Here is a 90,414-nt window from a genome sequence, read left to right on the forward strand (position 1 = left end):
ATTATATGATTAATCCATTAATTTTGTCAACTATATTTTCATTTATTTCAGGCAACGACACCAAAGCCAAGAATAGTAAATCTCTTATTTTCCATGCCTTCAGCCATCTTTATTTCTATTGAATGTGACTCTGTCTTTTCATTATTAAATATAATTACTGCATTGCAATGAGTCCAGCCTACTTTTAGTGGATCTGCTTCCATGACAAGCTTTCCATCCACAAAGACCTGAGCAGTGCCAAATGCCGGATTTCCTGAATCTTTGAAAAGAAGAAGCAACTTACTGCATGTTATATTCATCTTAAAGCTTCCAACACCGGTTGACTTCTCGCTGTGATACCAGTTATACGGAAATTCAGGAACAGGAACAATCTCTTTATCCATCTCTACCATCTGAAGTTCCTTATCTATTCCGTCAAAAGAACCTGTCTCAACTCCGGATATACGATATTTGCTTTTCATTTTTATCATATCACGGGCATCTATCAGTTCAACATTTTCAAAGTCTTTTCCAATAACAGGCAAAATGCTCTCAATTGGCTTTTCTTCAGATGAAATGTCACTTATATGTCCATTCACTGAATCCATTAAATTTATAAGGCAGTCAGCCATGATCTGATGTCCCAGATTGCTTGGATGATAAACATCGTAAAAGAACTGGTTCTTAGAGATTACTCTTCCATCATCCGGAAGCAGATTAAACTGAGGAGAAACTGCATCCAAGACGCTGACCATAGGAATATCATATCTAATTCCAACAGGTCCTAACCTGTCCTGAAGATTCCAGTCAAAAGAGAAAACTGCAAATAAGAGCACTACAGCTGGCTTCCATGGTAAATCAAGAGCCTTACGGACAAGTGATTCAAAGCATACGCCCTTTGTCTCATCGCCTTCATCATTTACAGCAAATTCTATTACTATTAGATCAGGTTCTTTATTACCTTCTCTAAGAATATCTCTTTCAAATCTTACCATTCCAAGTTCAGAAGGTGTTCCGCCAACGCCAGCCTTGAGAAGTGTTACCTTTCCACCATTTGCATACTTTTCTTCAAAGGTATCTGCAAAAACTCTCGCATAGCTCTTTTCATGGATAGGAATTGCACCCGCTCCCTGTGTTATTGAGCCTCCAATAAACGCAAGAGTAACATCTTCGCCCTTTCCAGCCTTTTCAAGAACTTTTTCAAGTCTTCCTGCATTTCCCATATGCATAAGACTTCTTCCTATCATTTGCTTATAACCTTCAGATTTAAAATCAACCATTGATTCTAAAGGCTGAATTGGAGCAACAAATCCACTATTTAAATAGAATCTGACATCAACAGACGCCTGTGTTCCCGGTGTATCAAATTCAAAACGTATCTGTCCGGGCTCACGGTCTGACTCTTTCCAGTCAACATCAGACATCTTTATTATCTTCTCCATTCCATCCATTTCAAGATCCATAACTATCTGTGTAGATGTCTGATCAGTCTGTGTTGCACCATACATCTGAAAAACAAATTTTACTTTTTCTTCCTTAATCCTACCTGATACACTAACACCAATTGAGTGTACCATTTTTCTGAACCCTTCAGTTGTCTTCAAGAGTTCAAGCATATAATCATCGGTAATATTACCTGCAATCCTTGCTGCATTGATAAGTCTACCGTCACTTTCATAAATAAACTGTATTCCTCTGCCATCCGGCTGAGGAGCTCCAAATATTTCTTTTCCCTGCATTATAAAAAAGAAAGGTCTTTTCTTAATCGGATCTTTGGGAGCCTTTGGCCCTCTAATTTCTTCGCTCTGCATAGCTTACCATCCCCACTTTTTCCAGTTCACAAATTTTAAGAAATTGTATGCAAGCATCCATTCGCTTGCCGGTCTTTTGCCACAAAAAAAGAGACGGCGCCACTTGAACGCCGCCCCTATATTATTTTTTATTCTAACAAATTATTTGTTAGCTTCGTCTACATAAGACTTCCATGTATCACGGATTGCTTCAACCTGCTCTGAAACAACAGCGCCAGGTCCAATGTTCCAAACGAAGTCAGAACCAAGGTTAAGGTTAGGTACCATTCCGTGGTAAGCAACTGTTCCCTTTTCTGTCATCATTGTGATTGTCTCATCAACTGCTCTCTCATCGAAGATACCATTTCTTGCTGTTGAAAGATATCCGTTGTAATCAAGGTACTCAGCTGAAGGAGCATTTGTGTAAAGGTTCCAAGCAAATGCGATCTTCCAAGCCTTGTCAGCATCGTAGCAAGCTGGGATAGCTGCTGGGTTGTTTGACCAAACGTTGATGTAGTCGTTCATCTTAGGTCCCTTAGGGAACATAACGAATCCAACTTCATCCTGCATATCTTCAAGGAAGTTACCAGGGCATCCTGCATACTCATCTTCTACAAGGAATGCTGCCTGACCGTTAAGGAACTGCTCTTTGTAGTAATCCCACTCAGCACCTTCTGGGTTAGCTACTTCTGCATCATACTTTGTGAATACATCTACTGTCCACTCAAGAGCTTCAAGAGTTTCAGGAGATTCAAGGTTGTATACGAAGTTTCCGTTTGCATCCTTATCGATGTAAGAACCACCGTTTGAGAATACAGCTTCTGTTGTCATAACACCTTCGTTAAGTGTAAGACCATAAACATCGATTGTACCATCGTTGTCCTTATCCTGCTGAACCTTGTCAAGGAGTTCTGTGAACTTATCCCATGTCCAAGTTCCATCAGCCTGCATATCATAGATTGATTCAGGATCGATACCAGCTTCTGTAAGAATTCTCTTGTTGAAGTATACACCAGTTCTTGCTTCTGAATATCCAGCGAACATAGCGTAGATGTGATCACCCTTTGAATACTGCTTGTGAAGTAAGTTTCTCTGGAACTTAACATCGTTGAAATCAAGGCAATCAAGTGTTGAAAGATCATACATAAGGCCGTTAGCCATAGCAGATGTGATAGCTGGATCATCACGAAGAATGAATACATAGTTCTCATCGCCACCTGTTGTAGCATAGTCTACGAAATCTGTAGGTGTTGAACCCCAGTCTGACATAGCCTGTGACTTGATTGTGAAGTTGTATGTCTCCTGGATCCAATCTCTGTACTCTTTAAGAGTCTCTTCATACTCGTTCTGAGGTTCAGCCTCATCTCCTGACCACCAGTCACGGATAATGATTTCCATACCACCAAGGTCTACAGGGTTGCCATCTGCATCTGTAATTACCTTGTAAGGATCATACTCGTCAGATGCTGTTTCTTCTGCAGCTGCTTCAGTAGAAGTTTCTGCTGTTGCGTCACCAGCTGGTGCTGCTTCTGTTGTTGTTTCAGCAGGCTGCTGTGTGTCTGTTGATGCAGGAGCTGCTTCCTGGCTTCCGCATCCTGCCATGCTTGTAAGCATAGCTGCTGTTGCGATAACAGCGGTTGCTTTTGTTGTTAGAGACTTTCTCATACTCTAATCCTCCTTTTTAATGTATCCCCCAATTAGGAAATTTAAAACATATAAACTATTATATGCTTTTTTACTATTTAACGACAATCATTTTTTGCGTTTTTTGCTCAAATATTGCTATTTTATTCAGTTTTTTCATAATACTTTATGTGAGTTTCTACTTCGTTCGCGATATACGGCTTGCTCCACTTGCGTTCCCGCAAGCCTACGTCCATTCGGAATCCGGCCTAATCGGCCTTCTTCCTCATGTCCGTTCAGTCCTCAAGGTCAAGCACTGCTTTGTGCAAGCACAGCAGCACTTGACTTTTCGTCCTTATATCGCTCACATCTTAATACCAGTTGCAGAAATACTTTCAACGAATGAACGCTGAGCAAAGAGGTAAAGAACAATAAGAGGAACGATGATCATAAGTGTTCCTGTTGCAAGAATACAGTTTGAATAAGCAACTGAAATTGTTGTCTTAACACCGTTAATTCTCTGAATGTAAGCACCAAGGCTATCAACAATTCTTGAAAGAGCTGTACTTACAAGCTTTGTGTTACCAAGGAACATTCTTGAATAGAATCCGTCTGTCCACTGCCAAACAAATGCAAACAAAAAGCAAGATGTGAGAATTGGCTTAGCCTGTGGAAGCATGATTCTGATGAATGTCTTAAGTGTGCCGCATCCATCAACGTAAGCAGCTTCTTCAAGGTCACCAGGGATATTTCTGAAATACTGACGGATCATGTAAATGTACAATCCGTTCTTAAGTCCCATACACCCTGCACTCATCAGATAGTAAGGAAGCTTTGAACCACGAAGGTTTACGTAATCTCCGGTTATCAGCTTAAAGATTCCTAAGATATCGAAATATCTGAAGTGCAAATGAAGTGAGCTGGCAATTGTCTGTGGTGGAATGAGGATTACAAGGATTACCATTGCAAACCAGAACTTTTTAAGTGGAAATTCAAATCTTGCAAATCCATATCCAACCAGTGTACATACTGCAATCTGAAGTGCTGCGATTGTAAGAGAGATAAGAAGTGAATTGAGTACTGCTGTCTTATAACTCATAAGTTCTGCAGCAAGTCTGTAGTTACCTGTTGTAAAGTTTTCAGGAATCGAAATAACGATTGGGTTATACAAATCCTTTTCTGTCATGAAGCTTACTGAAATCTTGTTAAAAATAGGCTTAAGGATCAGGAAGCACATTCCGAACAAAAGAATGAATCTTATAATACTAACTGCCTTTTCTGTTACTACTTTCTGCAGGAGGTAACCGCCGGAGAGCTTGTTTCTTTCCCAAAATCCCATCTTAGCGTATCCTGCACGATTCTCCGTATTAGTCATAGTAATAAACCCTCTTTGAAATGAATAATGATGTAACTCCTACAAATGCAAGTACCAGGAAGAAGTAAATCCAGGACATTGCAGATGCATTACCATATTGCTGCTGGTCAATCATAACCTTCTGAATCTTCTTGATTACTTCGTTATCTGTTCTCATACAGAAATCAACTACTGTGTAAACCCAGTTTACAAGAAAAAGAGAACTGATCATTGGGAATGTAATCTTCCAAAGGCTTTCCCACTTTGTACATCCTTCGATATCAGCAGCCTCATACATACTTGATGAGATTGTCTGAAGTCCGGACAGGAAAATAATGATCTGAATACCTGAAGCAAGCGCTACATCATAAATGTTATCGATTACTTCAAAGACTTTTTCATAAGCTCTTACACCAACACCGGCTGTTCTAAGTATTGATTCCAGAGCTCCGGTAATGCTCACGCCACCTGTTGAATCCTCAATTGTCTGAGCAAGCTGTGCCATAAGCTGGTTGTTTGACTCAAGTCCTACAATAACACCGGATGAAAGAATAACCGGGAGGAAGAAAATCGCTCTTACAAGTGCTCTTCCCTTAAACTTCTGATTAAGTATCAGCGCTACAAAGAAACTGAATACTATGATTGCCAGGGAGTAGACAATCATTCTTGAAAGCTCCTCCCATAACAATCTGTTAAACTCCGGATCAACTCTGAATGCGAAAATGTAATTGGTTATACCATTTATTGTCTTTGTTACCTTACCGGCTGCAAGATCAACCTGGCAGAAACTCATGTAACAAGATTCAAATAGTGGCTTGACCATAAAGACCAAAAAACCAATTATGAACGGTGATATGAAAAGATATCCCGATATTGCCTTTCGTTTCTGAAGGCCTGCTAATTTATTTTTTTGCTTACTCATGATTATTGCCTTTCTTATCTTGTTACAACATAGTCTCTTGAAGGAACAACTACGCCATCATCTGTTGTGAATTCACTGTAACCATAATTGACATATACTTTTGTTCCATCAGCATACTCTGTTAAAGATACGTCTGAACTTAAATTGTCATGTCCAACCATTTCCTGGTTGAAAGTATGTCCAAGTTCTGTGTTGTATTTGTTATAAATCTCAAGCATGTGGTTCTTCCAAGCATCGTAGTTAGAACCATAATAATCTGTATAAAGAGTTTTCTGTGTTGCAAATGAAGTCTCATGCATGAATGTGAAGTACAATCCTGCGCCATACTCAGCAGCATAAAGAACTTCATTTTCAGGATTACCATTGATGTTGATAGGATCACCTGTATAATCAACTCTTCCGTGAACAGCTAACTGGAAGAATGGGATGCACTCATCAAGGATTGTGTATTCACTTCCTCTTAAGTCCATACCGGTAACCATCTTTGCAAAAGGAATTGCATAATCATTACCCATATTGATCATAAGTGGAGTTCCATTGTCGTTGTAGCCTTTGAGCTGTTCAACCTGTAAATTAAGAACTGCTTCTCTGCTGTAAGTTTTCTTTCTATAGAAATCTGATGAAAGATCTTCACCAAGATCCTGGAAAGAAGCTCCGGCATTATATTTGTTTGCAGCATTTACAAGGTTATCTGAGTATTTCTTAGTAAGATCTGTGTGAAGCAGATAATACTTGTTATCAGAGTTCTCTCTCTGCGCATATGTTACATGGCTGTATTCGAAGAGTTCTGCTCTCTCTTTACTGATAAGCTTTGCAGCATCTCTATAGGAGAAGAATCCATCCAAAAGATCACTGTCATATGCATACTGTGTAATACCATTGAGATAAACTGTATTGCCGTTTGCATTTGCGCTGCTTACCATATTCGCAAGATCTTTTTTGCTACCAAGTGCGCCGATTGTCTTAGTCTTAGCTAAAACTTTCTGCTCAACGCCTCCGTTACACCAACCTGTCATCTTAACATGTATATTGGAAAGTCCTGCGTTTGTAAGATCTGTAAGCATTTCAGATGCTTCATTGTAACTTGTAAGCTTAAGCGGTCTCTTTACAGGAACACCAAGAATCTGCTTAACCTTGTCAATAGCTCCTATAACTTCAATTGCAACAGGTGTGCTTGCATCATCTACAAGATCAAGATATCCGGCATATTCTTTCTGAAGATATTGGCCGTATTCTTTAGCCATATCCACATAACTTCCTGAATTAACGAATTTATATCTCTGTGAGATTGTCTCGTCCGGAAGGTTTCTTGCATACTCGTAAATTTCACTGTTTGCAATATCACCAACATCGTATTGCTCTCTCTGGCAGATACTGTACTTAGCATTTACAAAGTTGTAACTGTGGTTCTTTCCTGCAATATCGGCCTGGATTGAAGCATAACTTCTTCCGTTTTCAAGGATACAAACAAAGGAATCATCTCCTTCAGAAACACCATATACTCCGTAGTAAGCTCTTGTGTTATGAACTACTGCTTTTCTTCCAAGGCACATATCCCAACCGTATACGTTTGTATAGTAACTACTCTGAGATGTCTTGCCATTGTTGAAGTTTATAAGTGCTCCGCCGCCCTCAGGAACAACCATAAATCCTGTATCATCAGGTCCGCCTGCTCCAAAATATGGAAGAGGTGTGATTGTATAGATAGGGGTTTCCTTATCATACTGAAGGTCTTTAAATGGTACTTCTACTACAAGATCTTTTCCATCGAGCTTATATACAACACTTACATTGAAGATTGGGTTATCAGATGATGATGTTGAAAGATCAAGTTCTTTATCCTTGAGATAATCATCATATGTATATCCTACTGCTTCGAATTCGTCCTGAATTGTCTTTCTTACGTTTTCCTTTGTTCCACTTCTAAGAACATAGATAACGTTTGTCTCAATGATAGGATAATTTGCTAAAAGCTCATCCTTATTATCTTTTGCTGTAAGTTTGTTGATGTCATACTTTTTGTAGTACTGCTTGATAAGATCTGCTTTCTTCTTGTCCATCTTACCAAGGTAACCTTCAAATTCTTCCTTTGTTATTACAGGAGGAATTGTGTATTCCTTTTCAACACTACCTAAAGAATAATTAACTCGGATTTCGTTATCACCAGGTACTATCTCATAAATACCGTTTGTTGCACTAAATGCATATGAGTTGTAGGTTGTCTCAAGACCCTGTGTGATTGAGTAGGACATAACAAGTGGTGACTGAAGGAAATTCTTCTGATCATCAAGTGCTGCTGTATCTTCAGCTGCGTTCTGCGGATTTGAATACCAAACCTTTCCGCTGTCCTTAACTTCAAGTGAAAACTCTGTTGTCTTGGGATCCATTGTCAGTTTCAACTGGCCGTTATCAACAACTATCGGATCTTCACCGCCTTCATAAGCATATGGGGCAATTGCTTCTTTTTCCTCTGTCGGAGCTTTTGTATTTATTACGTAAATTGCTGCTCCCGCAATGATAAGGAAAATAATGATTGAGGGAAGAAGTTTTAAAAATCCCTCTAATATTTTTTGTTGTAATTCATTTAATTTCTTCTTTTCTGTCTTCAACTCCGTCACCCCTTATCCTACATTCGGAACATCAATTCTTTTCCTAAAGAAATGAAATAAGCTATTCCCTGTGAAATCATACTAAAGAAAATCATAAGAATAAAGATCATGACCAGCATTGCAAACAGTGTTGCGATTGTAAATAAAAGGTTCTTACCTGCTGAGTATTCATGAATCTGTCCCATAGCAGCTATTACAAGAAGTCCACACCAGACAAGTGATAATGCACTTACAACTGTATAGAACTGAGCTTCGTTTACGGTAACAAAATTACTGAAAATCATAAGTGGGAACTGAACAAGTGGATAAGGTGTAAGTGCGTAACATGTTGCCATATACACCTGACCAAGTCGGCCTTTTCCATCAAACAATGTTGTAAGTCCCCAGTTTCCTAATACCCACAATGAAAGTGGGAAAAGAATACTTGCCAGGTACAGGAAGATATTCAAATCTTCCCAGTAAACCTGAAGCATGATAAAGCTTGTATAACGCAGCTTCATGATACGTACCAGAAGCGTAAGAGCCAGTATCGTGTTGGCCGCAGCCATGGTACCACGTTTTTCATGTGTTAGATCCCAAAAACCATCAAGAGGATGGGTAATGCAGTAAAGCGCAAATTTCAAGGAATCTATATATTTTTCTTTTGGATTATCTATTGATTTTGTATTTGCTATCATTTCCATCACCCGTTCCTGCCTGCAATAAAGATATCTGCTGTATCAATCTCATAACGGATACTCTTAACTTTTCCAATACCAAGTGGAATCAAGAACAATGCAAGTATCACTATTACAATCCATACTATATTTTCTTCAACCCACTGTTTTCTGTACTGTTTGTATGCTTTAGAGTAGTTCTCTGCGTCATACTCAAGTTCAAAGTAATCCATTGCTTCTTTGTATTTTTCCTGACGAAGAAGTGATCTTCCGATTCCGATGTAAGCAAGATCATAGTTACCATTCTGGTTCATGACTTCCTGCCATGCTGCACCGGATTCTTCATATTTACCCTGATCAAAGTCTTCAACAGCCTTATATACAAGATTACCGAAATCTGTTGGTACGAATGCTGTCAATGAATTGTCCAAACTATCAAGGACATAAAGTTCATGGCCAATGTGGTCTATAGCAGATGGTCTTCTGAAGTATCCATCCATATTACCGTTACCACCAAAGGCAAATACTAATCTTCCCTGGTCATCGTAACCAAACATTCTTCCTCTGTTTCTGTCGAGACATACATAAATGTCATTGTCCATAACAGTTACATCCGTGAAGATTGAAGGTCCTTCATAACCACCGCCTGATCCCCAGTATAGATCACCCTGTACAGGCCATTCACCGTTCTTAACCAAAATATCATTACCCATCAGGTTAAGTTTTCTGACTGCATTTTCTGTCTTTTCAGAATCATCATTCAGCGCAATTGTTGAATAGATGAATCCTTCGTAATCCATGTAGATGTTCTCGTACTCAGTTGGTACAAATGATTCCATCTTTGCTCTCTGTTCCTGAGAAGCAATCTTTTTCCAGATATAATCGGTCCAGTTAAATTTAACAGGTGTAGCTCCTACGAATCCTGAGAAGGTTCCATCGTTTTCATATTTAATAAGACCTTTGTTGATACCTGTTGCTATACAGTAAACACGTTCTGCTGTATCAACCGCAAGTTTTGTTGGCTGAAATACAAGCTTGGGATCAAGAGTATTATCATCAGGTTTTACAAATTCCATGATGTAGTTAAGATCTTTGTCAACCTTTACGACTCTTGCGTTACCCTGATCTGCTATGAACATGTTGCCATCTTCAGAAATCGCAAAGTCTGTCGGGTTATTAAATGTGTTTGAACCCTGCGCACCATTTATGGTGTCTATAATTCTTACTACTTCCAGCTTTTCAGGTGAAACCCTGTTTAGCTCAATAATTCTGTTATTTCCGCTATCGCAAAGATAAATCGAATTACCATCTACGAACAGTCCCTGTGGATTTTTAAGTTTTACATCAAGTCCAAGTTCTGATGAGGTGAATACTTTACAAACAGTATAAAAATCAGCACTGTCTTTATAATCGCCCCAGTAATCGTAGTTATAAGTATATCCGCCTTCATTGCTGCTTGCAGATACCTGAAGTGGCTGAAGAAATGCAGTTGCTATCGCAAGTATTGCCATTCCAGTTTTTAAAAAGAAATTCTTCTTACGCATATCACTTCAACCTTTCAAATTAATCTTTCAAACCTGAGCTAGCCATTGTTTCAAGAATCTGGCTCTCTGAGAATACGAAGATGATAATAGGAACTATCATTACTACTACAAGAACCGCAGCTCCCTGACCCGTTCTTGCAATACCACCACTCTGAATCTGCTGAAGAGCAAATACAAGAGTTTTTCTTTCCTCTGAGTAGATATATGTTGATGCTCTGTTGTTCCACAATCCCTGTACAGAGAAAATAATAAGTGTCATCCACGCAGGTTTAACGTTTGGCATTACAATTCCTGAGAAAACTTTCCACTCATTAGCGCCGTCAATCTTGGCAGCTTCAATAAGTGATGTAGGAAGTCCTTCCATGAACTGCTTCATAAGGAAAAGTCCCATTGGAGAAGCGAATGCAGGAATGATAATTGACCAGTAAGTATCGATCCAACCAAGTTTATTCAGAATCAGGTAGTTAGGAATTGCTGTAACCCAACCTGTGAACATCATGGCAACCGTTACAATCTTGAAGAAAAGCTGGTTTCCGGGGAATTCATACTTAGCAAGTACGAAAGCGCCCATAGAAGCTATGATAAGGTGTCCTGCTGTTCCCATGAAAGTAATAAATACTGTGTTGAACAGATATCTTGTAAATGTTACCCATGATTTGCCCATTGTTACGAACAGATCAGAGAAATTATCCATTGTTGGATGCTGTGGAAAAATCTTTGGTGGGAATTTAAACAACTCATCCAATGGCTTAAGTGCACTACTTACCGCATAAATAATCGGGAAAGCCATAATGAATGCCACCAGTAAAAGGAATACATAAAGTGCTATATCACCGGCTATAGACCTGTTTGGTTTTCTTTTCTTAATCAGCTTGCTCATATCAAGTACCAACTCTCCTTAACAGACTTTGAATTGCCTTGTTGCAAAGTATCATCATCAGGAACAAGATTGTTGCTATTGCACAGGCATAACCCATTTCAAATCTTGAATAACCATAGTCAAACAGGTGTGTTACGATGGTACGTGCTGCGTAATCTGTTGAAGGATATCCGCAAAGAGCCATTGTTACATCTGCTACACCAAAAGATGATGTAATGGTCATAACCGCACCGAACATAAGCATTGGCTTCATGTTTGGAAGAGTTATGTACCAAAGTTCCTGCCATCTGTTCTTGATTCCGTCCATGTAACCTGCTTCGAACTGAGATCTGTCAACGCCCTGAAGTCCGGCTACGAATGAAAGGAATCCACTTCCCATACTCATCCAGAGAATAACTAACATACATATTGGAAGCATGTATTTAGGATCAATAAACCAAAGCTTTGGTGCATCGATAATTCCTACATTCATAAGGAAAGCATTTACATATCCGTAAGCATCTCCTCTGAAGAATACTGAGAAGATTACGTAACAGTTACCGGCAATTGATGGAGCGTAGAAGACGATAACCGCGATACTTCTTATCCATCTTGGGAGCTCATTGATGAGCCATGCGAACAGGAAGGAAAGGATATAACCCAAAGGTCCCGTTATAATTGCTATCATCAAGGTGTTTTTTACACCGATCAGGAAGATGTCATCCTGCAAAACAAGTGAAATATAATTTTGAAGTCCTATGAACCTCGGTGGTTCAAGAATGTTGTAATATGTGAAGCTATAATATATAGAAGAAAGAACCGGCAACACATAGAACATAGTAAAAAGAATTGCGTAAGGAGCCAGGAAAAGATAACACATTTTTCTATTCTTTGCTTTCTTCCAGGCAACATTCATGTTGTGCTTACGCAGTGTGAAGTATTTGTTCAGATATTCCTTCATTTCTGGTCTCCTGAAAATCAAACTTATTTTTAGTCTTTATTTATTCAGCAGCCGGCAGTTAAGCACCGGCTGCATGATAACAATGTTTACATGGAACTTTTAGTCAACAGGCATACCAAACTCGATACGCTTCTTTCTGATCTCTTCATCAATAAGAATTGAGTAATCGATGATAGTCTCTCGTGAGTCAACCTTTTCATTTATTACTTTTCTGATTGCGTTAGAGATGTGACGTCCTGTGAAATATCCACCCGGAACTTCTCTGATTCCTACTGTGCTATCCCACTGCTTATTCAAAACTTCAATGTCCTCTGTACTCCATGACAGATTTGAAAATGCATCTCTGTTTGCTGTTGCATATCTTGCTGAAGAACCAAGGAGCGCTTCGATTTCACGTCCGAAACGAACCTGTGTATCTGCATTTGACCACCACTTCATGAATTCCCAAGCGTTCTTACGAAGCTCTTCATCCTCAGTCTTGATCATCATTGTTGCGCTTCCTGTGATAAAGTCTGATCTGTTGAGTGTTCTCTTTCCTGTAGCATCCTCAACATAAGTTCCAGGGATCAAAGTGAAATCCCAAAGTCCTCTAATTTCAGGAGCAGATACCATAAGTGTGTTGTATGTTGAGTATGGTGCAATTCCTATCGGCATTTCTCCTGAACGGAATCTGCTGACAAAGTCATAAACAGTAGGAATACCATAATCGTTAAAGTATCTTACATAATCATCAAAGGCCTTAACACCAGCCTCTGTATTAACTGTTGTCTTTGTGCCTTCCTCGTTGTACATATCTCCGCCGTACTGATAAAGGAGTGAGAAGTACATTGAAAGGTCCGGAGCATTCGACATTACTGATGTGGAAGATGCTGCTGCGCCGCTACTTCCTGCTGCTGTAGGAATACCGATTGAAAGGTTGTTACCCTGAATTGTAGGAAGCATTTCAATCAGTTCTTTCCATGTATTAGGAACTTCAAGTTCCATTTCCTGTAAAACGTCTTTTCTGTAGAACATTACGTTGAAAGTCTGTGTTTCAGGTACGCCGTAGATCTTACCGTCAAGCTTAAACTGTTCATAAGAACTTTCTGAGTAATGGCTAAGAACTTCCTGCCATCCATCAAACTGAGTAATATCTTCAGCTGCTCCTCTGAGCGCATAGTTTACAGGCTGGTCAGCACCTACTGAAAGAACTACGTTTGGTCCTCTTCCTGCAAGTACCGCATTAAGAAGTGCACCCGGATCAACGATTTCTACGTTAACCTTAACTCCTGTTGAAGTTGTGAAATCATCATCAACCATTGTCTTAAGGATTGTTCCCTGATCACGACCTGTAAGAACCCAAACCTTAACTACCTTGTCGCTTGCCTTTTCATCATATACATCTCCGACTGAGTTGTAATCTACGAAGAATGATGCTACGAAGGATTTGATCTCATGAGCTGCCTTTGTAAAGAAGTTTGCTTTTTCTTTCTTAGGTTGTACACCTGTACCTGAAACTACGATATAATCGATATCCAGTTTTGTCTCACTCATGTTAAGTGAAGCAGTTCCAAGTGATGTGATGTTATCCTTAAAGGTTGTAAACTCTGTTGTGATCTTCTGTGGCTTCTCACAGAATCTTTCAAGCTGCTGAGCAATTGTCTGCGCTGTTGCAATGTTATCAGCCATCTGTCCGGAATAAGCAACCATGTCATCAACTATCTTGTAAAGTCTCTTTGCTTCGAGCTCCATGGCATCCATGATTTCCGGATAAGTTGTTTCAATATGATAATCTCTGTAAACATCTGGGCTTGCGCCTGTGTAAACAAGAATTCTTCTATAAATCTGGTTTAATCTGTAGGTTGAATCCTCCATTTCCTGAAGAATCTCACCCATTCCACCAAGAACAGCTTCAAGTCTGATTGTGTGCTGTCCCTTCTTTAAATAGAAGTTAAATGGTGTTCCATTCTCATCAGCAAGATCTTTGCAATCCCAATCATTCATATATTCAAAGGATATCTCATTAAGATCTGCAAAAGGAACTTCTCCATCGATAAGGACTTTTCTGTTTGATACTGAACCTCTTGAGTAGTTCTGACGTCCCTTTACCATGATGTTGTAATAACCATCTTCAGGGACTTCAAAGTTCCACTCAATCCACTGACCTGAACTTCTCCAGCTCTCACCACCTACATAGTTAAGAACTGTTGTTGTAACACTGTTAGGAGAAGTTGTTGGTGAAGAACGATCATATTTAGCATAAAGAGATGATTCAGATCTGAGTGTTGAATCTTCACCCTGTACTAACTGAAGGTAGTTCTTAGCAGTATCTGAACCTTCACCTGCCTGATTAGCTGCAAGGTATTCTTCATAGCTAGGCTTTTCTTTGATTGCCTTGAGCTCTAAATCAGAAATGAGCATTGGCTCGTTATCAGCTTCAAGAGTAAGTTCGTTTTCTCCCTTATTAAAATAGAAGACATACGGCTCAGGAACAAATCCCATATCATCTCTGAAGTATGCGTTCTGCCAACCAAAGTATTCAACCTGTCTTGGGCGGATCTCATTGCCCTGGTTATCAACCTTAACATCGCCGCCATCCATCCACATTCTTGTGAAAGAAACGTTTCTGGCATCTTCAAAAGGAATCTCTCCGTTGATGTAAACAGTTCTTTCAGCCGGAACTCCTCTTGACTCAGGAAGATAATACTCAACATAGAGCTGATAAAAACCTTCCTTAGGAACATCAACTTTCCAGGTTACTTTTGAACCTGTATCTGTGAAAAGAGCATCCTGCTTATCATCAGTTGCGCCCTGTTCAACATGGACATCTCCTGTCCCGTCGTAGCTCATGATGTCAACCTTCACATCCGTGTCAGGCTTTGCTTCATCTTTATGAGCATTGACATAACCGGTGTAACCTCCGGTTCTTTCCATTCCTTCAATTTCTACTGTTAAATCGGTGTCTGCGTACTTATCATGGAAGTCTTTCTTTTCCGTTCTGGATAAGATCACACAAACTACAACGATTGCTGCAAAAATCCCAAGTACAATTAGTAGTTTTTTTAAAGTCTCATTCATATCCTTAAGTCCTTTTTTTAAGTTTCTGCAAAAACCCAAAATGCTGGCTTTGGTTTATAAAGATCATCAAACAGTAATGGACATTGCGCCTTTTCCTTGTTACTGCCTCCGCCTACTGTTGAACGGTGCTGTAACCATGAGTATTTATCAACTGTCCCCCAGAATGTAATTCCTGAAACATCTACACCTGAATTCTTGACAGACTGCAATGCGTAGTACATAAGGTTGTATGTCTTTCGCATCTTCTCATACTCTTTTTCCTTGGACTCTTCGCTTCCATCGTAATCATCACTGGAACTAAGATCCCATTCTGTTATCTGAATGCTTCCAACTATCTTCCCATACGCTTTGGCCGAAGTTTCAACATCATTGGCTGAAGGAGAATCTACATTATAATGTCCCTGCATACCCATTGCTGAAATTCTGGTTCCCACTCCAGGTTCGCCTTCCTGATCCTTTACCGCCTGCAAAAGAGCTATTATTCCGTTTCTCTTCTGTGCACTGCATTCATTGTAGTCGTTGTAGTAAAGTTCAAGTTCCTGTGGAGCATATTTGTTTGCGTATTTAAAAGCATTTATAATGAAGTCTTCGCTCTGATATACATGCCACCAACTTGAATTGTTACCATGTCTGTCTTCCGAAAGATCTTCATTAGGGTTTTCAGCATCTGATCTGTAAGTTCCTGTAGCATCTGAAACTGCTTCGTTTACTACATCCCATCCATAAAACAGATCTTTGTAAGGAGAATCTTCTCCGGTAAAGTGAGTGAGCACTTCTCTTATGTACCACTCAAGCCTCTTGTCCATTTCTTCCTTACTTACATAAGGCTTTGTCTTGTCATAATCTTCATGGAAGAACCATTCAGGCGTCTGTGAATGCCAAACTAAAACGTGGCCTCTGACTTTTATCTCCCTGTCTGGATTAACTTCATTCCATTTAAGGAACTTATTTAATATTTTTTCTGGATTTGAATAATCGATTTTCGGAACTGTGATCGTCTCACCGTTAAGTTCCGCTTCTTCTGTTCCGGGACAAGTACTAACGCTGTATCCAAAAAGTGAATCCGGTTTTAATTCATTTCCAAGCGTCACAGCATTAAAATGTGTTGTAACCAAATTCCACAGCGGTATATCCCACGGTTCTTTTCCGGTGATTGCGCATCCGATCCGGCATCCCAGTTTTTTCTCTACGCTATCTCTCAGCGCTGGAATTTCCTCTTCTGCAGCCTCACTGCTATCCTCCCCGACAGCCTCTGCAGTTTCCGAATCAGATTGACCAGTATCTGATATGTTTTCTTCGGATTTCTCTTCAGATGAATTATCCGACGTTGCTTCCTGACTGGCGCTATCCGTCACGTTTTTGCTGACATTATTACCGGTGCTCCCACACGCGGTAAAGGTCAGCATCGTCGTCGCCGCCAACAAAGCAACTAAAGACTTTCCCCTTTTGTACACTTTCGTACCCTCCCATTTGGTACTCAAAATTTGCTGATATCTCAAATAACTGACAATGAATAGCATATCGGCTTTTGGCAAGGCTCGCCTATCATTTTTTGCCTATAGTTCTTCAAATATTGCTTTTCATGTTCAAAAAATGCGGTCAGCTTTTTGTGCACATTTCACAATATGACAAAAAAATTTTTGTTCCCCTTTATTTAATATTAGCACAATTTATAAGAAGATAGCAATAATTGAGAAGAACATATTATCAGATAATGTTATTATGTTAACGCATTTGTAACATTAATATGGAATTCGGCAGAAATGAGCCAATTTTTGTTACAACAATACTTTGTAAGGAGCGCAATATTGCTGTGAACAAATCAGATTCTATCAAATTAGACTATTACAAACAGAACACTGACTATAGTGACAGAATTTTGGAAGGGAATAACGAAAAGTCTATTTTCCCTAAGGATAGTTCAATACGTATATGGTACAACGAGCTTCCCAATGATTATCCTTCGCATTGGCATAATGCATTAGAAATCTGCGTTCCAATCGAAAATTATTATGATGTTGATGTGGATAATGAATCTCATCATGTAATGCCGGGAGATATTCTTTTTATACCTCCGCGCAAGTCCCACTATCTTCATGCACCTCAGAGCGGAAGCAGGTATATCTGTCTTTTTGATATTGACTTCTTCTCTTCAATGCGCGGTTACTCAGGCCTTATGAATATGTTAAAAGACTGTATTCATATCACTCCTGAAGGTTTTGCTCCTATATATAATGAAATATTTGATCTCTTTTCACAGATCTGGAATGAGTATTTCCAAAAAACAGAGTTCTACGAGTTTTCAATTTACTCACATCTGTTCCAGATCATGACGATTTTATCAAGATATCAGCTTAACAAGATACATCTTTTTACTGAGAGCACTCCGGTAAAGAGGCGCGAGTATTTCGAAAAACTTAACACAGTCATTGATTATATCGATGAAAACTATGCCTACGATATAACACTCGAAGATGCAGCATCCTACAGTGGTTTTTCCAAGTTCCATTTTTCCAGACTTTTCAAGGAATATATGGGCTGCACATTTTATGACTATTTGATCAACCAGCGTATCAAAGCTACCGAAGTTCTTTTAACAAGAGATGACCTTTCAATCACAGACATTGCTCTGCAATCAGGCTTTTCAAGCATCTCTACATTTAACAGAACCTTTAAGTTAAAGAAAGGATGCACTCCCGGTGAGTACAGGTCTCTTTTCTCAGGTGGTCTTGTAAAAGAAAAAGGCAGTTCAGCAAAAGCTACAAAGTAAATTCGGATTCATCAAAAAGCTTCAAACCTTGTAAGTTTTAGCTTAGTATTTCAACATAGTTAATCATATGTAGCACTCATAATTATGGAATCTTCAGTCATACGTTCTATTAAGCGTAAGACTAAAGATTCCATTTTTTTCTTTTACTCTGCAATCCAGGAGTATACTTCAAAATTCTCACCAGAATATACAAAATAAACATTATGCTCGCCTGTTACTGCTTCGCTAAGTTCAGCAGTTACTTCCGTAAGGTCGCTACCCGGTGCATTAACCTCTGCTACTGCTACAGGCTCTGATGAAGGAAGGTCAAGACAAACTCTGATTGTTCCTTCGCCTTTTCCGCGAACCTTGAAAGTAAAGCTATTTGCGCCTTCTCCAAAGTCAACGCCTGAAACGCTTGTCCATGAACCGTCATGAATTCCTGCAAGGATCATATCTCCGGAGCCGCTCTTTTCAGCACTCTCACCATACTGCTTAGTTGTGATCTCAGCTGCATTTGACATAGTAACTGCCTTGATCTCTGTATATGGATCAACACTCTTAAGCTGCTCAACACCGGCTCTTGTTCCCTTACTTGCTGTTGGTGCATTGTTTTCATCAAGAAGGAGCTTATCAACATTGGTGCTGCGGTATCCACCGTCGATACCCATTTTTTCCTCAAGTATTCTTGAATGATATGTGATATACCACTCTCCATTAAATTCGAACATGCAGTGATGGTTATTTCCGCCTCTTCCAAAGAACGCTTCAGGATTCTTTAAAACAGCATTGCATCTCTCAAAAGGTCCCATAGGATTATCAGACTTCATTGTTACAATTTCACCTGACTCAAATCCAAGTTCTTTTGCTGCTTCAGGAGTTACATTGAAATTAGAACAATATGAATAATAGTATGTTCCGTCAATCTTGTTAATTCCTGAATCCTCAAATAAATAGTCAACGTTTTCAATTGCTATAGGATCGCCATCAAGGCTTATCATGTCATCACCAAGCTTAGCCACACGCGCTGTTCCGGGATTTGAAGCCTTATCAGGAGAAGGAACTCCACCGCCAACATAGATGTATGCTGAGCCATCATCGTCCATAAGCACAGCCGGATCAAAAAGCCATGTAACTTCTGCGCAATTTGGTGTCTCACGTGAGATAAGTGGTTTTCCTAAAGGATCTGTGTATGGTCCATAAGGTGTATCTGATGTAAGAACACCAATTCCATTTCCATTATTTGCAAAGTATAAAAAGAACTTGTCTTTTCCATCTATATTCTTATAAGCTGCTGCAGGTGCCCAGGAATTAGGTCCCCAGCTTGCAGCACCTTTTTTTCCTGCTGCATAAACTGTTCCATGGTCAGTCCAGTTAACAAGATCATCTGATGAGATGACATTGATTGTATCAATATTTCCGTATGTATTCTCTTTAACTGTCTTGTCCGGATTATATGACACTTTATCTCCTGTCATATAAAGATACACTCTGCCATCATATACCAGAGCATATGGATCCGCGCCAAATCTCTGAACCATGACCGGATTATGGTCCATTATGCCTTTTGCGCTGGATTTTACTTCTACTTTTTCTAACATCTTTTCCTCGCTCATTTCTTTCTGGTCCCCCTCACTTTCTGTAATAATACTTTCATTTTTCTCAGTTTCTGTGCTCTCCCTTTGAAAGCCGCAGGCACTAAAAATCAAAGCCATCCCTGTAATCATGCCTAATATTTCAATTCTCTTTTTCAAACCATAGGCACCTTTTGAATATCTCATTTCTAATTCCCCTAAATCACCTTCCGCCACACCGGAAGATTTCTCATAAAAAATATAGTGACAAACCTGTGCATTTTTACACAAGTTACCAAAAGAATATATTTCATAGTCAATACTATGTGCCACTAAAAAGTTGCTGATTTCATTTCAATAATTGCGATAGCAGCCTCCAGAAGCCGCATTTAGCAAGGATTTGAGAGTATGTAGCAATAATTGAGTGGAACATTTTGACCCCCAAAAGCTATATATTAATGTGAAGAAAAAAGAACTTTTTTACTATATAAATCATGTATTGGGAGAGAGAAAAATGCTTAGAGAAACGACAGTAGAAAATGGCAAAGTCAGAGGACTTGCCGCAACAGACCCACGAGTTACAGTATATCGCAGCATACCATTTGCAGCACCGCCGGTTGGCAAAAACAGATGGCGCGCTCCTCAGCCTTGTGAAAACTGGGATGGCGTACTTGATGCCAAGGATTTCGCTCCTATCTCCGTTCAGGACAGACCGGGAATGGGAACAGATATTTACTGCAGAGAGTGGCACGTAGATAACAAAATTGAAATGAATGAAGATTGCCTGTATCTTAACATCTGGACTCCGGCAAAAGAACCAGATGAGAACCTTCCTGTTCTTGTATGGTTCTTTGGAGGCGGCTTCCAGTGGGGTTATACCGCAGAAATGGAATTCAACGGAGAACAGCTTGCAAAGCGCGGAATTGTCGTAGTTTCAGTAAACTACAGACTTAACTGCTTTGGTTACCTGGCTCACCCTGAAATAACAAAAGAAGCTTCTGATGCTCCTTCCAACTTTGGTCTTCTGGATCAGCAGGCAGGACTTAACTGGGTTTACAGAAACATCAAAGCTTTCGGTGGAAATCCTGATCAGATCACTATTGCAGGTCAGTCAGCAGGCGGCGCAAGTGTAATGCAGCAGCTTGCAAATAAAAAGAACAGAAACCTTATAAAAGGCGCAGCCGTATTTAGCGGAATCATCCGTCTCGAGAACGCAGATGCTGATATCTTCAGACCACTAAACCTTTCTCAGGCAGAAGAACTTGGTAAAGAGTTCTTTGAAAGCCTTGGCGTTTCTTCTCTCGAAGAAGCAAGAGCCCTCAGCCAGGAAGAAGTATTTAGCGGCTACAACAAGTTCATCCAGAATCACCCAAGAATGTATCCGATCCAGGATGGACAATTCTGCACAGGTGACCCTGTTGAGCAGTTTGTAAAAAGAGAATGCGCCGACGTTCCTGTTATTGCAGGAAATACTACTGATGAATTTTCAGCAGCCGGCGTAAACATGGTAGAAAAGTCAGTTAAATATGCATTTACAGAGGCTCACAAAAACGAACCTTCACAGAATTTCTACTACTACAGATTTGATCCGGATATCCCTGGAGACGGACACCCAGGCGACAGCTATCCAGGAACCTTCCACTCCTGCGACCTATGGTTTTTCTTTAACTCCATAGATAAATGCGCAAGACCTTACACAGGCCGTCACTTCGACCTTGCAAGACAGATGTGCAACTATTTTGCGAATTTTATCAAAACAGGCAATCCTAATAACTGCGGCGATTTATCCAAGTCTGTTGTAAAGAGCTGTGCTCCTGTTGCTAACGTAAAATCTGCAGAAGGAGAAACACTTATCAATTCAGACTACAAGTGCCGTGATAAAGAGATGCTACCAACATGGCAGCCTTATACTACAGACAGCCGTTACGAAATGGAATTTCTTGGAAAAGGTGCTACTCCCAAGTTTGAAGGTGGCATAAGACAGGGCAGCAAAAAGCAGGCTGTTAACCCTTATCTTCCATCATGGGAATATATACCTGATGGTGAACCTTATGTATTCAACAACCGTGTTTATGTTTATGGTTCACACGACATTTATCAGGGCGAGACTTTCTGCCTTGGCGATTATGTGACATGGTCCGCTCCGATTGATGATCTCGGCAACTGGCACTATGAAGGTGTTATCTATCCAAAGGACGCTGATCCGCTTAACCCAAGAGGAAATATGTGTCTCTATGCTCCTGATGTAACTGTAGGCCCTGATGGCAGATATTACCTTTACTATGTTCTTGATAAGGTATGTGTTGTTTCCGTAGCAGTAAGCGATACTCCTAACGGACCATTTAGTTTCTACGGATATGTGCACTATGAAGATGGAACAAAACTTGGTGAAAGACAGGGTGATGAGCCTCAGTTTGATCCAGGCGTTCTTACAGAAGGTGATACAACATATCTTTTCACAGGCTTCTGCGGACAAGGCGACAAGTCAAGACATGGCGCTATGCTGACTGTTCTTGATAAGGATATGCTCACAGTAAAAAGAGATCCTGAGTTCATCGCTCCCGGCAACGTATACAGCCAGGGAACTTCCTATGAAGGACACGCATTCTTTGAGGCTCCTTCCATCAGAAAGCACGATGATACTTACTACTTTATTTACTCTTCAGAAGTCATGCACGAACTCTGCTATGCTACTTCAAAGAATCCACTAGGTCCTTACGAGTATGGCGGCGTTATCGTAAGTAACTGCGACCTTCATATAGACAGCTACAAGAAGGCTGATGAAGCAACTGCTTATGGCGCTAACAACCATGGTAGTATCGTTGAGATTGGAAATGACTGGTACATCTTTTACCACAGACATACAAACGGAACCTGGTTCAGCAGACAGGGCTGCGCTGAAAAGATTCATTTTGAAAAAGACGGAAGTATCAGGCAGGTTGAGATTACTTCATGCGGCTTGAATAACGACCCTCTTTCCGATGTTGGAGAATATCCGGCATATATCGCCTGCAACATTTTCACTCCCGAACATAAGATTTATGTTGAGAGCGACTGCCCAAGAGTAGTTCAGGAAGGCGGCGATGGTGACCAGAATAATGGCTATATCAAGGCTATTGTAAATGGCACAACTATCGGCTTTAAGTATTTTGACATGAAAGATGTTACCGGCGTTCGCATTAAGACAAGAGCTTACTATAATGGAAGCTTTGAAGTAAAGACAAGTCTTGATGGCGAAGTTCTTGGAACTATCAAGGGCATCGGTTCAAACATCTGGGAAGCTGATGAATGTAATTTTGATAAAAAAGTAAGCGGAGTTAATGCACTCTATCTTTGCTACAAGGGCACAGGCAGCTGCTCACTTGCTTCGGTTGAGTTGTTGCACTAATGATGCTACGGATATAATGATATGAAGTTCTAATTTGATGTCAGAGTCATAAGGGCATTCGCCAACTCTTAATTAAACTTGATGTTGGTTCAGACTTTTGGCTCTGACATCGTTACTGTTCACTCGCATATAGCTCGTTCCAATAACTCATTAGCGCATTCATTCCAATTCTTCTTCGCCGAAGAAATGCGCTCACTTCTAAATCATCCTACAGAAATGCGCAGCACAGTGCGCATTTCTGTAGGATGAGTAATTTAACATTATATTATTTTTCATGTGTTCAAATTTGGGATTAGCCGTTATAATAGGAAGAAAAAAAAACGGGGAGTGTATTATGATAAGAAAAAAAATAATGGTAATCCCCCTTGTAGCCGCTCTTGCACTTGGCGGGCTTCAGGGATGCGGGAATAGTTCCAACAGTTCTTCTGCAGATGCGAATACTGATAGTAATACCTCAGCACAAAATGATGCTCCGCAAGAAGATAATGCCGCTGATAATTCAGCAGATGCAGCATCAGATTCTTCCAGCACTTCGGAAAATGAAAGTAATGAAAGTTCTAATGATGATGCTGCAAACAGTACATCAGAAGCGGATTCTTCCGATTCATCAGGTACTGTATCAACTATTAGCATCAAAGGCATCACAGAAAGAAGTGATGAAATGAGAGATATTTCAGCCGCTGACCTTGTTGCTGAAATGACTGCAGGCTGGAATCTTGGTAATACTCTTGATGCCACAGGCAGTAATGACCTTTCTTCAGAAACAAGCTGGGGAAATCCCAAAATAACGAAAGAGCTGATTGATACTGTATGTGAAAAGGGTTTTGATTCTATCAGACTCCCCATTACCTGGGGCAATCATGTTGGCTCAGCTCCTGATTACACTATTGATCCCGAATGGATGGACAGAGTTGAAGAAGTTGTAAATTACGCCCTCGATGACGGAATGTATGTCCTTATTGATACCCATCACGAAGAAATGTGGCGAGTTCCGGACAAGGCCAAGATTGATGAAGTCGATGCAGAAAATATAGCTATCTGGAATCAGATTGCAACACGCTTCAAGGATTACGGAGATCACCTGATATTTGAGGGGCTTAACGAACCAAGAACTAAAGGCAGCGCTGCTGAATGGTCCGGCGGCACCTCAGATGAAAGAGATTGCGTCAATCAGCTTAACAAGAGCTTTGTTGACACAGTTCGTGCAACCGGTGGTAATAATGAAAAACGTCTTTTGGTTGTAACAACTTATGGCGATACTATTATTCAGGCTGCTGCAAGTCAGCTTGAGATTCCTGAGGATGAGCACATCGCTGTTGCTATCCATGCTTATGAACCTTATGATTTCACTTTTGCTTCAGGTACTTCTTCAGAAATAGACAAATGGACAGGAAGCCGTGATGGTGATATCAACACGTTGATCCTTAACCTGCGCAAAAACTTCCTTAATAAAGGAATTCCGGTTCTTTTAACCGAATATGGCGCAGTAAACAAATCAGAAAATACAGACGAAGTTAGAAAATGGGTTACTTCTTACGTTCAGAAAGCTACTCTCGCCGGTGTTCCATGCTTCTGGTGGGATAACGGAATATATGACCAGGACGGTGAGAAATTCGCCATCCTCAACAGAAAAGATTTAACCTGGTACAGAGAGCCTGTAGTTGATGCTATTATCCGCTCAAGCTATGCTAATAAGCAGCACTAATTGGTTATATATTGTAAGGGTCAAAAACATATTTTGCCCAATGCAAATGTCCCGACTTGCACTTAACTTGTATTTGGGGCAAATCCAAAGCATTACGTATCCGCCATATACAGACTTAGTCAGATAATAAATTGTAATTATCATAGGAGGAAAAAATGAGCACAAGAATTGGAATTTTAGGTTATGGTAACTTGGGAAGAGGCGTTGAGCTTGCTGTAAAAGAAGCTCCTGACATGGAACTTGTAGCAGTTTTTACAAGAAGAGATCCCTCTTCTCTCACTATACAGACTGCAAACGTACCTGTTGTTTCTGTTAACGACGTTGCCGACTGGACAGATAAGATTGACGTAATGATTCTCTGCGGTGGAAGCGCTACTGACCTTCCTACCCAGACACCTGAATATGCGAAGCTTTTCAATGTTGTAGACAGTTTTGATACTCATGCAAGAATTCCTGAGCATTTTGCAAACGTTGATGCAGCAGCTGCTTCAGCAAACAAAGTCGCTGTCATATCCTGCGGCTGGGATCCCGGAATGTTCTCCCTTGCAAGAGTTTATTCAAACGCAATCCTTCCTGACGGAAATGATTATACTTTCTGGGGAAAAGGTGTTTCTCAGGGACATTCAGATGCAATCCGCCGCATAAAAGGCGTTAAGAATGCCAAGCAGTACACTATTCCTGTTGAATCTGCACTTGAGGCAGTTAGAAGTGGTCAGAATCCTGAACTCACAACACGTCAGAAACACACAAGAGAGTGCTTTGTAGTTCTCGAAGAAGGTGCAGATGCTGCAGCCGTAGAAAAAGAGATCAAAGAAATGCCTAACTATTTCGCTGACTACGACACAACAGTTCACTTCATCTCAGAAGAAGAACTTCTCACAAATCACAGCGGAATGGCTCACGGCGGTTTCGTTTTCAGAAGCGGCAAAACAGGTGTAAACAAAGAACACAACCACATCATTGAATACAGCCTTAAGCTCGATTCAAACCCTGAATTTACAACAAGCGTTCTTGTAGCTGTTGCTCGTGCTGCTTTCAGAATGCAGAAAGAGGGAATGAAGGGTTGCAAGACAATTCTTGATATCCCACCTGCATATTTATCTGAAAAAACAGGTGAAGAACTCAGAGCACACCTGCTGTAATAAATCTGATATATAAGAGTTACAGATTCAAATAATAATATGATGTAAATGTCAAAAATGATGTCAAGGATCATAAAGTCTTTCAACCACTCTCAATCAATCTTATCGTGGATTCAGACTTTTCTCCCTGACATCATCACATTTTTACATAGCAAAAATCAGCCAGCCCAATGTAAAACCGTAGATCTGCGAATCATTCGCACGAGAAGATGATTTACGGGATAAGATAGCAGGAAAATGTCGATTGCTTTGAATAGCATGAAATGAGACATTTTTCTGCTATCGAATCCCAGTAAATCACGACGAGGAGAAGTGAGCAGAGATATGGTTTTATTTTGGGCTTGCGTATAATTGGAGGAAAAAGTTACACATGGAAAAAGTTAAGTTTCACTTACCGGGGTTACGTTATAATTACCCCCTCAACATGTTCTGGATAAGCATGTTAAAACAATACCCACACTACTTCAGAGAAGATGTTGAGATTGCATCCTGCTTCGGCACATTCCCATTTTCAATATGGAATGGCGGAAGACTGTTCAAGGAAGATCAGTGCGATGCTGCATTTGTCCAGAATGTTATTAGAAGCATCAACAACCAGGGGATTCCTGTTCGTTTCACCTTCACTAATCCACTTGTCAAAGAAAAAGATTTAAATGACGAATTTTGTAATTTCTGCTTAAAATCCGGCGATAATGGCAAGAACGAAGTTTTAGTCTTTTCTCCTATTCTTGAAGAATACATTAGAAAGAACTATCCTTCCTACGCAATAGATTCAACAACCTGTAAGGAAATCAAGAGCGTTGAAGCTCTTAATGAAGAACTTGATAAAGATTACAAGTATGTAGTTCTAGACTACAACATGAACAATAAATGGGATGAAATTGAACAGCTTCATCACAAAGAAAAACTCGAAGTATTGATAAACTGCCTCTGCACACCAAATTGTAAGAGACGTGGCGACCACTACAAAAACGTTGGTATAAATCAGGAAATAATGAAGAACAACCGCAAGCTCCCTCCGGATCAGAGAAGACCTATCGTTCCATGGTACTGCGAATACGGCGATAAGAACTGCCTTTACACAATTCAGGATTATCCAACCTTCGTTCCTCCGGAACTCATTTGGGAAAAATATGTTCCAATGGGAATCAACAACTTTAAGATTGAAGGAAGAAGTGCTAATCTCTTCTCTCTTATCGAGACCTACAGTTACTTCATGTTAAAACCTGAGTACGTTGGCGAAGCAAGACTCCTGCTTCTCAGAAACCTTGAAGAAGCAAGGATTATTCAGGTAAATAAGCCAAAGCCTTCAGTATTTAAAAATCCATATTAAGATGCAAAAACGACATTTGGAAACGTCAAATGTCGTTTTTCTTTATTTAAGATATTTCGTCTGTTACTTATAACAGGCTGTTCTTAGCAAGATTCACCATTACACTCCATGACTCATACTTAGTCTGTCTCTATATAAACTCATACCTTAGCAAAGATAAGTTGTTCCTTCTGCTTCCTTGTAAGCTGCTTTATATGCCACTCACGACTTTGCGCTTCCTCTTTTGTTTCAAACTCTTCATAGTAAACCAGCTCAACCGGAAGTCTTGCCCTGGTATATTTTCCACCTTTCCCTTCATTGTGAGTCTTAAGTCTTTTTTCAAGATTGTTTGTCCAACCACAATAATAGGTACCATCTGCACATTTTAAGATATATGTATAATTCATAGCTATTTTTATGGCCTTTTCTAAAACATCATTTAATCATTCAGTAGAAAATCCCTAAACTCTCCCACGCTCTTAAACACAAAGTCCGCATTTTCTCTCATATGCTTCTCGTTTTCAGGAATGTCGAAGCACCAGCAGGCAGCTGCAAAATCTATGCCCGCTGCCTTTGCCATATCAAGGCCTGGCTTTAGATCATCAATCATAAGAATATCTTTTTTCTCAAGACCATATTTTTCCATAAGCTTATAAACAGGCACAGGTGATGGCTTACGCTCATCAAGTGGCTGTTCCCATCCGAATATCATATCCGGTTCAGGAAGATTATTATGTCTGTAATCCTTAAGGATATTATCGGCGTAAGAATGGGAAACAACCGCTATTATTCCACCCTCTGCCTTCTGACGCTCCATGATTTCTTTTATCCCCGGAAAAGCATCTGCGCAATGATTCCTTGCATACTCATACCAGTAAAGCTCTTCTGTCTTGAGCTCCTCATCGTTTAGTCCGCAAATTTCACTAAAAAACGCCATAACTCCGGGATGAAAATTATATCTCACATAATCCTCAAGTGAATACTGAATCTCCGGATGAAACTTTTTCATATATTCAGCAAAGCTTGGATAATGTATCGTAGCTGTGCTATTTACAGTTGTATCATCATGATCAAAAATTAGACATTTATATTTCAATTATTTATACGCTCCTAACAGTTTTACCAACATTATATCATCAAAGCGCATTTATATCTGTGACATTATCCGTTAATTAAATAATATTCAAATACACATAATAAAGAGCCACTAGAAATCACAAGCAGCTCTCTATCAGCATATCATTCACTATTTTCTGATTATCAAACCTCTCCTTCACAGCAAAGTAGCCATTTAGCGCAATTTTCCTGCGCTCATCATCATGTGAAAGGTAATACTGAACCTTATCCTCTAATTCATCAAGAGTTCTGTAGACAACTATTTCTTTTCCTATATCAAATAACTCTTCAATCTCAGGCTGGTAATTTGAAAGAACAAATCCTCCAACTCCCATGATATCGAATACTCTAAGTGGAATCCCGGATGTGATGCTGTGAAGTGTTATGTTGATATTTATTTTACTAAGGGCATATGCCTTGGGGAGTTCATCCATATAATTAAGCGGCGGCTGAGGAACAATCCCTGAAATATTGACATTTTTTTCATAAGTGTAAAAACGCATTCCATACTTTGCCAGCCGTCCAAGCATATCAGTTCGTTCCAAATCAGCAAGTTTATATGAAATCAAAGTTGAACAGAAAAAATCATCCAGAGGCATTTTGAATTTATCATTAAACTTACCCCTATCAAGATCTGTTAACTTGTCCAAAGCCTGCTCACTAAGTCTTCCGTGAATTCTGTCTATGCCATCCCATTTTCCATAGGCATCATCAATAATATTCTGATATTCCTGTTTTGTAGCTTCATCAACAACTTGCCCCGCCAGGTCATATATACCATCTGAAAAAAGATTACCAATAAACGAAACATTGCAGGAATACTTTTTCTCATCTTCATCAGTTATAACAATCGCGGAATTACGAAATACATTAGTTCCCAAATGCTGATAATATGCATGTTTTCCACCACATTGTCTTATAGTCTCAACTTGTTTTTTATCAAAAGAAAAAATATAGTTGCAATCATTACTTACTGAGTTCTCATAGAGTGTCTGAAGGGGGCAATCATAAACCCACGAAACATAAGGAATGCTGCATATAGAACACCCATCTGACAAGGCCGGGCAAAAGTCATAGGTAAATACTGCATCAATCTGATTTTCCTTGATATATTGTTCAAACTTTAATGCATCATCTTTTTCTGTACTATAAATAGATATTTCTGAATCCATTATCTGTACATCAAATCCCGCCTGAAGAAGCGCCCATACTAAATCTTCTTTTCTTAGTTCTTTAAAATATACTACTGCAACTGTCATCTCTCCTAAACCATCTTTATATCAAAGCCACTCTAAAAACCATTTTGTGTGGCATCAGTTGTTTCCATTTCATTTATTCCTTTTAAACACGGGATTAACTTTTCCACCACGCAATATTCCATCAACACTATCCTGATCAATAGCTTTTCTAATGAGATCAAAGGCTTTTTCAGAAGCAGCGAGATACCGCTGCGCCTCTTCCTTTGAATGTGCTGCATTTAGGTTATAAACAGCAAATACCAATATGCCATTATCAATCATTGTCTGTGAATAAATTGAATGCACATCAAGATAGGAAAGGCTTCCATGTCCCTCAAAAGACAGACCGCAATGTGCAGGAAGCCCACAAACCGAAAGAATATCATTTAGTCCATACTTATCAATAAGGTCAATCATGCCATTTCTCATGATCTTACCAACATTTTCTATATGCTCATAAAACCCAGGTCTCTCAAGGACTCTGATAGTAGCAAGCGAAGCCGCTAATCCTATACTATCTCCTCCAAATGTAGTAGATATAAAAACTCCCTGCTCTATCTGATCAAGCAATTCTCTTTTTCCGGCAACAGCTGAAATAGCATAGCCGTTAGCCATGCCTTTACCAATTGCCACAAGATCAGGTTTCACTCCATAAAGCTCCGATGCGCCTCCCAAAGCATATCTAAATCCTGAAACCACCTCATCAAAGATCAAAACTGCGCCATACCTATGCGTTATCTCTTTAACACATTCAAGGTAATCACTCTGTGGTCCATCAGCCTGTATAGGTTCAAGAATAACCGCTGCAACATCATTGCCTTTTAATTTACTCTCTAAATCTCCTAAGTCATTATATTTAAAATTCTTTGTAAGTTCGCATACAGCTTTCGGTACACCTTTATTATTCTCCGATGCCCCTATCGACCAGTCATGCATCCCATGATATCCCGACATCAGTACCTTTTCCCGTCCTGTATAAGCCCGCGCAAGTCTGATTGCAGCTGTTGTAGCGTCGCTACCATTTTTTACAAATCTGACCATTTCAGCGCATGGAATTATTTCACATAGTTTCTCAGCCAATTCAACTTCTAACTCAGACTGTAATGATCCACTTGCAAATTTATTCACCTGTGCTATAACAGCATCATTTACCTCTTTGTTATTATATCCAAGTATTACCGGTCCTAGTGCGCACATGAAATCAAGGAATTTATTTCCATCTACATCATAAACATAGCATTCCTCGCCCCGCTCCATGTAAGATGGTGCTAACCCTTCACAAAAATACCTATATGATTTACTGTATGTTTGAGCTGCTAGCGGAGATACCTTTAGCTCCCTTTTCAATAGTTCCTGAGATTTATCAAATCTGCACATTCATATATCTCCTGATTTCTCTAATAGAAATAATGCTCAACTATTATCTGTAGACACAAATTTATCTTCTCTGATTGACTTTTCCAAGCCTTCGTTACGCTTATATTTCTCATTTATCGTTAATAACTCAGGGCATTCTTTAAAATACTCCAAAATATCTTTATACCCAAATTCATCTGTTCCTTTATCTATCAAAAAATGCTTATATATTTTCTCAACCAGTTCAAAATCCTCCGGTTCATCAACCGTCCACCTATATTTACCAAAGTCACCTATAGGTGAAACAAAATCCTGAATAGAAAACAGTTCAGGATTTCTGACGATATATTGTGTAACATGTTCTCTTTCAAAAGAATGCCTTGCCTCTCTCCAAGACTGTTCAAGCGCACTATATCTGATAATCTCTAAATCCAGCCCATCAGCAAAAGTTTCGCTTATCATTCCAAGGTAATCCGTTTCAGGTCTAAGCTGTGATATTGCCAGGTCAAGCAAACCAGCATCAAAACATGGACAATCTGCCGTAAGTCTAATAACATATTCCGGCTTGAGCAATTTTGCAGTCTGATAAAATCTGTCAAGAACATCATCTTCCGAGCCTATGCCAATCCTTATTCCTATCGAGCTGCATAGATTTACAAGTGGCAGATTATTCTTTTCTATAGACGTAATAACCATTACCTCATCTATAAATTGACTCTTCATTACTCTTGTTATCATTCTCTTAAGAACCGGTGCTCCACACAGTTCCATAAGAACTTTGTTAGGAAGCCTGCTGGAACCGCACCTTGCCTGAATCATAGCCAAATATTTCATATAGTGTCCCTTTATACTGCATGTATTCTTAATTGTATTTCCCCCACTCCGAAGGATTGATCATATCATCTGGTACTCCATCCATAACTTTTTCTATATCATGCATTAAACCATTATCAAAACTCGTAAATCCACTTTTAAGACCAATATTATCAGAAAGTTGTTCAATCGTTTCGCATCCCATTAATATGTCATCAATATAACCATTGCTTTTAACTACATCAAAACACAACTGTGAAATACTGACATTTAACTTCTCTGCTAATTTGTGTATAAATTCAAGATAAGTAACAGCACCTATCTTTTTCACAAATTCATCATCAGTTCTTTTAAAAACCAGCCCCTGTAAAAAGATACTCCTCGCAAATATTCTAATTCCTTTATCGTGCGCCTCTTTAATAACATCATTCCACAAATCCAATGAGAAAATATTGTATGGAATCTGAACGATATCAACTTTTTGAGCCAAGAAAGAACATATATATTCAAGTTCTTTGGGGAAATATATCGATATACCCACATTATCAATCAAGCCTTCATGTTTTATTTGCTCAAGCGTAGCTATCAACTCAGCATTCTTGCATTGTTCAAAACGATGAAGATAATAGCAATACAACCTTGGAACTTTAAGTTTTTCGCAGGAACGAGCAATTACCTTTTTTATACTATAAATATCACTTTTATTTTTTTCTAAAAAATCGATTGAAAGCTTAGTACAGATATCAAAACTATTGCCTGAACGTTGGTGGTAATACCCAATTAATTCCTCTGACTCTTCATATGCCGGAGCTGTATCCAGCCTACGTATTCCATTCTTGTATGCAATGTCCAATATCTCAATAGCCTGCCTGAAAGGAGGTTTACCTATTGCATTATTTATGCCGTAATTCATCCCAAGTTGAACTGTACCCAAAATCATCAGTCGTCTACTCCTGATATAAGTCATTTGAAATCAATGAATATCAAGGTCAGTTTTAAGCTTTTCTCTAAGTTCTTCTACTGTCAAAAAAACTTTATTTGTTCCCGAGTTGTATTCAAATCCAGGTTCTACCAATTTACCGCCAGGTATTATAAAAGTCTTGCTCCACCAATCATAATGAGGATAAATTATATAATTTTTCTCATATTCATAGGTTCTGACAGAATCCTCTCTGGTGATCATAACCTCATGAAGCTTCTCTCCTTCCCTTATCCCGACTTCTTTTAGTTCGCAGTCTTCCTTCATTGCCTTTGCCAGATCAGTAATTCTAAAAGAAGGAATCTTGGAAATATATGTTTCTCCACCACGAGAATTTTCAAGAGCCTGAACAACTAATTCAACTCCCTGTTCAAGGCTTATCCAAAATCTAGTCATGTTGAAATCTGTTATAGGAAGAACACTTTCACCTCTATCTATTATGCTCTGAAAGAAAGGTATGACTGAGCCTCTTGATCCTGCAACATTCCCGTATCTTACCACAGAAAATGTTGTGCCATTTGCTCCACCGTACGCATTGGCTGCGCAGAATAATTTATCGGACACAAACTTGGTTCCGCCATATAAATTAATTGGACTGACTGCTTTATCAGTTGAAAGAGCTACAACTTTGTCCACTTCTTCATCAAGCGCAGCTTCAATCACGTTAACAGCCCCCATTATATTAGTTTTAATCGCTTCATTAGGATTATATTCGCATGCCGGCACCTGCTTTAATGCAGCAGCATGAATAACATAATCCACGCCTTTCATAGCGCGTCGTAAGCGAGCTGCATCTCTTACATCGCCGATAAAAAATCGCAAAGCATCCTCATATTCTTTATAGCGATTCGCCATATGATATTGTTTAAACTCATCACGGCTATAAATAATCAGTTTCTTGGGGTTATAATGAGCAAATACATACTCAACAAAATGATGACCAAAAGAACCAGTTCCGCCCGTCACTAAAATAGTCTTATTATTCAGCATAATACTTATCCCTCTATATAAAACAGATTCATTTGCTTTTATACTAAATACTTATCATTATTCGCTCCTGGTATTTTAACTACAACATTTGTAGCATCGGTTATCGCTGTAAAATCTGTTGCATCTCCCGGTTCCATGACAATGATGTCATCCTTATAATACCGAACACCATTCATTTCAACTTCGCCATCTACTATAACCGTATATTCAGTGGCTATTTTATGATAATGTTTATCTTCATGATCCCCGGCTTTATATCTTTTCACGGCCACTTCAACATCATTAGTTTGAAATAGAGACGGTGTAAAATTCCCAATAAACCACCCCTTGGTCATATTATTTAACTTACCAATCTTCATTTTGAATTCTCCCAAATACTAACCCAAAACAATATGCTTTAACCTTTTTTTCTTTACTTATTCTTCTTTCTTTTTTGCGCATACAAGATATTGCAGCATATCAAAAGCGCTTCTGTCGACTACTCCTTCAATTCTCGTAAGCTTATCAAAGAAGTCGCCATACTTTCTTGAATTCCTGAGATGATCAGGCAAGCCATATAGATCTACTATCTCATAACCTCTTTCCGTAAATAATTTCACCACTTCATTTTGTGTGAAAAATCTCAAATGAGTTCTGTCCAAAACGCCTGCATCCATATAAGTAAAATTACCATGAAGAAGTTCATATATAACTTCAGCATCCAAAATATTCGGTATACTTGCGATTATGCATCCACCAGGTTTTAAATGCTTTTTAAGATTATCAACAAGTGTATACGGATCAACCAGATGCTCCAGCACATCTCCAAAAAGAATATAATCATACTCCTCATCATCCGCAAAATTATATGTTTCAATATTTCCGTACTCAATGTTCACATAATTCTTGGCTATTTCTGTAAGTTTTTGAACTATTTCAACTCCTTTTACTCTTACATTAGGATATCTATATTGTATATTTAAAAGTGTAGTTCCAAGGCCTGCGCCAACCTCAAGGACATCAAATTCTTCATCAATATCTTTCTTGAACAGGTCTATCATTTCATTTCTGACATTCATATAATATTCAGCCAGGAATCCCCATTTTTCAGTAAATTTATCCCTGTCAGAATCCAAGTACTTTTTATTCTTAGCATTAAGCTCTTCCCTAATTTTGCGATAGACATAACTATTCCAGCAAGCCACGTTATGATAGCCGCTTTTAATAATATTTAAGGAAAGCTCAGTAAAATTAGAACCATCACTGAGCATGTATTCATCTATAGGGAATACTTTATATATAACATCCCGCTTAATCAGAACAAAGTTACCATCAACAGAGCATTTTGTCTCATATGGACGTGCCATAGGAATATTATTTAGAAGTGCAAAGTCATAACTCTCACTCTCGCTATGAACATTTTTCTGTGGGCGTATTTGCATATAGAATGCGAAATTAGCTACTGCACTGCATGCTCCAATATCATCACTCTCATATAGTCCAAGTCTCAAATTGTATAATGCATTAGGCATCATTACAACATCACTTCTTAAGAGGAATACATCATTGTCCTTATTAGATTTCAGAACAGCTTCATTTATTAAACCAATCCTTTTTTCAAAATCTAAAGCTTCGATTTTCTCAATCTCATAACAATCCCTAAAACAATTGTCCTTTATTCCGTCCAGGCATTTTTTCAAATATTCTTTTTCCTCATCATAAATGACTAAAATAGTAACCTTTCTTACATTAGGCTTAGCCATTTCTCTATAATCATTTAATATAGTCTCTACCGTTTCAATATCTTCTTCAGTGCCGTACTTTCTTGCAAAATAAAGAGCATTTTCATATGTCAGATAAGCCTTTTCCGGATTTGTCCTGCTATAATAATTTCCCAACAAAATGTATAATTCATAATTAAAGATATTGAGCTTAAGCCCAGATTGAATTATCTCAAACAAACTTTCAGAATCATCAAAATGTTCAAGGATCGTTGCCCCGATTATGCACATATCTTCATCAAGTTTTTTCCCCTCAGTATAATTCAAAAATAATTCTAAAGCTTCTTCCCATGATTCATTCTGAATTGCTGATAAAATATTTTCCATATGCTTATGCCCTTTCTTCCAAATGCTTGTTATATGCCTCTACTCCTGCAGGATTTGCAAGAGAATAGTAGTTATTCCTATCTATCTGATGAATTCCCAATTTCTTCTGTGAAAGTATCATCTCATTAAACACCGGGCAAATATAGAAAATACCATTTACCGAAGCATCTTTTCTTATCATATTCTTGGCAGCTTCAACATATTCTTTTCCATGCTTGTAATAATAGATTCCAACTGTCGCATTCTTGCTGATAGGACGCTTTTCTGCAGCTTCTATCATATGACCGTTTTCATCACACTTCACAAACGACCACCTGGGATGAACGCTCTCTATAGTTATCGCCCCGCCGTCAAGATTTCTTTTCCTAAAGTCCTCAATTGCCGGCATTAATGGCTGCTCGATAATGATATCGCCGTTCATAACAACAAGCTCTTCATCATTATCAATGTCCTGAACCGCAAGAAGTACCGCGCAGGCAGCCCCTTTTGTTATATTTGGTATGCTGACTATCTTACACTCCGGATATAAGAGTCTTGCAACCGACGCCGTGTAATACTTGTCAATCTCAGTTTTTCTCATGGTTAAAAGAAGCTTATCAGAAGCTGAGATTATATCCTTAAAACCATTAAGGACATTCTCGATCATAGGGGTTCCATCTATTTCAGTAAGGTTCTTTGGATACAGATAACCTCCCTCTTTAAAAGCCTTATCATCTCCGGAAAAAAGTATCAATGCATTCATCCTTTTCCCCCTTCATAATCTCTGATTGCCCTTATGATATTGTCATAAGTAACATCATTAACCGTCTCCACCTGCATTACAAAGGCACCTGCTGCCTGTCCCGCCTTGATTCCGTTTATGTTATCTTCAACGACAAGACACTCTGAGGGCTCTAGTCCTACCCCTTCAATCGCCTTAAAATATATTTCAGGATTAGGCTTTCCCTCTTTTACATCCTGATTGGACACTATCACATCAATATATTTGCTAAGATCGCTCATATCCATCATTGTGACAATAGAGTTTCGCACTGAATTAGATGCAACGCCTATCTTGTATCCATCCGCCTTAAGCCTTGACATAGCATATTCTTTGTTAAATACAGGTTTGCACTTCGAATGGACGATTTCCATGGTATATCTTTGTTTCATTTCGTTGATAAAAGAATGAAGTTCTACCGGAAGATTCTGCTCTTTTGACAGCATTTCAAGTTTTTTTCTTGTAGGTAGTCCGTCATAAGTAACAAGATGATCGTATCTGGTAATCGTATAACCAAACAAGCCAAGCGCCCTGTTCAGCGCTTCATAATGCCACTCCTTGGCATCTATCAGAACTCCGTCCATGTCGAAAATAACCGCTTTTATTTTAGCCATAGAAAAACTCCTTTGCCTTATCAGGGTAATCGGTGCAAAGAATTATCTGCTCATCATTTAAAATATCTTTATCCTTAAGCCGTTCCCATAACAAAGAGTAATCTCTGCCATGAAGGTCTGATGACACTATGCACACCTTCTTACCTTTTTGCCTGTGCTCCAGAATAAGTTCCTTTGTTATCCAGTCATCACTCTCAAAACCATCTACCCATACACCATCTGCCTTTTCATATAGGCTGTTTATGGTTTCATACTCACTTTGCCTTACAAAAAAGCGTAGTCCCGCCTCGATATATCCAAGAGTATCCGGAACCGACATATCAAAGCAAAAATACTTTGTTATCTCATATTCATTAAGCAGTTCCTTGAGCATCTGCTGAATTCCATCAGCTTTCACATTTAATGCCAGTGTCACATCAGTTTTTTTATAAAGACTAAAAAATGCTCTTGCCGATGGGCAACTGGAATCTGCCACGTTATGAGAAACAGCAAGCTCGCCGCAATAATCCCTAAAATCTGTTTCTGTACCAAATTGATTTTGGTATGACCTCTTAAAAGCGGTCATTGTATTCTTTTCCTGGGATTCTTTCCAAAAGCCCCTATGCGCAATTATTTCCATTTTGTCTCCCGGATAAATACTTATAATGTTACTGATGACATAATTCGCTCCATTACCAAAAACGCTCTCATCTCTATAGCATTATGCCCCGCTGAACTTTCATCATAATAACTTCTTTTCCAGAAATGCATTTAAATCCTCCGGTGTTCCAAGGCCGTGCATCTTCTCCCCCACATTGTGGTACACAATTCTTTTCCCTGCTGCTATCATTTCGTTATATACAGGTGCAACATAAAACTCATTGTTGACACGGATATTCTTTTCAATCATCTGATTTGCAAACTTAACAAAATCACTTCCATGCTTGTAGTTATAAATTCCTACCGTTGCCTCGTTTGATATGACTTCTTTTTCCCTGACCTCAGTGACAAATCCATTTTCATCAAACTTTATATAGCTCCACTTGGGATGATCAGCAGGCATGGTCATGATAAGGCCGTCTTCTTTCAAATATGATAAATACTCATTGATATCCGTATCCACATATTGGTCACTGTTAGCAATCATCATCTCGTCATCATTATCAATGAGGTCTGACGCCAGCAAAACAGTGCAGGCAGCGCCTTCAGTAATGTGATCAATAGTGATTATTTTGCAGCCCGGTGACATGCGGCTTAGTTCCTTTTCAAGATCATATTTTTTCAGATGTTCTTCCTGACAAATGTATATAAACCTATGCTCGCACTTAGGTCTGATATTTTCTGTAACGACCTCTATCATCGGCTTCCCGCATACATCTATAAGTGGTTTTGGTAGTTCGTACCCTGCATCTGCAAATCTGCTTCCTCGTCCTGCCATTGGAATTACGATATTTAACATATTTTTTCCTCCGAGAGAATTACTAATGTAAAGATCAAAAATGATGTCACGACAGATTATAAGCATGAGATTATTTCATGCATCCTAATCCAGCATCTTTACATGAACTTGACCATTTCTATCAACTTGAATATATGCTCTGTTGTCGTCAATCGCCGTATCTAACTGAACGCGCGCTTTATCATCTCCGCAGCCCTAAGTAGCACAGTATGTCCTCGCTGGACCTCATCAAAGCCAGCCTGTGCAATCCTCAGGCGCTCATCCTCATGTTCCAGATAATACCTGACTTTTTCCTTAAGCTCATCTCGACTTGAATATGTCTCAAGATGTACCCCGGGAGTAAAATAATCTTTAATCTCTTCCTGATCATTCGTGATAAGAAATCCCCTGCAGGCAAGCACATCCCATACTCTCTGCGGTATCCCGGTCTGAATTGAGCGAAGCGAAATGTTAAGATTGATCTTACTGTTTCTAAAAACAAATGGCATTTCTTCCAAAGACTTTACTCCACCGTGAAGCTTTACTTTCCTTGAAATATCTGATGTATCACTTCTTGTAAAAAGATGTACCTTTGCATTCTCCACTGAATCTGCAATGTCATTTAGTATATCTACCCTTTCAAGAAAGGCGATATGTGGAGCTATATAATCGTTAAGTGCTACAAATCTGTCCATATTTTTCACACTGCTGTCCGATGGATAGAACTCTTTGGCCGCGTTTTTTATCAGCGAAACTGCTTTTTCATCGATTCTTTCCTCTGAATATTTCATTCCACTGCCAGATTCAGCTATCTGTTCTTTCATAATCCGGACAAATCTTTCTTTTTCAGCCTTTGGCAATTTCAGATCAAAAAACAGATCTTTTTCCTTGTATAATGAGCCGATAAAAGAGATATCATATTCCGGTTTATAATCATCTCCTAAGAGAGCCTGTGTTCTCTCACACGGAGCGCCCAAGGGCAAATGAAAAATATATCCTGGATTCTCAGATTGCACTGATAAATACTGCTGCCTGTCAAAAAGAAATACTCTGTTAACCTTATTTCTAATAGAAGTATGGAAAATCTCAAACACCGGACAATCCACTGATTCTGCTACATAAATTATTCCCAGCTTCTCGCACAAAATAGACAAAAACGGGAAGAAATTTATCGAAAAGATAAAAAGTGGACGATAATCCGATATCATATTCCCAAGCTTTGTCAGCTTTTCACTGATATCTATGTCTTTTCTCATGCCATCTTTGTCTTCAATTACGTTTATGCCCAATTTTCTAAAAGCGTCTAAATAATCAGGCTCACATATGCTGTTATAGCGGTAAAATATTATATTCATATACAAATATTTTATGATAGATAGGGCTTTTTTACAAATTTTAACGATAATTATTCTACGGTTATTCGATTATATTTGTTATAATAAATGTGTATGATTTTCAGTAAATATCTGTACCTCTACGATAATCCCAACAGCGGATATCTGAAAGGAAATAAAAGCTTTATGAAAATTTTATATTTGAACATAACAACATTTTTTGCAAATAAAGATATGCTCGCAGCCCTTGAATCTTATAAAGACTCAAATGGTAATTCGCTGGATATTATAAAATATGATTATGTATATGATGAAAGCAAAGTCAGAAATGACGATGTCTTTGAAAAAGCATTTCTAGCTGCCCTTAGAAAACATGTGCCTGACTTTGTTTTTTCCTTTAACTTTCTCCCTGTTGTCTCCAAAGTCTGCAACATTGAAAAGGTCACATACGTGTCATGGATATACGATAATCCTGAGATTTTTCTTTACTCATATCAGGTCATCAATCCATGTAACGTGGTGCTGATGTTTGACTCCAAGCAGTATGAAACCTTTGTAAGAGGCGGCATTAAAACCGTACATTATCTTCCGCTTGCCGCTTCTACTAAAAGACTAGACAACATACACTACTCATCTGAAGAAAAGAAAAAATTTAGCGCGGATATTTCTTTTGTCGGATCTCTTTATACCGAACGAAAACAGTATTATGACGAGATTCTTCCAAAGCTTGATGGCTACACCGTCGGCTATCTGCAGGGTATTATAAACAGTCAGCTTCAGGTAGATGGTATAAACTTTGTTGAAGAATGTCTTACTCCGCAGATTACTGATGCGATTCAAAAAGCAAGTAATCTTTACCCATATCCCGATAGTGCCGAAACTCTCGAATATCTTTTTGCCAATTTCATCATAAATCGTCAGATTACGATAATTGAGCGAAAAGAGATCTTGACTATGATTGGAAAAAAACATCCGCTAAAGCTCTACACCTATAATCAGAACAGCGCATTTTCTCCTGAAGGAGTCACCAATATGGGGCCGGCGGATTATTTTGCAGAAATGCCAATTGTATTTAAGGAAAGTAAGATAAACCTAAATATCACACTAAGGAGCATCCAACGCGGAATCCCTCTTAGGGTATTTGATATTCTTGGGGCCGGCGGATTTCTTTTATCAAATTATCAGGCAGACCTGGCTTATCATTTTGTTCCGGGCGAAGATTTTGTTTATTACGAAAGCAGAAAAGACCTGCTGGATAAAATAGATTACTATCTGAAAAATGACAATGAACGAAAAGAGATTGCAGAAAATGCTCATAGAAAGATTCAAAATGAGCATACCTTTGATGTACGCATTGGCGAAATCATCGATATCGTTACAGAAAATCAAGTAATGTAGCAAATACTATTCATTGTAGCTAATAAACAAAAAATAGGAACGCTAATTTAAACAGTCTGCAGATCATTGGAGATAACTCATTATGACAAATACGAGAAAAATCCTCATCGTTATCGTATCCTACAACGCCAAAAGATATATGCAGGAGTGCATTTACAGTATCAGGGAAACTCTCTCCTCCATCGACTATAAAATTGCTGTGGTTGATAATGCATCATCTGATGGCATAACTGAGTGGTTATCTGAGCAATCTGACATATTACTCACCGCAAACAAAGAAAATATCGGCTTTGGACCTGCCTGCAATCAGGCAGTAAAGTCAACTATCGGAACGGAATATGAGGATTACGATGTCTTTTTACTTAATAACGATACTCAGCTGACTAATGGATGTGTAGAAAAACTCATTAACGCTCTTTATTCTTCTGACGACATTGGTGCTGTTGGAGCCATGTCAAACTATGCAGGAAACAGACAGCAATACGATCTGGATTTTCCTTCCACTCAGGATTATGTAAACTGGGGCAATAATCTTTTAGTGCCTGAATCCGACCGATATATGGAGAAAGTGCGTCTAAACGGCTTTGCCATGCTTATACGGAGAAATGTCTGGGATGCAGTTTGCGGCTTTGATGAAGATTTTGCTCCCGGTTACTACGAAGACGATGCTATTTCAATAGAGATACAAAAGCTTGGCTACAGGCTTATCCTTGTTAGGGATAGCTTTATTTACCATGTTGGTAGTGCTAGTTTTGTCAAAACCGGAACCAACCGCCTATCTTTTGAACATCATGATCTTTTTATAAAGAAATATGGATTTGATATTTTAAATTACGTTTATCCTTCAGGAGCTGTCATCTCACAGATTCCTTTTTCCCGTGATGCCAATTTCAATGTTCTTCACCTGGGTTCAAAGCTTGGCGCTGAGCTAAAAGCCATAAGAAGTTTTTATCACGGAGGTAACGTGTATGGAATTGAAAATGACAAAACATTGTATGAAATCTCCAGGAAAACCGAGACTGTTTTCCAAACAATCGATGAAGCTTTTTCTTCGCTCCCAGAGCACTCTATCAATCTTTTGATCATTGACAGCAGCTATCTTGAACGCCTTTCAGATAATGACATACAAAGAATACAATCTCTCTGCGCTCCGGATGCTGTTCAGATCAATAACCTTCATCAATATGATGATTTCCCATTTGATGACATAAGGCTGATAGTGTGGGATGAAAAGTCTTACAGCAAGCCAATCGCTGATACCCTCAAGCCTCATGGCATTATGAGCCTTATAAACAAGGGACCTGAAATAAAAGATGTTGTCAAGGCTACAAATATCCCTTCACATTGTATTCTGGGTATCACTGACGAAAACTATACAATTGTACCTTACATAACTGCGCATTTTTCCAGGTTAAAAGAAAATGATCCCAGACATCGAAACACTGCTTTAATGAAGGCATTTTTGCAGAGATACTCCCTGATAAAGGACTCCGAAAATGCTTCAGACTTCCAAACCCGCCTAAATCTGCAGATTTCTGTACACAAAGACTGTCAGAATCATATAGATGAAATCTTGTCCTTATTAGATGAAGAAAAACACATGTATTCTCCTGATCTATCAATTGATAAAGCGCATCTTACTAAGATGCTTAAAAACGACTGGAACAATTACGGCTATATCACGGTCACAGACTGCTTTTCTGATTATGGGATTGTGGGATTCTACTGCGTAAACGCGCGTGAAAATAAGCTTCTTGCCAAGACGTTGTCATGGTCTGTAAAAGATTTAGGGATTGAGGAATACCTAAATCAAAATAATGAAACTAGTCACCAAATTGAAAATGGCATCAGAGTGCTTATAAAATCAGACCTTGAACTTCATCCCATTGAAGATTACCTGATCGGTGGAAACATAACCACAGAGTATTTTTCACATGCAAACAACATTGCTTCGGCAATTTATGACTCTCTCCCAACAAAACTATACTCAAGCAAATATCACATTATCATATACAGCCTTCTCCAATATGATTATTCAAAATGGGAATCTGAAGATGATACTCTGCTCTCCAAGCTACTAAAAACTCTTGAAAATCTTGCCACTGATACTATTGGAAAGCCCGGTATAATCCTGCTCCTTGGAAGTGAAACTACTTTTCCATCCTGTTCCGAAAAAGACAATGAGCTTGCAGATCTGTACAAAGAAATCAATCCTATAATCACTGACTTTGCATCTGAGCACGCAAAAATAAGAACCATCAACGTCACCGATCTTATACATAATCAGTCTGACTTTAATGGTTCTATAAATAACTTCTCAACAAGAGTTTATTCTGATATTACGGAACAGATATGCTTGCTTATAAACGAATTGGCCTGACTTTATGTCAGGCTCTATTGCTCTGAAAGCCATTCAAGGAAAGAAACCGGCTTTGGCATCATACTACTGTCACTGTTATAAAATCTGTCTTTGTACTCATAGTCATTGTATTTCATCCAGATAAAGTCTATATCTGAAGCATTGATTATGATGAACAGCTCATTTCTATAATAGTCGCTGTCAGATAATGTCCATTTAAGTTCAATCTCATTGTGATAGGATTAAGACATGAAAAACTCGCAACCAAAGATGATATCGCTTACGGCATCACTGATTGGCTGTTCACAGTTATTACTTCTCTTTTTTCAGTGGTGATCCTTAACAACTCATTTCATCAATGATTTTCAAAAGCTCTATAGCACGATTCCTCCACGAATGTCTCTCAGTAGCTTTCACCATGCCATTATGGGCTATTTTTTCATTATTAGAATGCTTAAGTATTATCTCTGGTAACCTTTCAATTTCTTTTAACGAATATAAAATCAAGTCCTCCCCATCTATAAAAGCTTCCCGCAGTGCAGGTGTCTGATCTGAGACTGCAATACACCCAGCCATCATAGTATCAAGCACCCTCTCTGTAATAGCATCCTTATGCCAGGTCATAACATTTAATGACATCTTTGAATTATCATATATCTCATCAACACCAGATGCCTCTAACGAAGGATGAATCCTCAAGTATGAGTTATCCACAAAAGGAGAGTTTCTCCAGCTATCTCCAAAAACATCTACTGTAATACCATTGTCTATAAGAGTTTTTATAATTTCTTCACGATATATTCTTGCTGCCCCGCGGTCTGCAAGTTTATGTACTTTGGCAAGTTCCTGAACAAACTGCTCATCGCTCACCTTGGCTCCAAGACTAGTCAGTGTCTTTTCAAATGCTACTTCTGTTGTTAAATCCGGCTCCGTTACCAGTAAATCCAAATATCTGTCAATTATCACTTTTGTAGTTTCATCCGCAGAATTAAAACTACTTATCGGCTCTCTCCAATCCAGGAAACTGCCGACAAAAGACAGCGCATACTTTCGTTTCTGAAATGGAATAATGGTCTCTGCCTTTCTACCGCCGGGAGGTAAAAAGAATGCCTTAACGCCTCTATAATAATGATCAATGAATTTCACATAGTTTCTATCTTGAGTAAGGATATAGTAATTCTGTGGAATTCTTTTAACATGTCGATGATAAAACGCCGGGTAATCAGTCCAATAATTAAACTTAGGTCCATAAAAACTGTCAAATATTAGCTCTTTACTATCAGGATATGCACTATAAAAAATATTCTCCATAAAGGCTATTATTGCCTTGTATGACCTTCCAGAATAATCTTCAATGGCTGCGTCTGCCGGATTAAGGTAAATAACCTCTTCCCCAAGTTCTAAAAACGCATCTCTAAGCTGCTCGCTAAAAGACTTTAGAATCCCGTAACATAATGAAACATCTCCTTCAAATAATAATATTGGCAACTTATCTCCCATCACGCCGGTACTCCTTGGATACAACTGTTCCTCTTCATTCTTAGTACTTATTTTTTATAACACTGCCTGATTCTAAATTATTCGTTACTGCGTATCCCACAGGCACAACAACATCATCTCCAATAATCGCCCGATTTACTACCGCTACACCAGCAGGAATAATACAACTATCACCTATCACATCTGCCCCTGATGTGAAAACCCCCGGTGCAATCAGATTATGACTGCCTATGATATTATGATGCCCAATATTTGTCCCATAACTGATAGAATTATTATCTCCAATTCGTGTCAGCGTTCCGATATAACAGCCACTTCCTATAATATTTCCAACACCAATCTGAACACCTCTGCGTATTTCCGCACTCTTGGAGATAGCATTTGTAAAACTCACTCCTCTTTTAGTGTAATCTTCAAATACTTGCCGCCTAAACTTCATCGAACTAAAGTTCGCACCTATAGAAATAATTACACTATCATAAAAATCCGAACCATATTTATCAGGGAAATCTTTTATACCACAATCCAAAACAGTATACTTATAATTTCTTAATTGTTTTACATTGTCATCAACAAGACCAACAATTTCAATGTCAGGATAATCAAGAAGAATATCAATTACAACTTCAGCCCCATATCCAGCGCCAATAATAACTACTCTCTCTCTTTTCAGCTCAAATACCGGCTTCTGCTTCTTCTCTGAAACCAGATTATGATTCGCAGCATAGGTCTCAACATCCTTTTCTTTTACAACCCCACCACCTTTTTCGTCTGCTATTTGAGCTATACTAATTCCAAGTTCGGTCGCAAGCGCAATCGCTTTCTTAGTTGCATTCACTTCCACGATGTTACCCGCCATGGACGCATTATTTCCTGATTTTTTATATGTAGCAAGTTCAGCTTCAGATTCAAATATAATTGCTATTGTATCTCCGCTCTTTCTCTCATCAAAAGGTTTGCATAAAGGCAAAAAATAACCATCTCTTGGGGATACAACATCACTTGTTGCTTTTGTATTTTCCGCTGACAGAACCACCTCACCTGTCCTTACAAATTCACCCTCTGCAAACAATATTTCAGTTACTTTTGCCTTATCATCATTAACATCAATAAGTGGCATCTTAATTTCAGTATAATTCATTTTTCTTTCCTCAGTCTAAAGTAATTTCTCGACAATTTGTTGCATTCAAAAAGGCGTCATCCACTTCTTTGGCAATTCTTTCATTTATCATTTCTACTTCATTGCTATCAATCTTTTTTGCAAGCCATAATATCGGATCGGACTTCATATTATTTTCTTTTTCTTCATCAGACATATATTCCATTGAATCCGATTTTGAGTGACCACACAACCTTGCTGTATGAACATCAATAAAACAGGGCTTTTCTTCATTTCTAACATATGAAAACCCCTTTATAATATCTTGTTCTAAAACATCCGGCAGAGTAGATGTAGTCTCAATATATCTTATATTCAAAGCTTCAACTCTAGCCTTAAAACTTCCAGCTGAATACTCTTGTGTAGGTGTTGACATCGCATATCCATTGTTCTCACAAATGATAAGCAACGGCAATTCATAATTTGATGCAAGATTTAAGGATTCTTGAACGTATCCTTCATTAAAACCGCCATCTCCAGCAAATGCTATCACAATTCCGCTATCACAATTCTTCTTTTTGCCCATTGCAATCCCGCTTGCAACCGTAATCATCCCACCTGTGATTCCATTTGTTATGTAATTACCTATTTTAATATGCTGGCTTCCACCTAATCCATTTACAAATCCATCTTGCTTTCCCATCATTTCACATGCAAGTGAATACATATCGTCAGTATATGCCAATACCTGCCCATGGCATCTATGCGTTCCTGTAATATAATCTGTATCACGATTGATCTGTTCCATTACAAACACAGGAATGATTTCTTGTCCTATACATCCATGCGTTGTCCCTCGCATTTTTCCTAAAGAAAATTCATCTTCGATTCTCTTTTCAAAAAGGCGAATTTTCATACACTTTTCATATAGTCTTGAATAATTCATAAACCAATTCCAACCTTAATTGTGTTTACTAATTCTTCTAAGCCTGGAAGAATTTCTAATTCCGCACTTTGAGCTGCCGGTATAAAACTATCCCTTGCTCCTAATCTGAAAACTTTATTACCATATCTTTCTTGTATAGCAAAGCCAATCTCAGATCCCCATCCGAATGAAGAAACACCCTCTTCCAAAATACACACCGGACCAGAATCCACAGCGCTTACAATTGATTCCACATCAGAAATCAATGTTGGGATTATGATTTCGATATTAATTTCATCTTCATACAGCAGTTTTTCCATTGCCTTTAGCGCCATTTCAGATAATCCCCCATATGTTATCAGGGCTAGTTCAGGTGCATCGTCAACAGGTTGTATCTTAATAATAGGAAATCCCTTTAAGGTGGTCATAACCTTCTTTATCCAAAAAGATCCCCTATCCATCAGCAATTCCCTTGGATAATCCAATTTATTTTCTACAAAAAGCGTAGGGACGCCGCTCTCTATTGAAGTCTGCAACACTTCTCCCGGAGAATACGCAATTGATGGCGCAACAACTTGAATTCCGGGAATACCCATAAACATTTTCTCAAGTGATTGAGAATGCGTAGCACCATAGCCCCTATATGCCCCCGAAGGGCACCTTAGTACAAAATGGATATCCTGTTTATATAGTTCACTAAATTTAGCAGCATGGTTAACCATCTGATCTGCCGCTAAAGTGATAAAATCGCCAAACATAATCTCTACTGAAACGTAACAACCATAAAGAGCCATTCCCACGCCCAAACCAGTAAATCCCTGCTCGCACATGGGGGTACCTATAATATTTGCTGGATATTTGTCTGAAAGTCCCTTAGTAACTTTAAACGCACCTCCATAAGGCTCTTGAATATCTTCGCCAATAAAATATGCATTATGCTCTTTGATAATTCTTTCGATATTTGCCCGTAAATCAGCTAGGTATTTCACCTGTTCCCACCTCTTTCAGATATAGTATTGCAGCCTCCTTAAATGCTTCAGTAAGAGAAGGATGTGGAAAAATACTGTTTGAAATATCATTAGCTGTTTTTCTCATTTCAATCCATTCTTTGCACAGAGATATCATTTCAACAGCATGAGAACAGACTAATTCTGCCCCAACTAATTCACCAGAATGTTGATCAAATATCAGTTTTACATATCCATCATCCGAATTCTCTATAATTGCCATCCCATTGCCTTTTAGAGAATACTTTGCTGCGAAACACTTATCTGGATCAGTCTCTTTCACTCCAACTGAGGCAATTTCTGGATTCATATAAATGCAACTGGGAACCATACCAACCTTTCCATTATGTATTTTTCCTTCCCCCATAACAGAACTCATCACATTCAACGCTGCCATTTCGCCTTGATATTCTGCTGTATAAGCAAGTTGAATTCCGCCACAAACATCACCAGCGGCATATACTTTGGGATTCGAGGTTTTTAGATATTCATCTATTACTATCGCTCCATCCCTGACATTTACTGATAATCCCTGAATCAGCTGATTATCTAAATCAGGTTCCCTTCCTATTGACAGCAGAACTTTATCTGTAAGTATTTCCTCCGTATCTGACCTTATTGGGGAAGTTCGTTTTTGAATTCTGACAATAGTTTCATCATCCTCTTCCTCAATGCCAACTACTTCACAATCTGTGTATATCTTGACACCTTTTTTTCTCAATATTTTTGTAACTGTCTGAGATACTTCTACAGAAAAGCTTTTTTTCAGGATATGATCTTCCCTTTCAATAATGATCGTTGTAGCCCCAAAATCTGCAAGAAATGACGCAAATTCAACTCCTATTATTCCGCCTCCAACTATCACTATTGACTTAGGAATTAAATTACTCTTTACAAACGCTTTATCTGTTGTAAATACGTTGGAATACTCATTTGCAAACACGCTTGGAACTACTGGTTTAGCTCCTGTCGCTATAAGTAAAAATTGGTATTCTAGCCGTTTTTCCTCTCCACTATCATTCTTAACAACAACCATTTTATCGTCGGCCAATATTGCTTTTCCTTGATAGACATCAATGCTATTCTTTTTCAATGCTTGCATAAGTCCATCATGAAGCCCGCTTACACTGCAATTGATTTTTTCTTCAAATACATCCGCTAATTTTTCCCTCGTAAATAACCTTGTATCATTTTTGAAAAAACTATTTCCATTCTTGTATTCCATAATCAGTTGACGATAAGCTTTTGTTGGAATACATCCAACATTTAGGCAAGTCCCTCCTATTTTCTTTGCTTCAATGACTGCTACACTTAACGCCTGACTTGCTTTTAATGCCGCGCTATATCCGGCGATTCCGCCTCCGATTATTATCAAATCATACTTTTCAATTTCACTCATGAATAGGCATCTCCTCACTAATCATTTTGCTAATATCCTTCAAAATGACCACTTCTTCATCCTGAATGCCGTAATATTCTTTTATTTCTGTAAACACATTCCTAATTGACAACATGTTCAAAGGTCGATTCTTAAGTTGCATCTCTATCTTGTCAAAAACATCCGTGCACAATGAATCTGATAGTATCTTCGCAGATTTAATAGTTTGACAATCAGATTCAATATTGAGATTACAGCTTCCCCATTCAAATCTCCTCTTCATACAGAACTTTGTTTCTATTTTTTTCTCATAAATCCACTCTGATGACTTATATTTTTGTACAAATCCTTTCAGTTCAACATTGTCCAGGTATTCTGGTTCAATTATCAAAACATCGATTTTTTCATCTTCACTATGCGTTTTACTCAATAAATATGCCTTTTTGACAAGAGCCTTCTTAACCTCATCGACAGTTAAATTCCTGTTTATATCTGATAAATTGATTACTCTTGATTTTACAGAAGAAATTCCCTTAGACTTGATTTTTTCTACATCAGGATTTAACACTGTTTCCATGCAATCAATATCTGTGTTCACCAACAAACAACCATGTGTATATGAATACCCTTGTCCCATGTAATAGGCTAATCCAGAAACTTTTCTCCCTTTAATTTCTATATCATTTCTTCCATTAGCATAGGCATTAATACCCAAATAATTAAGCACATCAACTACATATTCAATAGTTATTTTCTTATAATCAATATTGTCTTTATAATAAACTGTATAATTAATATTACCTAAATCATGATATACAGCCCCACCACCAGACATTCTACGGACTATATCTATGTTGTTTATTGCTGCATATCTGACATCACATTCGTAATAAGCATTCTGATTTCTTCCTATTACTACTGTTTTTCTGTTTTGCCATATAAATAGAAAAGGATCACTCCCTTCTTTTCCCAGCAAATATTCTTCCAATGCCAAATTACAGGCTGCATCATGACATTCAGAAATGATTACTTCCATTGATTCCGCCTTTTCTTTTTCTTGTCTTTCTTTAATCTATCGCATCATCAATAATCAGTAGAGCTGTCCTTTTATAATATCTAAAACCTCTATACTCCTAACTGCACTCTTACCACATGTAATCGGCGATGTTTTATTTTCTATACAATAACCGAAATGCTTTAGTTCTGCTCTTAATGGTTCAATATTTGGAACAAATACTTTAGTCATCATATTTTCTTTCTTGAACGCAGAACCATTCCCCAATGACTTTAAAACTGTACTTTTCAGAATGCTTATCTTCTTATCAAGCAAATCAACCTTTATAAAAGAATTCTTACAATGAATATCAATCCTTCTAAGCTTATCCTCCGTCGCGCGGCTACTTACGATAGACGCCACTACACCGTTGTCAAATTTAAAAAGCGACTGAACATAATCCATATAATTGTGACTGTATACTCTTGTACCGGCCGATGACAGGCTCACTATTTCATTGTTTGGAAGAATAGCATTCAACAAGATATCAACATCATGTATCATCAGATCATAAACAACATCTGTGTCTTTTATTCTGTTATCCTTTGATGAGCAGCGCTCAATGTTGACTGCAATTATTTCTTCTTTTTGGAGCACTTTCTCCATTTCAATAACAGCACTGTTAAAGCGCTCAACATGTCCAACCATAAGGACTCTATCCAGGTTCTTATACGCCTCCACAATTTCATTGGCATCCTGAGTTGATAATGAAAGTGGTTTCTCAACTAAAAGATGTTTCCCAGCACTCGCAGCTTTAAGCGCTATCTGTTTGTGTAAAGAAGAAGGGGCAGCAATTATTACAGCGTCACACTTATCAATAAGTTCTTCTTCAGATGCTGTTGCAATATCTGAAACTTCTAACGACTTTACTCTACTTTCATCAGGATCGTATACAGCACATAATTCAAATCGGTCATGCATCTCCTTTGTTAAACGGATATGATTTTTGCCCATGTTACCAGTGCCAACTATTCCAACCTTAACCATGACAGTGATTCCTCTTGATTTCTTTTATCTACAAATACTCCACGCTATCCAAAATCAGGTTTAGTACTCTTAATGTGCTTTCATTCGAAAACGCTGTTTTGTTTATCATAGCCATATGCGAAACATTTATCCCATACCCTCTTATCATGTCTGTACATTCATATCCATCCCCAAGACAGCCAATGTAATACATGATATCCGGCTCAATTCCTAACTCATAGTCAAATAAAATTGAATTATTCGATTTATCATATAAGTTAACATATTCAACATCGCTTATATCATTTCCATCATCCTTACAGTCATTTGCGTGATAATCATCATGTTTTCTAACAAAACTTAGATATACTTTATTATCTTCTGAAAGTTCCCTGGCTAATTCCACTGCTTCGTTTTTTTGATCAACATCACATAAAATATGTATAGTATGCTTATTCTTACCATCCAGTATCTGCATTCTATAACTAAAGAAATATTTTTTTATTCTCTCAAATAATTCTTTACCTATATTGTCAATCACAACTATTTCAGCCAGCTTATATAGTGAATTCCAGCTAAAGGAACTCATATTTTTCTCAGTAATCTTATTCTCCCCATATAGAGATAAAAAGACTTCTATCAATCCTTTTCTTTTTGAATCCAATAAATCTGTTTTTCCAAATTTATGTAAAGCAAGTGAAGATAATCCCTTATTTTTCTTATATTCAGTAAAGAATACATTATCCAAGCTATATCTATCTTCAAGGTCCTCCATCATCTCTGTATTATCTGCATTATCAAGCCACATATTAATTGCAATCTGATCACATTCTCCCGCAATAGCAAATGCAGTAATCATAAAAAAAAGTTTATCTGCACAAAATGATGTTTCACTATCATCTTGAACATATATCAATTCTCTAAAAAAACTCCGATAAAAATCATGTTTACTTACATTCTTAAAAAATTGATATTTTACTACATAAAATTCAGAAAAATTCATTAATACACTTTGGAGAGTTGGCCTTGAGATATTAGTAGCGTGCCTTCTATAATAAACTAGTGGCTCCTGAACTACGTATATTGGATATTTCATTACAGTTCTCAACCATAATCTGAAATCACCGATACCGATAAAATATTGATTATAGCCTCCAAGTTCAAAAAATATATCTTTTTTCATAAGAACTGAGCAGGCATTCATACAATTATCAGCAAGTACATATCTATGTAACCAGTCGTATCGTGACCTGTTCGCCTGATGTGAATAATTTGACACAAACCTGTATGATTCGGCTTCATTTTCCCCTTCAAAAATAAGCTCATCCCAGGAAAAACACGCTGCATATTCTTGCTGTTCCTTCATGACATCAATCTCTTTCTGAAGCCTGTCAATTTTCCACTTATCATCAGAAGCTGTCCCCGAAACATATTCACAATCGCTTTGTTTAATTTTTTCCAAAAGAAACCTTTGAGCGCCTACCAGTTTAGTATTCTTCTCGAAATTATAAAAGTGAATTTTTTCGTTTTGGTAAGAGGCCATTATACGTGCAGAATCATCTTCTGAACCATCATTAGCCATCCATAACTCCCAATTGGTATATGTCTGATTTATTATCGATTCAATCGCTTCCGCTACATATTTCTCATGGTTGTAGCAACACATGTAAATTGCCACTTTGCCTTTTTGCATAGCTTTACCTCACACTTCAAAGAAAATCAACATTATCCATAATCCTACAGATTGCATTTAGCTGATTTTTGTCACTAAACCTGCTTTTTGAAATGAGCGCCATCTGAGTAACTCCAAGGCTATAGCCCCTAAGCATATCTGTGCATTCATACTCATCGCCAAGGCAATCCACATAATAAACAACATCCGCATTGATTCCCTGTTCATAACTAAAATACAATGCCTTATTTCTGCTGTCATATATATCAATATAGACAGCGCCACAGTCACAACTCTCTTCTGAAATAACATTAGTATCAAAGTATTCAGTTTTCTTACATACAAAACTGATGTAATACTTATTATCGTCAGCCATTCCTCCGATTATGTCACCTACATAACCTTTTAGCTCAGAATTACATAAAATATGTATTATTTTTTCTTTCTTGTTCTCACTTGCACGCTTTCTATACTCACATATACTTTGACGCATCTTTTTAAAAAGTTTTTCGCCATTCCCACTCGTCTCAACATAAAGGGCAAATCGATAGATTGGATTCCATAAGAAATTACTGATATTCTGCTCATTGATTACATTTTGTTCATACAGAAGCAAAAAATATTCCTCAAAGCCTTTCCATTCATATGAATACCGATCATTTATCCCCAACTGATTTAAAAGAAGCGCTCCTAAACCTGTTTGAGCCTTTAATTCAGTTAATAATGAATTATTAAAGCCATAGCGCTTTTCCAGCAGTCTCATGTATTCCTGATCATCACTTTTATCAAGCCACATCGAAACTGCTATCTGGTTATAAACATTCTCATAGGGCATCGCGGAAATAATAAAAAAAATCTTATCTGCCCAAAAATAATTCTCATTAGCACCTTCACAGTAGATTAGTTCTCTGTAATATGACCTATAAAAATCATGCTTTGAAATTGAATTCAAATTTTTATACTTAATGGAATAAAGCTCAGAATTCATTTGCTGAACTACACCATTTGACCTTTTAGAAAGGTTATCTTTATGCCTTCTGTAATATAGAAGTGGTTCCTGAATAACATATATGGGATACTTTAAAACAATATCAAACCACAGTTTAAAGTCACCGCATCCGATAAAGTATTGATTATAGCCCCCAAATTCAAAAAAAATATCCTTCTTTACCAGCGCTGAGCAGGCATTCATCCAATTATCATATAATGTATAGGTATAAATCCATTCATATCTTGATCTGTTTTGTTGATGAGAATATTCAGTATTCATCCTGAAAGGATCCTGTTCTGTTCCATCTTCAAACAGAATCTCATCCCAAGAAAAACAAGCTCCATATTCCTCATGTTCCGACATTAGCTTTATCTGTTTTTCAAGTTTTTCTGCCTTCCATTTATCATCAGCAGCAATACATGCTATGTACTCACAATCACTCTTTTTAATTTCATTCAAGAGAATCCCTTGTGCCCCCACAAGCTTAGTATTATTCTTCAGATTAAAAAAATGGATCTTCTCGCTCTCGTAGGAAGCCATAATCTGCGCAGAGTCATCTGTTGAACCGTCATTCGCCATCCATAGCTCCCAGTTTGTGTATGCCTGGGATACTATAGATTCTATCGCTTCTGCAACATATTTAGCATGGTTATAACAGCACATATAAATCGCCACTTTACCATTTCCAGTCATTGCTTATCCCTCTTAATACTGTAACCTGCTTTCTACGACAATTTCAGTTTGTTTATCATATTAATACTCATTACAAGCTTTTATTATCTGCCCAACTTCCTCATCAGTAAGCTCCGGGAATATTGGAAGACATACCGTCTGCCCACATATCTTCTCTGCAACTTTAAGACATGTATCACCTGCCCCCAGAGCCTCAAAAGCCCTTTGCTTATGAAGTGGCACAGGATAAAAATTGCCTGCACCAATTCCATTATCATTAAGATATTTGATGAAGCCTTCTTTATCCTCGACAAGCACTGCAAACTGATGAAAGCACGAAACTCTGTCTGCAAATTCAACCGGCGGTACTGTTATTTTTTTATTATCGATTCTTTCTTTATATTTCTTTGCTATAGCAGCTCTTTTATCATTAAATAACTCAAGCATTCCAAGCTTCACATTCAAAACAGCAGCCTGAATGCTATCAAGCCTCGAATTTCCTGCAATAAAATAGTTGTAATATTTACACGGATCATACAAAGGATCTGAAGACTGTTTTTCCATTTCAGCCAGTTCAGGAACTTCTTTCCCGTATAATTTTTCGTAAGCGATAGCAGCTTGCTTTCCTGCAGCATGGGCCTTCAGACACCTGCATATATTTGCCAGTTCATCGCTATTTGTGGTTATCATTCCACCGTCACCAAAGCCACCCAGATTCTTTGTAGGATAAAATGAAAAACACCCCAATGTGCCTAAATTTCCTGCTTTCTTCCCCTTATAGGAAGCCCCGATTGCCTGACATGCATCCTCAATCACAGGAATGCCATATTTTTCACCAATCTTATTTATTTCATCCATATCCGCCGGAGTTCCAAATATATGTACAGGAAGTATGGCTTTCGTTTTACTTGTGATTTTACTTCTAATTGAATCTACATCTACGTTATAGTTTTCATTATTGACATCAGCAAATACCGGCACTGCGCCTATTTGTGCAATTGCTTCCGGCGTTGCAAAAAAAGAAAATGCGCTTGTGATAACTTCATCTCCCGGCTTTATCCCTACTGCCAGCAGCGCTATCCTAAGGGCATCCGTTCCATTTCCACAAGTAATCGCATGTTTAACACCAATATACTCTGCAACAGCTTTTTCAAATTCCTTAACAGCTTTTCCCTCTACATACTGAGTCGACCTCATTACCTCAAGCACAGCTGCTTCTATTTCATTTTCAACAAGCTCATATTGTCTTGATAAATCAAAGAATGGTATTTTCATATTTGTCCCTTTTTAATTCAAATGACTCTTTTGCACAAGAAATAGTATTGGAATACTCTAAGTTCATCTTTATCTTTCACATCAAATTCTCTGGATATTTTTTCAACAAATTCTGCTGGTTCAGAAGCGTTATTATAATTGCGATCTATTTTTTCAACTTCCAGACCAGATCTTCTTAACATTTCAATAGCTGTGTCTTTTGTAAAGAAACGCAAATGTGTTCTGTCTAAAATTCCATCATCACCGTAATCAAACCTACCATCTATTAAAAGAAGTTCGATAACAGTACGATTTCTAATATTTGGCAAACTTACAATAAAATGGCCATTTTGCTTTAAATATGGCATAAATCTCTCAATAGTCTTTTGGGGATCACGCAAGTGTTCAAGAACATCAGCACATATTATGTAGTCAAACTGTCCTTCTTGATATGGAATATCCATTGTCTCAACATCTCCCTGGACTATATCCAGCATCGTTTTTCCAACCTCTGCCACTTCCCTGTCGTACTCAACTCCGCACACCCTTGCATTAGGCCATAAACGCCTTATTCTATTTAATGTATTTCCCATAGCGCAGCCAAGTTCCAATACCCTTATCGGAGTGTTATAATCCTCCTCAATAAATGAAAGCAGTTCATTTCTTGCACGCCCGGAGTATTCTCCGTTAAATCCCCATTCATCTTTAAAAATGAGCTTGTACTCCTCAATTATCTCATCTGAAATGCCATATATTTCCATTCTATCCATAGTCTTAAAAATATACACATTGAATGGGAGCATGACTTCATAACCGGCTTTATGCGCACGTATACAAAAATCTTTATCTTCCAAATAACCTCTTAGATATTTTTCATTCAAAACTCCAATATCATCTATTACTTCTCTTTTTATCAGCATTGCAAAATCAGAAACATAACTAATTTTTTCAAGTGAAGATCTCATCGGGGCATTAACTGTAAGCGCCGCTTTAATTGCCTCATCCAGATCATCACTTCCTGAAGGCATCTTCTGATCACTTATGAATTCATTAGTAATAGCGCCTACAATTCCAATTCTTTTATCTGAATACATTCCCAACATCTGATAGAAGAAAGAATTATCGATGAGAAACGAATCCGCATCCAGTAAAAGAACATCGTTTCCCTCATTACTCATCTTAATTCCCTTATTAGCAGCTTTGGTATAACCAATATTTTCTTCATTAAGCACACATGTGATTCCGCTACATTCTCCAATCCATTGCCTTGTTTCATCTGTAGAACCATTATCCACCACGATTATTTCGCTAACTTCTTTAGGAACAGTATCAAAAATGCTATTTAAACATCGCTTTAATTGTTCTGACTGATCACACGAAACAATAACAAATGAAACCGGCCTAATCTCTGCTCCAACTGAAACTTCATTCTCAATATACTCAATTATCAGATTTCTATCTTCGCTGTTCTCGCAATAATACAAGGCATGATAAAAGCATATAAGGGCCTGTTCTGGGTTAATTCTGGCATAGTATTCCCCTAACATAAGATATAACTCATAATTTTTATGATCACGCAAAAGCCCTATAGTTATCAAATCAAAGGCTTTGTCATACTCGCCATTCTCCATAAACACTGATGCCGCAATAATGCAATATTCAACGTCATCTTTTAGCTTTGCTATCTCATCATGAAGACATTGACTTAATTCTTCATATGCTTCCTTTACCATATTGTTCTGAAGATAATTCTTAACTTTCTCCTTGATACTATCCATATGACACCTTTCCTCTAAAAAACGATAACCCAATCTGACATACTATCAGCGTTTCGAAATTGACCCTGGTTCAGTAAATGAAATCCGAATAATTATCAACAAAAATCCTGCGATTCTCTTCATATCCGTCCCAGTTTATTCCTTTGAAATCATGCATACACCAGGCCATTTTCTGTCTCGGAATAATTATTTCATACCCCCGCTTTCTAAATTCCATAGACTGGGAAGCATCATAGAAATGCCATCCCTTAAAAATATCTTCTCGCCACAAAATATCATTTTGCGTAACAATCATAAATCCATCAGTTAATGCTGCAGAAAAATCGTTGCCATAATCAACACATTCGTTGAAAGTCTCTGCCACACCATCCTCACCCGTCTCAACATGAATCACCGCACCGTATCGTTCTGATTGCCACATAACTCCACTTTCAGGCACATTTACCGTTCCCATCATTCCTATCATTCCAGCTTTAGGATGCCGTTCAAACACATCAATTACATCAAAAATAAAAAATGGATTAAGTATTCTTACATCCTGATGCATATAAACTTTATATTTTGCTGAAGATGATCTCATCGCCTCGTTATAGCCGGTACACATAGACTGCGCCTCGGTAATTTTGATAAATTCAACTTCTATTCCTTCCGGAATCCACAGCCTGTCAATCCAGGCTTTCATTTCATCATATTCATAATCGTTGTTGCAGCATGTAATAAAGCAAAACCTTTCCGTGGAATTGTCTTTTTCACATAAGCTTTTTTCCAGATCAAGACACATCTCATCTATCACTTCCTGCGGACGAAAAAATCTATCCTGAGCCGGAATGTTATAGCAGATTCGTTTATAAACGTACAAAGGATCAAGCGAGTATTGTGCAACATACCTTTTAAGCTCGTCATTAGTAATGCCCATATGCAAAGTCCATTCCAAAACAGCATCCGGGCTTTCATCTGACCACCATTCCAGTCTTTGTATTTTCTTTTTCAAAATGTCTTGTTCTAACAAATCATTCACCTTAAATCACTTTTGCACAAACAACATACTGAAAAGTATCAAACTGCTCTTTGTCAGCCACTTCCTCAATTGCTAATAACTTGTCAAAAAAAGCATTGTAACTATCCGTATTATCTGTAAGGCTCTTTAATGAGGACATTTCTACTATTTCGTATCCTCTCTCTTCAAACAGTTTCTTTACTTCCTTCTTGGTAAAAAATCTCAAATGAGTTCTGTCAAGCACTCCTGAATCCTGATATTCAAAATTCCCACGTAGAAGATCATAAATAACTTTAGCATTCATAATATTGGGGATACTTGCAATTATGCAGCCATCACTTTTCAGATTCTTCTTTAATCTATCGACCAACGAATATGGATCAACTAAATGTTCTAAAACATCCGCAAATACGATATAGTCGTATTTCTCGTCTTCGCCAAAGGAATACGTCTCAATATTTCCACATTCCATATTCATATAATTTGATGCCATTTCGGCGACATTCTCCACAAGTTCAATCCCTTTTATATTTGCATGAGGGTAAAGATATTTGATTCTTGCAAGTGTTGAACCTAGTCCGGCTCCTACCTCAAGAATATCAAGCACTGCCTCATTGTCCTCCCGTATCATTTTAATGGGTTCTCTTCTCATGTTTAGATAATAATCAGCATAAAAGCCCCATTTATCCTGAATTTTCTCTTTGTCTCTATCCTGATAGGGAGTATTTTTCTTTAGCATACTTTCCCTGATAAATCTGTATACAAATGAATTCCAGCACACATAATTTTTATATCCATTGGAAATAACCTTAAGACCAATGTCTGTATATTGTCCCCTGTCAGATAGTAACGAATCATCCAACGGAAAAACCTTGTCTTTGACTTCATTCTTAATTAACAAACATGCGCCATCAATAACGCACTTGCTTTCATAAGGAAACTCAGATGGTATATTATTTACCGCAGAAAACTCAAATGCTTCCTTCGGATTTTGTATTGTTCTTTCCTCTGGCATCTGATAGAAAAAGGCACAATTAGAAACAGCACTGCAAGCACCAACATCATTTTTATCATATAAGGCCATACGAAGTGAAAATAAAGCATTTGGCATCATCATAACGTCACTGCTAAGCAACAAAATATCGTTTTGTTCATTCAGAGACTTAATACTCTCATTGATTATTTCAGCTCTTTTTTCAAAATCACTAACATCTATACATAGCAAATCATAACATTGCTCAAAACATGTAGTTCTTATGCTATCAATGCACCTTTCTAAAAAATCTTTCCCTTCATAATAAATGACAACAATAGATGTTTTATTAACAGAAGGCTTTTCTTTCTCATTAAAATCGTCAATTATAGCTTCTATCGCCTGTACATCCTCATCAGGTCCGTGTTTTTTAGCGTAATACAATGCATTTTCATAGGAAAGCAGTGCTTTATTACTGTTATCAGTTCTATAGAAATTACCAAGTAGCAGGTACAATTCATAGTTATGATAATTAAATCGCAGTCCTGTCTGAATCAGGTCAAAAAGACTATTTCTGTCATTAAAATACTCAAGTATCGTTGCTCCTATGATGCATAGATTCTCGTCAAGCTCATGAGTTTTGGTATATTCAATAAAAAGATCCAGGGCCTCATTCCACGATTCTCTTTGCACTGCTGATAAAATGTGCTCCATTTGCTTCTCTCCATGCGGCATTTAATCATACGTCATCAATGATTTCTAAGATTTGCCTGAATCTATTTTCCCAATCATCATATCTTTTTGCAGTATCGTAACCATTCTGAGCAACATTAGCTGCCATCTTAGGATTATCCAGCAAAAATTTCACATCTGCTGCCATCTGCTCGGGATTATTCAGGTCGAAGAACACAATATTATTTCCATCTAGATATCTCTGCTCAAGATATTCTGATCTATCGCTAACGCACAATGCTCCATTTAACATACTGTCAAAATTCTTTTCACTGCATCCTTTTTTGAACCAAGGTATAAAACACAGAGAAATCTTTGCATCTGATACCTTCTCCAATACTTCTCTTGAGGAAACTCTATTATGAATCTTGATATTTGATGAAAATATAACAACATCATCTCGCCATCCATCACCAAAAATATCAACAGACACTCCAAGCTTATCAAGTGCCGCCATTGCTCTTAACTTAAACTGCCTCCTGACATATCGCTCAATCGGAAGATACGCTTCCTGGATTATACTTAATCTGTGCTCTTTATTGATATTTTTATCGTCTCCAATATATTCCTTAATTGTTTCCTCTACAGTAAGTCTGTCGTTTTCGAGCAATCTTTTAATACAATAGCCAAATAAATCTTTACTCGCCTCTATGCTCAGATACGGTAACTGGTAAAAGCCATTTACTTCATGACAATTCCCCATATATATGACATCAATAGTCCTTTCATCATATGGAATTCGTCCTGCTAATTCTGTACCTCCATTTGGAACAAACCATATATTATGTATAAGCGGATAAAACTCCCGAACAAAATCAACATGATTTTTATCCAAACATATCACATCTGTAGTGCACGGTGGATTCAGTAAAATATCGCCAAAATAGCTTGGATGATCCACAATAAAATCAAAAAATGGAATTCCATATCTATTCCATATGTTTTGAGATAAAATCGTCACATCAATTCCAACATTATTAAATGAAAAAGCAACGCATTCACCACCCTCAATAAAATGTAACAGTTGTTCCTCATAGTCCAGGATATTCTTAGTATCAACTACTATGTATTCAGCGCAAATGCGTCTAAGATAGTCAGTCATTCTCTCAGTAAAAAAATCAAGTGTTTCCACTTCACCTTTCAAGATGATCAGACGTTTCATTTTCTATCTCCTAAATCATAGATGGTAGTGTCAAATCTGATTTCACCCAACAACTGTCCTTATCATTTCCATAACTCTAAGAGTAATAGTATGTTTGCTACAAACCTCCTCATAACCACTCTTAGCAATTTTTATACGTTCTTCATCATGCTCAAGATAATACGTAATTTTTTCTTTCATCTCGCACCGACTTGAATACGTTTCCAAATGAACACCGGGTATAAAATAATCCGTTATCTCACTCTGATCATTTGTCAAAAGAAATCCTCTACACGCAAGGACATCCCAAATCCGCTGTGGAAGTCCGGTCTGAATTCCTCTCATTGTCATATTCAGGTTAATTTTGCTATTTCTAAATATCACAGGCATTTCGGTATAAGACTTTGCCACTCCATGTACTCTGACATTTTTAGATAATTCTTTTGTAGTGCTCCCTGTAAAAAGATGAACAGAAAAACCTTTAATAGTATCTGCAAGGTCATTTAATATATCTATTCTTTCTAAAAACGCCATATGCGAAGCAATATAGTCATTTATTACCACATATGAGTCCATGTCTATTACTCCATCCTCATATTTGATAAAACTATCTGATGCATCTCTTATCACGTTAATATCTTCAGACTTAAGATCCGATGCTATTTTTTCTAACCCACTGGCTGTTTTATTAAACTGTTCTCTGATAATATCCTCATAATGTTTCCTTGATTTCTCATCAAGTTTCAAATCCAAAAATGGATCTTTTTCATTGTATAAAGAACCCACAAAAGAAATATCGTACTTATCTTCATAAGAATCGCCTAGAAGCACTGCCACTCTCTCACACGGTGCTCCAAGAGGCAGATAAAATACCCCTCCGGGATTCTCATTTTTTACTGACAGATACTGCTGTCTGTCGAACAAGAATACTCTGTTCATTTTATTTCTGATTGAGGGATGATATATCTGATAAACAGGGCAATCCACTGATTCTGCCAGATAAAACACCCCAAGTCTCTCGCACAAAATAGACAGAAAAGGGAAAAAATTAATTGAAAAAATAAACAATGGCCTGTTATCAGAGATCATATTTCCAAGTCTTGTCATCTTTTCACTGACGCTCATTTTCTGGTCAAAACCATCCATATCCTCTCTGACGTCTATCCCAAGCCTTGAAAAAGCATCAATATAATCCGGTTCACATATACTGTTATAACGATAAAAAATAATATTCATAAAATGCATTATCCATTTGAATACTCTGCCAAATACTTTTTTCTATAAATATCATAGCTATAAAGATTCATTATTCCGGCATCATGAGCTGTCCACGGCACTTCCTGCTCCGGCACCACAATTCGATATCCGTTTTTTATATACTCAGTGCTTTGCGAAATGTCATAAAAATCCCACCCATCAAATACATCTTCACGCCATCTCACTCTTTTGTTAGTAGCCATGAGTAGCCCATCAATTGCCACAACATCACGTACTTTGGGAGTCTTATTCATTCTATTTTCAGGAAAAGAAATCCCATCTTGATGCAATTCATACAATTTGCCATATCGAATCCCATGCCACATGACTGCATCAGGCGGAAGTTTTGGACTTCCTACAACTCCCATCATTCCAATCTCAGGATTTGACGCAAAAATATTGATAATATCAAATAAAAAATATGGATTGAGAATGCGTACATCCTGATGAATATATATCAAAATGTCCGCATCTGTTTCCGCCATAGCTTCGTTATAGCCGGAAGTCGCACTTTTTGCATCATACACAGCTAGTGTATCAATGCTGCATCCATCAGGAACAATCAATCGTTTAATGTAGTAAAGGCATTCGCTATAAATAAAATCATCATTCACACAGGACACAAAACAGATCTTTTTATTATAATCAGTCTCATATTCTGCTATATGTGTTTCTAATACCTCTTCTACTTTGCTTTCTACATTTTCTTTATATTCAAAGTTCTTAATAACATAGCTTCTGATAATTTCTGCTTCAGTGATACAACCTGAGACATTATATAAATCCGCAAGTTTTATTCCAACTTGATACTTGTCACCTATTTCAAGTTCCTTAAGCATTTGTACCACAAAAAAGAAAGACAATCCCGTTTCGATAAACTGCATAAATAAATCAACAATATCCTTATACGGGCACAGGAGCTGTATTCTCCTGAATAAATGCAACATCTTCGTGCAATATCTTACATAATCGTCAATATTTCCAATTTTGTCATAAACTGTTTCTGTAAATCCTGACTCTCTCTCTATCTTATAAATGATGCATGATGTCTTAAAAGTCTTAAAATCAGAAAAAAGATATGATAATTTATCAAAATTTGAATCTGTCACAATCTTGCATATTTCATCAAAAGCCTCTATATTTCCCATGGCCAATAGAGCATCAATTTGATTTCTGATCATCTTATGCTCATTTTCATCTTCATTTCTGTGACTATTAAATAATCCAAATTCCCTATCTGTATCTTCCTGGAGGTGAATGGCTCCATCTGCAGTATAATTCCCATACTCATCACAATATTTAGTTATGTCGATTGATGGTATAAAAATCATGATACAGCCTTTCTTTCCAATCTTAGCTAATACTCTATGAAAAGTATTTCACAAACGCTTTTACATCCTTTTCAAACTTTTCTTTTTCACCATGAATCATAATGCGATAGCTTTCAAATTCCTCTTGATGTTCCTTGAAATTATCACATATTTCATGCAGCAATTTACCAACATCATTCATCTCTTGTGAAGGACATTTAAACTTATATTTTCCCGGTATTGGCACATCCTCATCATTTGCTGCTGCGCCTTTTTTGTTTGTAATAACACAACATCCGTTTGCAGCCGCTTCTCTTGGAATTCTATCTTTTCCCGGATGTTCTCCAAAATCCACATACACCTTACTACTCTGCATTATCAGAACCATTCGGGGAACATCCAATCCCTTTAGTGGAATCCACTTAAGCCAGTTCTGGCTCTCTATAAAAGGTTTTATCTCCTCATATCCTTTTGCCGGATTGTAAAGGGCGATGTTCTGCCTTAACTCTGCAGGATATAAAAATTTGCCATGTGCTTCATTTATATAATCTGACAAATACATTCCTCTTGCCTGAGGTGCCTTACTTTCAACATAATTCTGCGCATAAACAGATTGAAAAAGATGTAAATCCACATTCTCTTTAATAAAACCAAAGTTATTTTCATGGGTAGAGTCGATATAATTGTCAACGCTCATCCACCATAACGCTTTGCGAGCTTTTTTCACATAAGGCATGCTAAGTGTCAAAGCTTCCGGAAACACCACTATGCTATCTTCCGTATCCAGTTCACTAAAATCCGTAGTATGACTTGTCTTATAGATTTCATATGCAACAGGGGCATCCGCATCAACACATAGTGCCTTATCAAATGGAGCCCCGCAATCTACATAACACATCTTCGCAGGAACGTTTGTTAATTCATTTATAGCATTGCACATCTGATGTGCCAGTTCAGCACCTCCGCTTTGTCTACACATGGGTGCAAGAATAAATACCTTCATAGCTCATCCTCTCTGCTTTTTCAGATGTTTTGATATAAGCTCTCTAAAGTTCTTATCAGCATTCTTCTTCCAGAAAAGTTCGCCTTTAGGTCTGTATGTCCTTCCTTTTCTGTAACATTTTATTTCTGATATGACATCACTTAGTGACCCGGCATAAACCATTTCTTCATTATCAATCATATATCCGAAATGGCCATATTTTCCGCCAATCCTGTAATCGTTTGAATTTCCTATTAAAATAACTTTGATTTTTTCATAAACAAGCGCTTCCAAAAGTGCTGTTGAACGGTGTCCTATAACAATCTGGCACCTTTCATACAGACTATTGATTTCAACTTCACCACCGATAACTGTAAGATTAGGATATTTTTCAAGCTCAGCTTCGTCAAATCTCTCAACAAGATGTTTCTTATACAAAACCACATATTTATCCTTAGTAAGATTCTCAGAAAGCCTTGCTGCTATTTCAAACACTCCTGTCTCTGCGCTTGATACCACACATATCAGTATCATATTTCCCGGAGTAGACTTGTAATTAGCTTTCTTTTCAATAATGCCCGGTTTTCCAATTGCGACTACATTGTCAGCCCCATGTGTTCTGGATTCCTTTTCAAGAACATCTGAGTAAACTACCAATTCATCGGCATGCCTGACACTTTGGGGATAACAGACCTGATATGTGATTACACCATGATCAATCTCTATGCATGGTATATTATTCTGCTGAGCCAGTTCATAAAGAAAACATATCTTGCTATTTCCTCCATGACTATAAAAAATGACCTTGGGTCTAACTCTTTCAATTATTTCATGGTAAAAAGCAATAAATGCTTTTCTTATGGATAAAGCATGATAAACAATGTTAACCAGGTTTGTCTTTTGTGCCGGAAATAGTCTCCTGTTTAGCCTCGCTTCAATAACATGGAAAATATTATCTTCCATAAATTTTTCAAGATTGTCATAATCAATAGAATCAATGCCGTAAGCACATAGAATCGTATTCGTAGGACAAAAATGAACATTATTCGTGTGGCAGGGATATTCACCTTCTTCAGTCTGCCCTGACATATCAATTACCAAAAAATCAAGTCCTTTTATAGCATCAATATATGGATCAAGAACAGAAAGATACTCCTCCCCATTCATGATTTTCCTGCCCGCCACATTGGCGATGAGTACATCACTTGAAGTTAATTCATTTAATAATATTTCTATATAGTGTTTCGCTTCATCCTGATCTCCGTCAACTTTTATTTCAATTCGTCTTGACGACTGCTCGCTATCACGCATTACTTCTTCTTCAGATTCAAATAAGATCAGAACATCTGAAATGTACATATATATATTTAATCCATTGTATGAAACATCGGATATTGCATTCACTGTATTTTGAGGCAGCATTATTGAATAGCTTGGCGATGCCGAAACATAGTATTTGTCAGCTTCAAATAATAAGTCTTCTGTCTCAGGATAAATAAGCCTTAATTTATCAATAATTTCTCTATCTCCAGACGAAATAGATGAGATAGAGAATCTAATATCACCTAAATAATAATCAGCGCTCTTAAATAAATCTTGGATTTTTTCCAATGTGAATCTGTTTTTTATCGCAGAGGAATCATCTTCCACTTCTTCATTACTACCTTCATGCCCAAACAGTTGATTTAAGTATGCAATATGCTGAGCATTGTCAAAGGAAGCAATAACCCTGCCGCCTTCAGCCAGATATGGTTGTATATACTCCAGGTATCCTTTACAGTCATCGATTGACTCAAGAATATCTCCAAGAATTATGTATTTAAAAAAAGCCCGTTCATAATTCAGATCAGCATATCCATTTTCTGCAATCTTAACTCCGGCAAACTGTGAAGCCACCTTTGCCTTTGCCGTATTTTTCTCCATTCCATAAATCTTGCAATTAGGATACCTATTGCTTATTTCTAAGAGATTTTTTCCACAACCACATCCAAGCTCAAGAATATTAAATGCCGCATCATGACTTTCATTTATAAAATCAATAATATTCTCATCCGGATCATAATCAGGAAAATCCAGATTATGCTTTTTGGAGAAAAGTTTTTTATCTGAATTTGAAGCTTTTTCACTTTTGTGAATCCCCCAAAAAAGTGCGTCATCAACAACGCCAATTCGCCAATCCTGCATTATGATCCGAATCATATAATCTCTGAAAGTCGCATCAAATGTATCATATTCCTCATCAAAATCGCCAATCTCTCCTATAACCTTATGGGATATAACCACTACATCTGAATCCACTCCTAGAACACGTTTGCTGACTGAGTCTCCTATGCCAAATGGAAATCCCCCATTATTTCTGTCCAAACAAAGCTTTTCATTATTATTCTCTGCACAAGAACGCATTTCCTCATAAGACTTCGCCTGTTCAAACAGCTGCATTCCTTTAAAAAGATTTGATTTTCCGCCTACAACTCCAATACCGTCATAGCTCAATGCACTTTCAAATTTATAAAGTGCATTAAGCGTATCAAAATATCCGCCAAAATATATACACAGATCTGTCTCAACATTAAAAAATGAAACTATTTCGTTAAGTGTCTTGCCAATGCTCTCATCTGCATTTTCCTGATATACATATCCAAAATTATGATCACTTGCAAATTTTGAAAGTTCGCTCCTATATGAAGAATCCAAGATTATTATTGATATTTCCACTTCTTTTTCATGCAAAATAATGCTCTCAGCCGAAAGCATAGACTCTTTTTCATATTCACTTGCTATCAAAATAACAGTTAGCTGCTGCATGTATTCTCTCACCAAAAATGTTTCTGACTCATACTATGTTTTCTTTATAGTATTGATATAATTCTTCTATTTTTTCACTCTGTAAAAGTCCTCGTACTCGATAAATATCTTCGTAATCCCAGTCCCACCATTTCATTTCCAATAAAAGTTTTATCTTGTCCTCTGAAAATCTCTTCTTTATTACGCGTCCCGGATTCCCTACAACAACACTATATGGTTCAACAGACTTAGTCACAACTGTTCTTGCCCCAATAGCACAGCCATCTCCAATCGTCACCCCCGATAGTACCGTAACCCCATGACCGGTCCAGACATCATTTCCTATTATGATATTTCCCTTAGAAAAAGCACTCTTTTCTGATACATCTCCTATCTTTCCAAGCTGCTCTATAAGAGGATAGGTAGTAATCCAATCCAAGTGATGTTCCTGGGACAGTAAAAAAACATTTTCAGGTCCTATCGAAGAAAACTTACCAATAATGCATTTTAGATTGTCTCTAACGTTTGCAAGTTCATTGTATATATCCAGACTGCTATAATACGAAAACTCGCCAATTATTAAGGATGGATTTTTATTGTTATTCTCAGCTGTAATTATTTTCTTAAGTAATTCCATTTTAGTTCTACCATCCAACAATTCCTTTGCAGCCGAATAATTGTCATAAATCATATTATCTTCAAATTGGGGATATAACTTTTTAATCAGTCTTGATATCTGTTCGCTTTGGTCACTCATTATTAAAACAGTATCAAAACAAACTCCATCCGCGATTGCTTCAAGAGGATATAGCTCATATCCTCCTAAAGAAGTTTTTCCAACCATGCCAATCCCGTAAACAGCTTTAATAACATATTCTTCTCTGATTCCTTCACTATATAAGCCGAATAATCCTTCACTATCTTGATCAACTATAATAATCAGCTCTTTTTTATTTGCCGTCATTACGCAACTACCTTCCGACACCCCAATAAATAATAATCTGTATATCAATTATATTTTATCATAAAATCAATATCTATTATGTTTTTTATTCACTATACCGTTTATTTTTACCTTAATATGATAAAATAATTACAGATATGATCAACGCTAAGATGATTTATTACAAGGGGATAAAATGGAAACTGAAGCATTATTTCCGTGCATTATGCCTGCAATTGCAGAAGATTATGAAAGAACCAAGATTCATTATAATAAGCTATTTAAATATCTTCCTATATGTGAACTTTTACTTATTGGGCCGGAAAGCTTAAAATCTCATATTGAAAATGATGTATCATCTCATGTGTTTGGCGATAATACAGTATGTTTTATAGATGAATCCAGCATTTTGCCAATCGCAGCCATTAAAGACATTTATGATAATATGAGAAGCAATGCTTCACAGACTAAAATATCCTCCGTCAATTGGTATTACCAGCAATTTTTAAAAATGGCTTTTTCTTTCTATTGTGAAGATGATTACTATATCTGCTGGGATTCAGATACAATTCCTCTAAAAATAATTGCTATGTTCAATTCTGATAATAAACCTTACCTTGACATAAAATCTGAACATAACACTTCATACTTTTTAACCATACAAAAGCTATTTGGTTTTAGGAAAATCATAGAAAAATCATTCATATCAGAGCATATGATATTTAACACAAAACTTATGCGAGAGATGATTGAAGAAATAGAAACACTCCCTATTAGCGGTCAAAAATACTACGAAAAAATACTATCCGCTGTAGGATGTGATAATCTTGCGCTTGGATTTTCAGAATTTGAAACATATGGCACCTGGATAGGAATGCGTAATCCATCTGCTTATGTTCTTCGAAACTGGAACTCTATACGCAACACCAACTTTTTTATTGACATTGCCGATATAACAGAAGACGACATAGACTGGCTGTCTAAAGACTATGATGCAGCAACTTTTGAAAAATATCATGAGACAGACAATTCACTTACTGAGCTTTTCAGAAATCCTTACTACAGAGAAAAGCTGTCCCCAAAACAATTCTACACCTCCGTCCTTGAAAGCGGAATAATGGGAGATTATACAAATGGAATGATCGAATTTAACGGATTCATGATGCCCACCTAGGCATCATGAATACTCTTTTACAAATAATTCTCTATAATAATCATATTTTTCCATATGTATCTCTCCGAAATCGTGCAGGCACCACGCCATCGTCTGTCTTGGCACAATAATATCGTAACCACGTTTAATAAACTCAACTGAGCAAGATGCATCATAAAAATCCCACCCGTCAAATACATCTTCTCTCCACCATAAATCTACACTGGTAGCCATAAGAAAACCGTCGATCATAACAACTTTAACATCATTATCATCATGATAATTATCCTGAAGAACCGTATATGCAACACTCTTATCATCACCTTTAGAGCATTCAACTACAGAGCCAAATCTCTCCGCATCCCACATTACACCTGTAGAAGGCACGCATTTAGTCCCAACCATCCCCACCATCCCGGCATTAGGACATTTATTAAATACAGCTAATAGATTATCAATAAAAAAAGTGTTTATAATTCTAATGTCCTGATGTAAATACACCTTGTACTTCGCATCTGAACTATACATCATTTCATTATAGCCCGCACACATTGACTTGGCTGAATAAAGCGCACGTTTCTCAACTTCAACACCATTAGGAATATGAAGTCTGTCTATCCAATAATTCATTTCACGAAGCTGGTCTTCATCGGTGTAACATGTTATAAAGCAAACTTTTAGCTTATAATCACTTACATTTTTATCAACGGAACCATCAATTTGTTCTACATTCAAGTATCTTTCCTGAAAACATGACTCAAAAGGCTGTTTTCCCAAAAATCTGTTAAGCGTATACTCTTTCCTTGATGAATATGCTTTTACAAACGCTAATAGTTCCTCTGATGATATTTTTTCTCTTACCATATATTCAAGTAAAACATGTGGATGAAACTCTTCACACCATTCTGTTCTCTGTATCATTCTTTTTAATGTAATACTATTATCAGTCATATAAGAATCCAATCATTCATATAAATATCAGGACTTTTTCTATCCTTAAACCAAATAAGAGGCGCAACAGTTAAAGAATCATCACTATTTCCCAACACTGCCCCCCACCAGCTAAATGTCGAATTTGCTATAATATGATGCTTAGTTTTGGACATAAGATACAGATCCTGATATGCAGGTCGTATTGGCATTATGGTATACGATTCACATTCAAGATTATTCATAAGTTTATCTGCATAGTCCAAATCATCAGAAAAAGCAAAGACACTTATTCTATTCTTACCAATTTTCTGCCGCAACACATCTATCGCCTTATAATAATACTCATCCTTTAGAGTAATGTTTTCTTTGATATAATCAGTCCTTCTGATATGTAAAGAAATGGAATTTGTGCTTTGCATCTCTTCAACAATGCTTCTCATAGAATTTGTTATATATTCATCCTTTAATTCAAAATCACTTCTGACAATATCCTTAACATATTCATAATACTTTTTTGCCTGCCAATATCCATTAAAATATAAACCATCAATAGCCTGCAGTTTCTCATGCCAGTCATCTTCTTCATTAATAATCTGTGAACAGGCAACCTCACCATAAACAGACTCAAAACCTGTTCTCATTCTATCCAGGCCAAATTCTCTAAAATCAGCTGTCGGCTCGCTTTTTATGTCTTCAAAATAATCCAAATGAAGACAAGCCCGTATTCCAAATACCTCTTCAATAAATTTTGAAAAGGTATATTGAAACATTTGATTTCCTAAACCTCCTACTACTCTGACATAATTCATATTATCTCAAAACCTGCTCAATCATTTTGTTTAATCTGTCTGTATATTTAAAATCTTTTTTTACTCTGTTAAGGCCTGCCTGAGCTATTTTTATACGCTCATCTTCATGAGATAAATAATACCCTGCAAGATCAATTGCCTCTTCAATGCTTCGAAAAAGAACCACTTCTTCTCTATCTTTAAAATACTCTTCTAATTCCGGTTGAACACTGGATAACAGAAAACCTCCGCATCCCAGAATATCCAAAGCGCGCAGAGGAATAGCACTTCTTGCAGCCCTCATGCTCCCACTTAATGAAATCTTTGCCGATTTAAACAGTATAGGCATTTCTGTATCATAATTCACAGGACCATGTATCTTTACATCTTTTAAAAACGCCTTATCATTATCGTCTATATCATATGTGTAAAGATGTGTCTGAAATCTTCGTCCCATCATTTCCAATAGTCCCATCCTGTCAAGATAAGTGACATATTCGGACATTGCATAGGCAAGCTGCTGTTTGCTTATTATCAGATCATAACCTATTGCTGCATGTTCCCGATTAATTTCATCAATTATTGGGTCAGTTATCATATCTTCAATGATATATTTTCCAAATATCTTATACTGTGTATCAGCAAGTTTATCCAGATATTGAAGCATTCCCTCAGACAATCCATGCCTTATCATAGGAAGTTTTGATTTATACATTTTGCCCATGAACGCTATATCATGACAGTACTTTTGCGAAGCCTTAAACCTTTCATATTTCTTAGTATTCACCCCAAGTGGCATATACCAGAATCTGTTATATCCCATCTGCCTATATTTTTCCATTTCCATTCTGTCAAACAAAAAAATATAGTTTGTTTCGTATCTCATCTGCTCACAGGGAACTACATTCATAGGTGTATCATAAGTCCAGGCAATATATGGAACAGCGCATTCATTACACGCTGTCGCAACTATAGGAAAAAAGTTCGTGGATATTACAACGTCGCAGCGCATATCCTCAATTTTCTTTTTTAAACTCTTCGCGAAATCTTCATCCTCATATATTCCTGCATCTTTAAAAACATGTTTAATCTCTTCAATATGGTCATCTCCATACATGCTTTTTAGCGCTACAACAATATCTTCGTTTATATAAGAATATGGATTTACCACAAGGATTCTGATATCTGTTTTTGTGATCATATTTTTCCCATCTACTTTTCAGAATAATAAATATCCATCCACGCACTTGTTGTCAGACTTCCCATTGACACTAAGCTACTCTCATAATAAAAGCGATTTTCGTATTTAAACCAATAGAACAATAATCGCTCAGAATCTACAATTACTGCGCATTCTTTCAAGAATGTGAGGTAATGTTCCAAAATGTCTTCTGCTTCATCAATTTTTCGTTTTAATATTACCCTTTCATAAAAAGACAATGCTATATACGTCTCCGGATCCAGATACTTCATCAGTTTGTTACATTGAAGTTTTCGTTCATCAGGAGACATTTCATATACAGCATATATATTATCGTAATGTGAACTATCTCTTAAAACCGCTGCGCGAGTATTACGATAGTCTGGATTGCTCATGCCATTATAAATAAGCTTTTCATCGATTCCTGAAGAAGAATATAGATTTCTGATATCGCCTACATTCCCAAATGCAAGGAAGTCAGACACTTCAAAAGGACATACTACAGAGGATTGAAATCCTCCAAGAAAAATGATTCTTTCAGCCATACCATCTGAAGAAACCTTAAATGTCTTCAGCATATTTTTCATATATGTCAAAAAATCAGGCAGAAAAATTCTCTGGTCTGTCCTTGTTTTTAACACATATTTAACATCACTGTTTTCCTGTGCCCACAATGTTCCTTCAAGCGAACTCTTAAGCTGCAGACAAATATTCGATGCACCATGTTCTTCAGGCATTTCATTTTCCAGAATCACAACTCCTATCGCTTCTGTCTGCCACCTAAAATCATCGCTAACCTCTCCTTCCCATGTTGAGAGGATTATGGTGATACGAGGATAAATTCTTCTATATCTGTATATTGTTTCAAGGGTGAAATCATTTTCATAAATCACTTGTCCCTGAATTACAATAGCTACATCATCAATCTCAATTTTGGGAAAAAACTTCCATACGGAATTCTGAAACAGATATTCCGCTATCATATAATCATTATGCCTATCCCAAAATTCCTTCATTTCATAAAAAATTTTCGCAACTTCTATGTTCTCCGATACAATAACAGGTAAACACGCTATTTCAAATCGGATTGAGAGTGCTATATCACCTTCCAATTTAGACAACTCATTTTTTGCAGTATCTAATCCTATCTCTTCATTAAGAAGCATATTGATAATAGTCATAGTTTTAAGGATCTGTTCCATTATGGTTCCGTTCGAAGATTCTGCTCTTGCTTGCAAAGCAGAATCTTCTTTATTGTTTTCTTTTATGACCTGTAATAATTCATTTACCTCTTTTGCCAACACATTGAGTTCACTAAGTAATATGACTGCCAGCTTTTTAAACGAATTAATTTCTTTTTCGCGTAACAGCTCTATAGTATGGTTTTCAATTTTATTAAAAAAAGATATCAAATCACGTTTATCAATCATTTATATCCAAGCTCCATAATTATCCAAACTGCTGCATAACTATTGCATATAGTACATATTAAGCCATACACTAAATGTCAGTGCATTATCAAGCATCACACTATTAAAACTCATATATTTATCAGCATATTTTTTCCAATAAAACAACAATTGATCTTTATCAACAATAACTGCGCACTTCCTCAAAAATTCCCAATAATGCTCTAGCAGATCATCTTCTCTTCCAAGCTTTTTCCCAAGTATACTATTTTCATAATACGTTTTGATAATATAAGATTCAGGGACAAGATGCGCATCCCTCGGTGTCTTATTATTTTCAAGCATCTCCTTTAAACTTTTATCCATAGAAACTTGAATATTCTCGTACAAAGAACGCTCAAGTTTTTTTTCATATAACTCCTTATTTTCTCCTGTATCCCATAAATCAGAATCACCTGATGAGCTGTACAATTTTTCTATATCATTCACAGCTCCAAACGCCATGAAATCTGAGATCACAAACGGATTAAGTATGCTTGTGTTTCTCCCCCCAAGAAAAACTATCCTTTCTTCCATAGGTGGACTCTTAGATTCAAAAGTCCTTAATAAATTTTTCAGGTGCAATATAAATTCCGGTAAAAAGAATCGTTGATCTGTACGTGTTTTTAGTAAGAACCTAACTTTCGGATACTTTTTACTCTCCTCAATGCCATTTCGTGTTCCCGAAAGCTGTAACTTGATGTTCATAAATCCTTTATCAGATGGCATTTCTCTTTCTACGATAGTTATTCCAATTGCTTCTGCCATCCATCTGAACGAATCACTTATTTCTCCTTTCCAGGTTGAAAGTATGATTGGTGTATGCGGATAGATATATCTGTAAAAAAATAGAGACTCTAATGTAAAATCGTTTTCATAGTCAACCGGTCCTTGCATTATTATTGCCACATCCGGACACTCAATTATCGGTAAATACTTTTTCATCGAATACTGATAAAAACTATTGAGAGTATAATAATCCCCTACTGCAGATGATATTCTATAGAGCCCCCGCATCACATAAGATAACGCCACTCCATCCTGCTCTTTTTCAAATGACTGTATAGAAAAAAGTCTAAATCTAAGTAAAAGCGCTGTTTTCCCCTGAATCAAACAGACCTTTTTTGCTTTATCATGATATCTATCATCATCTCTGTCATAAGAGCCTAATAAACTCAGCAATTCCATTGATTCCATCAATAGATGAATTATTTCCTGCTGAAAAGAACTGATTTCATCTTTGATCTTTGATGCTGTCATGACCACATCAATTGGCCTGCCATCATTTTCAAAAAAAGAATCTGTATATACCGGAATTGTATTAAGTAGCAGTTTCGCATAAGCATTTATATCCCCTATAAGCTTTGCATACTCAGCTTTTTCAAAGCTATGGATAACTCTTTCCGTATTCGCCTCTATCCTGTTAAATAATCTTATCAGCTCATTTTTAATAATCACTTCCCAATACCTTCTTCTACTCTAAGAGCTTATTACATACTGTAACCCCTATATGAGCGGGATTATAATAATCACGAACCATTGCAAATATAGCATTTATATCTGCTTCTCCGCCCTCATCAGCTTCAAAAATAGCTTTTATACCATTACATACTGTTGTCATTTTGCCGGCATCTTCATTTAAGAAGCTAATAAGACTATAGGAAACAGAGAGCACTTTATTCTCATAATCTTTAAACGCATTCTCTATCAGAAAGATTTCAAATAGATCCGCTGTGTAAGCAAATAATTCATATAGTCTCTGTTCTAAGGACAACTTGCAGCTATCGGAAGTATACGCTACTAATTCTCCCTCAAACTCAGCAATTCTTTTTCTTCTAAGGAGCCTTAAAACATCTTCATTGAGGCATCCATGGGTTGCAAATATTTCAATACTCTTATAATAAAAATCATTATGCATTATGTGCAGATATGGATAGTATTTACCTACTGATGCATTCATCCCAGGCACATCTTTATACGCATTGAATCTATAAAGGCATTCCGGATAGTATGCTATGGACTTCATTCTTGGAAGCATCTCAAGATTAAAATAATAGTCCGCCCCAAATATGTCATTTCTAAATCTCAAATCTTTGATCACACTTTTCTTATAGACATTTAGCTGATTGTTCAAAAGTCCAATCCTAAGTATAGTCGCCCAATTACTCCTGCACTCAAGATTTCCATTTAACACAAATTCATTTGGCATAAATGCTATTACATCTTCTGAATCATCACTTAGTACGCGTTGTTCAGCATCACAGGTAACTGTCTTTACCGCAAACAGAAATAAGTCAACACCGTATTCTTTTATGTATTCTGCTGCCTTTTTTAGCGCTCCTTGCATGAACAGATCATCAGAATTTAAAAATGTGACATACTCTCCACTGCATCTTGAAATGCCAATATTCAGACTCTCATATATCCATTCATCCTCATGGAAAACTCTTATTCTTTTATCTGTCTCTGCATACTCATCAGCAAGGTCACTCGTTCCATCATCTGAAAAGCCCTCAACGATCACAAGTTCCCAATCTTCAAAGTTCTGATTCAGAACACTTTCAACCGCCTTAGGAAAAAATCTTTTATTATTCTTAACCGGCATAATTACTGAAATCAGTGGCTTATCATTGCTCATTATAATACCTGTTCTTTCTCACACTTTGATCAGAAGCTCATATAATTTGTCTATTATCTTTACATAATCATGTCTCTCAACATAATTGATATATGACTGCCTGCACATATCTTCCAATAAATCTTTATCTGAAAAGAGCTTTAACATATTTCTTGCAAAAGCATTGGCATCATTTATCGGAGAACTTAGACCGCACTTTCCATAATTTGTTATCTCCTCATATAGATCAACTTTAGTCGAGATTATCGCACACCCCGTACACATTGCCTCTGTAACAGAATTGCTAAACTCTTCGCTCTCCGATGATAATGCATATACACTTGCTTGCAGATACTCCTCATGTAAAAGTCGTTTATCAACTATCGGACCTACAACTTTGACTGAATCTTCCAAATATGGATTTTCAGCAAAAAAACTATCTAAAAACTCAAAAAATGATTCTTCTATGGGACCAACTAATCTTAGTTCCCAACCACTATTTTCTTTATAGGCAATTGCAAAAGCCTTAAGCAAAATATCGTGACGTTTAGCCTGCGCCCCCACTCTGCCAACTGCCAAAACTATTTTTTTCTTTTTCGAGTAATCCGGTTCTTGAATTTTGCCAACTCCGAATGGATAATATCCCATTCTCACTACAGCCGTATCCATTCCCCACTTCTTTAAGATAAACTCCTGCATAGTGAGTGTAGTAGTTCCCTTAAGGTCACAATTCCTATAAAACTCACCAACAGCATCATCGTGTATCGGTATATTATTGATCCAAAAAGCTGTTGCATCCATTCCAAGATATATGACTCCATCAGGTCTGATACGCTTATATTCTTCCGCAAGCCTCATATTGCCATAGTATGTTCCAAACAGCATCAAACAATCAATTGTCTTCCCATTTTCATAAAGCCACTTAAGCTTCGAATCAATATCATAAGAATCTAGTTCTATATATGCCGGACCTTCAACATATTTCTTTAATGGATAATCTCCATTTTTTTCAAGGCCGACAGTATACAGCCTGCATCCTTTTAGTTTATGCAAAAGATATGGTACAACACAGATATCCTTTGTAAGTTCATAGTTAACAAATGCAAAATCATGAGGACAGATTGAAGCTATTGTCTTAATTTCTCTTTTTACTGTATTCTCAGTTATTCGCCTTTCATAATCTGATGTTAAAGGCTCTGTTGCATCACAGCCACATGTGTAAACAGATACCGAGCCAAAATCATACCTTTCCAGCTTTTCATCCCCAATATCCACCTTTGGTCCTACCAGTATTAATCTATAATTGTCTGATAGAGCATTTTTAATATTTTTCAGCTCATAAACTCTATCAGCCAAATTCTGCCATGAGCTTTCAAAATCAATTAAAATATCATATTTTTCATCTGGAAGGCATTCGATTGAATCAAATAGTTCCATTTGAGAATCAGGATGCATCCTTCGAATCGCTTCAGAATAATACGTGGTTATACATTCAGGTATATTTCCAAGACACGCCATCCTTACAGGTTCAGCACTATTCATATGGCGATTAATAAGTAAAATAAGGGAAAAAAAACATACATTTATCCAATCTTTCTCGCCTGCATAATATTCATTTAAAATATTGTGCATTTCCTTAAACAATGTATCTATAGAATTTGCTGCGCTATGCATAGGAATACGAGTAAAATCTTTGATATTATCCAAATAATCAAAAAGCTTTTTTTCTCTCAATTCATCTTCAAAATAATAGCTAAACCCCTTATAAATTATTCTTCCCATACACTAAGCCTTCATAACTTTACTTAAATATACAGTCATATGATCCCCATATTGATTTTCATTTGCCTTATGGCAATTCTCATAAATATGCAATAAATCATCTCTAGAAAAGTATTTCGAAACTAATTCTTTATCAATCTGTTTTCGTGATATTCCATGTTGATAAAAAAAGCTATTTATCAAATGACCATCTATACAATCAAAAGATACATTTCTTATTGTCATTCCTGCTTTTTTCGCCATATATTCCAAACATTTAACAGACGGAACAAAGATATGTCTTGGTGCATCAAGCGCATACCAATGTGCGCCAAACAAATCAAAAATAAAGTTAGGAAAAACCGGAATATTTATCCAAAGAATTCCTTCCGCCTTAAGAAGCCTATTAGCTTCCATCATTACTTTAATTGGATCAAGAACATGTTCAAGTGAATCTCCCATTCTGATGACATCAAAAGTGCCATCACCATCCATCTCAGAAATATCGCACTTTCTAATATGTACCCTGTCACCATAATCTAAATCTTTATCGATAAATGGATCGCAGCCATATAAATTCCCACAGCCCTGCTCTGCCATTTCATAAAGCCAATTACCATTCCCACAGCCCATATCTAATGTTTTTGCATTATTATCAACCTCCGATTCGAACTCACACTCTCTTTCAGGCTTAAACTCAAAGCTATAATATGAATTCTTATAGTAGTCACCTAAATTGTCTGGAACCACTGCAATTTGAATGCAATCACATTCAGGGCATACAAAATATTCAAATTCATCTCTAGTCCCATCGAGCATTTCTCTGACCAGGTAGGATTCGAACATTCCCTCTGCGCCACAGATTCTGCACCTGTGATGATGTAATCCCAGTTTTCTATCTGTATCGTCTCGAATTAATTCCATGATGATACTTTCTCCACATTAAAAAATTAAAATCTCAAGTCACATTCCTTCATTATCATGATGTCCAAATTGTTAATGCGTCTGACGACCTCAATATTGTCCTCATATTTGCCCATAGGAATATGCTTTTTTAACTGAGCCAACTTGCAAAGAAGCTGTTTTTCCTTATATCCAACATTATTAAAGTATTTCTTTATATTCTGTGGTGATGCTCCAAATCTTTCTATCTGATCATAAAGACATCTGTTTATTCCATACGAATAAATATTAATAATGGCGTATTCAATCGCCTCTTTGCACGCATAATAGTTTGGAAGTTCGTGACATACTCTGTAGATTGACTCAATTGCACCATAAATTGAGTCAAAATATGTCTGTAGATCCATGGTCTTAGTAGCAGATGACGCAATATCACTATAATTGTAAAGGACCTCTTTGACATTGCTGATCCTATCTGCCTTCAAAAACATATAAATAAGAATTTCCGTATCTTCTAGACACCTTATATGCTCACGCATCCTTATTTTGGGATCGTTCCACAGATTATTCTTAAAAATTTTCGTTACAAGATATCCACCGGTTGTGATCAGTCTGTTTCTTTTCTCTGCGTCAAGTTTTCCTGTAAGATCATCGCTTGTATAGACAATGGCTTTATCCATCGCTTCACTATAAAAGCCACAGTCCACGATATCTGCATCATCTTCCCTGGCTTTTTTATATAAAAGTTCATACATACTTGATGCCACATAGTCATCACTATCAACCAGCCCTATATACTCACCGGTAGCCATATCAAATCCCAGATTTCTTGCGCCTCCGCTTCCTCTATTTACTCCGCCATCGATTATGACCATTTTTTCCGGATATTTCTTTTCATATCCCTGAATTATGTCCCAAGTATCATCGGTTGAAGCATCATTCACCACAATAATCTCTATATCTTCCAATGTCTGATTTACAAGACTTGAAATGCATTTTTCTATCGTCTTTTGAGCATTATAAGCTGGAACTACCACACTTACTTTTTTCATATGCTTTTTTAACTCCGAATCCTATGCTACTATCCAATATCACACTTTGAGTAAAAGTTCATATAGCCTATCTATTATCTTTACGTAATCATGCCTTTCGACATAATTGATATAAGCCTGTCTGCACATATCGTTCAATAAATCTTTATCTGAAAAGAGTCTTAGCATATTCTGCGCAAAAGCGTTGGCATCATCTATTGGAGAACTGAGACCACACTTCCCATAATTTGTTATTTCCTCATACAGATCCACTTTTGTTGAAAGTATTGCACAGCCTGTACACATTGCTTCCGTAACGGCATTGGTAAATTCTTCTCCTTCTGAAGACAATGCATATATGCTAGCCTGCAGGTATTCTTCATGCAATTGCCTTTTATCATTTATTGGCCCGACAATCTTAACCGCATCTTCCATATATGGATTTTCTGCAAAAAATATATCCAAAAATTCAAAGAATGATTCTTCTATAGGACCGACTAATCTTAATTCCCAATCACTATTTTCTTTGTAAGCAATTGCAAAAGCCTGAAGCAAAATATCATAGCGTTTTTGATGCGCTCCTACCCTGCCAACTGCCAACACTATTTTTTTCTTTTTTGAATAATCAGGTTCTTCTGTGCTATCAACTCCAAATGGATAATAGCCCATTCGAACTACTGCTGTATCCATCCCCCACTTCTTTAAGATAAACTTCTGCATAATGCGTGTGGTAGTTGCCTTGATATCGCAGTTCTTATAAAACTCGCTCACTGCTTTATCATATATTGGAATATTGTTTATCCAATATGCGTTCGCATCCATTCCAAGATATATGACTCCATCAGGTCTGATACGTTTATATTCCTTCGCAAGTCGCATATTGCCCGAGTACGTTCCAAACAACATCAGACAATCGATTGCTTTCCCATTTTCACAAAGCCAATTAAGCTTTGAATCGATATCGTAAGAATCAAGTTCTATATACTTTGGGCCCTCAACATATTTTTTCAGCGAATACTCTCCACCCTTTTCAAGCCCTACCATATACAACCTGCATCCTTTTAGCTTATGGAAAAGATATGGCACAACACAGATATCCTTGGTCAGTTCATAATTAACATACGCAAAATCATGTGGACAGATTGAAGCTACTGTCTTGATTTCTCTTTTTACAACATTTTCTGTTATTCTTTTTTCATAATCTGAAGTAACTCCTTCCGATGCATCATTCTCACATGTATAAACAGATACCTCGCCAAAATCATACTTTTTTAGCTTCTCATTTTCTAAATTCACCTGCGGTCCTACAAGAATCAATCTATAATTATCTGATAATACTTGACTAATCTGTTCTATGTCATATATTCTTTCAGACAACTCCTGCCCTGATTTTTCAATATCGATTAGAATGTCGTATTTCGCATCTGACAGGTATTCCAATGAATCAAGCAGCTCCGTATGAGAATCAGGATGCATCCTTCGAATCGCTTCGGAATAATAATTAGTTACGTGCTTTGGAATATTCCCTAAACAAGCCAATCTGACAGGCTTAGGGCTATTCATGTGACGATTGACTAACAATATAAATGAAAAGAATAAAGCACTGATCAAGTCATTATCAAATGCATAACAATCTTCAAGAATTGTATACATTTCCTTGAAAAGAGTATCTACAGAATTATCAAAACTATGAAGTGGAATACGCGTATAATTACTTATATTATCCAGATAGTCAAAAATCTCTTCTTTTCTGGAACCATCTTCATAATAATAACTATATCCTTCGCAAATTACACTTCCCATAGCCATATCCTTAAACTCTGAAAAATCAAAATACTACCCTGCCATACACCTCATACCAGTTCATTAATATATCTGCATATCTCTCCCGCAATATTGTAATAAACATTCCTGCTAAAATGATTTATGCATCCATTAAAATCACTCTGTGACTTGATAAAATCAGAAATATTTATTACTCTCATCCTGTCATGATCTTCTGCAAATTCCCTTAGGATTGGATTGTAAAACCTATAGTTTTCAACAATTCCATCATACCAGGGATCATCACCTTCATAATCAATCTCGCTCCCAAGAAGCAGTATAAAAACAGGCTTTCCCTTAGCATTTTCATACATATAATCAAGATTTCGTAAAAGAAGATCAATTGGTGTTACACCGACAAATTCCCAACTTTCTGCAAAAGTCTCTATCGTTTTACGGTCAAATAAAAATGAATGATTTTGAAGTCTTCCGGCCATATAATCTTCTGCATTTGCAAGGTCAGTCAATGGTCTTGAGATGCCGGAAAAGCTTATATAGTTACCGGTCTTCTTATGCTTATAAAGCCCGGCACCAAGGTCCTGCATAGTGCTAAAGCAGATAACATGGTACTCTTCGGTAAATAGTTTGGTTTCGAAATCCCCCTTTTGAATAAATGGAACATCGTCAAGAATTGCATTTATCTCATTTTCAGAAAGATGAGCGCTTTCCCAAATATGCATGGAATGATTCTGACCGGCTACAACAATCCCCTTATCATTTACGTAATTAAACTCAGAAGTTATGCTGCCGCCTTTAATATACGGAGCCAATGAATCCAGATCGCAAGGCCCTTTCATAAGTATACGCACTCGTTTTGCTTTTTCAGAATCTGATGTAATCTCACTTGTCTCATCTTCTTTTATCCACAAAACAGCCTTATCTTTTTCCAGTTTAGAAGAAACCTGATCCTTCACTTCAAATTCAGGACATCCAAGTTTGTTATATATAAACTGTTCAATCCCCATTCCAAGCACTCTGCAGGAAAAAAGAAAATGCTCCATTTTCTTTCCTCTTGTGTCATAACAATAAAAACCTATTATTCCATAATCTCCAAATCTATCCCTCGCACTAATATAGGCACAATCATACCAGTCATTAGTTATAAACTTGGTTAGGATTTCTTTGTTATCGCGATTTTTCGTAAAATTCAGCTGATTGCTTCTCATTACCAGGTCACTTATCCTGCCTATTTCTTTAAGGCAATCACGATTTATGGTTATCTTTATATCGCTGTCATAAAGGAACTTCTCTGAATCAGCATATTTTACCTGGGCATCAGTTTTTTTCTCCAGAATCTTATACTGCTCAAGACGTTTATGCTCAGGATCTTTAGCTTTTGTCTTAGAACAGTAATTTACAAGGTACGGGATAATGTCCGGTGTTGCCGTCATAAGCTCCTTGGAATAAAATTTTGCCTCTTCAAGATTTCGGGGATTATCATCTATGAAAAGAACGTTCTCCGCCCGTAGGCCCATTGTCTTTAGTTTATTTTCAATCTGCTGTCCCTTTTCATCCCAATTTATATTATTGAACACAAAAAGATTGTCTATTCCAGCTGATTTCAGCTCAGCCATCACATCTTCTTCATTGTTTTTAGACGAAATGCTATTGATGATTCCATGATCAGTAAGATTTTTTATCAAATCCACATGTACTGAAGGAAGTGCCACTTCACCTTCACTTAAAATCCCCTGCCAGAAAGTATCATCCATATCCCAAATGATAAGTTTTATCTTTTCATACGGAAATTCTTCATATACTGAATTCTTGACAATCAGTACAGCATCTTCCAGTAGCAAACCTGAAAGAACTCCCTTTTCAGCATCAGACAATTCATCCAGCATCCGTTTTTCAATAATCAACACGTTAAAATAAGGCTTATCATAAAATGTTACTGCCTCGTCAATATTTTCAAAGACCGTCTCTGTCTTTTTTACTATTTCATATAATTCTCGCCCATTCTCAATACCTACAACTTCAATGTTAGGGAATAAGCTCCTGATAGCCTTAAGTTCAGCTCCAATACCGCACCCTAGCTGCAACAGACTAAATCTTGCATCATTACTGAATGGAATCTGCGAAATAACTGTTCCACTAGGATAACAAACATCAAAAATGTCAAAGCCATACTTTTTCTTAAAAAGTTCATGATGGTCATCTAGAAGCTTAGTATAGTCAGTCTTAATAAAGCTCTGACTTCCGGCATGATAAATAAAGCTATTCCTGACAAGCATCAGTCTATAGCCTCGTTTTAATATCTCTATTGAAAGCGCATCATCCTCAAAATATCCCGGTGCAAAATCCTCATCAAATCCCCCCACTTCATTCCACACTTTTCTCTTTATAAGCATGGCAAAGCCGGAAAGCCTTACTCTTTCAATGCATGGATTACTCATCGGAACATTATTTTTTTCTCCAAATTTTATATACTCGTCAACCGAATCAAACTCTATATCTAGCTGCTGCTTATTCCCCGCATAGTTGGATACACTTCCCACAGCTCCTATATCCTCAGCAGAATATAGCGCCTGCCTGAGAAAATACAGCGCATCAAATACAAGCCTTGTGTCATCATTTAGTATAAATACATCGAAGTTTTCAGACTCTGTACCAACACTTGCCATTACACCCTGATTGCATGCAGGGCCAAATCCTTTATTCTCATTATTTTTTATCAGCAAAATATCTTTCTGCTCTTCAAGCCATCTTACTGTTCCATCAGTTGATGCATTATCAACCACAACAATTTTGTAACTATCTGTATTCAAAACATCCCTGATGCTTTTAATATTCTCTTTTAACAAATGCTCATTGTTGTATGAAACTATTACAATAAGCACCCTATGTTCTCTGTCATCGCTAAGCCAGAAGCCACCTTTAGTAACATTGACATTTTCGTTGATTTCAAGGTCATCCGCCCAAACTTCCTTATATCCTTCTTTATATTCCATCTGGGCTATCTGAAGCATCTTCTTAGCTGATAGTTTCTTTTGATATTCCGGATTGTCAAAGAAATTCTTATTGTCATCGCTGACTGTCTGACCTTTTTCAAATGATATGGCATCAAAATCTTTCGCAAGCCACTCAAAATCTCTGTCGCAGATTGTATTCATATCAAAAAACAATGCACCAAGCCTGAAGGAATGCCAGTCACGAAGCATATAAACAGAAGGATATCTCAGCGCCACATACGTTCCATAGGTCTCAAATTCACTAAATGCAGAATCATATATTTTTTCTGGCGGAATAGCATTTATTATCTTTTCCCAAAAACTTTTTCCTGCAAGCTTATCGTTTTTTTCTATGTCTGATATGAGATTCTTCATGATGTCTTTTCTTATCAGCATGTGTTCTGATATAAAAGATCTCTGAATAACCTTTTTAACCCCCGGCAATATTATTCCCAACGTATCGAAGTATTCAGGATGATACTCATGTTTTAAATCAAGATATGGTTTGCCGTTATCTTTACTGAACATATTTATATCGCGGCAAGGTACTGTATCACCATCCCAAACCATATAGTATTCATCTTCGCAGATCTGAGCATACTGCATCTTTAAAAACTGCTGATAATACCAGCCGGTTACTTTTCTTGGCAGGGGAACACCTTCCAGGATATCCTTCATCCTGCCACTCATCAGTTCATATACTTCATCGAATTTAATAAGCTCATTTTCATCTACCCAGGTAATGCGTTCCTTCAAAGCCTCATTTCCTGAAGCCACCTCCAAAACACCCGGAGAACCGATAAAACATATTTTTCCATAAGAATAATTATCAGCAAGCCTCGGGTATAACGGCATCAATCGCTCACAATCGTCCGGAGTAACTACTATCAGTAAGTTAAAAGATACATTATTATCCTGCATATATGTCTCTCTCTTTTCACCAACAATTAACATGAAACCAAATCTTTAAACAGAACATTACCCGACATATAGATTGACAGCCAGGTACTGTGCGTCAATCCACCATCCGAAATATTTGAACTCAAATCTATATATTTATCACTATACTTATTCCAATAAAATAAAAGCTCATCGGAGTCAATAAATATCGTACATTCTTTTACAAATTTCCAATAATGCTGCAACAGATCATCATTTTCATTTAATCTCCTCTTAAGAATTACCCTCTCATAAAAAGACTGAACAATAAAAGATTCCGGATCCTGTTTTTTGCCAATCTTGGAGCAAAGCTTCATTCTATCCTCATACCCCATACTTGAAATATAATAAAAACTTTCATACGGAGATCTGGCAAGAACATTTAAGTATTGCGAAAGTCTTGTTTCATTCTCTGAAACCGTATACTCCAATCTTTCCAGACTATCCTCATTATCATAATAATTCCTAATGTCATCAATATGACCAAACGCTTGAAAATCAGTGATTCTAAATGGATAGGTGCACATTGAAGCATAACCGCCAAGAAAAATAATTCTTTTCTTCATTTCATTGGTCTCTATAGGAAAAAGATTTATCATATTTTTCATATAGATCAGAAAATCAGGTAATAATATAATCTGATCCGTACGGGTTTTAAAAACATATTTTATTTGTTTATTTCCGCTTAATTTACGAATTCCACCATTTGTACTATCAAACTGATATCTGATATTCCAAGGACCTCCATCTGGTCTTTTTTCATTTTCAACAATGATAATGTCAAATAAACGGCATAAACTACTGATTTCTTCTGAAACTTCCCCTTTCCAGGTTGACAGGATCATAGTAATGTATGGATAAATCGTTCTATAGTAAATAAGTGTTTCAATAGTAAAATTATCTTCTTTAAGTATTGGTCCCTGCATTACTATAGCTACATCATCTGTCGGATTATTATGTAGAAATCTTCTTGATGAACTTAGCCACATATTTCTGACCTGAAAGCGATCTCCATTTGCTTTTCCAATATATTCCAACTGGGCATATACATTGCCAAGGTCTGCCTTACCAGGCACCTCCATCTGAGGTATAGATAAAAAGCCATACCTAAGTTCCTGATAAAATTTCTTCAAATCCTGCATAAGCATTTCCTGGCGTTTTTCATTAAAACTGTCAGCATTGGTCTCACTCATAACTTGAATAAGTGAAATAATAATTGAAATAATGTTCTTAAGATCATTCTGCATTTTGCACTCAAGTTCATCATCACAATATATATTAATCCCGACGTAGTTTCTCTCTTTATACACAGAAGAAATAATATCAGTTAACAATCTGGCAAGCACATTCAATTTTTGTATATTGAAGGTAAAACTCTTTATCAATTTTTCTTCTTGTCCATCACTCTTATATCTATTGATTGAAAAAAGAATGTCCAAAATAATAGCTTTACCATTTTCAAACAATATATTCTTTTTTTCAGTTGTAAAATCATTATCCATAGGCTCTTACTTCGCAATCACTTTAAAATCGGCGCAACATCTGGTTCCAATTACTGCTTTTTCCTCATCGCTCATAGTATTAAAGTCTTTTTCGCTTATAAGTAAAATATCAAACATCACACCGTCATTTTCTTTTCGTAGCTCATCTAGAGTTGCAAAAACTTTTTCTGTCTTTTCTGCTATCTTGCAAAGCTCTTTATTTTTCTCGACACCGACTACTTTTGCATTCTCATATAAACTTCTTATTGCCTTAAGATTTGCTCCTAATCCGCACCCTATCTCAAGGACGTTAAACTTTTCTGTTTCTCTGAAAGGAATCTGTGCAAAAGCATTACTGTTCACATACAAAAAATCTGCTATAGGACTGTTTTCTTCTATATAGTCTTCTTTTTCATCCCATACTAATCTAAAAACAAAGCTATTGCGCACAAGTCTTAGCCTGTAACCATTCTCTAAAAGTCTAATGGAATAATCAGCATCCCCGGAAAGACAACAAAACTCGTATTTTTCATCAAATAAACCTGCCTTTTCAAATGTTTCCCTCCTTATAAGGAGACCATTGCTTGATAGGCTTACTCTTTCAAGATATGGACATTCCATAAGTACATTGTTTTTCTCACCAAATGCTATATATTCCTCAGGCGTATCAAAATGAACATCCAGCCTTTGCTTATTTGCAGCCAGATTGGACACGCTTCCTGCTGCGCCAACTTCATCTGAAGAATAAATAGCCTGCTTAAGAAAATGTATTGAATCATAAACTACTACTGTTCCGGCTTTAATTATATAGACATCCCAATCCTGATATTCGCTTCCTTCACAGCTCTTTATCACTGTATTTATAGCCTTGTAATATGGCAGTTTTGGATCTGTTATCTCTATTTTGTAATTTGTTTCAGATAAAGAATTCTTTATTCCCTCAACGCTTTGCTTTAGCAGTTCTTCATTTCCATCAGAAACTATCACAAACAAAGTCCTGTTATCTACACCTTTACTATTTTCAAACACGCCTTTTTTAACATTGGCGTTTTTCATGGTAACCGGATCATCTGCCCATACTTCCTTATACCCTCCGTTAAACTCCATCTGAATAGCCTGGAGCATCTGTTTTGCAGACAATTTTTCCTGATAATACGGATCGTTAAAAAATGTATTGCCATCGCCTATCATCTGCTGGTTCTTTTCAAATGAGATTGCATCAAAATCCTTAGCCAGCCATTCAAAATCCCGGTCAGAGATAGTATCCTTATCAAAAAACTGAGAACCCAATCTAAATGAATGCCAGTCTCTAAGTGAGTACACGCTAGGATACCTGAGCGCAACATAAGTTCCGTAGGTTTCAAATTCACTAAAAGACGACTCCGTTATTTTTTCAGGTGGAATTGAATTTATAATCTTTTCCCAGAACTTTTCTCCTTTAATCTGATCATTCTTTTCTATATCGCTGATTAGGTTTTGCATTATATCTTTTTTGATCAGCATATGTTCTGAAATGAATGATCTTTGAATAACTTTTTTAAATCCCGGCAGTATTTTTGAAATTGTATCAAAATACTGCGGATGATACTCATGTTTAAGATCAAGGTAAGGCTTCCCTGTTCCTTCCTGAAACATACTGATTTTTCTACAGGGGATTGTATCTCCGTCCCACACCATATAGTAGTCATCTTCGCATATTGCCGAATACTGCATTTTCAGAAACTGCTGATAGTACCACCCGGTAACAGCGCGTGGCATTTCTCTGCCTCTAAGAATATCCTCCATTCTTTTCGAAAGACAGTTATTTACCTCTGCAAATGAAATGATAGAGTTCTCGTCTATCACCTTAGTTAAGTCATGTATTTTTTTATCTTTCTTTAAAATATCTTCTATTTCGGGCGCCCCAACAAAACATAATCGGCCTAAAACAAGATTATCAATAATACGCGGATACAAATGCGCTAGTCTTTCACAATCGCTCGGTGTTATAACAATTATTGTATTGAATCCGTGTTCTTCCATTTCTGTCATGTAGGTCCTTTCTATTTTTATAACAGACCACAATACTTCTCCTTTATATTATATCAAATAATTATCGCATTTTCGTCTATTTATTTATATCTGTAAACACCAATAAAGAATATCGCTTGCGTGAGCGTGCATAACATAGCGGAGCAATTTTCTATGAATTAAAAAAGGGTTTCGGAAAACCGAAACCCTTTCTGGTAGTTGCAATGTCGTCAGTAGACGCTTTGATTACTACGAATATTTTATTAGCCGAGAA

66 protein-coding genes are annotated in these 90,414 nt (G+C 37.2%); 8 read left to right on the forward strand and 58 right to left on the reverse strand.

Features of this window, described 5'->3' with window-relative positions; all coding sequences use genetic code 11:
- Positions 1–47: 47 nt before the first annotated feature.
- The 11 genes from BM086_RS05235 to BM086_RS05285 all read right to left on the reverse strand — a co-directional run bounded on the left by BM086_RS05235 (position 48) and on the right by BM086_RS05285 (position 16,808).
- The gene (locus BM086_RS05235; protein WP_242952127.1) at positions 48–1,790 is read right to left on the reverse strand and encodes an SGNH/GDSL hydrolase family protein; all 1,743 of its coding nucleotides are present in this window, start codon (positions 1,788–1,790) and stop codon (positions 48–50) included.
- Positions 1,791–1,931: 141 nt separating this feature from the next.
- Complete coding sequence (locus tag BM086_RS05240; RefSeq protein WP_092324486.1) at positions 1,932–3,434, reverse strand: ABC transporter substrate-binding protein; 1,503 nt, start codon at positions 3,432–3,434, stop codon at positions 1,932–1,934.
- Between the two features lie 322 nt (positions 3,435–3,756).
- The gene (locus tag BM086_RS05245) at positions 3,757–4,767 is read right to left on the reverse strand and encodes a carbohydrate ABC transporter permease (RefSeq protein WP_092324489.1); all 1,011 of its coding nucleotides are present in this window, start codon (positions 4,765–4,767) and stop codon (positions 3,757–3,759) included.
- Complete coding sequence (locus tag BM086_RS05250) at positions 4,760–5,668, reverse strand: carbohydrate ABC transporter permease (RefSeq protein ID WP_092324492.1); 909 nt, start codon at positions 5,666–5,668, stop codon at positions 4,760–4,762. Before BM086_RS05250 ends, BM086_RS05245 begins: the two co-directional genes overlap by 8 nt.
- A gap of 14 nt (positions 5,669–5,682) precedes the next feature.
- Positions 5,683–8,277: a DUF5696 domain-containing protein gene (locus BM086_RS05255; RefSeq protein WP_092324495.1), complete on the reverse strand. Its 2,595-nt coding sequence runs from the start codon at positions 8,275–8,277 to the stop codon at positions 5,683–5,685.
- Between the two features lie 17 nt (positions 8,278–8,294).
- Positions 8,295–8,954: a YIP1 family protein gene (locus BM086_RS05260; protein ID WP_092325155.1), complete on the reverse strand. Its 660-nt coding sequence runs from the start codon at positions 8,952–8,954 to the stop codon at positions 8,295–8,297.
- A gap of 5 nt (positions 8,955–8,959) precedes the next feature.
- Positions 8,960–10,477, reverse strand: a complete 1,518-nt coding sequence (locus tag BM086_RS05265) for a hypothetical protein (RefSeq protein ID WP_092324498.1) — start codon at positions 10,475–10,477, stop codon at positions 8,960–8,962.
- Between the two features lie 19 nt (positions 10,478–10,496).
- Positions 10,497–11,357: a carbohydrate ABC transporter permease gene (locus BM086_RS05270; RefSeq protein ID WP_092324502.1), complete on the reverse strand. Its 861-nt coding sequence runs from the start codon at positions 11,355–11,357 to the stop codon at positions 10,497–10,499.
- A 1-nt stretch (position 11,358) separates the two neighbouring features.
- Positions 11,359–12,297: a carbohydrate ABC transporter permease gene (locus BM086_RS05275; protein WP_092324506.1), complete on the reverse strand. Its 939-nt coding sequence runs from the start codon at positions 12,295–12,297 to the stop codon at positions 11,359–11,361.
- A 99-nt stretch (positions 12,298–12,396) separates the two neighbouring features.
- Positions 12,397–15,354 carry an extracellular solute-binding protein gene (locus BM086_RS05280; protein WP_092324509.1) on the reverse strand — a complete coding sequence of 986 codons (2,958 nt, stop codon included), beginning with the start codon at positions 15,352–15,354 and terminating at the stop codon, positions 12,397–12,399.
- Positions 15,355–15,371: 17 nt separating this feature from the next.
- Positions 15,372–16,808, reverse strand: coding sequence for an endo-1,4-beta-xylanase (locus BM086_RS05285; protein WP_175560113.1), 1,437 nt, complete (start codon positions 16,806–16,808; stop codon positions 15,372–15,374).
- 359 nt (positions 16,809–17,167) lie between these two features.
- On the opposite strand from BM086_RS05285, the gene BM086_RS05290 reads away from it, so the two are divergent.
- On the forward strand, positions 17,168–18,124 hold the full coding sequence (locus tag BM086_RS05290) for a helix-turn-helix transcriptional regulator (RefSeq protein ID WP_242952128.1): 957 nt from the start codon (positions 17,168–17,170) through the stop codon (positions 18,122–18,124).
- A 143-nt stretch (positions 18,125–18,267) separates the two neighbouring features.
- Here the strand turns inward: BM086_RS05290 and BM086_RS05295 are convergent, their stop codons facing one another.
- Positions 18,268–19,884, reverse strand: a complete 1,617-nt coding sequence (locus tag BM086_RS05295) for a glycoside hydrolase family 43 protein (RefSeq protein WP_242952129.1) — start codon at positions 19,882–19,884, stop codon at positions 18,268–18,270.
- Between the two features lie 307 nt (positions 19,885–20,191).
- Here BM086_RS05295 and BM086_RS21730 point away from each other — a divergent pair, with 307 nt between their 5' ends.
- The 4 genes from BM086_RS21730 (at position 20,192) to BM086_RS05315 (ending at position 27,245) form a co-directional block, all read left to right on the forward strand.
- Positions 20,192–23,065 (forward strand): carboxylesterase family protein, encoded by a 2,874-nt coding sequence (locus tag BM086_RS21730; protein WP_330391529.1) that lies wholly within the window; start codon positions 20,192–20,194, stop codon positions 23,063–23,065.
- A gap of 334 nt (positions 23,066–23,399) precedes the next feature.
- On the forward strand, positions 23,400–24,770 hold the full coding sequence (locus BM086_RS05305) for a glycoside hydrolase family 5 protein (protein ID WP_242952130.1): 1,371 nt from the start codon (positions 23,400–23,402) through the stop codon (positions 24,768–24,770).
- Positions 24,771–24,925: 155 nt separating this feature from the next.
- The gene (locus tag BM086_RS05310) at positions 24,926–25,912 is read left to right on the forward strand and encodes a diaminopimelate dehydrogenase (protein ID WP_092324518.1); all 987 of its coding nucleotides are present in this window, start codon (positions 24,926–24,928) and stop codon (positions 25,910–25,912) included.
- A gap of 370 nt (positions 25,913–26,282) precedes the next feature.
- Positions 26,283–27,245 (forward strand): hypothetical protein, encoded by a 963-nt coding sequence (locus tag BM086_RS05315; RefSeq protein ID WP_092324522.1) that lies wholly within the window; start codon positions 26,283–26,285, stop codon positions 27,243–27,245.
- 140 nt (positions 27,246–27,385) lie between these two features.
- Here the strand turns inward: BM086_RS05315 and BM086_RS05320 are convergent, their stop codons facing one another.
- From BM086_RS05320 to BM086_RS05385, 14 genes are all read right to left on the reverse strand, one after another.
- The gene (locus BM086_RS05320) at positions 27,386–27,631 is read right to left on the reverse strand and encodes a GIY-YIG nuclease family protein (RefSeq protein WP_092324525.1); all 246 of its coding nucleotides are present in this window, start codon (positions 27,629–27,631) and stop codon (positions 27,386–27,388) included.
- 32 nt (positions 27,632–27,663) lie between these two features.
- Positions 27,664–28,320 (reverse strand): HAD family hydrolase, encoded by a 657-nt coding sequence (locus BM086_RS05325; protein WP_092324528.1) that lies wholly within the window; start codon positions 28,318–28,320, stop codon positions 27,664–27,666.
- Positions 28,321–28,438: 118 nt separating this feature from the next.
- A complete protein-coding gene (locus tag BM086_RS05330) occupies positions 28,439–29,599 on the reverse strand; it encodes a CgeB family protein (RefSeq protein WP_092324531.1) in 1,161 nt (386 codons plus the stop codon).
- 69 nt (positions 29,600–29,668) lie between these two features.
- A complete protein-coding gene (locus BM086_RS05335; RefSeq protein ID WP_092324535.1) occupies positions 29,669–30,955 on the reverse strand; it encodes an aspartate aminotransferase family protein in 1,287 nt (428 codons plus the stop codon).
- Between the two features lie 36 nt (positions 30,956–30,991).
- The gene (locus BM086_RS05340) at positions 30,992–31,768 is read right to left on the reverse strand and encodes a cytidylyltransferase domain-containing protein (RefSeq protein ID WP_092324538.1); all 777 of its coding nucleotides are present in this window, start codon (positions 31,766–31,768) and stop codon (positions 30,992–30,994) included.
- Positions 31,769–31,796: 28 nt separating this feature from the next.
- Positions 31,797–32,687 (reverse strand): aldo/keto reductase, encoded by an 891-nt coding sequence (locus BM086_RS05345; protein WP_175560114.1) that lies wholly within the window; start codon positions 32,685–32,687, stop codon positions 31,797–31,799.
- A gap of 33 nt (positions 32,688–32,720) precedes the next feature.
- Positions 32,721–33,716, reverse strand: a complete 996-nt coding sequence (gene pseB, locus BM086_RS05350) for a UDP-N-acetylglucosamine 4,6-dehydratase (inverting) (protein WP_092324544.1) — start codon at positions 33,714–33,716, stop codon at positions 32,721–32,723.
- A 38-nt stretch (positions 33,717–33,754) separates the two neighbouring features.
- A complete protein-coding gene (locus tag BM086_RS05355) occupies positions 33,755–34,075 on the reverse strand; it encodes a hypothetical protein (RefSeq protein WP_092324546.1) in 321 nt (106 codons plus the stop codon).
- 57 nt (positions 34,076–34,132) lie between these two features.
- Positions 34,133–35,803, reverse strand: a complete 1,671-nt coding sequence (locus tag BM086_RS05360) for a methyltransferase domain-containing protein (protein WP_092324548.1) — start codon at positions 35,801–35,803, stop codon at positions 34,133–34,135.
- A 4-nt stretch (positions 35,804–35,807) separates the two neighbouring features.
- Positions 35,808–36,545 carry a glycosyltransferase family 2 protein gene (locus BM086_RS05365; protein ID WP_092324551.1) on the reverse strand — a complete coding sequence of 246 codons (738 nt, stop codon included), beginning with the start codon at positions 36,543–36,545 and terminating at the stop codon, positions 35,808–35,810.
- A complete protein-coding gene (locus BM086_RS05370; RefSeq protein WP_092324553.1) occupies positions 36,542–37,177 on the reverse strand; it encodes an HAD family hydrolase in 636 nt (211 codons plus the stop codon). The genes BM086_RS05365 and BM086_RS05370 overlap by 4 nt, the downstream gene beginning before the upstream one ends.
- On the reverse strand, positions 37,170–37,796 hold the full coding sequence (locus BM086_RS05375; RefSeq protein ID WP_092324556.1) for a hypothetical protein: 627 nt from the start codon (positions 37,794–37,796) through the stop codon (positions 37,170–37,172). Before BM086_RS05375 ends, BM086_RS05370 begins: the two co-directional genes overlap by 8 nt.
- 102 nt (positions 37,797–37,898) lie before the next feature.
- On the reverse strand, positions 37,899–38,615 hold the full coding sequence (locus BM086_RS05380) for a glycosyltransferase family 2 protein (protein WP_092324559.1): 717 nt from the start codon (positions 38,613–38,615) through the stop codon (positions 37,899–37,901).
- A gap of 161 nt (positions 38,616–38,776) precedes the next feature.
- Complete coding sequence (locus tag BM086_RS05385) at positions 38,777–39,850, reverse strand: glycosyltransferase family protein (protein WP_175560115.1); 1,074 nt, start codon at positions 39,848–39,850, stop codon at positions 38,777–38,779.
- Positions 39,851–40,114: 264 nt separating this feature from the next.
- Here BM086_RS05385 and BM086_RS05390 point away from each other — a divergent pair, with 264 nt between their 5' ends.
- Together BM086_RS05390 and BM086_RS05395 are read left to right on the forward strand one after the other, a co-directional pair.
- A complete protein-coding gene (locus BM086_RS05390) occupies positions 40,115–41,326 on the forward strand; it encodes a CgeB family protein (RefSeq protein WP_175560116.1) in 1,212 nt (403 codons plus the stop codon).
- Between the two features lie 82 nt (positions 41,327–41,408).
- Positions 41,409–43,706: a glycosyltransferase family 2 protein gene (locus tag BM086_RS05395; RefSeq protein WP_092324568.1), complete on the forward strand. Its 2,298-nt coding sequence runs from the start codon at positions 41,409–41,411 to the stop codon at positions 43,704–43,706.
- 318 nt (positions 43,707–44,024) lie between these two features.
- Here the strand turns inward: BM086_RS05395 and BM086_RS05400 are convergent, their stop codons facing one another.
- From BM086_RS05400 to BM086_RS05490, 19 genes are all read right to left on the reverse strand, one after another.
- The gene (locus BM086_RS05400; RefSeq protein WP_092324570.1) at positions 44,025–45,185 is read right to left on the reverse strand and encodes a glycosyltransferase family protein; all 1,161 of its coding nucleotides are present in this window, start codon (positions 45,183–45,185) and stop codon (positions 44,025–44,027) included.
- A gap of 40 nt (positions 45,186–45,225) precedes the next feature.
- Entirely contained in the window at positions 45,226–46,326 is a 1,101-nt protein-coding gene (locus BM086_RS05405; protein WP_092324573.1) for a PglD-related sugar-binding protein, read from the reverse strand.
- A 10-nt stretch (positions 46,327–46,336) separates the two neighbouring features.
- Positions 46,337–47,200 (reverse strand): thiamine pyrophosphate-dependent dehydrogenase E1 component subunit alpha, encoded by an 864-nt coding sequence (locus BM086_RS05410; RefSeq protein WP_175560117.1) that lies wholly within the window; start codon positions 47,198–47,200, stop codon positions 46,337–46,339.
- A gap of 26 nt (positions 47,201–47,226) precedes the next feature.
- On the reverse strand, positions 47,227–48,198 hold the full coding sequence (locus tag BM086_RS05415) for a transketolase C-terminal domain-containing protein (RefSeq protein ID WP_092324579.1): 972 nt from the start codon (positions 48,196–48,198) through the stop codon (positions 47,227–47,229).
- The gene (locus BM086_RS05420; protein WP_092324582.1) at positions 48,182–49,615 is read right to left on the reverse strand and encodes a dihydrolipoyl dehydrogenase family protein; all 1,434 of its coding nucleotides are present in this window, start codon (positions 49,613–49,615) and stop codon (positions 48,182–48,184) included. Before BM086_RS05420 ends, BM086_RS05415 begins: the two co-directional genes overlap by 17 nt.
- On the reverse strand, positions 49,608–50,630 hold the full coding sequence (locus tag BM086_RS05425) for a lipoate--protein ligase (protein WP_092324584.1): 1,023 nt from the start codon (positions 50,628–50,630) through the stop codon (positions 49,608–49,610). The genes BM086_RS05420 and BM086_RS05425 overlap by 8 nt, the downstream gene beginning before the upstream one ends.
- Positions 50,631–50,684: 54 nt before the next feature.
- The gene (locus BM086_RS05430) at positions 50,685–51,635 is read right to left on the reverse strand and encodes a Gfo/Idh/MocA family protein (RefSeq protein ID WP_092324587.1); all 951 of its coding nucleotides are present in this window, start codon (positions 51,633–51,635) and stop codon (positions 50,685–50,687) included.
- Positions 51,636–51,663: 28 nt separating this feature from the next.
- Positions 51,664–53,307 (reverse strand): glycosyltransferase family 2 protein, encoded by a 1,644-nt coding sequence (locus tag BM086_RS05435; protein ID WP_092324589.1) that lies wholly within the window; start codon positions 53,305–53,307, stop codon positions 51,664–51,666.
- A gap of 16 nt (positions 53,308–53,323) precedes the next feature.
- A complete protein-coding gene (locus BM086_RS05440; RefSeq protein WP_092324592.1) occupies positions 53,324–54,970 on the reverse strand; it encodes a glycosyltransferase family 2 protein in 1,647 nt (548 codons plus the stop codon).
- Between the two features lie 60 nt (positions 54,971–55,030).
- Entirely contained in the window at positions 55,031–56,224 is a 1,194-nt protein-coding gene (locus BM086_RS05445; protein ID WP_092324594.1) for a DegT/DnrJ/EryC1/StrS family aminotransferase, read from the reverse strand.
- Between the two features lie 17 nt (positions 56,225–56,241).
- Positions 56,242–57,981, reverse strand: coding sequence for a bifunctional glycosyltransferase/class I SAM-dependent methyltransferase (locus BM086_RS05450; protein WP_092324597.1), 1,740 nt, complete (start codon positions 57,979–57,981; stop codon positions 56,242–56,244).
- Positions 57,982–58,051: 70 nt separating this feature from the next.
- On the reverse strand, positions 58,052–58,990 hold the full coding sequence (locus BM086_RS05455) for a glycosyltransferase family protein (RefSeq protein WP_141107701.1): 939 nt from the start codon (positions 58,988–58,990) through the stop codon (positions 58,052–58,054).
- Positions 58,991–59,000: 10 nt separating this feature from the next.
- On the reverse strand, positions 59,001–60,665 hold the full coding sequence (locus BM086_RS05460) for a bifunctional glycosyltransferase/class I SAM-dependent methyltransferase (RefSeq protein ID WP_175560118.1): 1,665 nt from the start codon (positions 60,663–60,665) through the stop codon (positions 59,001–59,003).
- Positions 60,666–60,690: 25 nt separating this feature from the next.
- On the reverse strand, positions 60,691–61,845 hold the full coding sequence (locus tag BM086_RS05465; protein ID WP_092324606.1) for a glycosyltransferase family protein: 1,155 nt from the start codon (positions 61,843–61,845) through the stop codon (positions 60,691–60,693).
- A 42-nt stretch (positions 61,846–61,887) separates the two neighbouring features.
- Complete coding sequence (locus BM086_RS05470) at positions 61,888–63,060, reverse strand: glycosyltransferase family protein (protein WP_175560119.1); 1,173 nt, start codon at positions 63,058–63,060, stop codon at positions 61,888–61,890.
- 8 nt (positions 63,061–63,068) lie between these two features.
- Positions 63,069–64,412, reverse strand: coding sequence for a glycosyltransferase family protein (locus BM086_RS05475; protein ID WP_092324612.1), 1,344 nt, complete (start codon positions 64,410–64,412; stop codon positions 63,069–63,071).
- 34 nt (positions 64,413–64,446) lie between these two features.
- Positions 64,447–65,394 carry a hypothetical protein gene (locus tag BM086_RS05480; RefSeq protein WP_092324615.1) on the reverse strand — a complete coding sequence of 316 codons (948 nt, stop codon included), beginning with the start codon at positions 65,392–65,394 and terminating at the stop codon, positions 64,447–64,449.
- A 3-nt stretch (positions 65,395–65,397) separates the two neighbouring features.
- Entirely contained in the window at positions 65,398–68,178 is a 2,781-nt protein-coding gene (locus BM086_RS05485) for a class I SAM-dependent methyltransferase (protein ID WP_092324618.1), read from the reverse strand.
- A gap of 28 nt (positions 68,179–68,206) precedes the next feature.
- Positions 68,207–69,121: a CatB-related O-acetyltransferase gene (locus BM086_RS05490; protein ID WP_092324621.1), complete on the reverse strand. Its 915-nt coding sequence runs from the start codon at positions 69,119–69,121 to the stop codon at positions 68,207–68,209.
- Between the two features lie 175 nt (positions 69,122–69,296).
- Between BM086_RS05490 and BM086_RS05495 the strand changes: the two genes are divergently transcribed.
- Positions 69,297–70,274, forward strand: coding sequence for a DUF6492 family protein (locus BM086_RS05495; protein ID WP_092324624.1), 978 nt, complete (start codon positions 69,297–69,299; stop codon positions 70,272–70,274).
- Positions 70,275–70,277: 3 nt separating this feature from the next.
- Here the strand turns inward: BM086_RS05495 and BM086_RS05500 are convergent, their stop codons facing one another.
- From BM086_RS05500 to BM086_RS05560, 13 genes are read right to left on the reverse strand one after another with little or no spacing between them, the layout of a single operon-like run.
- The gene (locus BM086_RS05500) at positions 70,278–71,204 is read right to left on the reverse strand and encodes a glycosyltransferase family protein (RefSeq protein ID WP_092324627.1); all 927 of its coding nucleotides are present in this window, start codon (positions 71,202–71,204) and stop codon (positions 70,278–70,280) included.
- Positions 71,201–71,995 carry an alpha-1,2-fucosyltransferase gene (locus BM086_RS05505; RefSeq protein ID WP_092324630.1) on the reverse strand — a complete coding sequence of 265 codons (795 nt, stop codon included), beginning with the start codon at positions 71,993–71,995 and terminating at the stop codon, positions 71,201–71,203. Before BM086_RS05505 ends, BM086_RS05500 begins: the two co-directional genes overlap by 4 nt.
- 1 nt (position 71,996) lies before the next feature.
- The gene (locus BM086_RS05510; RefSeq protein WP_092324633.1) at positions 71,997–73,175 is read right to left on the reverse strand and encodes a CgeB family protein; all 1,179 of its coding nucleotides are present in this window, start codon (positions 73,173–73,175) and stop codon (positions 71,997–71,999) included.
- Between the two features lie 11 nt (positions 73,176–73,186).
- Positions 73,187–74,605, reverse strand: coding sequence for a WavE lipopolysaccharide synthesis family protein (locus BM086_RS05515; protein ID WP_092324636.1), 1,419 nt, complete (start codon positions 74,603–74,605; stop codon positions 73,187–73,189).
- A gap of 39 nt (positions 74,606–74,644) precedes the next feature.
- Complete coding sequence (locus BM086_RS05520; protein ID WP_092324638.1) at positions 74,645–76,081, reverse strand: WavE lipopolysaccharide synthesis family protein; 1,437 nt, start codon at positions 76,079–76,081, stop codon at positions 74,645–74,647.
- Positions 76,082–76,097: 16 nt separating this feature from the next.
- Positions 76,098–77,261 carry a glycosyltransferase family 2 protein gene (locus BM086_RS05525; RefSeq protein ID WP_092324641.1) on the reverse strand — a complete coding sequence of 388 codons (1,164 nt, stop codon included), beginning with the start codon at positions 77,259–77,261 and terminating at the stop codon, positions 76,098–76,100.
- An 18-nt stretch (positions 77,262–77,279) separates the two neighbouring features.
- Positions 77,280–79,022 (reverse strand): glycosyltransferase, encoded by a 1,743-nt coding sequence (locus BM086_RS05530; protein WP_092324644.1) that lies wholly within the window; start codon positions 79,020–79,022, stop codon positions 77,280–77,282.
- Positions 79,023–79,025: 3 nt separating this feature from the next.
- Entirely contained in the window at positions 79,026–79,925 is a 900-nt protein-coding gene (locus tag BM086_RS05535) for a class I SAM-dependent methyltransferase (protein ID WP_092324646.1), read from the reverse strand.
- A 26-nt stretch (positions 79,926–79,951) separates the two neighbouring features.
- Positions 79,952–80,956: a glycosyltransferase family 2 protein gene (locus BM086_RS05540; protein ID WP_092324649.1), complete on the reverse strand. Its 1,005-nt coding sequence runs from the start codon at positions 80,954–80,956 to the stop codon at positions 79,952–79,954.
- Positions 80,957–80,995: 39 nt separating this feature from the next.
- Positions 80,996–82,738, reverse strand: a complete 1,743-nt coding sequence (locus tag BM086_RS05545; RefSeq protein WP_175560121.1) for a glycosyltransferase family 4 protein — start codon at positions 82,736–82,738, stop codon at positions 80,996–80,998.
- Positions 82,739–82,788: 50 nt separating this feature from the next.
- Entirely contained in the window at positions 82,789–86,631 is a 3,843-nt protein-coding gene (locus BM086_RS05550) for an HAD-IIIC family phosphatase (RefSeq protein WP_175560122.1), read from the reverse strand.
- Positions 86,632–86,657: 26 nt separating this feature from the next.
- Complete coding sequence (locus BM086_RS05555) at positions 86,658–88,151, reverse strand: WavE lipopolysaccharide synthesis family protein (RefSeq protein ID WP_092324657.1); 1,494 nt, start codon at positions 88,149–88,151, stop codon at positions 86,658–86,660.
- A 6-nt stretch (positions 88,152–88,157) separates the two neighbouring features.
- Positions 88,158–90,161 carry a DUF6492 family protein gene (locus tag BM086_RS05560; protein WP_175560123.1) on the reverse strand — a complete coding sequence of 668 codons (2,004 nt, stop codon included), beginning with the start codon at positions 90,159–90,161 and terminating at the stop codon, positions 88,158–88,160.
- Positions 90,162–90,414: the final 253 nt, after the last annotated feature.

Source organism: Butyrivibrio sp. YAB3001, assembly GCF_900112195.1.
Taxonomy (GTDB): Bacteria; Bacillota; Clostridia; order Lachnospirales; family Lachnospiraceae; genus Butyrivibrio.

What these genes read in the sequence shown, in the direction of transcription:
- BM086_RS05235 (WP_242952127.1), bottom strand. Translation starts at nt 1,790, where the DNA reads ATGCAGAGCGAAGAAATTAGAGGGCCAAAGGCTCCCAAAGATCCGATT.
- BM086_RS05240 (WP_092324486.1), bottom strand. Translation starts at nt 3,434, where the DNA reads ATGAGAAAGTCTCTAACAACAAAAGCAACCGCTGTTATCGCAACAGCA.
- BM086_RS05245 (WP_092324489.1), bottom strand. Translation starts at nt 4,767, where the DNA reads ATGACTAATACGGAGAATCGTGCAGGATACGCTAAGATGGGATTTTGG.
- BM086_RS05250 (WP_092324492.1), bottom strand. Translation starts at nt 5,668, where the DNA reads ATGAGTAAGCAAAAAAATAAATTAGCAGGCCTTCAGAAACGAAAGGCA.
- BM086_RS05260 (WP_092325155.1), bottom strand. Translation starts at nt 8,954, where the DNA reads ATGATAGCAAATACAAAATCAATAGATAATCCAAAAGAAAAATATATA.
- BM086_RS05265 (WP_092324498.1), bottom strand. Translation starts at nt 10,477, where the DNA reads ATGCGTAAGAAGAATTTCTTTTTAAAAACTGGAATGGCAATACTTGCG.
- BM086_RS05270 (WP_092324502.1), bottom strand. Translation starts at nt 11,357, where the DNA reads ATGAGCAAGCTGATTAAGAAAAGAAAACCAAACAGGTCTATAGCCGGT.
- BM086_RS05275 (WP_092324506.1), bottom strand. Translation starts at nt 12,297, where the DNA reads ATGAAGGAATATCTGAACAAATACTTCACACTGCGTAAGCACAACATG.
- BM086_RS05280 (WP_092324509.1), bottom strand. Translation starts at nt 15,354, where the DNA reads ATGAATGAGACTTTAAAAAAACTACTAATTGTACTTGGGATTTTTGCA.
- BM086_RS05295 (WP_242952129.1), bottom strand. Translation starts at nt 19,884, where the DNA reads ATGAGATATTCAAAAGGTGCCTATGGTTTGAAAAAGAGAATTGAAATA.
- BM086_RS21730 (WP_330391529.1), top strand. Translation starts at nt 20,192, where the DNA reads ATGCTTAGAGAAACGACAGTAGAAAATGGCAAAGTCAGAGGACTTGCC.
- BM086_RS05305 (WP_242952130.1), top strand. Translation starts at nt 23,400, where the DNA reads ATGATAAGAAAAAAAATAATGGTAATCCCCCTTGTAGCCGCTCTTGCA.
- BM086_RS05310 (WP_092324518.1), top strand. Translation starts at nt 24,926, where the DNA reads ATGAGCACAAGAATTGGAATTTTAGGTTATGGTAACTTGGGAAGAGGC.
- BM086_RS05315 (WP_092324522.1), top strand. Translation starts at nt 26,283, where the DNA reads ATGGAAAAAGTTAAGTTTCACTTACCGGGGTTACGTTATAATTACCCC.
- BM086_RS05320 (WP_092324525.1), bottom strand. Translation starts at nt 27,631, where the DNA reads ATGAATTATACATATATCTTAAAATGTGCAGATGGTACCTATTATTGT.
- BM086_RS05330 (WP_092324531.1), bottom strand. Translation starts at nt 29,599, where the DNA reads ATGACAGTTGCAGTAGTATATTTTAAAGAACTAAGAAAAGAAGATTTA.
- BM086_RS05335 (WP_092324535.1), bottom strand. Translation starts at nt 30,955, where the DNA reads ATGTGCAGATTTGATAAATCTCAGGAACTATTGAAAAGGGAGCTAAAG.
- BM086_RS05340 (WP_092324538.1), bottom strand. Translation starts at nt 31,768, where the DNA reads ATGAAATATTTGGCTATGATTCAGGCAAGGTGCGGTTCCAGCAGGCTT.
- BM086_RS05345 (WP_175560114.1), bottom strand. Translation starts at nt 32,687, where the DNA reads ATGATTTTGGGTACAGTTCAACTTGGGATGAATTACGGCATAAATAAT.
- pseB (WP_092324544.1), bottom strand. Translation starts at nt 33,716, where the DNA reads ATGCTGAATAATAAGACTATTTTAGTGACGGGCGGAACTGGTTCTTTT.
- BM086_RS05355 (WP_092324546.1), bottom strand. Translation starts at nt 34,075, where the DNA reads ATGAAGATTGGTAAGTTAAATAATATGACCAAGGGGTGGTTTATTGGG.
- BM086_RS05360 (WP_092324548.1), bottom strand. Translation starts at nt 35,803, where the DNA reads ATGGAAAATATTTTATCAGCAATTCAGAATGAATCATGGGAAGAAGCT.
- BM086_RS05365 (WP_092324551.1), bottom strand. Translation starts at nt 36,545, where the DNA reads ATGAATGCATTGATACTTTTTTCCGGAGATGATAAGGCTTTTAAAGAG.
- BM086_RS05370 (WP_092324553.1), bottom strand. Translation starts at nt 37,177, where the DNA reads ATGGCTAAAATAAAAGCGGTTATTTTCGACATGGACGGAGTTCTGATA.
- BM086_RS05375 (WP_092324556.1), bottom strand. Translation starts at nt 37,796, where the DNA reads ATGGAAATAATTGCGCATAGGGGCTTTTGGAAAGAATCCCAGGAAAAG.
- BM086_RS05380 (WP_092324559.1), bottom strand. Translation starts at nt 38,615, where the DNA reads ATGTTAAATATCGTAATTCCAATGGCAGGACGAGGAAGCAGATTTGCA.
- BM086_RS05385 (WP_175560115.1), bottom strand. Translation starts at nt 39,850, where the DNA reads ATGAGAAAAGACATAGATATCAGTGAAAAGCTGACAAAGCTTGGGAAT.
- BM086_RS05390 (WP_175560116.1), top strand. Translation starts at nt 40,115, where the DNA reads ATGAAAATTTTATATTTGAACATAACAACATTTTTTGCAAATAAAGAT.
- BM086_RS05395 (WP_092324568.1), top strand. Translation starts at nt 41,409, where the DNA reads ATGACAAATACGAGAAAAATCCTCATCGTTATCGTATCCTACAACGCC.
- BM086_RS05400 (WP_092324570.1), bottom strand. Translation starts at nt 45,185, where the DNA reads ATGGGAGATAAGTTGCCAATATTATTATTTGAAGGAGATGTTTCATTA.
- BM086_RS05405 (WP_092324573.1), bottom strand. Translation starts at nt 46,326, where the DNA reads ATGAATTATACTGAAATTAAGATGCCACTTATTGATGTTAATGATGAT.
- BM086_RS05410 (WP_175560117.1), bottom strand. Translation starts at nt 47,200, where the DNA reads ATGAAAATTCGCCTTTTTGAAAAGAGAATCGAAGATGAATTTTCTTTA.
- BM086_RS05420 (WP_092324582.1), bottom strand. Translation starts at nt 49,615, where the DNA reads ATGAGTGAAATTGAAAAGTATGATTTGATAATAATCGGAGGCGGAATC.
- BM086_RS05425 (WP_092324584.1), bottom strand. Translation starts at nt 50,630, where the DNA reads ATGGAAGTAATCATTTCTGAATGTCATGATGCAGCCTGTAATTTGGCA.
- BM086_RS05430 (WP_092324587.1), bottom strand. Translation starts at nt 51,635, where the DNA reads ATGGTTAAGGTTGGAATAGTTGGCACTGGTAACATGGGCAAAAATCAT.
- BM086_RS05435 (WP_092324589.1), bottom strand. Translation starts at nt 53,307, where the DNA reads ATGCAAAAAGGCAAAGTGGCAATTTACATGTGTTGCTACAACCATGAG.
- BM086_RS05440 (WP_092324592.1), bottom strand. Translation starts at nt 54,970, where the DNA reads ATGACTGGAAATGGTAAAGTGGCGATTTATATGTGCTGTTATAACCAT.
- BM086_RS05445 (WP_092324594.1), bottom strand. Translation starts at nt 56,224, where the DNA reads ATGAAAATACCATTCTTTGATTTATCAAGACAATATGAGCTTGTTGAA.
- BM086_RS05450 (WP_092324597.1), bottom strand. Translation starts at nt 57,981, where the DNA reads ATGGATAGTATCAAGGAGAAAGTTAAGAATTATCTTCAGAACAATATG.
- BM086_RS05460 (WP_175560118.1), bottom strand. Translation starts at nt 60,665, where the DNA reads ATGGAGCACATTTTATCAGCAGTGCAAAGAGAATCGTGGAATGAGGCC.
- BM086_RS05465 (WP_092324606.1), bottom strand. Translation starts at nt 61,845, where the DNA reads ATGAAACGTCTGATCATCTTGAAAGGTGAAGTGGAAACACTTGATTTT.
- BM086_RS05470 (WP_175560119.1), bottom strand. Translation starts at nt 63,060, where the DNA reads ATGAATATTATTTTTTATCGTTATAACAGTATATGTGAACCGGATTAT.
- BM086_RS05475 (WP_092324612.1), bottom strand. Translation starts at nt 64,412, where the DNA reads ATGATTTTTATACCATCAATCGACATAACTAAATATTGTGATGAGTAT.
- BM086_RS05480 (WP_092324615.1), bottom strand. Translation starts at nt 65,394, where the DNA reads ATGAAGGTATTTATTCTTGCACCCATGTGTAGACAAAGCGGAGGTGCT.
- BM086_RS05485 (WP_092324618.1), bottom strand. Translation starts at nt 68,178, where the DNA reads ATGCAGCAGCTAACTGTTATTTTGATAGCAAGTGAATATGAAAAAGAG.
- BM086_RS05490 (WP_092324621.1), bottom strand. Translation starts at nt 69,121, where the DNA reads ATGACGGCAAATAAAAAAGAGCTGATTATTATAGTTGATCAAGATAGT.
- BM086_RS05495 (WP_092324624.1), top strand. Translation starts at nt 69,297, where the DNA reads ATGGAAACTGAAGCATTATTTCCGTGCATTATGCCTGCAATTGCAGAA.
- BM086_RS05500 (WP_092324627.1), bottom strand. Translation starts at nt 71,204, where the DNA reads ATGACTGATAATAGTATTACATTAAAAAGAATGATACAGAGAACAGAA.
- BM086_RS05505 (WP_092324630.1), bottom strand. Translation starts at nt 71,995, where the DNA reads ATGAATTATGTCAGAGTAGTAGGAGGTTTAGGAAATCAAATGTTTCAA.
- BM086_RS05510 (WP_092324633.1), bottom strand. Translation starts at nt 73,175, where the DNA reads ATGATCACAAAAACAGATATCAGAATCCTTGTGGTAAATCCATATTCT.
- BM086_RS05515 (WP_092324636.1), bottom strand. Translation starts at nt 74,605, where the DNA reads ATGATTGATAAACGTGATTTGATATCTTTTTTTAATAAAATTGAAAAC.
- BM086_RS05525 (WP_092324641.1), bottom strand. Translation starts at nt 77,261, where the DNA reads ATGAGCAATGATAAGCCACTGATTTCAGTAATTATGCCGGTTAAGAAT.
- BM086_RS05530 (WP_092324644.1), bottom strand. Translation starts at nt 79,022, where the DNA reads ATGGGAAGAATAATTTATAAGGGGTTTAGCTATTATTTTGAAGATGAA.
- BM086_RS05535 (WP_092324646.1), bottom strand. Translation starts at nt 79,925, where the DNA reads ATGGAATTAATTCGAGACGATACAGATAGAAAACTGGGATTACATCAT.
- BM086_RS05540 (WP_092324649.1), bottom strand. Translation starts at nt 80,956, where the DNA reads ATGAAAAAAGTAAGTGTGGTAGTTCCAGCTTATAATGCTCAAAAGACG.
- BM086_RS05545 (WP_175560121.1), bottom strand. Translation starts at nt 82,738, where the DNA reads ATGGGAAGTGTAATTTGCGAAGGATATAGTTATTATTATGAAGATGGT.
- BM086_RS05550 (WP_175560122.1), bottom strand. Translation starts at nt 86,631, where the DNA reads ATGCAGGATAATAATGTATCTTTTAACTTACTGATAGTAGTTACTCCG.
- BM086_RS05555 (WP_092324657.1), bottom strand. Translation starts at nt 88,151, where the DNA reads ATGGATAATGATTTTACAACTGAAAAAAAGAATATATTGTTTGAAAAT.
- BM086_RS05560 (WP_175560123.1), bottom strand. Translation starts at nt 90,161, where the DNA reads ATGACAGAAATGGAAGAACACGGATTCAATACAATAATTGTTATAACA.